The sequence below is a fragment of the Lentzea flava genome (assembly GCF_014648475.1).
In the GTDB taxonomy this organism is placed as follows: Bacteria; Actinomycetota; Actinomycetes; order Mycobacteriales; family Pseudonocardiaceae; genus Lentzea; species Lentzea flava.
Genome location: NZ_BMRE01000009.1, coordinates 1 through 112,758, shown reverse-complemented (window position 1 = coordinate 112,758; position 112,758 = coordinate 1). Strand labels below are relative to the sequence as shown.

Annotated in this window: 111 protein-coding genes and 3 pseudogenes (1 of these 114 only partly in view); 44 read left to right on the top strand and 70 right to left on the bottom strand. The window is 70.3% G+C overall.

Annotated elements, in window-relative coordinates; all coding sequences use genetic code 11:
- Both IEZ09_RS13915 and IEZ09_RS13910 read left to right on the top strand, forming a co-directional pair.
- On the top strand, positions 1-206 hold the 3' portion of the coding sequence (locus IEZ09_RS13915; RefSeq protein ID WP_229812539.1) for a S8 family peptidase. It extends 1,249 nt beyond the left edge of the window; only the last 206 of its 1,455 coding nucleotides appear in the window; the start codon falls outside the window, past its left edge; its stop codon occupies positions 204-206.
- A gap of 100 nt (positions 207-306) precedes the next feature.
- Positions 307-732, top strand: coding sequence for a DUF1761 domain-containing protein (locus IEZ09_RS13910; RefSeq protein ID WP_189254077.1), 426 nt, complete (start codon positions 307-309; stop codon positions 730-732).
- Here IEZ09_RS13910 and IEZ09_RS13905 read toward each other — a convergent pair.
- Complete coding sequence (locus IEZ09_RS13905; protein ID WP_189254076.1) at positions 729-3,263, bottom strand: ATP-binding protein; 2,535 nt, start codon at positions 3,261-3,263, stop codon at positions 729-731. The genes IEZ09_RS13910 and IEZ09_RS13905 overlap by 4 nt on opposite strands.
- Positions 3,264-3,345: 82 nt before the next feature.
- On the opposite strand from IEZ09_RS13905, the gene IEZ09_RS13900 reads away from it, so the two are divergent.
- On the top strand, positions 3,346-4,536 hold the full coding sequence (locus tag IEZ09_RS13900) for an FAD-dependent oxidoreductase (protein WP_189254075.1): 1,191 nt from the start codon (positions 3,346-3,348) through the stop codon (positions 4,534-4,536).
- 29 nt (positions 4,537-4,565) lie between these two features.
- Complete coding sequence (locus IEZ09_RS13895) at positions 4,566-4,967, top strand: VOC family protein (RefSeq protein ID WP_189254074.1); 402 nt, start codon at positions 4,566-4,568, stop codon at positions 4,965-4,967.
- Between the two features lies 1 nt (position 4,968).
- On the opposite strand, the gene IEZ09_RS13890 is transcribed toward IEZ09_RS13895, so the two are convergent.
- The 12 genes from IEZ09_RS13890 to IEZ09_RS13835 form a co-directional block, all read right to left on the bottom strand.
- Positions 4,969-5,616, bottom strand: a complete 648-nt coding sequence (locus IEZ09_RS13890) for a dihydrofolate reductase family protein (RefSeq protein ID WP_189254073.1) — start codon at positions 5,614-5,616, stop codon at positions 4,969-4,971.
- 38 nt (positions 5,617-5,654) lie between these two features.
- Positions 5,655-6,086, bottom strand: coding sequence for a PH domain-containing protein (locus IEZ09_RS13885; protein WP_189254072.1), 432 nt, complete (start codon positions 6,084-6,086; stop codon positions 5,655-5,657).
- The gene (ribH, locus tag IEZ09_RS13880; protein WP_189254071.1) at positions 6,083-6,580 is read right to left on the bottom strand and encodes a 6,7-dimethyl-8-ribityllumazine synthase; all 498 of its coding nucleotides are present in this window, start codon (positions 6,578-6,580) and stop codon (positions 6,083-6,085) included. Before ribH ends, IEZ09_RS13885 begins: the two co-directional genes overlap by 4 nt.
- On the bottom strand, positions 6,577-7,839 hold the full coding sequence (locus tag IEZ09_RS13875; RefSeq protein WP_189254070.1) for a bifunctional 3,4-dihydroxy-2-butanone-4-phosphate synthase/GTP cyclohydrolase II: 1,263 nt from the start codon (positions 7,837-7,839) through the stop codon (positions 6,577-6,579). The genes ribH and IEZ09_RS13875 overlap by 4 nt, the downstream gene beginning before the upstream one ends.
- Positions 7,836-8,456, bottom strand: coding sequence for a riboflavin synthase (locus IEZ09_RS13870; protein WP_189254069.1), 621 nt, complete (start codon positions 8,454-8,456; stop codon positions 7,836-7,838). The genes IEZ09_RS13875 and IEZ09_RS13870 overlap by 4 nt, the downstream gene beginning before the upstream one ends.
- An 8-nt stretch (positions 8,457-8,464) precedes the next feature.
- Entirely contained in the window at positions 8,465-9,448 is a 984-nt protein-coding gene (ribD, locus tag IEZ09_RS13865; RefSeq protein ID WP_189254175.1) for a bifunctional diaminohydroxyphosphoribosylaminopyrimidine deaminase/5-amino-6-(5-phosphoribosylamino)uracil reductase RibD, read from the bottom strand.
- 14 nt (positions 9,449-9,462) lie between these two features.
- Positions 9,463-10,113, bottom strand: a complete 651-nt coding sequence (rpe, locus tag IEZ09_RS13860) for a ribulose-phosphate 3-epimerase (RefSeq protein WP_189254068.1) — start codon at positions 10,111-10,113, stop codon at positions 9,463-9,465.
- Between the two features lie 26 nt (positions 10,114-10,139).
- Entirely contained in the window at positions 10,140-10,637 is a 498-nt protein-coding gene (locus tag IEZ09_RS13855; RefSeq protein WP_189254067.1) for a flavoprotein, read from the bottom strand.
- 333 nt (positions 10,638-10,970) lie between these two features.
- Complete coding sequence (locus IEZ09_RS13850; protein ID WP_189254066.1) at positions 10,971-12,407, bottom strand: RsmB/NOP family class I SAM-dependent RNA methyltransferase; 1,437 nt, start codon at positions 12,405-12,407, stop codon at positions 10,971-10,973.
- A 364-nt stretch (positions 12,408-12,771) separates the two neighbouring features.
- Positions 12,772-13,698 carry a methionyl-tRNA formyltransferase gene (gene fmt / locus IEZ09_RS13845; RefSeq protein ID WP_189254065.1) on the bottom strand — a complete coding sequence of 309 codons (927 nt, stop codon included), beginning with the start codon at positions 13,696-13,698 and terminating at the stop codon, positions 12,772-12,774.
- Positions 13,699-13,700: 2 nt separating this feature from the next.
- Positions 13,701-14,249, bottom strand: coding sequence for a peptide deformylase (gene def, locus IEZ09_RS13840; protein ID WP_189254064.1), 549 nt, complete (start codon positions 14,247-14,249; stop codon positions 13,701-13,703).
- Between the two features lie 47 nt (positions 14,250-14,296).
- Complete coding sequence (locus IEZ09_RS13835; protein ID WP_189254063.1) at positions 14,297-14,446, bottom strand: hypothetical protein; 150 nt, start codon at positions 14,444-14,446, stop codon at positions 14,297-14,299.
- 235 nt (positions 14,447-14,681) lie between these two features.
- Here IEZ09_RS13835 and IEZ09_RS13830 point away from each other — a divergent pair, with 235 nt between their 5' ends.
- Both IEZ09_RS13830 and IEZ09_RS13825 read left to right on the top strand, forming a co-directional pair.
- The gene (locus IEZ09_RS13830; RefSeq protein ID WP_189254062.1) at positions 14,682-14,861 is read left to right on the top strand and encodes a hypothetical protein; all 180 of its coding nucleotides are present in this window, start codon (positions 14,682-14,684) and stop codon (positions 14,859-14,861) included.
- 11 nt (positions 14,862-14,872) lie between these two features.
- Positions 14,873-15,391: a DinB family protein gene (locus tag IEZ09_RS13825; RefSeq protein ID WP_189254061.1), complete on the top strand. Its 519-nt coding sequence runs from the start codon at positions 14,873-14,875 to the stop codon at positions 15,389-15,391.
- A gap of 1 nt (position 15,392) precedes the next feature.
- On the opposite strand, the gene ggt is transcribed toward IEZ09_RS13825, so the two are convergent.
- Positions 15,393-17,162 (bottom strand): gamma-glutamyltransferase, encoded by a 1,770-nt coding sequence (ggt, locus tag IEZ09_RS13820; RefSeq protein WP_189254060.1) that lies wholly within the window; start codon positions 17,160-17,162, stop codon positions 15,393-15,395.
- Between the two features lie 65 nt (positions 17,163-17,227).
- On the opposite strand from ggt, the gene IEZ09_RS13815 reads away from it, so the two are divergent.
- On the top strand, positions 17,228-17,692 hold the full coding sequence (locus tag IEZ09_RS13815) for a hypothetical protein (RefSeq protein WP_189254059.1): 465 nt from the start codon (positions 17,228-17,230) through the stop codon (positions 17,690-17,692).
- A gap of 15 nt (positions 17,693-17,707) precedes the next feature.
- Here IEZ09_RS13815 and IEZ09_RS46425 read toward each other — a convergent pair whose 3' ends face one another.
- From IEZ09_RS46425 to IEZ09_RS13790, 4 genes are all read right to left on the bottom strand, one after another.
- Positions 17,708-20,188 (bottom strand): primosomal protein N', encoded by a 2,481-nt coding sequence (locus IEZ09_RS46425; RefSeq protein WP_229812538.1) that lies wholly within the window; start codon positions 20,186-20,188, stop codon positions 17,708-17,710.
- 30 nt (positions 20,189-20,218) lie between these two features.
- A complete protein-coding gene (locus IEZ09_RS13800) occupies positions 20,219-21,418 on the bottom strand; it encodes a hypothetical protein (RefSeq protein ID WP_189254058.1) in 1,200 nt (399 codons plus the stop codon).
- A 10-nt stretch (positions 21,419-21,428) separates the two neighbouring features.
- Positions 21,429-23,351 carry a phosphocholine-specific phospholipase C gene (locus IEZ09_RS13795; protein WP_229812537.1) on the bottom strand — a complete coding sequence of 641 codons (1,923 nt, stop codon included), beginning with the start codon at positions 23,349-23,351 and terminating at the stop codon, positions 21,429-21,431.
- Positions 23,352-23,467: 116 nt separating this feature from the next.
- Complete coding sequence (locus IEZ09_RS13790) at positions 23,468-24,793, bottom strand: S8 family peptidase (protein WP_189254056.1); 1,326 nt, start codon at positions 24,791-24,793, stop codon at positions 23,468-23,470.
- A 132-nt stretch (positions 24,794-24,925) separates the two neighbouring features.
- Here IEZ09_RS13790 and IEZ09_RS13785 point away from each other — a divergent pair, with 132 nt between their 5' ends.
- The 3 genes from IEZ09_RS13785 to IEZ09_RS13775 all read left to right on the top strand — a co-directional run bounded on the left by IEZ09_RS13785 (position 24,926) and on the right by IEZ09_RS13775 (position 28,786).
- Positions 24,926-25,669, top strand: a complete 744-nt coding sequence (locus IEZ09_RS13785; protein WP_189254055.1) for a calcium-binding protein — start codon at positions 24,926-24,928, stop codon at positions 25,667-25,669.
- 49 nt (positions 25,670-25,718) lie between these two features.
- Complete coding sequence (locus IEZ09_RS13780; protein ID WP_189254054.1) at positions 25,719-28,238, top strand: ATP-binding protein; 2,520 nt, start codon at positions 25,719-25,721, stop codon at positions 28,236-28,238.
- Positions 28,239-28,303: 65 nt separating this feature from the next.
- A complete protein-coding gene (locus IEZ09_RS13775) occupies positions 28,304-28,786 on the top strand; it encodes a calcium-binding protein (protein WP_189254053.1) in 483 nt (160 codons plus the stop codon).
- Here IEZ09_RS13775 and IEZ09_RS13770 read toward each other — a convergent pair.
- From IEZ09_RS13770 to pyrR, 13 genes are all read right to left on the bottom strand, one after another.
- Positions 28,776-31,658: an AfsR/SARP family transcriptional regulator gene (locus IEZ09_RS13770; RefSeq protein WP_189254052.1), complete on the bottom strand. Its 2,883-nt coding sequence runs from the start codon at positions 31,656-31,658 to the stop codon at positions 28,776-28,778. The two genes, IEZ09_RS13775 and IEZ09_RS13770, sit on opposite strands and share 11 nt — an antisense overlap.
- 84 nt (positions 31,659-31,742) lie before the next feature.
- Positions 31,743-32,969, bottom strand: coding sequence for a methionine adenosyltransferase (gene metK, locus IEZ09_RS13765; RefSeq protein WP_189254051.1), 1,227 nt, complete (start codon positions 32,967-32,969; stop codon positions 31,743-31,745).
- Between the two features lie 26 nt (positions 32,970-32,995).
- The gene (gene coaBC, locus IEZ09_RS13760) at positions 32,996-34,249 is read right to left on the bottom strand and encodes a bifunctional phosphopantothenoylcysteine decarboxylase/phosphopantothenate--cysteine ligase CoaBC (protein ID WP_229812536.1); all 1,254 of its coding nucleotides are present in this window, start codon (positions 34,247-34,249) and stop codon (positions 32,996-32,998) included.
- Positions 34,246-34,524 carry a DNA-directed RNA polymerase subunit omega gene (gene rpoZ / locus IEZ09_RS13755; RefSeq protein ID WP_045313812.1) on the bottom strand — a complete coding sequence of 93 codons (279 nt, stop codon included), beginning with the start codon at positions 34,522-34,524 and terminating at the stop codon, positions 34,246-34,248. Before rpoZ ends, coaBC begins: the two co-directional genes overlap by 4 nt.
- Before the next feature lie 2 nt (positions 34,525-34,526).
- Positions 34,527-35,123: a guanylate kinase gene (gene gmk / locus IEZ09_RS13750; protein ID WP_189254050.1), complete on the bottom strand. Its 597-nt coding sequence runs from the start codon at positions 35,121-35,123 to the stop codon at positions 34,527-34,529.
- Entirely contained in the window at positions 35,120-35,437 is a 318-nt protein-coding gene (gene mihF / locus IEZ09_RS13745; protein WP_030471603.1) for an integration host factor, actinobacterial type, read from the bottom strand. The genes gmk and mihF overlap by 4 nt, the downstream gene beginning before the upstream one ends.
- A gap of 295 nt (positions 35,438-35,732) precedes the next feature.
- Positions 35,733-36,545 (bottom strand): orotidine-5'-phosphate decarboxylase, encoded by an 813-nt coding sequence (gene pyrF / locus IEZ09_RS13740; RefSeq protein ID WP_189254049.1) that lies wholly within the window; start codon positions 36,543-36,545, stop codon positions 35,733-35,735.
- A complete protein-coding gene (gene carB, locus IEZ09_RS13735) occupies positions 36,542-39,844 on the bottom strand; it encodes a carbamoyl-phosphate synthase large subunit (protein ID WP_189254048.1) in 3,303 nt (1,100 codons plus the stop codon). Before carB ends, pyrF begins: the two co-directional genes overlap by 4 nt.
- Positions 39,844-40,986 (bottom strand): glutamine-hydrolyzing carbamoyl-phosphate synthase small subunit, encoded by a 1,143-nt coding sequence (gene carA, locus IEZ09_RS13730; RefSeq protein WP_189254047.1) that lies wholly within the window; start codon positions 40,984-40,986, stop codon positions 39,844-39,846. Before carA ends, carB begins: the two co-directional genes overlap by 1 nt.
- On the bottom strand, positions 40,953-41,441 hold the full coding sequence (locus IEZ09_RS13725) for a PH-like domain-containing protein (protein ID WP_189254046.1): 489 nt from the start codon (positions 41,439-41,441) through the stop codon (positions 40,953-40,955). The genes carA and IEZ09_RS13725 overlap by 34 nt, the downstream gene beginning before the upstream one ends.
- On the bottom strand, positions 41,438-42,718 hold the full coding sequence (locus tag IEZ09_RS13720) for a dihydroorotase (protein WP_189254045.1): 1,281 nt from the start codon (positions 42,716-42,718) through the stop codon (positions 41,438-41,440). The genes IEZ09_RS13725 and IEZ09_RS13720 overlap by 4 nt, the downstream gene beginning before the upstream one ends.
- On the bottom strand, positions 42,715-43,647 hold the full coding sequence (locus IEZ09_RS13715) for an aspartate carbamoyltransferase catalytic subunit (protein WP_189254044.1): 933 nt from the start codon (positions 43,645-43,647) through the stop codon (positions 42,715-42,717). The genes IEZ09_RS13720 and IEZ09_RS13715 overlap by 4 nt, the downstream gene beginning before the upstream one ends.
- Positions 43,644-44,216 (bottom strand): bifunctional pyr operon transcriptional regulator/uracil phosphoribosyltransferase PyrR, encoded by a 573-nt coding sequence (gene pyrR / locus IEZ09_RS13710; RefSeq protein WP_109640352.1) that lies wholly within the window; start codon positions 44,214-44,216, stop codon positions 43,644-43,646. The genes IEZ09_RS13715 and pyrR overlap by 4 nt, the downstream gene beginning before the upstream one ends.
- Before the next feature lie 257 nt (positions 44,217-44,473).
- Between pyrR and bldD the strand changes: the two genes are divergently transcribed.
- A complete protein-coding gene (bldD, locus tag IEZ09_RS13705; protein ID WP_030471611.1) occupies positions 44,474-44,962 on the top strand; it encodes a transcriptional regulator BldD in 489 nt (162 codons plus the stop codon).
- Here bldD and IEZ09_RS13700 read toward each other — a convergent pair.
- The 3 genes from IEZ09_RS13700 to IEZ09_RS13690 are packed head-to-tail and all read right to left on the bottom strand — an operon-like array spanning position 44,875 to position 47,432.
- The gene (locus tag IEZ09_RS13700) at positions 44,875-45,732 is read right to left on the bottom strand and encodes a helix-turn-helix transcriptional regulator (RefSeq protein WP_189254043.1); all 858 of its coding nucleotides are present in this window, start codon (positions 45,730-45,732) and stop codon (positions 44,875-44,877) included. The two genes, bldD and IEZ09_RS13700, sit on opposite strands and share 88 nt — an antisense overlap.
- Positions 45,729-46,592 carry an alpha/beta hydrolase gene (locus IEZ09_RS13695; protein WP_229812534.1) on the bottom strand — a complete coding sequence of 288 codons (864 nt, stop codon included), beginning with the start codon at positions 46,590-46,592 and terminating at the stop codon, positions 45,729-45,731. Before IEZ09_RS13695 ends, IEZ09_RS13700 begins: the two co-directional genes overlap by 4 nt.
- A 30-nt stretch (positions 46,593-46,622) precedes the next feature.
- Positions 46,623-47,432: a sigma-70 family RNA polymerase sigma factor gene (locus IEZ09_RS13690; RefSeq protein ID WP_268247622.1), complete on the bottom strand. Its 810-nt coding sequence runs from the start codon at positions 47,430-47,432 to the stop codon at positions 46,623-46,625.
- A 90-nt stretch (positions 47,433-47,522) separates the two neighbouring features.
- On the opposite strand from IEZ09_RS13690, the gene IEZ09_RS13685 reads away from it, so the two are divergent.
- The gene (locus tag IEZ09_RS13685; protein ID WP_189254042.1) at positions 47,523-48,224 is read left to right on the top strand and encodes an SDR family oxidoreductase; all 702 of its coding nucleotides are present in this window, start codon (positions 47,523-47,525) and stop codon (positions 48,222-48,224) included.
- A gap of 1 nt (position 48,225) precedes the next feature.
- Here IEZ09_RS13685 and IEZ09_RS13680 read toward each other — a convergent pair whose 3' ends face one another.
- The 4 genes from IEZ09_RS13680 to IEZ09_RS13665 all read right to left on the bottom strand — a co-directional run bounded on the left by IEZ09_RS13680 (position 48,226) and on the right by IEZ09_RS13665 (position 50,826).
- Complete coding sequence (locus IEZ09_RS13680) at positions 48,226-48,399, bottom strand: DUF397 domain-containing protein (protein ID WP_189254041.1); 174 nt, start codon at positions 48,397-48,399, stop codon at positions 48,226-48,228.
- Positions 48,400-48,732: 333 nt separating this feature from the next.
- Entirely contained in the window at positions 48,733-49,152 is a 420-nt protein-coding gene (nusB, locus tag IEZ09_RS13675; protein ID WP_189254040.1) for a transcription antitermination factor NusB, read from the bottom strand.
- On the bottom strand, positions 49,152-49,718 hold the full coding sequence (gene efp, locus IEZ09_RS13670) for an elongation factor P (RefSeq protein WP_189254039.1): 567 nt from the start codon (positions 49,716-49,718) through the stop codon (positions 49,152-49,154). Before efp ends, nusB begins: the two co-directional genes overlap by 1 nt.
- 31 nt (positions 49,719-49,749) lie before the next feature.
- Entirely contained in the window at positions 49,750-50,826 is a 1,077-nt protein-coding gene (locus tag IEZ09_RS13665; RefSeq protein WP_189254038.1) for a M24 family metallopeptidase, read from the bottom strand.
- A 35-nt stretch (positions 50,827-50,861) separates the two neighbouring features.
- Here IEZ09_RS13665 and IEZ09_RS13660 point away from each other — a divergent pair, with 35 nt between their 5' ends.
- Entirely contained in the window at positions 50,862-51,266 is a 405-nt protein-coding gene (locus tag IEZ09_RS13660) for a B-4DMT family transporter (protein ID WP_189254037.1), read from the top strand.
- Here IEZ09_RS13660 and IEZ09_RS13655 read toward each other — a convergent pair.
- Entirely contained in the window at positions 51,252-51,638 is a 387-nt protein-coding gene (locus IEZ09_RS13655; protein ID WP_189254036.1) for a VOC family protein, read from the bottom strand. The two genes, IEZ09_RS13660 and IEZ09_RS13655, sit on opposite strands and share 15 nt — an antisense overlap.
- A gap of 212 nt (positions 51,639-51,850) precedes the next feature.
- Between IEZ09_RS13655 and IEZ09_RS13650 the strand changes: the two genes are divergently transcribed.
- A complete protein-coding gene (locus tag IEZ09_RS13650) occupies positions 51,851-52,093 on the top strand; it encodes a hypothetical protein (protein ID WP_189254035.1) in 243 nt (80 codons plus the stop codon).
- Here the strand turns inward: IEZ09_RS13650 and aroQ are convergent.
- From aroQ to IEZ09_RS13615, 7 genes are all read right to left on the bottom strand, one after another.
- Positions 52,080-52,511, bottom strand: coding sequence for a type II 3-dehydroquinate dehydratase (gene aroQ / locus IEZ09_RS13645; RefSeq protein WP_189254034.1), 432 nt, complete (start codon positions 52,509-52,511; stop codon positions 52,080-52,082). The genes IEZ09_RS13650 and aroQ overlap by 14 nt on opposite strands.
- The gene (gene aroB / locus IEZ09_RS13640; RefSeq protein ID WP_189254033.1) at positions 52,508-53,617 is read right to left on the bottom strand and encodes a 3-dehydroquinate synthase; all 1,110 of its coding nucleotides are present in this window, start codon (positions 53,615-53,617) and stop codon (positions 52,508-52,510) included. The genes aroQ and aroB overlap by 4 nt, the downstream gene beginning before the upstream one ends.
- A complete protein-coding gene (locus tag IEZ09_RS13635; protein WP_189254032.1) occupies positions 53,614-54,120 on the bottom strand; it encodes a shikimate kinase in 507 nt (168 codons plus the stop codon). The genes aroB and IEZ09_RS13635 overlap by 4 nt, the downstream gene beginning before the upstream one ends.
- Positions 54,117-55,316 carry a chorismate synthase gene (gene aroC, locus IEZ09_RS13630; RefSeq protein ID WP_189254031.1) on the bottom strand — a complete coding sequence of 400 codons (1,200 nt, stop codon included), beginning with the start codon at positions 55,314-55,316 and terminating at the stop codon, positions 54,117-54,119. Before aroC ends, IEZ09_RS13635 begins: the two co-directional genes overlap by 4 nt.
- A 13-nt stretch (positions 55,317-55,329) precedes the next feature.
- The gene (locus IEZ09_RS13625) at positions 55,330-55,782 is read right to left on the bottom strand and encodes a prepilin peptidase (RefSeq protein ID WP_189254030.1); all 453 of its coding nucleotides are present in this window, start codon (positions 55,780-55,782) and stop codon (positions 55,330-55,332) included.
- Between the two features lie 112 nt (positions 55,783-55,894).
- Entirely contained in the window at positions 55,895-56,350 is a 456-nt protein-coding gene (locus IEZ09_RS13620) for a PTS sugar transporter subunit IIA (protein WP_189254029.1), read from the bottom strand.
- Complete coding sequence (locus IEZ09_RS13615) at positions 56,347-56,583, bottom strand: PTS sugar transporter subunit IIB (RefSeq protein WP_112277067.1); 237 nt, start codon at positions 56,581-56,583, stop codon at positions 56,347-56,349. The genes IEZ09_RS13620 and IEZ09_RS13615 overlap by 4 nt, the downstream gene beginning before the upstream one ends.
- Before the next feature lie 110 nt (positions 56,584-56,693).
- Between IEZ09_RS13615 and IEZ09_RS13610 the strand changes: the two genes are divergently transcribed.
- From IEZ09_RS13610 to IEZ09_RS13600, 3 genes are read left to right on the top strand one after another with little or no spacing between them, the layout of a single operon-like run.
- Entirely contained in the window at positions 56,694-57,449 is a 756-nt protein-coding gene (locus tag IEZ09_RS13610; protein ID WP_229812533.1) for a GntR family transcriptional regulator, read from the top strand.
- Positions 57,446-58,729, top strand: coding sequence for a PTS transporter subunit EIIC (locus IEZ09_RS13605; RefSeq protein ID WP_189254028.1), 1,284 nt, complete (start codon positions 57,446-57,448; stop codon positions 58,727-58,729). Before IEZ09_RS13610 ends, IEZ09_RS13605 begins: the two co-directional genes overlap by 4 nt.
- A gap of 33 nt (positions 58,730-58,762) precedes the next feature.
- Positions 58,763-59,029: an HPr family phosphocarrier protein gene (locus tag IEZ09_RS13600; RefSeq protein WP_170155338.1), complete on the top strand. Its 267-nt coding sequence runs from the start codon at positions 58,763-58,765 to the stop codon at positions 59,027-59,029.
- A gap of 204 nt (positions 59,030-59,233) precedes the next feature.
- Here IEZ09_RS13600 and IEZ09_RS46420 read toward each other — a convergent pair.
- Positions 59,234-59,596 (bottom strand): annotated as a pseudogene (locus tag IEZ09_RS46420) (phosphatase PAP2 family protein); the annotation flags it as partial.
- 231 nt (positions 59,597-59,827) lie between these two features.
- Here IEZ09_RS46420 and IEZ09_RS13595 point away from each other — a divergent pair.
- From IEZ09_RS13595 to IEZ09_RS13585, 3 genes are read left to right on the top strand one after another with little or no spacing between them, the layout of a single operon-like run.
- Entirely contained in the window at positions 59,828-60,502 is a 675-nt protein-coding gene (locus IEZ09_RS13595; protein WP_189254027.1) for a response regulator, read from the top strand.
- 32 nt (positions 60,503-60,534) lie between these two features.
- Positions 60,535-61,848, top strand: coding sequence for a sensor histidine kinase (locus IEZ09_RS13590; RefSeq protein WP_229812532.1), 1,314 nt, complete (start codon positions 60,535-60,537; stop codon positions 61,846-61,848).
- Entirely contained in the window at positions 61,845-62,234 is a 390-nt protein-coding gene (locus IEZ09_RS13585; RefSeq protein WP_189254025.1) for a hypothetical protein, read from the top strand. The genes IEZ09_RS13590 and IEZ09_RS13585 overlap by 4 nt, the downstream gene beginning before the upstream one ends.
- Positions 62,235-62,248: 14 nt before the next feature.
- On the opposite strand, the gene IEZ09_RS13580 is transcribed toward IEZ09_RS13585, so the two are convergent.
- The 8 genes from IEZ09_RS13580 to IEZ09_RS13545 all read right to left on the bottom strand — a co-directional run bounded on the left by IEZ09_RS13580 (position 62,249) and on the right by IEZ09_RS13545 (position 69,546).
- On the bottom strand, positions 62,249-63,004 hold the full coding sequence (locus tag IEZ09_RS13580) for a class I SAM-dependent methyltransferase (protein ID WP_189254024.1): 756 nt from the start codon (positions 63,002-63,004) through the stop codon (positions 62,249-62,251).
- Between the two features lie 39 nt (positions 63,005-63,043).
- The gene (locus IEZ09_RS13575; RefSeq protein ID WP_229812531.1) at positions 63,044-63,862 is read right to left on the bottom strand and encodes a shikimate dehydrogenase; all 819 of its coding nucleotides are present in this window, start codon (positions 63,860-63,862) and stop codon (positions 63,044-63,046) included.
- Positions 63,862-65,070, bottom strand: coding sequence for an endolytic transglycosylase MltG (mltG, locus tag IEZ09_RS13570; protein ID WP_189254023.1), 1,209 nt, complete (start codon positions 65,068-65,070; stop codon positions 63,862-63,864). Before mltG ends, IEZ09_RS13575 begins: the two co-directional genes overlap by 1 nt.
- On the bottom strand, positions 65,067-65,555 hold the full coding sequence (ruvX, locus tag IEZ09_RS13565) for a Holliday junction resolvase RuvX (RefSeq protein WP_189254022.1): 489 nt from the start codon (positions 65,553-65,555) through the stop codon (positions 65,067-65,069). The genes mltG and ruvX overlap by 4 nt, the downstream gene beginning before the upstream one ends.
- On the bottom strand, positions 65,542-68,211 hold the full coding sequence (gene alaS, locus IEZ09_RS13560) for an alanine--tRNA ligase (RefSeq protein ID WP_189254021.1): 2,670 nt from the start codon (positions 68,209-68,211) through the stop codon (positions 65,542-65,544). Before alaS ends, ruvX begins: the two co-directional genes overlap by 14 nt.
- Before the next feature lie 77 nt (positions 68,212-68,288).
- A complete protein-coding gene (locus IEZ09_RS13555) occupies positions 68,289-68,558 on the bottom strand; it encodes a hypothetical protein (protein WP_189254020.1) in 270 nt (89 codons plus the stop codon).
- Positions 68,555-68,959 carry a DUF948 domain-containing protein gene (locus IEZ09_RS13550; protein WP_189254019.1) on the bottom strand — a complete coding sequence of 135 codons (405 nt, stop codon included), beginning with the start codon at positions 68,957-68,959 and terminating at the stop codon, positions 68,555-68,557. The genes IEZ09_RS13555 and IEZ09_RS13550 overlap by 4 nt, the downstream gene beginning before the upstream one ends.
- A 92-nt stretch (positions 68,960-69,051) precedes the next feature.
- Entirely contained in the window at positions 69,052-69,546 is a 495-nt protein-coding gene (locus tag IEZ09_RS13545) for a DinB family protein (protein ID WP_189254018.1), read from the bottom strand.
- 137 nt (positions 69,547-69,683) lie between these two features.
- On the opposite strand from IEZ09_RS13545, the gene IEZ09_RS13540 reads away from it, so the two are divergent.
- The gene (locus tag IEZ09_RS13540; RefSeq protein WP_189254017.1) at positions 69,684-70,262 is read left to right on the top strand and encodes a GNAT family N-acetyltransferase; all 579 of its coding nucleotides are present in this window, start codon (positions 69,684-69,686) and stop codon (positions 70,260-70,262) included.
- Here the strand turns inward: IEZ09_RS13540 and IEZ09_RS13535 are convergent.
- Positions 70,259-70,894 carry a maleylpyruvate isomerase N-terminal domain-containing protein gene (locus IEZ09_RS13535; protein WP_229812530.1) on the bottom strand — a complete coding sequence of 212 codons (636 nt, stop codon included), beginning with the start codon at positions 70,892-70,894 and terminating at the stop codon, positions 70,259-70,261. The genes IEZ09_RS13540 and IEZ09_RS13535 overlap by 4 nt on opposite strands.
- A gap of 258 nt (positions 70,895-71,152) precedes the next feature.
- Complete coding sequence (locus IEZ09_RS13530) at positions 71,153-72,502, bottom strand: replication-associated recombination protein A (protein WP_189254016.1); 1,350 nt, start codon at positions 72,500-72,502, stop codon at positions 71,153-71,155.
- Positions 72,503-72,603: 101 nt separating this feature from the next.
- Here IEZ09_RS13530 and IEZ09_RS13525 point away from each other — a divergent pair, with 101 nt between their 5' ends.
- From IEZ09_RS13525 to IEZ09_RS13510, 4 genes are read left to right on the top strand one after another with little or no spacing between them, the layout of a single operon-like run.
- Entirely contained in the window at positions 72,604-73,182 is a 579-nt protein-coding gene (locus tag IEZ09_RS13525) for a uridine kinase family protein (RefSeq protein ID WP_229812529.1), read from the top strand.
- A gap of 52 nt (positions 73,183-73,234) precedes the next feature.
- Positions 73,235-74,239 (top strand): chemotaxis protein CheB, encoded by a 1,005-nt coding sequence (locus IEZ09_RS13520; RefSeq protein WP_189254014.1) that lies wholly within the window; start codon positions 73,235-73,237, stop codon positions 74,237-74,239.
- The gene (locus IEZ09_RS13515) at positions 74,236-74,970 is read left to right on the top strand and encodes an ATP-binding protein (RefSeq protein WP_189254013.1); all 735 of its coding nucleotides are present in this window, start codon (positions 74,236-74,238) and stop codon (positions 74,968-74,970) included. The genes IEZ09_RS13520 and IEZ09_RS13515 overlap by 4 nt, the downstream gene beginning before the upstream one ends.
- 11 nt (positions 74,971-74,981) lie before the next feature.
- Entirely contained in the window at positions 74,982-76,835 is a 1,854-nt protein-coding gene (locus IEZ09_RS13510) for a CheR family methyltransferase (protein WP_189254012.1), read from the top strand.
- On the opposite strand, the gene IEZ09_RS13505 is transcribed toward IEZ09_RS13510, so the two are convergent.
- Positions 76,832-77,167 (bottom strand): STAS domain-containing protein, encoded by a 336-nt coding sequence (locus tag IEZ09_RS13505; protein ID WP_189254011.1) that lies wholly within the window; start codon positions 77,165-77,167, stop codon positions 76,832-76,834. The genes IEZ09_RS13510 and IEZ09_RS13505 overlap by 4 nt on opposite strands.
- Positions 77,168-77,324: 157 nt before the next feature.
- On the opposite strand from IEZ09_RS13505, the gene IEZ09_RS13500 reads away from it, so the two are divergent.
- Genes IEZ09_RS13500 through IEZ09_RS13480 form a run of 5 tightly spaced genes read left to right on the top strand, consistent with a single transcriptional unit; the run spans position 77,325 to position 82,184 of the window.
- Positions 77,325-78,317, top strand: a complete 993-nt coding sequence (locus tag IEZ09_RS13500) for a DUF7847 domain-containing protein (RefSeq protein WP_189254010.1) — start codon at positions 77,325-77,327, stop codon at positions 78,315-78,317.
- On the top strand, positions 78,304-78,903 hold the full coding sequence (locus tag IEZ09_RS13495) for a DUF4129 domain-containing protein (RefSeq protein ID WP_189254009.1): 600 nt from the start codon (positions 78,304-78,306) through the stop codon (positions 78,901-78,903). The genes IEZ09_RS13500 and IEZ09_RS13495 overlap by 14 nt, the downstream gene beginning before the upstream one ends.
- A complete protein-coding gene (locus IEZ09_RS13490) occupies positions 78,900-79,934 on the top strand; it encodes a DUF4350 domain-containing protein (RefSeq protein WP_189254008.1) in 1,035 nt (344 codons plus the stop codon). Before IEZ09_RS13495 ends, IEZ09_RS13490 begins: the two co-directional genes overlap by 4 nt.
- On the top strand, positions 79,931-80,893 hold the full coding sequence (locus tag IEZ09_RS13485) for an AAA family ATPase (RefSeq protein ID WP_189254007.1): 963 nt from the start codon (positions 79,931-79,933) through the stop codon (positions 80,891-80,893). Before IEZ09_RS13490 ends, IEZ09_RS13485 begins: the two co-directional genes overlap by 4 nt.
- 1 nt (position 80,894) lies before the next feature.
- Positions 80,895-82,184, top strand: coding sequence for a DUF58 domain-containing protein (locus IEZ09_RS13480; RefSeq protein WP_189254006.1), 1,290 nt, complete (start codon positions 80,895-80,897; stop codon positions 82,182-82,184).
- Here the strand turns inward: IEZ09_RS13480 and IEZ09_RS13475 are convergent.
- Positions 82,181-83,188 carry a stage II sporulation protein M gene (locus tag IEZ09_RS13475; protein ID WP_189254005.1) on the bottom strand — a complete coding sequence of 336 codons (1,008 nt, stop codon included), beginning with the start codon at positions 83,186-83,188 and terminating at the stop codon, positions 82,181-82,183. The two genes, IEZ09_RS13480 and IEZ09_RS13475, sit on opposite strands and share 4 nt — an antisense overlap.
- Before the next feature lie 19 nt (positions 83,189-83,207).
- On the opposite strand from IEZ09_RS13475, the gene IEZ09_RS13470 reads away from it, so the two are divergent.
- The gene (locus IEZ09_RS13470) at positions 83,208-83,939 is read left to right on the top strand and encodes an RDD family protein (protein ID WP_229812528.1); all 732 of its coding nucleotides are present in this window, start codon (positions 83,208-83,210) and stop codon (positions 83,937-83,939) included.
- Here the strand turns inward: IEZ09_RS13470 and IEZ09_RS13465 are convergent.
- Genes IEZ09_RS13465 through IEZ09_RS13455 form a run of 3 tightly spaced genes read right to left on the bottom strand, consistent with a single transcriptional unit; the run spans position 83,936 to position 85,944 of the window.
- Entirely contained in the window at positions 83,936-84,565 is a 630-nt protein-coding gene (locus IEZ09_RS13465; protein ID WP_189254003.1) for a GNAT family N-acetyltransferase, read from the bottom strand. The two genes, IEZ09_RS13470 and IEZ09_RS13465, sit on opposite strands and share 4 nt — an antisense overlap.
- A 12-nt stretch (positions 84,566-84,577) precedes the next feature.
- Positions 84,578-85,492 carry an aminoglycoside phosphotransferase/kinase family protein gene (locus IEZ09_RS13460; protein WP_189254002.1) on the bottom strand — a complete coding sequence of 305 codons (915 nt, stop codon included), beginning with the start codon at positions 85,490-85,492 and terminating at the stop codon, positions 84,578-84,580.
- Entirely contained in the window at positions 85,489-85,944 is a 456-nt protein-coding gene (locus tag IEZ09_RS13455) for a nuclear transport factor 2 family protein (RefSeq protein WP_189254001.1), read from the bottom strand. Before IEZ09_RS13455 ends, IEZ09_RS13460 begins: the two co-directional genes overlap by 4 nt.
- Positions 85,945-86,022: 78 nt before the next feature.
- Between IEZ09_RS13455 and IEZ09_RS13450 the strand changes: the two genes are divergently transcribed.
- On the top strand, positions 86,023-86,538 hold the full coding sequence (locus IEZ09_RS13450) for a TetR/AcrR family transcriptional regulator (RefSeq protein ID WP_189254000.1): 516 nt from the start codon (positions 86,023-86,025) through the stop codon (positions 86,536-86,538).
- Here the strand turns inward: IEZ09_RS13450 and IEZ09_RS46415 are convergent.
- The 4 genes and pseudogenes from IEZ09_RS46415 to IEZ09_RS13435 form a co-directional block, all read right to left on the bottom strand.
- A complete protein-coding gene (locus IEZ09_RS46415) occupies positions 86,517-87,305 on the bottom strand; it encodes an energy-coupling factor ABC transporter ATP-binding protein (protein WP_229812550.1) in 789 nt (262 codons plus the stop codon). The two genes, IEZ09_RS13450 and IEZ09_RS46415, sit on opposite strands and share 22 nt — an antisense overlap.
- Positions 87,294-87,932: pseudogene (gene cbiQ, locus IEZ09_RS46410) on the bottom strand (cobalt ECF transporter T component CbiQ); the annotation flags it as partial. The pseudogene cbiQ and the gene IEZ09_RS46415, both read right to left, overlap by 12 nt.
- Positions 87,929-88,213: a PDGLE domain-containing protein gene (locus IEZ09_RS13440; RefSeq protein ID WP_189253998.1), complete on the bottom strand. Its 285-nt coding sequence runs from the start codon at positions 88,211-88,213 to the stop codon at positions 87,929-87,931. The gene IEZ09_RS13440 and the pseudogene cbiQ, both read right to left, overlap by 4 nt.
- Positions 88,210-88,896, bottom strand: a complete 687-nt coding sequence (locus tag IEZ09_RS13435; protein ID WP_189253997.1) for an energy-coupling factor ABC transporter permease — start codon at positions 88,894-88,896, stop codon at positions 88,210-88,212. Before IEZ09_RS13435 ends, IEZ09_RS13440 begins: the two co-directional genes overlap by 4 nt.
- A 340-nt stretch (positions 88,897-89,236) precedes the next feature.
- On the opposite strand from IEZ09_RS13435, the gene IEZ09_RS13430 reads away from it, so the two are divergent.
- On the top strand, positions 89,237-91,333 hold the full coding sequence (locus tag IEZ09_RS13430; protein WP_229812527.1) for a glycosyl hydrolase family 95 catalytic domain-containing protein: 2,097 nt from the start codon (positions 89,237-89,239) through the stop codon (positions 91,331-91,333).
- 50 nt (positions 91,334-91,383) lie between these two features.
- A complete protein-coding gene (locus tag IEZ09_RS13425; RefSeq protein WP_189253995.1) occupies positions 91,384-92,733 on the top strand; it encodes a pyridoxal phosphate-dependent decarboxylase family protein in 1,350 nt (449 codons plus the stop codon).
- 60 nt (positions 92,734-92,793) lie between these two features.
- Here IEZ09_RS13425 and IEZ09_RS13420 read toward each other — a convergent pair whose 3' ends face one another.
- Entirely contained in the window at positions 92,794-93,309 is a 516-nt protein-coding gene (locus tag IEZ09_RS13420; protein ID WP_229812526.1) for a MarR family winged helix-turn-helix transcriptional regulator, read from the bottom strand.
- Positions 93,310-93,673: 364 nt separating this feature from the next.
- Between IEZ09_RS13420 and IEZ09_RS13415 the strand changes: the two genes are divergently transcribed.
- A complete protein-coding gene (locus IEZ09_RS13415; RefSeq protein WP_229812525.1) occupies positions 93,674-95,008 on the top strand; it encodes a glutamine synthetase family protein in 1,335 nt (444 codons plus the stop codon).
- Between the two features lie 9 nt (positions 95,009-95,017).
- The gene (locus IEZ09_RS13410) at positions 95,018-97,504 is read left to right on the top strand and encodes a DEAD/DEAH box helicase (protein ID WP_189253992.1); all 2,487 of its coding nucleotides are present in this window, start codon (positions 95,018-95,020) and stop codon (positions 97,502-97,504) included.
- Between the two features lie 80 nt (positions 97,505-97,584).
- Here the strand turns inward: IEZ09_RS13410 and IEZ09_RS13405 are convergent, their stop codons facing one another.
- Positions 97,585-101,130 (bottom strand): cytochrome P450, encoded by a 3,546-nt coding sequence (locus tag IEZ09_RS13405; protein ID WP_229812524.1) that lies wholly within the window; start codon positions 101,128-101,130, stop codon positions 97,585-97,587.
- Positions 101,131-101,207: 77 nt separating this feature from the next.
- Positions 101,208-102,905, bottom strand: a complete 1,698-nt coding sequence (locus IEZ09_RS13400; RefSeq protein ID WP_189253990.1) for a fatty acyl-AMP ligase — start codon at positions 102,903-102,905, stop codon at positions 101,208-101,210.
- A 789-nt stretch (positions 102,906-103,694) separates the two neighbouring features.
- Here IEZ09_RS13400 and IEZ09_RS13395 point away from each other — a divergent pair.
- From IEZ09_RS13395 to IEZ09_RS13375, 5 genes are all read left to right on the top strand, one after another.
- The gene (locus IEZ09_RS13395) at positions 103,695-103,982 is read left to right on the top strand and encodes a hypothetical protein (protein ID WP_109641705.1); all 288 of its coding nucleotides are present in this window, start codon (positions 103,695-103,697) and stop codon (positions 103,980-103,982) included.
- Between the two features lie 313 nt (positions 103,983-104,295).
- Positions 104,296-105,207 carry a LytR/AlgR family response regulator transcription factor gene (locus IEZ09_RS13390; RefSeq protein ID WP_189253989.1) on the top strand — a complete coding sequence of 304 codons (912 nt, stop codon included), beginning with the start codon at positions 104,296-104,298 and terminating at the stop codon, positions 105,205-105,207.
- Complete coding sequence (locus tag IEZ09_RS13385) at positions 105,204-105,623, top strand: DUF485 domain-containing protein (RefSeq protein WP_229812522.1); 420 nt, start codon at positions 105,204-105,206, stop codon at positions 105,621-105,623. The genes IEZ09_RS13390 and IEZ09_RS13385 overlap by 4 nt, the downstream gene beginning before the upstream one ends.
- Positions 105,620-107,362: a sodium/solute symporter gene (locus IEZ09_RS13380; protein ID WP_189253988.1), complete on the top strand. Its 1,743-nt coding sequence runs from the start codon at positions 105,620-105,622 to the stop codon at positions 107,360-107,362. Before IEZ09_RS13385 ends, IEZ09_RS13380 begins: the two co-directional genes overlap by 4 nt.
- Positions 107,363-107,375: 13 nt before the next feature.
- Positions 107,376-108,551 carry a sensor histidine kinase gene (locus IEZ09_RS13375; protein ID WP_189253987.1) on the top strand — a complete coding sequence of 392 codons (1,176 nt, stop codon included), beginning with the start codon at positions 107,376-107,378 and terminating at the stop codon, positions 108,549-108,551.
- Positions 108,552-108,620: 69 nt separating this feature from the next.
- Here the strand turns inward: IEZ09_RS13375 and IEZ09_RS46405 are convergent.
- Positions 108,621-109,028: pseudogene (locus tag IEZ09_RS46405) on the bottom strand (transposase); the annotation flags it as partial.
- A gap of 593 nt (positions 109,029-109,621) precedes the next feature.
- On the opposite strand from IEZ09_RS46405, the gene IEZ09_RS13365 reads away from it, so the two are divergent.
- The 3 genes from IEZ09_RS13365 (at position 109,622) to IEZ09_RS13355 (ending at position 112,684) form a co-directional block, all read left to right on the top strand.
- Positions 109,622-110,440 (top strand): metallophosphoesterase family protein, encoded by an 819-nt coding sequence (locus tag IEZ09_RS13365; RefSeq protein ID WP_189253985.1) that lies wholly within the window; start codon positions 109,622-109,624, stop codon positions 110,438-110,440.
- A complete protein-coding gene (locus IEZ09_RS13360) occupies positions 110,441-111,085 on the top strand; it encodes a 4'-phosphopantetheinyl transferase family protein (RefSeq protein ID WP_189253984.1) in 645 nt (214 codons plus the stop codon).
- A 117-nt stretch (positions 111,086-111,202) separates the two neighbouring features.
- Entirely contained in the window at positions 111,203-112,684 is a 1,482-nt protein-coding gene (locus tag IEZ09_RS13355) for a glutamate-cysteine ligase family protein (protein WP_189253983.1), read from the top strand.
- Positions 112,685-112,758 lie beyond the last annotated feature (74 nt).

Sequence of the window (112,758 nt, the reverse complement as noted above, 5' to 3'; positions counted from 1 at the left end):
TCGCCGGTCTGCTGATCAGCAAGTACGGCGCCGCGGGCGCGGCCGCCAAGCTCCAGCAGGCGACCAACCCGCTGCCGTGCCCCGACACGTCGATCTACGCGGCCTTCCCGCAGAACAGCGGGGAACCGCAGACGTGCCAGGGCGGAACGGCGCACAACAGCTTCTACGGCTCGGGTGAGATCGACGCCCTCAAGGCCGTGAGCTGACAACCGCGGGAGGGGCCGCCCAGGCCCCTCCCTTTGCGGTGGTAACGGTGCACGCTCACCCCGCGATGCCAAGTCACCCTGACACTCCGCGGGAGACGACATGAGCTTGAGCGTGCTCGGCGACTTGAACTGGTTCGCCGTCATCGTGGCCACGATCGCCTACTTCGCGCTGGGTGCGCTGTGGTACGCGGAGTTCGCCTTCGGCCGGGCCTGGCAGCGGTCCGTCGGCTGGGACCTCAACCCGCCGGAGAACGCGGGTCCTGGCATCTACGTGGTGCCGCTGGCGACGTGCTTCCTCGCCACGCTGGCGACCGCGATGATCGGTGCGGCGTCCGGCACCGACAACATCATGGAAGGCATCCTGCTCGGCCTCGTGGTCGGCATCGGCGTCGCCTTACCGGTGATGTTCGTGACCGGGATGTTCGACATGACGAAGCCCGCGCCGACGACCTTCATGGCCATCGGCGCGGGCTATCACGTCGTGGGGCTGGTGCTCGCGGGAGCGATTCTCGGCCTCTGGCGCTAAACCCCGTTGCGCCGCGCGTACCTGGCGGCTTCCGCCCGGTCCGGCACGCGGAGTTTGCGCAGCACCGAAGCGACGTGGTGCTCGACGGTCCGGCAGGACAGGAACAGTTCCTCCGCGATCTCGGTGTTGCGCCGCCCGTCGGCGAGCAGGGTGAGCACTTCCCGCTCCCGCGCGGTGAGGCCGTCCGCGCCGGTGGTGGTGGATCTCCTCGGGATGTCGCGGACGCCGTGCCTGCGCAGGCGTCTGGCGGTCGCGTCGCGCATCGGCCGGGCTCCCAGGCGGTCGAACTCGGCCAGGGCCTCGCGCAGGAGACGTTCGTCGCCGCTGTCCGTCAACGCGAGTGCGGCCTCGTACGGGCATCCGACCTGCCGCCACCGCAGCGCTGCCTCCTCGTGGAAACCGGTGAGGTGCAACCGATACGGCTCAGCCGCTTCGTCGGGCACCACCGTGCTACCCGTACGCGACAGCAGGTGGGCGAGCGCGCCCAGATGCCACGGCTCCCGCGCCGCTGTCGCGAGCGCCGGGGTGACGATCGCCCGCACCTCGCCGAGATCGCCCGCGTACCAGGCGGTTTCGGCCAGTGCCCTGGTCGCGCCGACCAGCCAGCCGACGACGGGTTCGGCGGTGACCATGGCCGGTCGCACGTGCGTGAGCAGCTGCCGCGAGTCCGGGTCACCGCGGCGGGCTCGCACGGTGGCGAGCACCACCATGCTGATCATGGTGCGGCCGTCGTCCACGGCCGCTGACCGCAGCACCTCGGAGGCCAGCGCCTCGGCGTCGTCCCAGCGGCCCTGGTCGAGCAGGGCCCGAGCCCGGAACGCGCGCAGCCACTGGCGCCAGACCTCCTGGCCGTGGTCCTCGGTGTACGCGATCGCCTCCGCGTACCAGTGGTCGGCCTGCCGGTACCAGCGGCGGGTCACGCAGATCAGCTGCGCCCAGAAGTACGCGAGCCCCGCCTCGTCGTACGCCCCGGCCGCACGGGTCAGCCGGATGCTCTCGCCGATCAGGTCCAGGCCTCGTACGTCCCCGTTCTGCGCACGGCCGATACCGATCGACATGGCGGCCAACGCGCGCACGAGCGGCTCTTCCCCCACGAGCGCGCGCTCTCCCCACGCGATGGCCTCGTCGTTGCGGAACCCCATCGCCGCGAACTTCGCGCGCACAGCACACGCGAAGGCGAATTCGGGTCCTGGTGGCAGGCTCGTGAGCACCTCGACGGCCTGATCGATCGACCGTTCGCCGAGCGGGACCTCCCGCGCCAGGTGCAGCGCCGTGATGGCGAGTCCGGCCAGTGCTGTGCCCTGACCGCGCCGGTCGCCGATCGAAGTCCGCGCCGCGACGGCGTCCTGCCACCACCGCAGCGCGTTGCCGAGGTCGTCGGCGAGGTGACACTGCCTGCCCAGACCTTCGAGCAACTCCGCCCGCAGCACGCTGTCCCCGCACACGTCCAGTGCGCGCCTCAGGTGCGCGGCCGCTTCCGTGTGCGCACCCAGCGCCGACGCCTGCTCGGCGGCCGCACGGGCATGGGTGAGCAACGCGGACCTGTCCTGGGCGAGCAACGCGTGGTTGGCGAGCCGGGCCGGCTCCACCTCACCGGGCGGAGCGGCTCCCAGCACGTCGAGTGCCCGCCGGTGCACCCTCGCGGCACGACCGGGTGCGATCGCCTCCTCTACCGCGACGCGGGCGAGTTCGTGCCGGAACGACACCACACCGCCGTGCGCGACCACCAGACCGCGGTCCGCGCACTCGTCGAGGTCGGCGAACGGACGACCCGACACCGCCTCCACCACCCACGGCGCGGCCCGAGGCCCGAGGCACGCGAGCGCGTCGAGCACCTCACGCGCGCCAGGGGTCAGCCGGGCGGCCCTGGCCAGCACCGCGTCCCGGACCGTGGCTGGCACGGTCGCGCCGCCGTCGCCGAGCACCTCCGTCACGAAGAACGCGTTGCCGCCCGTGCGGTGGTGCAGTTCGGCGGCATCGAGTCCAGAGCCCTCCGCGAGCGCGGTGACAGCGGCGAGAGAGAGCGGTGGCACGGCCAGTCTGCGCACCACGGGCACGGTCGACAGGTCACCGGCCAGCACGCGCAGGGGGTGGCGCACGCCGACCTCGTCGTCCCGGTACACCACGACCACCATCGCCGGGCACCGCTCGATGCGCCGTCCCAGGAACCGCAGCAGATCGAGGGTGCCCTCGTCGGCCCACTGCGCGTCGTCCAGCACCACCAGGGTGGGGGTGCCGCGCAGCTCGTCGAGGAACCACCGGCGGATCTCGGCGGGATCGCCGGTGAGCGGCAGGTCGCCTGCCATGTCGCGCAATGGTCCCAGTGGCACCGGGGTCGCGAGCGGTTCGCAGGTGCCGTGCAGCAGACGTCCGGAGAAGTGGCGGAGGAACGTGTCGACGAGCGCGGTCTTGCCCGCTCCCGCGTCGCCGCCCACGAGCACGAGCCGGCCTCGCCCGGCGCTGGCCTCGTCCCACCACGAGGCCAGCGCGGCACGTTCGCGGTCGCGCTCCACCAGCGCGGTTGCGCCCACGCGCTGATGGTAGGTAGTCAACGGACGAATAGGTACTCAGCACGGATGTCGCAGGTCCGCACGCGGTCGCACCCTCGTCGGCATGGATTACGACGTGATCATCGTGGGAGCGAGCATCGCCGGGTGCACGGCGGCGATCGAGTACGGGCGCGCGGGTCTGCGCGTCGCGTTGCTGGAACGGCATCGCAGCCCTCAGGCGCACAAGACGCTGTGCGGGCACTTCATCCTCGGCGGCACGCACGACGTGTTGCGGCGGCTGGGTTTCTGGCAGCCGATGCTCGACCGCGGCGCGGCCGTCACCACCGGGCTCGGCGTGTGGACCGGCTCCGGGTGGATCGTGCCCACGCCCGGCAACGGTGTACCGCCCGCCATCAGCCTGCGCCGCAGCAAGCTCGACCCGTTGCTGCGCGAGATCGCCGCCGCCACACCCGGCGTGGACCTCCTCATGGGACACCGGGTGACCGGTCTCGCCGAGACCGGAGTCGTCACGGACGCCGGAACCAGGCTGCACGCGCGTCTCGTCGTCGGAGCGGACGGCCACCACTCGACGGTCGCCCGCCTCGCCGGTGTCGGAGAAGACGTCGCCCCGAACGAGCGCTTCCTGTTCTGGACCTACTACGAGGGCGCGCTGATGAACGGCCCTGGTGACGGCCAGGTGTGGCAGCTGGACCCGGACGTGGCCGTCTGCATCCAGGCGGGCGACGGCCTCACGCTGGTCGGCGTCTTCCCGGCCAAACACCGTCTGGCCGAGTTCACCGAGGACCGGGCCGCCGCGTTCGACAGGTTCGTCGCGCGCCTGCCCGGCGGCCCGTCGCTGTCCGGGGCACGGCAGGTGTCGAACCTGATCGGCACCACCGACTACCCGTGCGTGCGGCGCGATCCCACGCCACGGCCGTGGCTCGCTCTCATCGGCGACGCGGCCACGGCGTCCGATCCGGTGCCGGCCGTGGGATGCGGCTGGGCCTTCCGCAGCGCGGCGTGGCTCGCCGAGGCCACCACGGGACCGCTGCGCGACGGAGGCGATCTTCGTCCGGCGTTGCGGCAGTATCGGCGGGCCCACAGGTTCATCGACCGGTACGACGACCTCGGGCGGCAGGACGCGCTCGCCCGGCCGCCCGCCGCACTGCGGCGCGTCATCCGTGCGGCCGGCGTCACCGACCCGTGGATCGCCCGCAGGCTGGCCATGTTCGGAATGCGAGCCGCCGCGCCGTCGGTCCTGCTCAACCCGAAGGTCGTCGTGCGTGCGCTGCTCAGATCGCGTCTGGCCGGATAATGGTCCTCTCAGGAGCGAAGGAGCGGGCCATGCCGACGTTCTCGAAGGTCTCTCACATCTCGTTCTCCGCCAGGGACGCGGACCGCAGCGCCGCGTGGTGGCGTGAGATCTTCGGCCTGAAGGACCTCGACCGGACGCAGGGCGACGGGTGGCGAGCGATCCTGCTCATCCACCCCGCCACCGCGACGATCATCGAGTTCCAGCAGCACGACGCGAACCGGGGCGAGACGTTCGACCCGGCTCGCACCGGCTTCGACCACATGGGATTCAAGGTCGACGACCCGGCCGAGCTCGACGAGTGGCAACGGCACTTCGAGGAGCACGGCGTCACGTTCACCCCGGTGGTGCAGCGCGAGTACGGGTCGGTGCTGACGTTCAAGGACCCGGACGGCATCCAGTTCGAGATGTTCTACCGGGCAGACCACCCCTGAGCTACTTCCTCCAGAACAGGTGGTGCGTCACACCGCTCGGGCTGGGCACGACGTCGAGGTGGAACCGGTCGAGCAGCTCCTCCGGTGACTCCCACAGCCGCAGCCCGGAGCCCACCTTCACCGGCGACACCGCCACGTGCAGCGTGTCGACGAGGTCCGCGTCGAGGAACTCCCGGATCGTCGTGACCCCGCCGCCGAGCCGCACGTCCTTGCCCCGCGCCGCTTCCCGCGCCTGCTCGAGCACCTCGGCCGGGTCGGCGTCGACGAAGTGGAACGTGGTCTCGCCCAGCGTGAACGACGGTCGCACGTGGTGGGTCAGCACGAACACCGGCGTGTGGAACGGCGGCTCGTCACCCCACCAGCCCTGCCACTCGTGGTCGGTCCACGGCCCGCGCTGAGGCCCGAACTTGTTGCGGCCCATGATCTCGGCGCCGATGTTGTTCGTGAAGTCCCGCGTGAAGTAGTCGTCGAGACCGCGGCTGCCGCCGGGATCGGTGCGGTTGGGCCAGCTCGCCGTGGCGCCGGCCCACGCGAACAACTTCTCGGGCGCGATGTCGAGACCGAAGGGGTTGTCGAAGCTCTGGTTCTCGCCGGCGGCGATCCCGTCACTCGACACCATGAAGTTCTGCACTCGCAGCAGTTGAGTCATGCGGGTGCAGACCTCCTCAGCCGGCCAAACTCATCGCTTCAGTTCTGCGCAGCCTTGTGCAGCTCACGCAGCGCGCGCACGGACGACACGGCGTACTCGCGGTCCACGGCCTGCACGGCCATCACCGAGATGTACTCGTCGTCCGGCAGCTCCAGACGAGCCCACGCGGCACCGTCCGGGAAGCTCACCGAGAGCACGTCCTTCCACTCGAAGTGGTGAGACGTCACGACGTTGCGCACGTCGACACCCGAGGCGTCGGCGGTAACGCGGGGCCGCGTCAGCAGCAGCACGCCGCCCGCCAGCAGGAAGCCCAGCACGACCATCGCGACCTGGTCGGAGACCTGGAAGATCACGCCGGTCGGCGTGTTGCCGAGCAGCACCCCGACCACCGTGAAGACGGCGACCAGACCGATCGCGCACGCCCACGCGACGCGGCGGATCTTCTTGGGGCGGAAGACGACGGTCGTCACTCGAAGCCCCTCTCGGTCCACGGCTGACGCAGCCCGCGCAGCACCAGCGCCGTGTCGATCGCGGCCACGGTCGCCTCGTACCCCTTGTCCTCCACCGAGTCCGGCAGACCGGCACGCGCCAGGGCCTGCTCCTCGGTGTCGCACGTCAGCACGCCGTTGCCGACCGGCGTCGACTCGTCCAGCGCGACCCGCGTGAGGCCGTCGGTCACCGAGTCGCACACGTACTCGAAGTGCGGGGTGCCACCGCGGATCACCACGCCCAGCGCGACGACGGCGTCGTGGTGGCGCGCGAGTTCCTGCACCACGACGGGAAGCTCGATCGCGCCCGCCACGCGCACGACGGTCGTGTCGACGCACCCCGCGTCCGCGGCGGCCTTCAGGGCGCGCTCGACGAGCTGGTCGGTGATCTTGGTGTGCCAGCGCGTCGCCGCGATCGCGACGCTCAGGCCCTTGCCGTCGAGCCGGGTCTGCTCTGGACGGCCCTCGCCACTCATTCCTGGTCCTCCGTAGCGGAAACAACGGCCTCGTACTGCTCCAGCTGGTGCAGCTCGTGGCCCATCCGGTCGCGCTTGGTGCGCAGGTAACGCAGGTTCTCCGGGTTCGGGGAGATCGGCAGCGGCACCCGGTCGAGCACACGCAGACCGTATCCGGCCTCCAGACCGACGCGCTTGGCCGGGTTGTTCGTGAGCAGCCGCATGGACTTGATGCCGAGGTCCACGAGGATCTGCGCGCCCGTGCCGTAGTCGCGGGCGTCGGCGGGAACACCCAGCGCGAGGTTCGCGTCGACGGTGTCCGCGCCCTGGTCCTGCAACTGGTAGGCCTGCAGCTTGTGCATCAGGCCGATGCCGCGGCCCTCGTGACCGCGCATGTACAGCACGACACCACGTCCTTGTGCCGCAACGGCTTCCAGCGCCGCGTCGAGCTGTGGGCCGCAGTCGCAGCGCAACGAGCCGAACACGTCACCGGTGAGGCACTCGGAGTGCACGCGCACCAGCACGTCCTCGCCGTCGCCGATCTCGCCGTACACCAGCGCGACGTGCTCGATGCCGTCGAGCAGGCTGTCGAACCCGACGGCGGTGAACACGCCGTGCGCGGTCGGAATGCGGGCCTCCGCGACGCGTTCGACCTGCGTCTCCACCCGGCGGCGGTAGGCGATCAGGTCGGCGATCGTGATCAGCGCGAGGTCGTGGTCGGCGGCGAAGACCTCGAGCTCCTCGCGGCGGGCCATGTCGCCCTCGTCCTTCTGCGACACGATCTCGCAGAGCACGCCGGCGGGAGACAGCCCGGCCAGGCGCGCGAGGTCGACGGCGGCCTCGGTGTGACCGGGACGGCGCAGCACGCCGCCGTCCTTGGCGCGCAACGGCACGACGTGGCCGGGACGGTTGAAGTCGGTGGCCTTCGAGGTCGGGTCGGCGAGCAGCCGGATCGTGCGGGCGCGGTCCGCCGCCGAGATGCCGGTGCTGACGCCCTCGCGCGCGTCGACCGTGACGGTGTAGGCGGTGCCGCGCACGTCCTGGTTCGTGTGGAACATCGGCGGCAGGTCGAGGCGCTCGCAGTCGGACTCGGTCAGCGGCACGCAGATGTAGCCGGACGTGTAGCGGACCATGAAGGCGAGCAGCTCCGGCGTCGCCTTCTCGGCGGCGAAGATCAGGTCACCCTCGTTCTCGCGGTCCTCGTCGTCCACGACGACCACCGGACGACCGGCGGCGATGTCCCTGATCGCCCGCTCGATCTCGGCGAAATCCGTGCTCACTGGGCCTCCTCGCCCGCGATGGCCCGCAGGTGCGGGACGGCCAGTCGTTCGACGTACTTCGCCAGCACGTCGACCTCCAGGTTCACCAGGTCGCCGGGCAGGCGGTGCCCGAGCGTGGTGAGTTCGAGCGTCGTGGGGATGAGGCTCACGGTGAACTGGTCCTCGGAGACGGTCACGACCGTCAGCGAGACGCCGTCGACCGTGATCGAGCCCTTCTCCACGACGTAGCGGGCGAGGTGAGGAGGCAGTCCGATGTGGACGATCTCCCAGTGCTCCGCCTTCTCCCGCGCGAGAATCGTGCCCGTGCCGTCGACGTGCCCCTGCACGATGTGGCCGCCGAGGCGCTGGCCGACCGCGGCCGCGCGCTCCAGGTTGACCCGGTCGCCCTCGGCGACCTTCGCGAGGCTGCTGCGCACGAGCGTCTCGCGCATCACGTCGGCGGTGAAGGTGTCGTTCTCGACCTCCACGACGGTGAGGCAGACGCCGTTCACCGCGATGGAGTCGCCGTGCTTGGCGTCGCTGGTCACGATCGGTCCGGCGATGCGGATCCGTGCCGCGTCGGGCAGATCCTCCGTCGCGACCACGTGGCCGAGTTCCTCGACGATCCCGGTGAACACCGCTCCTCCTAAGTTTGCGGAACCGCGCTGATCCGCAAGTCCGGTCCGCTCATGGTGACGTCTTCCACGGTCAACCGGACAGCGTCAGTGATGGTTGACACGCCCGCGTCCAGCACCACAGCGGGGCCGTCCCCGAGGAGTGCGGGCGCGAGGTAGGCGAGCACGCGGTCGATTCTCCCAGCGCGCAGGAACGCACCGGCCACAGTTGCTCCGCCTTCGAGCAGCACGTCCACGACACCGCGAGCGGCGAGCGAGGTCAGCACCTCGTCCGGGTCGTGCGTGCGCACGTGCAGCGCGGTGTGCCGGAGCTTGGCCCCGTCCGGAAGGTCGCTCATGCCCACGACCACGGGCAACGGCTGGTGGGGCAGCGGAATTCCGTCGTCGTCCCTGGCCGTCAGCGCCGGGTCGTCCTTCCTGACCGTGTTCGTGCCCACGATGATCGCGTCCAGCTTCGCGCGCATGGCGTGGACCTCCCGGCGGGAGGTCTCCGAACTGATCCACTGGCTGGTGCCGTCCTTCGCCGCGATCCGGCCGTCGAGCGAGGACGCGTACTTCCACGTGACGTGCGGACGACCGGTTTTGACGAAGTGCAGCCATGCGCGCAGCGGCCCCTTGCTGACCTCGTCCGCCAGAAGGCCGCTCTCGACCGTGACGCCGGCTTGTTCGAGTAGTCGCGCCCCGCCCGCGCCCCTGGGGTCGGGGTCGCTGACGGCGTGGATGACGTGCTTGATGCCCGCTTCGATGAGCGCCTCGGCACACGGCGGCGTACGGCCGTAGTGCGAACACGGCTCAAGGGTGACCACCGCGGTGCCGCCCTGGGCCTTGGTGCCGGCTTCCTTGAGCGCCATCACCTCGGCGTGCGCGCCACCGACCGGCTGCGTACCGCCGAAGCCGGCCGGGTGACCGTGCGCGTCCAGGATGACGCAGCCGACCGGCGGGTTGGGGCTGGTGGTGCCCCGGACCCGTTCGCTCTCCGCGATGGCGAGCACCATCGCGTCCTCGGGCGTCACCTCGCGCCGGCTGCCTGGGCGCGCAGTGCCTCGACCGCCTTGCCGGGATCGGCGGCGTCGTACACGGCGGACCCGGCGACGAAGCAGTCCACCCCGGCCTGCGCGGCCTGTTCGATGGTGTCGGCGTTGATGCCGCCGTCGATCTCCACGAGCAGCTTGAGGTGGCCGGTGTCGACGAGGTGGCGTGCCGTCCTGACCTTCTCGAGCACGTCGGCCATGAACTTCTGCCCGCCGAAGCCAGGCTCGACCGACATGACCAGCAGCGTGTCGTAGTGCTTGAGCACGTCGACGTACGGCTCCAGCGGCGTGCCCGGCTTGATGCTGAGCCCGGCCTTCGCGCCCGCGGCCCTGAGGTCCTTGGCGAGCTTCACCGGGTCGTTCGCCGCCTCGACGTGCACCGTGACGTTGTACGCGCCCGCCTCGGCGTACCCGATGGCCCAGCGGTCCGGGTCCTCGATCATCAGGTGGCAGTCGATCGGGATGTCGGTCACCTTCAGCAGCGACTTCACCACCGGCAGGCCGAGCGTCAGGTTCGGCACGAAGTGGTTGTCCATGACGTCGACGTGGATCCAGTCCGACGTGGGCACCGCGGCGAGCTCGTCGGCGAGCCTCGCGAAGTCGGCGGACAGGATGCTGGGGGCGATCATCGGCGTGTGGACCACAAGGGTGAAGTCTAGGTGTCCAGCAGGTCGAGCAGCCTGCCGGGAGCCTCGTCAGTGACCACCACGACACCCGCTCCGGTGAGCGTCCTCAGATGCGTCTCCCACATCGGATGACGGCGCTTGTCCTCGTTGGCCTGGGGCATGACGACGACCTTGCAGCTCTCCACGCCGATGGCCTCGTTCAACGCGGTCAGCGCCTGGTTGTCGCCGATGCCGAGGGCCAGCTTGGCCACCGAGTTCGCGCTGGCGGGGGCGAAGATGAACGCGTCGGGCGTCGGGTAGGGCTTCGGCTGGCTCGGCAGACGCGGGTTCCAGCGGATCTCCAGGTCGGTGAGGGCTTGGAGCTTCTCCAATTCGCCCGCCTCCTCGAACCACGGGACGACCGTCGGCGTGAGGGTGATGGCGAGCCGCCAGCCCCGTTGTGCCGCGGGTTCGGCGAGTTCCGTGCGGAACCAGGATTCGACGCCGCCGCAGCCGCTTGCGACCAGTCCGAGCAGCCCACGTGTCATGGCGGCGATGTTAGGCGGACGGTCCCGCGTGGACGATCATCGGGGAACGACCTCGGCACGGACGCCGGTGACGAAGACCCCCGCGCGGAACCGTCGCGACCCAGCACCACCACCCGATCAGGGCGGCAACCGCCACGATCAGGGCACCGCCGCTGCCCCGATCACCCTCGGCCACCGCCTGGCGGGAGCCGACCGATGTGCCCGTCACCGTGGACATCACAAATCTGGGTGACGTCACCGTGCGCGTCACCCACTGTGTTGCCGCCCGGATCCCCCGCGTCCACCAGCCGCCCAGAACTGTCAGACCCCGTCCCTACCGTCGTTCACGAGCGCTCAAACCGGGCGTCGCAGCACCGAGCAGAACATCGCGTCGGTGCCGTGCAGATGGGGCCAGAGCTGGACGTGCGGTCCTTCCCCGAGGTCCGGAACTCCCGCGAAGAGCTCCCGCGTGTCCAGCACTTCGGCCCCCGTCCGCCGCGCGACGTCCGTCACGATCCCGACGGTTTCAGAGAGATGAGGTGAGCACACGACATAAGCCACGACGCCGCCAGGACGCACCAGTCGCAACGCCTCGGTGAGCAGCTCGCGCTGCAGCTTCGTGAGCGTGCCGACGTCGGCGGGCTGGCGCCTCCACCGCGCCTCCGGGCGCCTGCGCAGTGCACCGAGACCGGTGCAGGGCGCGTCGACCAGGACGCGGTCGAACGCCCCTTCGACGAAGTCGGTCTCGCGGCCGTCGGCCACGTGCACGGTCACCGGCAGGCCTGAGGTGATCTTGCGCACGAGCTCGGCGCGGTGGGGTGCCTTCTCGACGGCGATCAGCTCGCCACCCTCGAGGCCGACCAGGGCGGCGAGCAGCGCGGCCTTGCCGCCGGGGCCCGCGCAGAGGTCCAGCCAGCGGTCGTCAGTGCCCTCGACAGGCGCGCGCGTGAGGGCCAGAGCGCACAGCTGGCTGCCCTCGTCCTGCACGTTGGCGAGGCGTTCCCGGACGGGCTCGAGATCGCCCGGGTCGCCCGCCCCGGCCTCCAGGTGCACGCCGTAAGGCGAGTACGGCGCCACGTCGCCGCCCACGATGGCGGCGAGCTCGTCGGCGCTCACCTCGCCAGGACGTGCCACGAGGTGCACGGCCGGCCGGGCGTCGTCGGCCTCCAGGGCGAGCTTCAACGGCTCGTCCCGGCTGCCGAGGGCCTCCGCGAACGCCTGCGCGATCCAGCGCGGGTGGGCGTGGGCGAAGGCGAGGTTGCCGATCGGGTCGACGTCCGGGTCGGGCGCGAGCTCGTCGACCCAGGCGGCCTCGTCCTGCTCGGCGACCCTGCGCAGGACGGCGTTGACGAAGCCCGCGATCCCGGAACCGAGCTCGGCCCGCACGAGGTCGACGGTCGAGGCGACCGCCGCGTGTGACGGAATCCGTGTGCGCAGCAGCTGATACGCACCGAGCCGCAACGCGTCGAGCGCCGAGCCGTCCACTTCGGACAACGGCCGGTCGGAGCACGCCTCGATGACGGCGTCGAGCAGCCCCTGGGCTCGCGCCGCGCCGTAGGTGAGCTCGGTGGCCAGCGCGGCATCACGCCCGGTGATGCGGCGCTCGCGCAACAGCTGCGGCAGCACGAGGTTCGCGTACGCGTCGCGCTGCCGCACGGCCCGCAACGTCTCCAACGCGGCCAGGCGCGCCGGGTCCTCCACGGGCGGCCGTGAGGGCCCGGTCCGCCGGCGCGGCGGATGCGGCCTGCGCGGCCGGGAAGGCTTGGAAGCTCCTCGCGAGTAGCCGGTCATGCGCTGTGCTCCCCTGCTCCGGCACGAACACCGCGCGCCACATTCATCCCGGCCACTCCGCCGAGGTAAGTCCTTGCCCCACCGCAGCCTCCGCGCGCCGAGTCCACCCCGGCCACCCCGCAGAAGCGAGCTCCGGCCCCACCGCGCACAAGCGCGGCCATGCCGAGCGCCCTCGTCGTCCTGACCATCCCACCAGGACGAGGCCCCGCCTCACCACGGAAAGGTGCAGCTGTGCCACGTGCTCCCCCGGCCCCAGCGCAGCCTGCGCGCGCCGAGTTCACCTCGGACACTCCCTCACCGAAGCGAACTGCGGCCCCACCGCGGACGGGCGCCGCCATGCCGCGCGCCCTCGTCACGGAGCGCCTCATGCGATGCGCTCCCCCGGCTCGATCCGCACACCGCGGGCCCAGTCGGTCGCGGCCATGCGTTTCTTGCCCTGCGCCTGCACCTCGCCGAGGGCCACGGCGGTGGTCGCCGTGCCCACGAGCACGCGCTTGCGCTCGACGAGCACCTCGCCGGGCGGCAGCGTCACGTCGGCCACGGGGTTCACGGGGCCGAGCTTCAGCCGCTCGCCGCGGAACTCGGCCCACGCGCCGGGTTCTGGCGTCACGGCGCGCGCGAGGCGGTCGACGGCCACGGCGGGTGCGGTGAAGTCGAGGCGTGCGTCCTCGACGGTGATCTTGGCGGCGTACGTCACGCCGTCGGTGGGCTGCTCCACCGCGCGCAGGGTGCCGTCCTCGATGCCGTCCACAGTGGACAGCAGCAGCTGGGCGCCGGACTCGGAGAGGCGGGTCAGCAGGTCGCCGGAGGTGTCGCGGTCGCGCACCTTCTCGGTCACCACGCCGTACACCGGGCCCGCGTCGAGCTCCTTCACGATCCGGAACGTCGAGGCGCCGGTGATGTCGTCGCCGTTGCGCACGGCGGCCTGCACCGGCGCGGCGCCGCGCCACGCGGGCAGCACGGAGAAGTGGAGGTTGACCCAGCCGTGCCTCGGGATGTCGAGCGTCCGCTGCGGCAGCAGGTTGCCGTAGGCGACGACCGGGCACAGGTCGGGTTCCAGCGCGCGCAGGCGGTCCAGGAACTCGGGGTCGCCCGCCTTCGCCGGCGTGAGCACCTCGATGCCGGCGGCGTCGGCGAGCGCGGCCACCGGGGAGCGCTCGAGCTTGCGGCCGCGGCCGGAGGGGGCGTCGGGGCGGGTGACCACGGCGACGACGTCGTGGCGTGGGGAGTCGATGAAGGCGCGCAGCGAGGGAAGTGCGACCTCGGGCGTGCCGGCGAACACGAGTCGCATGGTCAGCTGGACCTGCCGAAGAGTGGGTGCGGGCTCTGCTTCAAGGTGGGGACCGTACCGTCGAACCACTCGGACTGCCGGATTTCCCTCATGGCCCGCTTGCGGGTCTCGGCGTCGAGGCGGTCGAGGAACAGCACGCCGTCGAGGTGGTCCGTCTCGTGCTGGATGCAGCGGGCCAGGGTCTCGGTGCCCTCGACCTCGATCGGCTCGCCGTGCATGTTCCAGCCCTTGGCCACGACGTGCAGGTGGCGCTTGCAGTCCCACGACATGCCGGGGATGGACAGGCAGCCTTCGGGGCCGTCCTGCATCTCCTCGCCGACCACGTCCCACGTCGGGTTGACGAGGTGTCCCGCGAAGCCGTCGCAGTGGTAGGTGAACACGCGCAGGCCCACACCGAGCTGAGGCGCGGCGAGTCCCGCTCCGCCCGCGTCCTGCATCGAGTCCCACAGGTCCTTGACCAGGGTGCGCAGTTCCTTGTCGAAGTCGGTGACCTCGACCGCGGGGGTGCGCAGCACCGGATCGCCGAACAGGCGGATGGGTTGGACGGTCACGCAGTACTCCTCGTGGTGGACTGGTGGCCAGTCTACGAGGGGCGCGGTCAGTGCTCGGACGCGCTGCCGAGGAAGATCACGCCCACCAGCGCCACGACGAAGTGGCCGGTGAACCGCAGCGCCGTCAGCACGGGGCGGAACAGCGCGCGGAAGTCGAGGTGGGCTGCCGGAGTGCCGGTCACGGTCGTTGTCGTCATGCCACAAACTGTGCCGTTCGCGCAGGTCAGCCCACATCGGCTCGCGGTATCGAGCCTGCATCAGCCTGGGGTAGGAAGATCAGGTGCAACACTCGACCGGAAGGTGGACACCTCCAGGTCATGAGGCTGATACGACCGAGCGGGGAGGGGGGCGGCGGCGGTGTCCGACGACGCCCTGTCGGACGCCGATCTGTGGGCACGAGGCGACTAGCAGGCGTTCGGTGAGCTTTGCTGTATGGCGCCGCCGCGCCGGGAGGCGGGCAACCTGGCGCGCTCCGAGTTCCGCCGCAAGGCCAGGTTCACGCGCTTGTTGCTGCGCGTGCCCAGCGGCCCACAGCCGCTGGCCCCGCCGAACCTGCACGTCACGGCCCGCAACGCCGATAAACAGATCGTCTACACGGGTGGCGTTACCTGATGATGGCCGACATGACCTGGACGGCACCGGAAGTGAAACCACCCCACGAACCGTTCGTCGGCGCGGAACGCCCGATGCTGGAGCAGTGGCTCGACCGCCACCGCGCCATCTTCCTGCACGGCTGCTCGGGCCTTACCGGCGAGCAGCTCGCCATGGCCACCGCGCCCCCGTCGAACCTCACCCTGCTGGGCCTGATCCGCCACATGATCGACGTGGAACGCGTGTGGTTCCGCATCCGGCTGGCCGGTCAGGACGTCCAGCCCCGCTACGCCGCGCCGCCGAACTGGGACGCCGCCTTCGAGGACCTCGACCCGGCCCGCGCCGAGGCCGAGTACGCCGACCTCGTCGCCGAAATGGCCGAGGCCCGCGCGGCCGCAGCCGCGCGGGACCTCGACGAGACCTTCCTGCACGCGCAGTGGGGTGAGATCTCGTTGCGGTGGCTCTACATCCACATGATCGAGGAGTACGCGCAGCACAGCGGCCACGCCGACCTGATCCGCGAACGCATCGACGGCCGCACCAACAAGTAGCTCAGCCCACCCGCACCACGCGGGCCGCGCCTCCTCCGCGCCGCGTCGGTTCGGCGACCGCGCGCCAGCGGCCGTCCGAGGCGCGTTCGATTCCGGTGGCGGCGCCGATTTCGGCGTTCTGGCTGAACTTGTGGCCGATGGCCTCGAGGCCCCTGGCCGTGTCCGCCGCGATGAAGGCGGCCTCGGCCGGGGTGGCGGCCGCGTTGCGCTGGGAGGCGCGTGGCGCGGCCACGGCGTTGAGCAGGGACATCTTGCGGTCCAGGCGGCCGGTCAGGATCTGGGTGACCGTGGTGATGATGGTGGAGCCGCCCGGTGAGCCGACCGCGAGGACGACCTTGCCGTGGTCGAGGACGATCGTCGGGGCCATGGACGAGCGCGGGCGCTTGCCGGGGCCCGGGAGGTTCGGGTGCGGGACGCCGGCGTTCGGGGCGACGAACTCGAAGTCGGTGAGTTCGTTGTTGAGCAGGAAACCGCGGCCAGGGACGACGATGCCGCTGCCGCCCTCCGCCTCGATGGTGAGGGTGTAGGCGACGACGTTGCCCCAGCGGTCGGCCGTGGTGAGGTGCGTGGTGCGCTCGGCGTCCTCGCGCAGTGCCGAGAGACCCGCGGTCGCCGCGCACGCCTGGGGGTTGTCCGGGTCGGCTGCCGGTTGCGGGGCGGGCAGCACGGCGTCGGGCTTGATCAGGCACGCGCGGGAGTCGGCGAACTTCTGGGAGAGCAGGCCCTCGGTCGGCACGCGGGTGAAGGCCGGGTCGCCCACCCAGCGGAGGCGGTCGGCGAAGGCGAGCTTGGTCGACTCGATGAAGCGGTGCAGGTACTCGACGTCCCCGATGTTGGCGAGATCGGTCGACTCGAGGATGTTGAGCGCCTCGCCGACGGTGGTGCCGCCGGACGACGGGGCAGCCATGCCGTAGACGTCCAGGCCGCGGTAGCGGGTGTGCGTGGGCTCGCGGCGTTCCACCTGGTAGCGGGCCAGGTCGGAGATCTCCATGGCACCGGGGCGGACCTTGCGGGTGGAGCCGGGCACGACCGGGGGCTGCTGGACGGTCTTCACGAGGTCATGGCCGACCGCGCCGCCGTAGAGGGAGGCGAGATTGGTGCGGGCCAGTTCGCGGTAGGTGTCGGCCAGCTGCGGGTTGCGGAACGTGCTGCCGACGGCGGGTGGCTGCCCGCCGGGCAGGTAGAGGTCGCGGGTCGAGGTGAAGTCGGCGAAGCGGGCCGCGTTGTTCGCGATCTGCGAGTTGAACGTCTGGTCGACGACGAAACCGCGCCGTGCCAACGCTTCCGCGGGCGCCATGGCCTCGCGCAGGTTGAGCGTGCCCCACTTGCGCAGGGCCTGCTGCCACGTCTTGGGCGTGCCGGGAACGCCGACGGACAGGCCGCTGGTCATCGCCTCGGCGAACGGGAGCGGCTTGCCGTTCTCCACGAAGAGCTGGTCGGTGGCGGAGTGCGGAGCGGTCTCACGTCCGTCCAAAGTGGATACGCGCTGGGTGCGGGCGTCGTAGTAGACGAAGAACCCTCCGCCGCCGATGCCCGCGCTGAACGGGTCGGTCACGCCGAGCGCGGCGGCGGTGGCGACGGCCGCGTCGACGGCGTTGCCACCGCGGCGAAGCACGTCGATGCCGATCTGGGACGCGTCGGGGTCGACGCTGGAGACGGCACCGCCCCAGCCGACCTGCTCGGGCACTCGGGGTGGGGGTTCCGCCGCACCTGCGGAAGCAGGGGCGACCAGTACGACGGAGAGCGTCAATGCGGCAGCCGTTCGCAACATGCGCACTCTTCTACTCCGTTGCGACCGGATGGCAACAGTTCTTGGGAAAGGCCTAAGGTGCGGAGGTGATCGATCTCGACCGCTTGCGAACGGATTTCGCGACCACCCCGCTCGACGAGGCCGACCGCGAGGACGCCCTGCGCCTGCTGCTGCGCGAGCGCCGCGAGGGCGACGCGGACCTGCTGCGCCACCTGCTGGCGGAGGAGACGGCGGCGCACCGCGAGGGCTGGGGCGTGAGCGAGGCGATGGTCCTCGCCGCGTTGCTGCTCGCCGAATGCGGCCGTGAGGACGACGTCTGGACGCTGTGGGAGGCCAAGAACGCCTCCTTCGACACCATGGCGGGCCTCGACGGCTTCCTGCTGTTCCCGGCCGGCATCGCGGGCACGACGGCGCACGTGATCGCGAGCGAGGACCACCCCGAGCGAGGCGACCTCATGACGTACATGAGCGAGTACCTCGAGTACGAGAAGCTCACCGACGACGACATCCGCGAGCACATCGCGAACCTGCGGTCCTACTACGAGAGCTGACCTCGCGGCGGCCGGTCAGAGCACCTCGAGCGGATCGAGCTTGATGCGCACCAGCTCCTGTTCCTTCCTCGCTGTCCGCACGGCCTGGGCCTCGGCCAGCACGGCGGCCAGCTGACGGCCTTCGCTGCGGGCGACGCGGACCAGCGCCCGTTCCCTGGACTCGTCCTCGCCCAGCGGCACCGGCCCGAGGATCTCGCCGGTCGGCGGCAACCGCAGCTCGTCGAGCAGGGCGTTCACCGCGTCCGGGGTGCCGTCGACCGTCGCCATCCGCACCGCGGGCGGGAACCCGAGCTCGGTCCGCGCCGCGAGCTCGGTGGCGGCGTGCCACACCGGGTCCCAGCGCACCAGGGCCTGCACGGGCGTCAGCGACGAGTCGGCGATCACGACCACCCGCCCGGTGCCGGGCCGCACCAGCCCGGCGGCCGTCATCCAGCGGCGCAGCGCCTCCTCGGAGGCGCGCAGGTCGGCCCGGCCCAGCAACGCCCAGCCGTCGAGCAGGAGCACGGCGCCGTACCCGCCTTCCGCCACGGGTTCGGCGCCAGGTGTCGCCACCACCAGCGAGGGCTTGCCCGGCACCTTGGTGAGCACCTCGTCCGCACCGCTGGTGCGCACCGGATACCCGGGAAAGGCCCGCCCCAGCTCCTCGGCCGTGCGCCTGGCACCGATGATCTGGCCACGCAGCCTGCGCGAACCGCACGTCGGGCACCGGAACCCGGCCTCCGTCGCCGCGCACCACCGGCAGTACGCGGGCTTGGGCAGCCCGTCCTCGGTGCCGCCGGGCAACGCCAGCGGCCCCGCACACCGGCGGCATCGGGCAGGCCCCCGGCACTGCCCGCAGGCCAGCGCCGGCACGTAGCCGCGACGCGGCACCTGGATGAGGACCGGCGAGTCGGCCAGGGCGAAACGCGCGGCCTCGAACGCGATGGACGGCAGCCGCGCGGTGCGGGCGGCCGGGTCCTTGACGTCCTGCCACTCGTTGTCGCCCACCGAGACCACGCGCGGTGCGACGGCCCGCAGGGTCTCGCGGGAGGCCACGATCTCGTGGGCCCACCCGGTCTCGACCAGCAGCTGAGCCTCGGCGGTGCGGGCGAACCCGCCGATCAGCAGCGCCGCGCCGGACATGTGCGCGCGCTGGACCAGAACGTCGCGCACGTTCGGGTACGGCGAGCGCGGCTCGACGTGGAGGTCGTCGCCGTCGTCCCACACGACCAGCAGACCGGGATCCCTGACCGGGGCGAAGGCGGTGGCGCGGGTGCCGACCACGACCCTGGCGACGCCCCGCCGAACGGCGAGCCAGCGCTTGTAGCGCTCGGACGGCCCCAGGTCGGCCGACAGCGTCACCACGCCCTCGATGAGCCTGTCGCACGCCTCGGACACGCGCGCCAGGTCGCGGTGGTCCGGCACGACGATGACGACGCCCCGGCCGGTGGAGGCGACGGCGGCGGCCGCCTCGGCCAGGCGTGCGGGCCAGTCCTCGGAGGGCAGGGCCTGCCAGACGGCGTGGGCGGAGCGGCCGGTGCGCAGCGCTTCCAGGTACCTGGGGCCGCGCGGGTAGCGGGACCAGGCGTCGGCGGGGACGGGCGGCAGCTGGGACCGCGCGGGAGTCGCCGGGGAACCAGCGGGGCCGGGGGCGGCAGTGCCGGGGGCAGCGCTGGTGCCCGGACCGACGGCAGCGCCGGGCTCGGCGGTAGTGCCCGGAGCGGCAGTGGTGCCGGACGCGGCGGTGGTGCCGGACGCGGCGGTGGTGCCGGACGCGGCGGTGGTGCCGGACGCGGCGGTCGCACCCGGACTAGCGGCAGCGCCCGGACTAGCGGTGATGTCCGGGCTAGGGGTGATGTCCGGGCTAGGGGTGATGTCCGGACCGATGGTGGTGCCGGGAGCGGCGCTGGTGCCTGGGCCGACGGCAGCGCCGGGCGCGGCGGTAGTGTCCGAATCGGCGGTATTACCCAGGCCGACGGCAGCATCCGGACCAGCGGTGGTGCCCGGACCAACCGTGGTGCCGGGAGCGGCGGCGGCACCCGGACCAGCGGCAGACGCGGTCGGCTCGGCGGGGTGCTCGGTCACCCAGGCCGGGACCTGCGGCAGCGGGGCCGGGTCGCCGGACGCGGCCGCTTCCGCGCGGGCGTGGCGCGGGGGGATCGCGAGCCTCAGGACGTCGATCATGCCGCCCGCGTACCTGTCGGCGACGGCGCGGGCCAGGGCGGCGATCTCCGGCGCGAGCACCGGTTCGGGGGACACGACCTTCTCGATGAAGGCGAGTTTCTTCTCGTACTCGGACGACTCGGCGCGCTCCAGGAGGTAGCCGTCGACGAGCTGGCCCGCGAACCGGACGCGGACGCGGCAGCCTGGCACGGCCTGCTCGTCCAGTTCGGACGGTACGGCGTAGTCGAAGGGGCGGTCCAGGTGGGCGAGTGGCACGTCCACGACGATGCGGGCGACCGGCAGCGTGGCCGCGGGGACTCGTTCCCCTCGCCTGGCTCCGGTCTTCGCGCTCATGCCTCCTGGTGTATCAGACAGCCCCGACAGTCACGCGTTGCGCCTCACCAAACCGGTGAAGCCCGCCACGAACAGGGTGGCGAACGCCCAGGCCAGGATCTGCAGCAGCCACGTCGAGGCCAGCACGAACTGGCCACTGCCCGAGGTGGCGTCCACCGCGCAGCGTGCCGCATCCACCTTGACCAGCGGTGTTGCCACGTTCAGCGCGTAGCCGACCTGTTCGACCGTGGAGCACCGCACCGCGCCGGACACGAGCACCACGCCGACCGAGATCGCGAGCACCCCGGCCAGCCACAGCAACGCGAGCGCCGGGCGGTAGCCGTGTCCGACGGTCAGGCCGCGGATCAGGTGCCAGGTCCGGCCCCACCGCGAGAGCTGGCCGCGGCGACGCAGATCACGTTGTGCGGCAACGCGGATACGGCGCACGTCCTGTTCGTGGCCCGCGGCCGAGTGTGCCGCGGCGAGTTGCACCCACGGCTGGGTCGAGTAGTAGGGCGTGCGCGTGGCGAGCAGCGTCATCCATTCGTCCACTGTGGCGTCACGGGGCAGGCCCTCGTAGACGAGGCCTTCGAGTTGTACCTGGCCTTCGATGCCGTCGAACGGCATGAGGAGGTCCTTGCCGACCTTGACGTGCCGCAGGTCGACCGCGACGCCCGGCGAGGTGAAGCGGCCGCCGCGCAGGACGATCTGGCCGTCGACCTGGGCACCGCGCATCCGGACCGCGGCGTGGGCGCCGTCGCTGGAGATCTCGCACCCGTGGGACAGGAAGATCACGTCGCCGACGTGCACGTCCACCAGGTGCAGGGTGGACTCGATGCGCGCGCCGCGGCACGACACCACGCCCGCGACGCGTGAACTGCTCAGCATCACCGACCCCGCGGCGTGGAAACCCTCGTCCAGGTAGATGCTGCCGCCGATGCGCATCTGGCGGGCGTCGACGGACTCGCCGGCGCTCAGCCGGGCCGCGCTCAGGTGCAGGTCGTGGTCGACCGTCAGGCCGTGCGCCTGGATCGACGGCGCGACCAGGCCCCTCAGGTCGAGCCGGGAGAAGTGCGCCCGGCTGAGCAGCACCGGCTGGTCGGTGGTGCAGTCGCGCAGCACCAGCGGCCGCTTCACCACCAGGTCCTGCAGGTCGAGCTGCCCGGTGATGTGCGCGCCGGTCACGCGCACGCCCCTGGGATCCTGGTCGTCGGTCACCAGCCGCCGGATCTCGTCCCCCGTGATCTCCACGAGGGCAACGTTAACCGGAGATCGACTCCTGGCCGTTCTCGATGTGACCACACAAACGACGGCGGAACCGGGGCTCCTCCTCCACCGTCACAGTCAGGTCGTACCAGCCGGAGTTCATCACGGTCAGCCACGGGATCACGTGCCGATGGCCCGGTCTCACGACGTACCGCCGCCGCCCCAGCACGAACGTCAGCGGCGTCGATCCGGAGTTCTCGAACGTCAACGTCAGCACACGGCTGTAGCCGCGCACCGACGACGACACGCGCGCACGGTCGGAGGCAGAGCCGACGAACTCGCGGCGGAACCCGTTGGGGCCCAGCAGGACCAGGTCGTGATCGCCCGTGACCTCCAGAGACGCCGACGAGGCGACGTCGAAGTGCTGCGGCAGCGCGAACTGGCCCGAGTACGGGTACAGCGCGAAGTGCACGGAGGCGGACCCGGCGTTCGTCATCTCCAGCGAGGCCCCGCGCAACGATGCGTCGGGCTGGTACGGCAGAGGGCGCGCACGTCGTCGTCCGGGCTCCTGTTCGGGCATCTTCTGCGACGACGGCGGCGCGGGACGCCAGCGCGGCGTGGCGGGCGGCACGGGCGCGGGCTCGCCGACCTCGGGCCACGTGCGGCGCCGGTCGAAGTCGAACGTCGAGGTCAGGTCACCAGACACGGTCCGGCGCCACGCGGAGATCTCCTCCGACCGCACGCCGGTCCACTTCTCCAGGAACTGCGTCATCGACGTGTGGTCGAACACCTGCGAACACACGTACCCGCCAACGGACCACGGCGAGACGACGGTCATCGGCACGCGCGCACCCAACCCCAACGGCCGGTCGCCCACGTACTCGTCAGCAACGGACAACGGCGGACGCGGCGGCGGCACGTGGTCGTAGAAGCCGTCGTTCTCGTCGTAGGTGATGAACAGGACCGTGGACTCCCACACGTCCTGATGAGACGCCAAGGCGTCCAGCACCTGATAGGTGATCGAGGCGGACGCCGCGGGCGACGACGCACCGGGGTGCTCGGAGTCCACAGAGGACGGAACCAGGTACGACACGGCGGGCAGGCGGCCAGAAGCAACGTCGGCCCGAAACGCCTCCCCCAGCCCGCCGGGCCGGACGCGGTGCAATCCCCTGTCGTACAAGGACTTCTCGGCAGGCGAAAGCCGGGACAGGTCGATCGCGCCGATCAGCGCCGGATCCCCCGTCCCGTACAGCTTGTCCAGCGACTTGAACCCCGGCGGCAGCACCTTGCGCGCGATCTCCTTGAACCGCGCGAAGAACTCCAGGTTGTTGTCCTGAAAATTGTCCCACTCCTGATAGACCCGCCACGACTTCCCGGCCGCCTCAAGACGTTCCGGGTAGGTCTTCCACGTGTACCCGGCGTGGTTGTCCTCGTCGTAGGCCGCGTTCCCGGTCGCACGCGCACCGGAAGGCTCGAAACCGGTGTACCCGGACACCCAATAGTTCCGGTTCGGCGACGTGGAGGACGGCACCGAGCAGTGGTAGGCGTCGCACAACGTGAAGGTGTCGGCGAGCTCGTAGTGGAACGGCAGGTCTTGCCGCGTGTAGTACGCCATCGTCGCCGCTGTCTTCGCGGGCACCCAGTTGTCGTTCCACCCGCCGCGCAACGCCGAGTGACCACCGTTCCAGCTGTGGTCGAGATCGCCGATGTACTGGATGTCCCGCCCGGACGCGGCCTCGCGCACGGGGAAGGGCAGCACACCCGACTGGTTGAACACACCCCTCAACGCGTTGCGGTCGGAGAACCCGCGCACGCCGCGGAGCGTTCCGTAGTAGTGGTCGAACGACCGGTTCTCCTGCATCAACAGCACGACGTGCTTGATCGCGCGCAACCCTCCCGCACGGGGCTCATGGGCCAATGCCGCGTGCACCGACGGTGGCAGCAACGTGCCCGCACCAGCAGCAGCGACGGCAGCCATGAACCCACGACGAGAAAGCGACATAAAACGAGTTTCTAGTCTCAACAGGTGTCGCGGAACCGACCCACGTATGAACAAAGGCCCCGGATGACCGGGGCCTCGTTCACACCTCACAGTCAGGGCGCGGCGATCGCGGCCGCCACACTGCCCCGAGCGTCCAGCAGTCCCTTGCCGCACTGAGCGGCAGCCGGCAGCACCTTTGCCTTCAGGTGCAACAACACCTGGGCGGGCGTCAGCAACGGCTTGCCGTGCAGCATCCGTGCGTGCTGCATCAGCGCCACGACACCGGCGACGTGCGGGGTCGCCATGCTGGTGCCCTGGTAGAACTGGTAGATCGACCCGGCGGGCACCGTGGCGCCGTTGTTCAGCGTCGACAGCACGCCGTTCGCGGCCACCGGCGCCGTCTCGCCGCCCGGCGCGCAGATCTCGACCGAGGCACCGAAGTTGGAGTACGACGCGCGGTTGGCCTGCCGGTCGGTGGCGCCCGTGGTGATCACACCGGCGCAGTTGGCCGGGGTGGTCCCGGCGGCGTTGGCCGCGTCGTTGCCCGCGGCGACGACGACGGTCGCCCCGTGCGCGTTGCGCGCCGTGTTGATAGCGTTCTGCAACGTCGCCGGGCACGACGCCGAAGGACCGCCGAGCGACAGGTTCAGCACCTTGGCCGGGTTCGGGTTCGCCGGAACACCGGCCACCGCGCCACCGGCCGCCCACACGATGCCCGCGGCGATGTCCGCCAGCGTGCCGCCGCACGTGCCGAGAACGCGCACCGGCACGACCTTGGCAGACGGCGCGACGCCCGTGCCACCGGTCAGGTTGTTGCGCAACGCCGCCACGGTGCCAGAGACGTGCAGGCCGTGCCAGCTCGACGGCCGCGCCGGGGAGCCGGGACCGCACTGCCCGGCCACCCGCCAGTCGCCCTGGTCGGCCGGGTTGGCGTCACGGCCGTTGCCGTCCTTCGCGAAGGCCGCGTTGCTGATGAAGTCGTAGCCGCCCACGTAGTTGGCGGTCATGTCCGGGTGCCACGTGCGGCCGGTGTCGATCACCGCGACCCGCACTCCCGCACCGGACGGCCCCTGGTCCCACGCCTGCGACAACCCGATGCCGCCGGGCGACTCCCAGTAGTGCCACTGCTGCGGCCACAGCGGGTCGTTCGGCACGGCCGTCGCCTCCAGCACGATGTTCGGCTCGGCGTACTCGACGTCACCGCGTGCCATCAGCACCCGGATCGACTCCGCGGCGTCGCGGGAGGCGAGCACCTCGGCGCCGTCCGTGGCGTCCGCGACGGCCCGTGTCCGCGACTTCTCCAGCGCGTCGGATCTCGACGCGCCGTCCCGGAACTTGACGATGATCTCCTGCTCTGGCTCCTCCTGCGCCGCCGCGGTGAGCGGTACCACCGCCACCGCCATCACGGCTCCGAGCAGCGCTGCCATGCCGGTTCTCATGGTCTCCCCTTTCCCAGCTGCACTGACGGCGAGAAGGAGAAACCCGCGCGGTTGTGGCCCGGATGCGGCCGCCACAACCGATCCACAACAGCGGCCGCGTAGTCACGTGCCCACCGTCGAAGAGGGGGAACCATGCTTCAGCTCGTCGTCGCAGCCGCACTCGCCGCGTCCGCCACCGCCGCCGCACCGGAAGCCGCCACGGTCGCGCGGGTCGAGGCCGGCAGGCTCGTCGTCACCGGAGCGCCCGCCCGCGCCAGCCAGATCCACGTCTCCGGCACCACCATCAGCGATGCCGGGCCGATGCGGGCAGGCACCGGCTGCACGCGCCTGTCGGTCTCGCGCGTCCAGTGCGCGCAGGTCCAGAAGGTCGTCCTACACCTGGGCGACCGCAATGACGCGGTGTTCTACGACAGCGCCGTGCCGAGCGAGCAGCACGGCGGCGACGGCGACGACTCGCTGCACGGCGGCTCCGGCCAGGACGTCCTGCTGGGCGGCGCGGGCGACGACACCATCACCGGTGGTCCCGGCGCCGACAGGCTCTACGGCGGCGACGGCGACGACGTGCTGGACGAGTCGCCCACCGAAGGCGGCGGCAACTTCCTGCAGGGCGGCCACGGCAACGACAAGATCGACGGCGTCAAGCCGAACATGCGCGACAGCGTGGACTTCAGCGACCACACCGAGGGCATGGTGATCGACCTCGCGGCGGGCACGGCGTCCGGGCCTGGCGAGATCGACCAGGTCCTGAACGTCCAGGACGTCTACGGCAGCGCCGGCGACGACACGCTGTCCGGCAACGCCTGGCCCAATCGAATGATGGGGCTCGGCGGTACCGACACGTGCACGGAGGGTCCCGGCGACGTGTGCGTCCAGTGACGAACTCCGGGTGATGTATCAGGGTCCGCGCTGAGGACTCCGCTGGTGCGTGGACCCACTCGACGTCCGCCTGCTCGGACCCCTCGAAGTCACCGGGCCGGGCGGCGTGCTGCGCCTCGCCGGTACGCGCCAGCGCTCCCTCCTGGCGCTGCTGGCGTTGCGCGCAGCCTCGGTGCTCCCCGCAACGCGCCTGATCGACGCGTTGTGGGGCACCGAGCCCCCTCCCACCGCACTGCGAACGCTCCACAGCCACATCGCGCGCGTGCGTGGCGCACTGTCCGCCATCGGGCTCGTCGACGTTCTCGTCACCACCAGTGCGGGCTATGCCCTGCGCATCGATCCATCACACGTGGACGTGACTCGCTTCGAGCGCGCACCTTCGCCCCGTGCGGCACTCGCGTTGTGGCGCGGCGATCCGCTGGCCGACTGCGACGTCTTCGAGTGGGCGTCCGCGGAGATCACGCGGTTGCACGAGGCCCGTCTGTCGGCCGAGGAAGCGTTGGCACAGCAGGAGATCAGCCGCGGGAACTACGGAACAGGACAGCTGGAACGGCTCGTCGTGAGCCATCCGCTCCGGGAACGCTTCTGGGAGCTGCTCGCCGACGCACAACTACGTGGCGGCCGACGCGCGGACGCGTTGAGCACGGTGCGTCGCGCCCGCACCGTGCTCGTCGAAGAGCTCGGCGTCGATCCAGGGCCGGGCCTGCGCGCGATCGAGGCCGCGGCGCTGGCGTGCCCGCCGGCCGACTCCGGTGCGAGCCTCGTCGGACGGCAGCGCGAAACGCAGGACGTCGTGCGATTGCTCGAAAAGACGCGGCTCGTGACGCTCACCGGCCCGGCGGGCTGCGGCAAGTCGCGGCTGGCCAGGCACGTCTCGCCTTCGTCCACAGTGGTCGATCTGACGTCCGCCACCTGTGTCGGCGACGCGGTCGCGGCGGCGTTCGGCATCACCACGCGAGAGCTCGGCGCTCTCGGCAACACGTTGCTGGTGCTGGACAACTGCGAACACCTCAGAGCGAAGTGCGCGGCGTTCACCGAAAGACACCCGAGGCTGCGGGTGCTCGCCACGAGCCGCGAACCGCTCACCGTCCCCGGCGAAGCCGTCTACCCGGTTCCACCGCTAGCTGTGCCCGATCCGGACGTGCCCCGCTCGTTGACCGAACTGGCCGCCTACGACGCCGTCAGACTTTTCCTGGACCGCGCCGCCCACCACTACACCGACGCGGACGCCCCCGCGATCGCCCAGCTCTGCGCGGCGCTGGACGGCCTGCCGCTGGCCCTGGAACTGGCAGCGGCCCGCACGTCCGTCCTCACCCCCGCCCAGATCGTGCGCCGGTTGCGCGACCGGTTCGGCCTGCTCGGGCCGTTGCGCGCGGCGATCGCGTGGAGCCACGACCTGCTGACGTCCTCGGAACGCACGCTGTTCGCCGATCTCGCGGTGTGCGCGGGCGGCTTCCCCGCCGACCTGGTCGAGGCACTCGCGGGCACGCTCGACGCGCTGACGGGCCTGGTGGCCAAGTCGCTCGTGCGGGTGTCCCGGACCGCCGGCGAAACCCGTTTCTCCATGCTGGAAACCGTCCACGCGTTCGCCCTGGAACAACGCTCCGACGCACACGGCCGCGCGGCCGACTTCTTCCTGCGCCTGGCCGAACGCGCCGAAGCCGACCCGACGGGAACGCTGCTCGACGCGCTGCGGGTCGAGCACGCCAACCTCCAGCGCACCATGGACTGGTTCACGAAGACCGGCGACACCGGCAAGATGCTGCGCCTCGTCGTCGCGCTGAACCGCTACTGGCACCGCACCGGCAACTACCGCGAAGGCCGCCAATGGCTCAGGATGGCCCTCAGGGGCTCAGGACCGTTGCGCGGCAAGGCTTTGGCGTCCGCGGCAACGCTGGCGTTGCTCGAATGCGACTACTCGGAGGCGGTCCGCCACGCCCGTGACGGCCTGGAAGCCGATCCGTCGCTGGCCGGACGGCTGCACCGGCTGCTGGGTTCGGTCGCACGGGAACGCGGCTACTACGACACGGCGTTGCACCACTATCAGGAGGCAGCGCGCGCATCCAACCCCGTGAATGCCGCCTACGCACAACAACTCGCCGGAGCCACGTCCTGGCTCGCCGGTGATCTCGCCGTCGCCGAGGCCGATCTTCAGGCATCACTGAAGTCACTGCGAGATCTGGGTGATCGACGCGGAGCCACGTCGTCGCTCGCCTATCTGGGCGCGGTGGCGTGGTACCGGGGCGAGCCGGCCAAAGCGAGGACGCTGCTGGACGAAGCCCTGGACACGTTCGGCGAACTGGAGTTCAAGGAGGGCATCGCCTGGGCGCTCAACCTGCTCGGCGTCGTCGAGCACGGCACCGGCAACCCCGCGGCCGCCCGCTCGTTGCTGGAACGCAGCCTCACCCTGCACCGCGAGCTCGGCGACCGCTGGCGGGAGGCGAGCGTGCTGGAGGCGCTGGCGGACGTCACGCACACCCCGTCGTTGCGCACGGAGGCGGCGGCGATCCGCACCGAGATCGGGGCGCCGATCCCCGCCGTGGAACGCGACATGGCTCGCTCCGGTTAGCGTTCGGGCAACGCCCGGTTGTGACCCTCGATCCGTAGGCACCACACGGACAAGGGAGGACAACCATGAAACTCCGCATTGCCGCCGCAGGACTCGCCATCGGCCTGTGCACCGCCGGTGTCGCCTCAGCGGACGAGGTCCCGCCGGAGTTCCAGAACAGACCGACGATCGCGGACTGCTACAACGCCGTGCCCACGATCGTCGGCTCCGGCGTCATCGTCGGCACCCCGATGCCGGACGTGATCCTGGGCAGCCCCTTCGTGGACGAGATCTGGGGCCTCGACGGCAACGACATCATCATCGGCCTGGACGACGACGACACCATCCACGGCGGCAGCGGCAACGACCTGATCTGCGCCGGTCGCGGCGACGACAAGGTCGACGGCGGCCCCGACCACGACACCGTCCACGGCGAACCCGGCGACGACAGGATGCGCGGCGGCGACGGGATGGACCTGCTGTCCGGCAACGTCGGCGTCGACGGCGGCGACGGTGAGGCCGGCCTCGACTTCTGCACGCCTTCCACCGAGGTCCAGTTCAGCTGCTGACCGACTGCCGCAGCAGGATCTCCGTGGCGGGGTCGGGTCTGACACCGAGCTGCCGCAACGAGTCGAGCACGCGCGCACGGGTCTGGACAGTCCTTTGTGGATTCCGTGCGCGCAGCGCCGCGGCCAGCGCCAGCCGGTGCCCGCGCGGTTCGAACGGTTCCAGCGCCAGCGCGCGGTCGGCCAGTCGCCACGCCTGCACCGGATCCCCGGTGACGAGCCGGAGTTCGCCCAGCGCCAGCAGGTTGCGGACGTGCTGGGCGCGCACCTCGGCGATCTCGGCCTCGCAGACGTCCACCAGGTCCGGCAGCGGCTCGCCACGCCACAGCGCGACCGCCTGGTCCAGCTGGTCCGCGTCGCCGAGTTCCCGCAACGACCAGAGGTCCGCGGTCAGCAAGCCGCCCCGCACGAGTCGGACGGTGTCGCCGTCGCCACGCAGGCAGTAGCTGGCCTCACCGCCGGCGCGACCGGGCTCGAGCAACCGGCGCAGGTGGGTCATCGTCACGCGCAGGTTCCTGGCCGCGCTGGCGGGATCGAGGCCGGGCCACAGCAGGTCCATCGCCTGCTCCCTGCTCAGCACCGGACGCAGCACGAGCAGGCCCAGCAGCTGGCGGACCCGCACGCGGCGCAGTTCCGGCGCGTCCACCGGGACACCGTCGCGGGTGACCCGCATCGGCCCGAGCACCTCGATGCCGAGCGGCTGGCCGGGCGGAGTGGGCACCGTCGCGAGCAACCGGGTGGCTCCGGCGGCGAGGTCCGGGTCGCGAGCGAGTTCCCGGAACCGGCGGTGCACCGCTGGCCCGACGCGATCAGCCAGCCAGGTGCCCAGTGCCGTCCTTCCCGCCGCGGCCAGGCGGGCGGCCAGTTCGACCGACCACGGCAACGGCAGGAAGCAGAAGGCGTGTTCCTCCGGCAGATGCGCGGGGAGATCACCGCACCGCGCTCGGACGAACGCGCGGCCCGCCTCCCGTGCGTTGCGGTGCGACGGACCCAGATCCGCGCTGTCCCAGCGTTCCCTGAGCTCGTCGCTCAGCACGTAGCCCAGCGTCAGGAACCGGCGCAGGTGCCGTTCGGCGACCTTGATGTCCGCGGGCCACCTGGCCAGGTGCTGCTTGTACACGTCGCGGGCCCGGTCTTCGTCGCCGCGGGTGACCGCGACCGCCGCGTGCGACGCGCAGGCCAGCACCGCGTCGCGCGGGTTGTCCTGCTCAGCGGGCAGTTCGGTGGTGACCTCGCCGTACGACGCGGCGATGACGGTGTGCAGAGCACGCGCCACGAACTCACCGCGCGCTGTGCTGTCGGGGTCGTCCCCGTGGAACTCGACGGCCTGGCCGTCGAACCAGCGCGCCGCGGCGGCGTGACGGCGGGCGAGGTCGTCGTCGAGCATCCGCTCGGCCAGTTCCGCCGCCTCCCGCCCGCGCCCGCACATGGCCAGGCAGTGGACGTGGAACCGCGTCGTGGACACCGCGAGCGCCTTGGGCACCTCGGTCACCGGTGCTTGGGCGAGATGGGTCAGGGCCTCCTCCGGGTCACCGGAGAGCTCGGCGAGCACCGCCGCCGTGCTGTGCCGCAGCAGTCGCAGCACGGGCGAGTCGACGTCGAGCTGCTGCGCGCGGTGCGCCACCTGGGCCAGCCGGACGAGGTCACCCCTGGAATGCGCGGTGATCACGGCCTGGCCGAGTGCCACCGCCGCGCCGTCGTGGTCGCCGGTGCCGAGCATCCGCGTGCAGGCCCGGTCGACCAGGCGGTCGATCGACGGATCGGTGAAGTCGATCGCGTGCCTGACGGCGGCTTTGAGCAGCAGGAACGCGGGCTCGTCCACGTGCTGGGCCGGCACCGCGGCGAGCCACCGCTCGGCGGTCGCGCAGGGCAGCACCGACAGCGTGGTCCGGACGAGCTCGACGGCGAGGCGCGCGAGCAGGCCCCAGTCCTGCGCCCGGCACGCCACCCGGCCGGCACCGGCCAGCTCTCCCCGTGCGGACAACACCTCGACCGCCCTGGCCCGCAGGTGGTCGGTCGGGACCATGCTCGCCCACAGGTCGTGCGCTCGATAGCGGCCGTCGTCGAGCCGGTCGATCAGCGGCACCGACCGGACGAGGTGCTCGAGCCGCACCGGTGCCTCGGCGACCGCGCCCACCTCGTCCACGGTCGCGCAGCCGAGCGCCACCAGGGCGGCCAGCGCCGTCCGCGCCTCGTCCGACACGCGGCTGAGGACCTCCTCCGCCGCGTAGCGCCACGACGCCGCCGGCCCGGCGCTCAGCGACAGCCTGATGAGCGCGGGCCAGCCGCGCAGGTCCTCGGTGAGGTCACGGCCGAACCGGCTGGCCAGCGCCGCCGTCTCGGCGTCGGTGAAGGCCAGGTCGCCGGCCCCGATCGTGGCCACCTCGCCCGCCGCTTCCCTGCGGGCCAGCGGGAGGCCGACCCGCCGGCCGGACAGCACCAGGTGCGCGGTGTCTGGGAGGGTCCTGGCGAGGGTGCCCAGCAGCTCGGCTCCCGGTGAGCCGCCGGGGATCTCGTGGACGTCGTCCAGCAGCAGGCACACGTCCAGCGGGGCTCGCCGGCGCAGGGCGGCGACGACGTCCCCGGTGCCCGGCGCCGGACCGTGATCGACGGCGAGAGCGTCCAGGATCGCCGCGGCCAGGCTGCTCGCGTTCTCGTGGCCGGGGCCGCAGGTCATCCAGACGTCGATGCCGCGGGGATCGAGGAGGTTCGCCCGCACCGCCTGCGCCAGTGCCGTGGTCTTGCCGAAACCGGGACCGGCGACGACCAGCGTGACCGGGCGGCACCAGCGCTGGCGCAGCCGGTCGACGAGTCGCAGGCGCGGCAGCTCGACGTCCAACGGCCGCGGCACCCCGCGCAGGTGGTCCTCCCCCACGCACTGCGGAGACCGGGAGACAGCGGGAAATACGCGAAACGGCCCGCCTCCCCGAAGGGAAGCGGGCCGTTCGAGCGGACCTGATCAGGCGCCGGCGGCGGAGCGCAGGTCGTCGGCGCGGTCGGTCGACTCCCAGGGCAGCTGGACGTCGGTGCGGCCGAAGTGGCCGTACGCGGCGGTCGGGGCGTAGATCGGGCGGAGCAGGTCGAGGTCGCGGATGATCGCGGCCGGGCGGAGGTCGAAGACCTCGGTGATCGCCTGCTGGATCTTCTGCGGGTCGACCGTCTCGGTGCCGAACGTCTCGACGAACAGACCGACCGGGGCGGCCTTGCCGATCGCGTAGGCGACCTGGACCTCGACGCGGGTGGCGAGGCCCGCCGCGACGGTGTTCTTGGCGACCCAGCGCATCGCGTACGCGGCGGAGCGGTCGACCTTCGACGGGTCCTTGCCGGAGAACGCGCCACCACCGTGGCGGGCCATGCCGCCGTAGGTGTCGACGATGATCTTGCGGCCGGTCAGGCCCGCGTCGCCCATCGGGCCACCGATGACGAAGCGGCCGGTCGGGTTGGTCAGCAGCCGCACGTTGGACGTGTCGAGGCCCAGCTCGTCGATCTCGGGCTGGACGACGTGCTGGCGGATGTCGACGCCGAGGAGCTTCTCGAGGTCGATGCCGTCGGCGTGCTGCGTGGAGACGACGACCGTGTCGAGGCGGACGGGCTGGTCGCCCGCGTACTCGATGGTGACCTGGGTCTTGCCGTCCGGACGCAGGTACGGAACGGTGCCGTCCTTGCGGACCGCGGTCAGGCGGCGCGAGAGCCGGTGCGCGAGCGCGATCGGCAGCGGCATGAGCTCGGGCGTGTCGGTGCACGCGTACCCGAACATCAGGCCCTGGTCGCCCGCACCCTGCTTGTCGATCTCGTCGGCGGCACCCTCGACGCGGTTCTCGAACGCGACGTCGACACCCTGGGCGATGTCCGGCGACTGGGACCCGATGGCGACGTTCACGCCGCACGAGTTGCCGTCGAAGCCCTTCTGGGACGAGTCGTAGCCGATCTCCAGGATCTTCTCGCGGACGATCGTGGGGATGTCGGCGTAGGCCTCCGTGGTGACCTCACCCGCGACGTGGACCTGCCCTGTGGTGACCAACGTCTCCACCGCGACGCGGGAGCGCGGGTCCTTCGCCAGCAGCGCGTCGAGGATCGAGTCGCTGATCGCGTCGCAGATCTTGTCGGGGTGTCCCTCGGTCACCGACTCACTGGTGAACAGCCTGCTGCTGTGCTGGCTCACGGACACTCCTTGTTCGCTGGACATGACGTCGGTGAAAGCTTAGGTAGAGCTTATTGAGAATCAGTCGAACGGGCGGTAACCGCGTCCCACACGACGGACGCCAGTTGCGCTTTCGAACCATGTGGGATAGGGGTCTCGGCGCCGTCGGCGGACAGCAGCCAGCCGGCGTTGTCCTCCTGCTCGAACGCCTTGCCGTCGCCGACCGCGTTCACCACGAGGAGGTCGCAGCCCTTGCGCTTGAGCTTCGCCCGCCCGTAGTCGAGCACCGACGTCGTCTCATCGCCCGTCTCCGCGGCGAACCCGACGATCACCTGACCCTCCCGACGTGCGGAAACGAGCTCCGCGAGGATGTCGGGGTTCTTCGTCAGCGTGATCGGGTCGGGGTCGGCGGACGTCTTCTTGATCTTGTGTCCGGCCGGCGTCACGGGCCGGAAGTCGGCCACCGCGGCGGCCATCACGACCACGTCCGCGTCGGCCGAGACCTTGTGCATCACGTCGCGCAGCTCGACCGCGGAGCCGACCCGGATCAGGTCGACTCCAGCGGGAGTCGAGAGATCCGCGGTGTTGCCCGCGACCAGCGTCACCCTGGCACCCCGCTGCGCCGCGACCCTGGCGAGGGCATAGCCCTGCTTGCCGGACGAGCGGTTCCCGAGGAAGCGCACCGGATCGAGGGGCTCACGCGTACCGCCGGCCGAAATCGCGACGTGCACGCCCTCCAGTGTCCGCTGCAGAGCGTCGGGGCGCACCAGCAACAACCGGGCGAGTTCGACGATCTCTGCGGGGTCGGGCAGGCGACCTTTGCCGGTGTCCTTGCCGGTCAGGCGGCCGCTCGCGGGTTCCGCGACGACGACACCGCGGGATCGCAGCAGCCCGACGTTGTGCTGGGTGGCCGGGTGCTCCCACATCTCGGTGTGCATGGCCGGGACCAGCAGCACCGGACAGCGCGCGGTCAGCAGCGTGTTCGTCAGCAGGTCGTCCGCGAGGCCGTGGGCGGCCTTCGCGATGATGTTCGCCGTCGCCGGGGCGACCACGACGAGGTCGGCGTTCTGCCCGAGCTTGACGTGCGGCACCTCGTGCACGTCGTCGAACGGGTCGGCCGTCACGACCTGACCGGACAGCGCCTCGAAGGTGGCGGCGCCCACGAACTTGAGCGCGCCCTCGGTCGGGACGACCCGCACGGAGTGGCCGGACTCGGTCAGGCGGCGGAGGACCTCACAGGCCTTGTACGCAGCGATGCCCCCGCCGACACCCAGGATGATCCTGGGCTTGGTGGGGGCATCAGCGTCAGAGGACGCGGAACTCACTCGCCCTCGGTGTGCTCGAGGAGACCCGCGTGGATCTCGCGAAGAGCGATCGAGAGGGGCTTCTCACGCGGGCCCGGCTCGACGAGCGGGCCGACGTACTCGAGCAGGCCCTCGCCGAGCTGCGCGTAGTAGTCGTTGATCTGGCGGGCACGCTTAGCTGCGTAGATCACCAACGCGTACTTCGAGCTCACCTGCTCAAGCAGGTCGTCGATCGGCGGGTTGGTGATGCCCTCCGGAGAACCGGTCAGATGACCGAGCTCGGTGTGGGTGATCACTCTCAAACTCCTGAGATTCGTGGTCCGACCATCAAGGATAGCAAGTCGGCGGCCGCCGACTTCACGTCGGCGTTCACGACGACCTCGTCGAACTCCTTTTCGGCCGCGAGTTCCTCACGGGCGATGGCGAGCCTGCGCTCGACCACCGCCGGGTCCTCGGTGCCGCGCCCGGTCAGCCGGTCGACCAGATGCTCCCAGGACGGGGGCATCAGCATCACCAGCTGGGCGTCCGGCATGGCCACGCGGACCTGCCGCGCTCCCTGCAGTTCGATCTCCAGCAGAGCGGGCCGGCCGGAGGCCAGGGCTTCCTCGACTGGTTTGCGGGGAGTTCCGTAGCAGTTGCCTGCGAACTCGGCGTGTTCGAGGAACTCGCCGGCGTCGACCATCTGCTGGAACTTCTCTCGGTCGACGAAGTGGTAGTGCACCCCGTCGACCTCGCCCGGCCTCGGCTTCCTGGTGGTCGCCGAGACGGAGAAGTACACATCGGGTTGCTGCTTGCGCAGCTCCGCCAGGACGCTGGACTTGCCGACGCCCGACGGCCCGGACAGGACGGTGAGACGGGAGCGGGCAGTGCCCGCCCCCGTCCCGGTGTCACTCACTCTCCGCTGAACTCGGAGAGCAGGGCCTTGCGCTGGCGGTCACCCAGACCGCGCAGGCGGCGGCTCGGAGCGATCTCGAGGCGCTCCATGATCTGCTGCGCGCGCACCTTGCCGACGCCCGGCAGGGCCTCGAGCAGCGCGGACACCTTCATCTTGCCCAGGACCTCGTCGCTCTCGGCGGCCTTGAGCACGTCCGTCAGGGTCGTGCCGCCGCGCTTGAGGCGCTCCTTGAGCTCAGCCCGAGCGCGACGAGCGGCAGCAGCCTTCTCCAGCGCTGCGGCTCGCTGCTCCTCGGTAAGCTGGGGAAGAGCCACGATTTCCTCCGTGGTGTGGATTCTTTTCGGATCGGTGCCGCGACCGTACCGACCGCAATTGCCTGGGGACAACGTGACCCAGTCAGGTAAATCTTCAGCGGCCATGAGTGATGCGGCGGGTGGTAGTAGTACCAACACCCTCCGACGGCCTGATCACCGCCACCGGCGACTCGTCCCACACGCGAGGTGTGCTATGAGGCCGGTGACCAGCGGGGCAGCCGGTGGGCTGGACCCTACCAACACATGTTTGCCCAGGTGAGCGCGCCACACTCAAAAGTTGTGGCGCGGCGGGCGCTCAGAGGCTCTCCTGGACCCTTCGCACGGCTCTGACCAGCGACGATACGTCCGGGCCATGCCTGAGAACATCTCGTGAAGAAGTCGGAAAGACGTTGCGCATGTCGGGGCCGAAGAGCCGTTTTAGATCAGCCACCGAGCCGCCCTGAGCGCCGAAACCGGGGGCCAGGATCGGGCCGTTGAACCCCGCGAGGTCCACATCCGTTTCCCCGATCGTGGCACCCACGACGAGTCCAACATCGCCGCACGGGGAAATGCCGGAATTCCGAGCGGTGGCGAAATCGATGATCGTCTGGGCCACGGTTCGCCCGTCCGGAGCAACCGACCGCTGGACCTCGGCACCCTCCGGGTTCGACGTGAGCGCCAGCACGAACACCCCGCGGCCGGTCGCCCGCGCCGTGTCCAGCGCGGGCTGCAGCGAGCCGAAGCCGAGGAACGGCGACAGCGTCACGGCGTCACCGGCCAGCGGCGAGCCGTCGCCGAGGTAGGCCTCGGCGTAGGCGGCCATGGTCGAGCCGATGTCGCCGCGCTTGGCGTCCACCAGCACCAGCGTGCCGGAGTCGCGCAGCTCGGCGATCACCCGTTCCAGCACGGCGAGCCCACGAGACCCGTAGGCCTCGAAGAACGCCGCCTGGGGCTTCACCATCGCGACCTTGCCGCCGAACGCCTCCACGGCCGTCAGAGCGAACCGTTCGAGGCCCTCCGCGGTGCGCGAGAGACCCCAGGCGTCCAGCAGCGACGGGTGCGGGTCGATCCCGACGCACAGAGGTCCGTGCGCCTCGACGGCCTTCGCGAGCCTCTCGCCGAAGATCACGCGCCCTCCCTCAGCGACGCCTGGAGCGCCTGCAGCGGCTGCACCCCGATGTCACCCCGGATGAGCGCCTCGATGCCGTGCACGGCCGCGGCAGCGCCCTGGATCGTGGTGACGCACGGGATGTCCTTCGCCACAGCGGCGGTGCGGATCTCGTACCCGTCCACACGGGGGCCGCTGTTGCCGTACGGCGTGTTGAAGATCATGTCGATCTCGCCGGCCAGGATCATGTCGACGACGTTGCCGTCGCCCTCGAAGTGCTTGCGCACCTCGGTGCAGTCGATCCCGTTGCGCTTGAGGACCTCCGCGGTGCCGGACGTGGCGAGGATCTGGAAGCCCAGGTCCGCCAGGCGCTTCACCGGGAAGATCATCGCGCGCTTGTCGCGGTTCGCGAACGACACGAACACCTTGCCCGACGTCGGCAGCGAGCCGTAGGAGGCCGTCTGCGACTTCGCGAACGCCTTGCCGAACGACGAGTCGATGCCCATGACCTCGCCGGTGGACTTCATCTCCGGGCCCAGCAGCGAGTCGACGCCGTGGCCCTCCGGCGTGCGGAAGCGGTGGAACTGCATGACGGCTTCCTTGACCGCGACCGGCGCGTGCTCGGGCAGCCGGGCGCCGTCGCCGGTGGCCGGCAGCATGCCCTCCTCGCGCAGCTCCGCGATCGTGGCGCCGAGCATGACCCGGCTGGCGGCCTTGGCCATCGAGACCGCGGTCGCCTTGGACACGAACGGCACCGTGCGCGACGCACGCGGGTTCGCCTCCAGGACGTACAGCACGTCGTCCTTGAGCGCGTACTGGACGTTCAGCAGGCCCTTCACGCCGATGCCGCGCGCGATCGCCTCGGTGGAGCGGCGGACGTTCTCGATGTCGGAGGCGCCCAGCGTGATCGGCGGCAGCGCGCACGAGGAGTCGCCGGAGTGCACACCGGCTTCCTCGATGTGCTCCATCACGCCGCCGATGTAGACCTCCTGGCCGTCGCACAGCGCGTCGACGTCGATCTCGATGGCGTCGTCGAGGAACCGGTCGACCAGCACCGGGTGCTCTGGCGTCACCTCGGTCGCGCGGGCGATGTAGCCCGACAGCGACTCCTCGTCGTAGACGATCTCCATGCCGCGGCCACCGAGCACGTAGGACGGTCGCACGAGGACCGGGTAGCCGATCTCGTCCGCGATCTCCTTCGCCTCGTCGAACGACGTGGCCGTGCCGAACTTCGGCGCGGGCAGACCGGCGTCGGTGAGCACCTTGCCGAACTGGCCGCGGTCCTCGGCGAGGTGGATCGCCTCGGGCGAGGTGCCGACCACGGGCACACCGGCGTCGGCCAGGCGCTGCGCCAGGCCCAGCGGCGTCTGGCCGCCGAGCTGGACGATCACACCCGCGACCTCGCCGGAACGCTGCTCGGAGTGCACGACCTCCAGCACGTCCTCGAACGTCAGCGGCTCGAAGTACAGGCGGTCGGACGTGTCGTAGTCGGTCGACACGGTCTCCGGGTTGCAGTTGACCATGACGGTCTCGTACCCGGCCTCGCGCAACGCCATCGCCGCGTGCACGCACGAGTAGTCGAACTCGATGCCCTGCCCGATGCGGTTCGGACCGGAGCCCAGGATCAGCACCTTCGGCTTCTCCCGCTGCTCCGCCACCTCGGACTCGGCGTTCGGGTCGAGCTCGTACGCGGAGTAGTGGTACGGCGTCTCCGACTTGAACTCCGCCGCGCAGGTGTCGACCGTCTTGTAGACCGGCCGCACGCCCAGGCGGTGCCGCAGCGCGCGCACGCCGTCCTCACCGGCGAGCTCCGGCCGCAGCACGGAGATCTGCCGGTCGGAGAGACCAGCGCGCTTCGCCTTGCGCAGCAACGACTCGTCGAGCACCGGAGCCTCGAGAAGCTCCGTGCGCAACTGGCCGAGCCAGGCGATCTGCTCGATGAACCACGGGTCGATCCCCGACGCCTTGTGAACGTCCTCAATGGACGCACCGAGCCGGAGGGCGCGCTCGACCGTGTACAGGCGGCCGTCGTGACCGCGATTCAGTTGTGCCAGGACGGATTCGAGCGTAGTGCCCTCGGGGTCCGGCTGGGTCCAGAAACCGACCGATTTCGTTTCCAGCGAACGCAGCGCCTTGCCGAGCGCCTCGACGAAGTTGCGGCCGATCGACATGGCCTCGCCGACCGACTTCATCGTGGTCGTCAGCGTCGGGTCCGCGCCGGGGAACTTCTCGAACGCGAACCGCGGCGCCTTCACGACCACGTAGTCGAGCGTCGGTTCGAACGACGCCGGGGTCTCCCCCGTGATGTCGTTGCGGATCTCGTCGAGCGTGTAACCGATGGCGAGCTTCGCGGCGATCTTGGCGATCGGGAAGCCGGTCGCCTTGGACGCCAGCGCCGAGGACCGCGACACGCGCGGGTTCATCTCGATGACGACCATGCGGCCGTTCTGCGGGTGGATCGCGAACTGGATGTTGCAGCCACCGGTGTCGACGCCGACCTCGCGGATGACCTGGATGCCGACGTCGCGCATGTGCTGGTACTCGCGGTCGGTCAGTGTCATCGCGGGCGCGACCGTCACCGAGTCGCCGGTGTGCACGCCCATCGGGTCGATGTTCTCGATCGAGCAGATGACGACCACGTTGTCGTTGCGGTCGCGCATGAGCTCGAGCTCGTACTCCTTCCACCCGAGCACGCTCTCCTCGATGAGCACCTCGGTGACCGGAGACTCCTCCAGGCCGATCGACGCCAGCCGCTCCAGCTCGTCGGGCGTGTGCGCCATGCCGGAACCCAGGCCGCCCATGGTGAACGACGGGCGGATGACGACCGGCAGGCCGAGCTCGGCGACCGTCTCGCGGACCTCGTCCATCGTCTTGCAGACGGCCGAGCGCGGGACCTCGGCGCCGATCTTGCGCACGATGTCCTTGAACATCTGGCGGTCCTCGCCGCGCTGGATCGCGTCGACGTTCGCGCCGATCAGCTCGACGTCGTACTTCTCCAGCACCCCGCGCTCGTGCAACGCGATGGCGGTGTTCAGCGCCGTCTGGCCGCCCAGGGTCGCCAGCACGGCGTCCGGGCGTTCCTGCGCGATGACCTTCTCCACGAACTCGGCCGTGATCGGCTCGATGTAGGTGGCGTCGGCGAACTCGGGGTCGGTCATGATCGTCGCCGGGTTGGAGTTCACCAGGCTGACCCTGATGCCCTCCTCCCGCAGCACCCGGCACGCCTGGGTGCCGGAGTAGTCGAACTCGCACGCCTGACCGATGACGATCGGCCCGGAACCGATGACCAGAACGTGCTTGAGATCAGTCCTCTTCGGCATCAGCGGGCATCCTTCATCAGCGTCACGAACTCGTCGAACAGGGGCGCGGCGTCGTGCGGACCTGCCGCGGCCTCTGGGTGGTACTGCACGGAGAACGCCGGGGCGTCGAGCAACCGGACGCCCTCGACGGTGCCGTCGTTGGGGCAGTAGTGCGACAGCACGGCGCGGCCGAACTCGGAGGTGAACTCCTCGCCGGGCGTGCCCTCCAGCGCGAACCCGTGGTTCTGCGCGGTGATGGCGACCTTGCCGGTGGCCACGTCGATCACGGGGATGTTGATGCCGCGGTGGCCGTAGCGCATCTTGTACGTCCCGCGGCCGACCGCGCGGCCGAGGATCTGGTTGCCGAAGCAGATGCCGAACAGCGGCAGCTTGCGGCCCAGCGCCTCCTTCGTCAGCGCGATCGCGTGGTCCTGCGTCGCCGGGTCACCGGGGCCGTTGGAGAGGAACAACCCGTCCGGGCTGACTGCCAGGATGTCCTCGAACGTGCTGGTCAGCGGCAGGACGTGCACCTCGATGCCGCGCGCGGCCATCATCCGCGGCGTGTTCGACTTGATGCCCAGGTCGAGCGCCGCGACGGTGAACTTCTTCTCGCCGATCGCCTCGACCACGTACGGCTTGTCCGTGGTGACGTCGACCGCGAGGTTCGCGCCGATCATCTGCGCCGACGCCTTGACCTGCTCGATCATCGACGCCTCGTCGGTGAGCTCCTGACCGGAGAACACACCGGCGCGCATCGCGCCCTGCTCGCGGATGTGGCGGGTCAGCGTGCGGGTGTCGAGACCGGCGATGCCGACGACGCCCTGGTTCGCGAGCTCCTCGTCCAGGCCCCGCTTGGACCGCCAGTTCGACGGCGTGCGCGCGGGGTCGCGGACCACGTAGCCGGCGACCCAGATCTTCGACGACTCGTCGTCCTCGTCGTTCCAGCCGGTGTTGCCGATCTGCGGCGCGGTCTGCACCACGATCTGGCGGTGGTAGGAGGGGTCGGTCAGGGTTTCCTGGTATCCGGTCATGGCCGTGGAGAACACGACCTCGCCGAGTGTGCGGCCGGTCGCTCCGTACGCCTCACCGCGGAAGACACGACCGTCTTCCAGCACCAATGCCGCGTTCGTCACGCCTTGCCTCCCACGAGTGCCTGTACCCATTCCTCATAAACCTCTTTGTCGTCACCGCGGAAACCGGTGTCGAACAGGTGGCCCTGGTTCTCCCACTGGACCACCAGCAAACCCTCTTCGCTGAACATGACCTTCCCGGCGAGCCCGCGGTCGGTACGGGCGTCCCGGATGGACTCGGCGGGGATGAAGATCGGCGAGGCACCGGTCCGGTCGATCGCGACGCCTTCCGGCACGAGGCTCAGCGTGGCCTCCGCGCGGTGGCCGATGTCGCCGACCTGGATGCGGTCCTGCCAGTTGCCCGCGTTCGTCGTTCCGATGTAGACGCCCGTGGTCTCCAGCTTCGGCGTGCCCAGGGTTTCCGGCCGGGCCGGGAACGGAGGCAGGTCGGCCTGCTTCGCCTGGCGTCGCTTCCAGCCGTGCCACATGCCGTACACGCACAACGCGAAGAACGCGAAAACCAGCAGGACGAGCAAGATGCGGGTCATTCCGCAATCCTTCCCGCCAGCGAGGTGACCCGGCCACGCAAGATGGTCGCCGTCACCGCGCCGGGCAGCTCCATGCCCTCGAACGGGGTGTTGCCCGCGATGCTCGCGAGCTCCGCGCCGTTCACCGTCCACGTCGCGTCCGGGTCGACCAGCACGAGGTTCGCAGGCTCACCGACGGCGATCGGACGGCCCTGGTCGGTGAGACCGGCGATCTCGGCGGGCTTCTCGCTCATCACCCGCGCGACGCCGCGCCAGTCCAGCAGGCCGGTCTTCACCATCGTCTCGACGACGATGCTCAGCGCGGTCTGCAGTCCGAGCATGCCCGGCCTGGCCGCCGACCACTCGCAGTCCTTGTCCTGGATCGCGTGCGGGGCGTGGTCCGTGGCGACGCAGTCGATGGTGCCGTCCGCGAGCGCCTGGCGCAGCGCGTCGACGTCGGACTGCGTGCGCAGCGGCGGGTTGACCTTGTTGACCGGGTCGTACGTGCTCAGCCGGTCGTCGGTCAGGATCAGGTGGTGCGGGGTGACCTCGGCGGACACCTTGGTGCCGCGCGCCTTGGCCCACTTCAGCACGTCGGCCGTGCCGGTGGTGCTGACGTGGCAGACGTGCAGCTTCGCGTCGACCTGCTGCGCGAGGATGCAGTCGCGGGCGACGATCGACTCCTCGGCGGCCGCCGGCCAGCCCTGCAGGCCGAGCCGGGACGCGTTCTCGCCCTCGTGCGCCTGGGCGCCGATGGTGAGGCGGGGCTCTTCGGCGTGCTGGGCGATGACGGCGCCCAGGGCCTTCGAGTACTCCAGGGCGCGGCGCATGATCAACGGGTCGTGCACGCAGTGACCGTCGTCGGAGAAGACCCGGACGTTGGCCTTGGAGTTCGCCATCGTGCCGAGCTCGGCGAGCTTCTCGCCCTTGAGGCCGACGGTGACTGCGCCGACCGGGTGGACGTCGACGAGGCCGACCTCCTTGCCGCGGCGGGCGACGTGCTCGACGATCACCGCGTTGTCGGCGACCGGGTCGGTGTTGGCCATCGCGAAAACGGCGGTGTAGCCACCCAGAGCGGCCGCACGCGAACCGGTTTCGATGGTCTCGGTGTCCTCACGACCCGGCTCACGCAGGTGGGTGTGCAGGTCCACGAAGCCGGGCAGCAGAACCGCGCCGTTGCCTTCGATGACCTCCGCATTCTCGTCCGTACCTTCGGCGATAACGCCGTCACGGATCAAGATGTCTTGCGGTTCCCCCTCGCCGTAGGGCCTAACTCCCTTGAGCAGCAAGGGTTTCACGCGGTTTCCTCCTCATGGGCAAGCAGGTGGTACAGCACGGCCATGCGCACGTGGACACCGTTGCGGACCTGTTCGGTGATGGCGGCCTGCGGGCTGTCGGCGACGACGGAGGCGATCTCCATGCCGCGCAGCATCGGGCCGGGGTGCAGCACGACGGCGTGCTCTGGCAGCAGCTTCAGGCGGCGCTCGTTGAGGCCGTAGGCGATCGAGTACTCGCGCGAGCTCGGGAAGAACCCGCCGTGCATCCGCTCGGCCTGAACCCTGAGCATCATCACGGCGTCCTGCGACGGCAGCTCGGCGTCGATCTCGTGCGAGACCGTGACGGGCCACTTCTCCACGCCCGTGGGCAGGAGGGTCGGCGGTGCGACGAGCGTGACCTCGGCACCGAGCGCGGTGAGCAGGTGCACGTTCGAGCGGGCGACCCGGCTGTGCAGGACGTCGCCGACGATCGCGACGCGGCGGCCGTCGAGGCTGCCCAGGCGGTCGCGCAACGTGGCGGCGTCGAGCAGCGCCTGCGTCGGGTGCTCGTGCATGCCGTCGCCCGCGTTCACCACGGACGTGCTGGTGTGCCTGAGCCAGCCCGCGAGCCGGTGCGCCGCACCGGACGCCGGGTGCCGCACGATCACGCAGTCCGCACCGGCGGCCTGCAGCGTGAGCGCGGTGTCCCGCAGCGACTCGCCCTTGCTGACGCTGGAACCGGAGCTGCTGACGTTGATCACGTCCGCGGACATCCACTTGCCCGCGATCTCGAACGACACCCGGGTGCGGGTGCTGTTCTCGTAGAACATCGTGATCACGGTGCGGCCGCGCAACGTCGGCAGCTTGCGGACCTCGCGGCCGAGCAGCGCCTGCTTGAGCCGGTCGGCGGTGTCGAGGATCGCGGTGGCCTGGTCGCGGTCGAGACCGTCGGTGGAGAGCAGGTGCTTCACTTCAGCACCACTCCGTCGCGGCCGTCGAACTCGTCCAGCATCACGACGACGTCCTCGGTCTTGGACGTGGGCAGGTTCTTGCCGACGTAGTCCGCGCGGATCGGCAGTTCCCGGTGCCCGCGGTCGACCAGCACGGCGAGCTGCACCGCGCGGGGACGGCCGTGGTCGCGCAGGGCGTCGAGCGCGGCGCGGATGGTGCGGCCGGAGAACAGGACGTCGTCCACGAGCACGACGAGCTTGTCGTCGATGCCGCCCTCGGGCAGCTTCGTCGTCTCCAGCGGCCTCGTGGGGCCTCTGCGCAGGTCGTCGCGGTAGAGCGTGATGTCCAGGGTGCCTTCGAGCACCTGGCGGCCGGAAAATTCGGCGATCTTAGCGGCCAGACGGCGCGCGAGAGGGGCACCCCGGCTGGGAATACCCATCAAGACGACGTCGGGTGCGCTCGGTGCATCGAGAGCGGTCTTCTCGATGATCTGATGGGCCATTCGGGCGACAGTGCGCGCGACATCACCAGCCGACAGGATCTCGCGATCCCCGGCCGGATCCGTCGCGCCACGTTGACGTGACGCCACGGCTGGACCTCCTTCCCCGCCTCACTGGACGGGTCCTTAAAGGACGTCGGACACCCGGTTATAGCCGGGCTGACCTGCACCGTATCACCTACGGACGGTCAGCCGTCCGAGTGGTGTCGCACGCGTGGCGCGCGTCTCGTCCTGAGATCAGCTTGACCTGTCGACCACGGCGAGTAATCATTACTCTGCGTATCGATCTAAGCCTCCCCGCAGCACCGCCGTACTGCTGACGGGGCGAATGAACGGAGAACCGCCACATGGGCGACTACGCCAAGGCGCTGGGGGCCAAGCTCCGCGCTATCCGCCAGCAGCAGGGCCTGTCCCTGCACGGCGTCGAGCAGAAGTCCGGCGGTCGCTGGAAGGCCGTGGTCGTCGGCTCGTACGAGCGCGGTGACCGAGCGGTGACTGTGCAGAAGCTGGCCGAGCTGGCCGACTTCTACGGGGTTCCCGTCGCCGAGCTCCTGCCCGAGGGCCGCGTGCCGTCGGGTGCCGAGCCGGCTACCAAGATCGTGATCAACCTGGAACGGCTCCAGCAGCTGCCGGTCGAGAAGGTCGGCCCGCTGGCCCGCTACGCCGCGACCATCCAGTCGCAGCGCGGTGACTACAACGGCAAGGTCCTCTCCATCCGCACCGAGGACCTGCGCTCGCTCGCGATCATCTACGACATGACGCCGGGTGAGCTGACCGAGCAGCTCATCGACTGGGGCGTGCTGCCTCCCGAGGCCCGTCCCGCGAAGGAAGACTGAGCTTTCCCGTTCGGAGCAGTGGCTCCCTCACGTCCTGTTAGTCGCCCTGAGGACGTCGAGGGGGCCATTGCTGCATTCAGGGGATCCAGCGTGGCGGGGCGCACAGCGCCGGCGGCGAGCGACCCGCGCAGCAGGTCGCTCAGGTCGTGACGCTGCGCGTCCTCCCCGGTGAGCGTCGCCGAGGTGATCCGGTCCAGCCGGAAACCCCTCCCCGCCCGCCGGGTGCGGCACCAGGCGATGAGGTACCACCGGCCGTCGGCGGTGAGCAGCCCGGCGGGGTCCACCACGCGTTCGGTGTCCTGCCCGGCCGCGTCGGTGTAGGTCAGCCGCAGCACCGTGTTCGTGGCCAGCGCCTCGTGGACCGCCGCCCGGACCCCGGCGTCCGTCCGCGACGGCAGTGCGACGATGCGGGCCGCGAGGTCACCGGCCGCGGCGGTCGCGGGACCGTTCAGCACCGCCGCGATCTTCTGGAACGCGGTGCGGGCGGCGGTCGAGCCGTCGGCCCCGGCGAGCGCGGCGGCCAGCACCGCTGCCTCGTCCGGCGTGAAGTGGATCGGCGGCAGGGTCATCGCCGGGTCGATCGACCAGCCTCCGCCCCGTCCCGGCGTGGTCCGCACCGGGACGCCGGTCTCCATCAACGCCTGCAGATCGCGCTGCACGGTCCGGGTGCTGACTTCGAGCCGGGCGGCCAGCGCCGCGACGGTCAACGCTCTCGGTGCCGCCGCGCGCAACTCCTCCACCAGCGCGTACAGCCGGGCAGTGCGGTTCACCACCCCGATCCTGCCAAGAACTCCCGCTCCCGTCGCACTTCGCGTTCGGTGATCGTCAACGCGTGCAGCGTGAAGCCGTGCATCGCGCCCGCGACGACACCGAGCCGCACGGGCGCCGCCCAGCGTTCGGCCAGGTTGAGAGAGTCGTCCAGCAGCGGGTCTTCGGCGCCGACGACGATCCGGGCGGGCGGCACCCCGGTCAGGTCCGCGTACAACGGCGACACCGCCGGATCACGGCGTTGCTCGGCGGTCATTCCCGGCGTGAACAGCTCATAGGTGCGTTGCAGCCTCTCGGTCTTCGGCGCCGACAGGTCGTAGCCGCCGAACACGAGGTTCGCCGCCCGGAAGACCCCTGGCACGCGCAGCAAGGTCAGGACGCTCAGGTGGGCGCCCGCCGACTCGCCGCCGATCAGCACCCGGCTCGTGCCGAACTCCTCCTCGGCGTGCTCGGCCAGCCACCGCGCGACCGCCTCGCAGTCCTCAGGCCCGGCGGGGAACGGGTGCTCCGGGGCCAGCCGGTAGTCGACGCTCATCACGGCGAGCCGCGCCTCCCGCGCCAGCCGCCACAGCCTCTCGTCCTGCCCGTCCGCAGAGCCGAACGACCAGCCGCCGCCGTGAACGTGCAGGTAGACGCCCTCGACGTGGTCCGGCGTGAACACCCTGACCCGCACGCCCGCGACCGTCCGGTCCTGGCCCTGCGGCAGCCTGACCGGTGGCGTGTCACCACCGAGCCGGTTGCGCCGCAGGACCTCCAATGGCTTCTCCACGGCCTGGAACGTGCTGGTGAACTCCAGCGTTTCGGTGAGGCAGTCCTCGTCGACGATCTTCATGCCGCAGACGTTCGCACCGGTCCGCGACACCGTCCTGTCACCTTTTCCGCGTGGTGTGGCTCACGACACGAGCGCGGCGAGCTGCTCCTTGTCCTGGATGACGTGGATCGCGACGATCTTGTCGTCGCGCACCGTGAACGCCATCGCCGAGAACAGCACACCGTCGACCAGGCTGACGAACCCCGCCTCGCCGCCGATGAGCGCGGGCCGGATCTCGGCCATCGTGGCGTACTGGCGGAACGTGCTGGCCCGCCCGGCCACGGCACGGCCGCCGATGACCTCGAGGTCGCCCGCCTTGAGCGTCACGTCGGGGTGCAGCACCGACACGAGCCCCTCCAGGTCGCCTTCCCTGGACGCCTTGAGGAACGCGTTCACCACCTCCCGCTGCTTCGGCAGGTCGACGTTCGGCTGCGGCCGGTCCTGCACCCGTTTGCGCGCCCTGCTCGCGAGCTGACGGGTGGCGGCGGGCGTCTTGTCGATCAACGGCGCGATGTCCTCGAACGGCACCGCGAACATGTCGTGCAGCACGAACGCCAGCCGCTCGTCGGGCTTGAGGGTGTCGAGCACGATCAGCATCGCGAGCCCGACCTCGTCCCTGGCGACGGCCTGGTGCTCGGGCTCCTCCCTGGTGTCGATCACCGGGTCCGGCATCTCGAACGCGTGCTCTCGCCTGTCGCGCAACATGTTCAGGCACACCCGCGCGACGACCGTGGTCAGCCAGCCCTGCGGGTTCTCGACCTCGCTGGTGTCAGCTCGCTCGATTTTCAACCAGGCTTCCTGCAGCGCGTCGTCGGCTTCCGCGAACGACCCGAGCATCCGGTGGGCGATCGCCCTCAGCCGTGTGCGTTCCTGCTCGAACTGCGCGATCACAACTTCCCCCTGTGGCCTGGCACACACGCTGTCACGTTCTCGGGCGCCGCCGGGTCAACCGGGCACCAGCGTCCCCCTTGGAGGGTAATCATGAAGATCCTCGTCACCGGCGGCACCGGCACCCTCGGCAAGCACGTCGTCCCCTTGTTGCGCGCGACCGGCGCCGAGGTCGTCGTGCTCAGCAGGCGTTCGGGCCTGGTCTGCGACCTGATGACCGAGGTTCCGCAGATCGACGCCGACGTCGTGGTGCACCTGGCGGGCGGGCAGAAGGGCGACGACATCGCGACCCGCAACCTGCTCGCGGGCTGCGCCGGTGTCCGCCACTTCGTCTACATCTCGGTGATCGGCGCGGACACCGTGCCGCTCGCGTGGTTGCGCACCAAGCTCGCCTGCGAGGAGGCGATCGCGTCGTCGGGCATCCCGTTCACGATCCTGCGGGCGGCCCAGTTCCACGACCTGACGCTCACGATGGTCCGCGGCCTCGCGAAGCTGCCGATCGTGCCGGTGCCGGGACTGCGGTTGCAGCCGGTCGACGTCCGCGACGTGGCCGCGCGGATCGTGCAGCTCGCGCTGGGCTCGCCTGCGGGACGAGTGGCGGATCTGGCTGGGCCTGCCGTCTACGAGATGAAGCAGCTGGTGCGGGACTACCTCACGACGGCAGGCAAGCGTCGGCTCACCGTGCCGGTGCGGCTGCCGGGCAAGGCCGGGAAGGCCTACCGGGGCGGGCAGAACCTGACCTTGGACGGCGACCGCGGCACCCGCACGTGGGAGGAGTTCCTGGCCGCCGTCTGAGTCAGACGCTCGCGACGAACGCTCGCCAGGCCGAGGTGCTGAACGCCAGCACCTCACCGGCCACGTTCTTCGAATCGCGGACGAGCGCGTCGTGGGCGAGCGAGACCTCGACGCATTCGCCCTCGGGGGTGCCGTTGCTGTAGCTGCTCTTACGCCAAGAGCGATCCTGAGTCATCGAGTTCCTCTCGCGGTCGGCCGACGTACTCCGCCAGCCTGGTCCGCGCGATGGCTCCAGATCCTGCACGAACACCTGGCTGAGGTCGGTCTCGCAGTAGGCGACGGCACTGGACGAGGTCGATCTTGCTGGGACGCGCCCGAGCACAGGCCCGGCGGGCAACGCGAAGCCCACCCAGTACGCGATCTCGAACGGCAGCAGGGCGCCGGCGGCGAACCCGGCCAGCAGCGGCAGGTGCTGCGTCAGTTCCCCACGTGCCGCCTTGCTGAACGCGAAGGCGAACGCCGGGGCTGGGCACGTGACCAGTGCCCAGCCCCGGCGTCCGGGGTGGAGCTAGAGAACGGCGCGCAGCTGGTCCGCGATCACCGCGATCCGGCCCAGCACGCCGTTCACGAACCGCGGCGAGTCGTCCGTGGACAGGCCCTTGGCCAGTTCCACGGCCTCGTCGATCGCCACCGCGTCCGGCACGTCGGCCGCCCACAGCAGCTCGTACAGGCCGATGCGCAGGACCGCGCGGTCGACCGCCGGCATGCGCTGCAGGGTCCAGCCCTCGGCGTGTTCGGAGATGAGGTCGTCGATGCGCGCGCGGTTCGCGGTGACGCCCTCGACGAGCGTCACCGTGTAGTCGTTCACCGGCGGCACGTCCGGGGACCCGACCCGCGAAGCCAGCAGCGTCACCGGGTCGCTGCCGAGGAGGTCGGCTTCGTAGAGGAAGTCGACCGCGCGCTTGCGGGCCTTGCTGCGAGCGCCCATTACTTGTCGCTGACGCGGCCGAGGTAGCGGCCGTCGCGGGTGTCGACCTTGATCTTCTCGCCGGTCGTGACGAACAGCGGGACCTGGATCTCGGCGCCGGTCTCGAGCCGCGCGGGCTTGGTGCCGCCGGTGGAGCGGTCGCCCTGCAGGCCGGGGTCGGTGTGCTCGATCACGAGCTCGACCGAGGTGGGGAGCTCGACGAACAGCGGCACGCCCTCGTGCGTGGCGACGACCGCCTCCTGGTTCTCCAGCATGTAGTTCGCGGCGTCGCCGACGACCTCGGCCGAGACCGGGATCTGGTCGTAGGTGTCGCCGTCCATGAAGATGAAGTCGGTGCCCTCCTTGTAGAGGAAGGTCATGCCGCGCTTGTCCACGGTGGCGGTGTCGACCTTGGTGCCCGCGTTGAAGGTCTTGTCGACGACCTTCCCGGTCAGCACGTGCTTGAGGGTCGTGCGCACGAAGGCGCCACCCTTGCCGGGCTTGACGTGCTGGAACGCGGTGACGGTCCACAGCTGGCCGTCGAGGTTCAGCACCAGGCCGTTCTTCAGGTCGTTCGTGGTGGCCACGGTGGAATTTCTCCTGTGATTGGACGGGGTGTCAGACGACCACGAGTTCTTTCGTGGTCAGGGTGAGGAGCTCCGGCCCGCTTTCGCGTACCACGAGGGTGTCCTCGATGCGGACTCCGCCCCGCCCCGACAAGTAGACGCCGGGCTCGACGGTGACCGCCATACCGGCCGAAAGTGTACCGTCACCCGCCTTGGACAACGCCGGTGCCTCGTGGATCTCCAGCCCGACCCCGTGCCCGAGGCCGTGCAGGAACTCCTCGCCGTGCCCGGCCTTCTCGATCACCTCGCGCGACGCGTGGTCGACGTCGCTCAGCTGCACGCCCGGTTTCAGGGCGTTGCGCCCGGCCGCCTGCGACCGCGCGACCAGGTCGTACAGCTCGACCTGCCAGTCGGCGGGCTTGCCGAGCACGAGCGTGCGGGTCATGTCCGAGTGGTAGCCGTCGACGAGCGCCCCGAAGTCGAGCTTGATGAAGTCGCCCACGTGCAGCGTCGCGTCCGTCGGCGAGTGGTGCGGCACCGCCGAGTTCGCGCCGAACGCCACGATCGAGGCGAACGACGGCCCCTCGGCACCGTGGTCGAGCATGCGGCTCTCCAGCTCGCGCGCGACCTCGCGCTCGGTCCGCCCCGCCCGCAGCCCGCCGTGCCCGATCAACGCCGCCAGCGCCCGGTCCGCCGCCGCGCACGCCATGCGCAGCGCCTCGATCTCGATCTCGTCCTTGACCAGCCGCAGCTTCTCGACCAGGCCGCTCGCCCTGGTGAGCTCCGCCTTCTCGGCCGCCTGGTTCAGCGCTTCGAGGCCGTCGACCGTGACGTGGTGGCTCTCGAACCCGAGCTTGCCCTTGGCCTTCCGCGCGAGGGCGATGTCACACGGCCGGTCGATCAGCCGCTCGAGGTCCGGCACCTGCCTGGCCGACTGCGTGAGATACCTGCCGTCGGTGCAGAACACCGACTTGTCGTCGCCGGTCGCGTCGATCAGGACAGCGGCATTCGATCCGGTGAATCCCGTCAGATAACGGACGTTCAGAAGGTTCGTGACGAGCAGCGCGTCCAGGCCCGTGGCCTGGAGCTCCTGACGCAGTGCGGTGCGGCGTGCGGCGTACGACGACATGTCTCGCAGCGTACGGCCAGTCCTAAGCTGTCCGCATGCGTCCTTGGTTCGTCCGTGCGTTGTGGATGGGGCTCCTGCACGGAGCCGTGCAGACGGGCGTGGCGGCCGTGGGCGTGCGCAGCCCCGAAGCCACGTCGGTCCGCCCCATCGCCATCGGGTTGCTCATCGCCGCCGCGGTGATCTGGGGCGCGGTCGACACGCTGCGCGACATGCCCTCGCGCGGCATGCAGTGGTTCATCGCCGCGCTGATCGCCGGCCCGTTCGCCGGTGCGCTGGGCGTGATCGGGTCGGCTCTGCTCGTCGACCAGACCGGGCAGGAGGCGCTCTGGGTCGCGCTGACGGGCGGGGCGGCGTTCACGGCGCTGCTCATCCTGGCGCCGGCCGGGCTCGGGATGGTGCTCGGCCGGTTTCTCGCGCAGAAGGACTCAGCCCGCCACTAGCTCGACCTCGAAGCCGTCCTCGTTCTCCAGGAAGGCGGCGTAGTGATCTTCGCCGCCCGCGAACGGGTGTTCGTCGGCGAACATCAGGTGCCAGCCGTGGTGCTGGGCTGCTTCGGTCAGGCGGTCGACGTCGTCTCGCGTGCCTGCGTGCAGCGCCAGGTGGTTGAGGCCTGCTTTCATCCGATCGTGTGGACCTGTCAGGGCCGGGGACTGCTCGACCACGACGTAGGTGTGGTCGAGTTTCCAGCTGACGCCCACGTTCCAGCGCTGGTGCTCGGTCCAGCCGAGCTCGGTGAAGAGCCACCCGAACGTGGCTTCGGCGCGGGGCAGGTCAGGAACCCACAGCTCGACGTGGTGCAGCAACGAGCGCAACTCCTGTCAAACGTCGTGGAACACCGGTTCAACCCGTGTCAACGTGGGGGCTACCGGCTTCACCCCTCACCTGCAGTGTGCACGGGTCCAAACGCACGGATACCGAATGTCCACTAGCTGACCACAGATTGGCGATCAACTGGGCTGGCTGGAGCGGAATTGGCACCTAATCATTGAGGTACCCCCGTGTCACACCCCAGCAAAGGACGGCAATGGCCGACGACTTCAGCATGCGCAACAACCTCTCAGCAGAGATCGGTGACAACGCCTCTGTCGTGCAGATGCACAACGTGCACGGCGACGTCCTGCTGATGGCCGGCCGGAAGCGGTCTACCGCCACGACAGCGTTCAGGCTGGACTCGGCTGACATGAGAGCAGCCGCGCTCGGGCTCACGGCCATCGCGGCTGTTCTGCTGGTCAGCGGGCTGAGGCGAGCACGTGCTACTTCTGTTTGAGCGCGAGCCAGCGCAGCGCCAGCAGGTAGCCCTCCACGCCCAGCCCCACGATCACGCCGTTCGCTACCGCCGAGACGACGCTGTGGTGCCGGAACTCCTCGCGCTGGTGGATGTTCGAGATGTGCACCTCGACCAGCGGCGCGGTCAGCTGCGAGCACGCGTCGCGCAGGGCGATCGAGTAGTGCGTCCAGGCGGCGCCGTTCAGCACCACCGGGATCGAGGCGTCGGCGGCCTCGTGCAGCCAGCCGACCATCTCGCCCTCGTGGGCGGTCTGGCGGACCTCGACCTCGAAGCCGAGTTCCTTGCCCTCGGCGACGCACATCTCGACGAGGTCCGCGTGGGTGGTGCTGCCGTAGATGAGCGGCTCGCGGGTGCCGAGGCGGTCGAGGTTCGGGCCGTTCAGGACGAGGACCTTCACAGCAGCACCTTTCCGGAACCCTGCTGCGGCTCGGCGGCGACCGCGGAGTAGGCGGCCGCGATCAGGGCCGGGTCCGGGCCCTCCAGGCGGCCCGGCTTGGCGAGGCCGTCGAGCACGACGAAGCGGAGCACGCCCGCCTTGTTCTTCTTGTCGACCTTCATGCCCTCCATCAGCTGCGGGAGGGCGTCCGGGTCGTAGGAGGTCGGCAGGCCGAGCAGTTCCAGGACGCGGCGGTGGCGGTCGGCGGTCTCGTCGTCGAGGCGGCCTGCAAGGCGGGCCAGTTCGGCGGCGAAGACCAGGCCCACGCTGATGGCGGCGCCGTGGCGCCAGCGGTAGCGCTCGCGGCGTTCGATGGCGTGGCCCAGGGTGTGGCCGTAGTTGAGGATCTCGCGCAGGGACGACTCGCGCAGGTCGCTCGTCACCACGTCGGCCTTGATCTGGATCTTGCGGCGGACCAGCTCGGCGAGCACCTCACCGGCGGGATCCAACGCGGCCTGGGGATCGGCCTCGATCAGGTCGAGGATCACCGGGTCGGCGATGAAGCCGCCCTTCACGATCTCGGCCATGCCCGCGACGAGTTCGTTGCGCGGCAACGTTTCCAGGGTCGCCAGGTCGACGAAGATGGCGTCCGGCTCGTAGAACGTGCCGACTAGGTTCTTGCCCGCGTCGGTGTTGATGCCGGTCTTGCCGCCGACCGCGGCGTCGACCATGCCGAGCAGCGTCGTCGGGATGTTCACCAGGCGCACGCCGCGCATCCACGTGGAGGCGACGAAGCCCGCGAGGTCAGTGACGGCGCCGCCGCCGAGGCCGACGACGACGTCCTGCCGGGACAGGCCGATCTTGCCGAGCACGTCCCAGCAGAAGCCGGCGACGGCGAGGTCCTTGCCGTCCTCGGCGTCGGGGATCTCGACGCGGTGGGCGTCGGCTCCCACGGCCTTGAGCTCGTCGACCAGCACCTCGGCCGTGGCGGCCAGCGTCGGCTGGTGGATGATCGCGATCTTCGCGGTGCCCTTGAGGTGCTCCACGATGTCGCCGAGCAGGCCGCAGCCGATCGTCACGTCGTAGGGCTTCTCCGCGGCGACTCGGATGCGCACGGGCTCGGTCATTCGGTGGCTCCCTTGATCACCGCTTCGGTCACCTGCTCGGGGTCGAGGGCGTCGGTCAGCACCTCGATCGTCGCGACCTCGCGGTACAGCGGCAGGCGTGCGTCGAGCAGCGCCTTGAACGTCGCGCGCGGGTTCACGCCGGACAGCAGCGGGCGCGCGGACGACAACCCGGTGCGGCGCACGCCCTCGGCCATGCCCACGTTGAGGAACACGACCGTGTGGTCCTTGAGCCTCTCGCGGGTCTTCTGCGAGAGGATCGCGCCGCCGCCGAGGGCCAGCACGCCGTCGTGCTCCTCCAGCGCCTTGGCGACCGCTTCCTCTTCCATGGCGCGGAAAACCGGCTCGCCGTCGTCGGTGAAGATGTCCGAGATCGGCTTGCCCGCTGTCTCGACGATGTCCGCGTCGACGTCGCGGAAGGCGAGGTTCAGCCGCTTGGCCAGCAGCTCGCTGACCGTGGTCTTACCGGCCCCCGGTGGCCCGACCACGACGAATCGAGGGCTCACAGGCCCTCCCAGCGGGCTTCCAGGGCCTTCAGGTACGCGTGGGCGTTGCGGCGCGTCTCGTCGAGCGAGTCGCCGCCGAACTTCTCCAGCGCCGCCTCGGCGAGCACCAGCGCCACCACGGACTCCAGCACGACACCCGCGCGCGGCACGGCGCAGACGTCGGAACGCTGGTGGATCGCGACGGCGGGCTCACCGGTTCGGACGTCCACAGTGGACAGTGCACGTGGGACGGTCGAGATGGGCTTCATCGCCACGCGCGCACGGAGGATCTCGCCGTTGGTGATGCCGCCTTCGAGGCCACCAGCGCGGTTCGAGCGGCGCGTCACGCCGACCGGGCCGCTGCCGCGGTCGATCTCGTCGTGCGCCTGCGAACCCCAGCGCTTGGCGGAGGTGAAGCCGTCGCCGATCTCCACGCCCTTCATCGCCTGCACGCCCATCAGGGCGGCGGCCAGGCGCGCGTCGAGGCGGCGGTCCCAGTGCACGTGCGAGCCGAGGCCCGGCGGCAGCCCGTACGCGAGCACCTCGATGACGCCACCGACCGTGTCGCCGGCGTCCTTCACGGCCTCGACCTCGGCGACCATGGCCTCGGTGCCGCGCGCGTCGAAGCAGCGCACCGGCGACTCGTCGATCGCGGCCAGGTCGTCCGGCGTGGGCAGCGCGCTGTCCTCGGGCGTCTCGGCCTTGCCGATCGACACCACATGGCTGAGGATCCGCACGCCCAGCAGCTGCTGCAGGAACTGCCGCGCCACGGTGCCCAGCGCCGTGCGGGCGGCGGTCTCGCGGGCGCTGGCGCGTTCGAGCACGGGCCGCGCCTCGTCGAAGCCGAACTTCTGCATGCCGGGCAGGTCGGCGTGACCGGGCCGGGGCCGCGTGAGGGCCTCGTTGCGGCCGGTCGGCTTGAGCAGGCTCGGGTCGACCGGGTCCGCGGACATCACGGTCTGCCACTTCGGCCACTCGGAGTTGCCGATGGTGACGGCGATCGGGCCGCCCTGCGTCTTGCCGTGGCGCACGCCGCCGAGGATCTCGACCTCGTCCTGCTCGAACCCCATGCGCGGGCTTCGGCCGAACCCGAGCCTGCGCCGCCCGAGCTGGGTGACGAGGTCGTCGGTGGTCACCTCGACACCGGCGGGCATGCCCTCCAGGACGGCGACGAGAGCGGGGCCGTGTGATTCTCCAGCGGTGATCCAGCGCAGCACGGTCGCAATCCTTTCACAGCGTGGTCAAAGCCCAGGTGGCGGCCAGCAACCCCGGACCGTGCGGCACCCTGCGGCTGCGTCTGACGCCCGCGAGCGCGAGGGTGACCGCACTGGACAGGATCGCCGCAGGTAGCAGCGACGGCAGCGCGAGCGGTGCGCCGAGGCCGAACGCGAGCTTCACGTCTCCGCCGCCCATCAGGCGCGGGCGCCACGTCCGGACAGCGAGATGAGCACCACCGAAAAGGAGCACGGAAAGGGCCGCTTCTCCCAGCCTGTGGAACTGCAGGAGCAGCAGCGCGGCACCCAGCGGGAGGGTCAGGGCGTCCGGCAACCGGTGGTGCCGCAGATCGATCAGCGCGAGCACGATGCCAAACCAGGCCAGCAGGTACGAGGACGGCGGTGCGTCCAGGACGCCGGCGACCGTCCACAGCGAACTCAGCGCGAACGCGAGCAGGACCGTGGTCATGGCACCACGGTCCTGCTCGGTACGACTCGGGCACAAATCGCGACCGGTCGTGAACGGTCCGTTCACGCACGGCTCCACCGTGCCTCAGCCCTGGCTGGGAAAACGCCAGGGATCAGCGAGACCAGTCGAACAGGGCGTCGTTCGCCGCCACGTCCACGTCCAGCGCCACGTCACCGAGCACGTCGGCGGAGGCGTCGAGGGCGATCACCGGGCAGATTGGTGCGAAACCGGCGGCCTCTACCTCGGCCGGGTCCCACGTGACGATGCGCTGACCGGCGCGCACCTCCTCGCCCTTGACCACGTGCAGCTCGAAGCCATCGCCCTTGCGCTTCACGGTGTCGATGCCGAGGTGCACCAGCACGGCCGCGCCGTCGGCGGTCGCGACCACGAACGCGTGCGGGTGCAGCGTCACGACCGTGCCGTCGACGGGAGAGACCACGTCGGACCGGGAGCGGACCGGCTCGACGGCCACGCCGGGGCCGACCATCGCCTGCGAGAAGACCGGGTCCGGCACCGCGGAGAGCGCGACCACGCGGCCGGCCACGGGGCTGCCGACGCGGAGGCTCACAGGAGGTCCTCGATGTCCGACGCGAGGGTGTCCGCCTCGGGGCCGACGACGACCTGGACGACGTTGCCGGAGCGCATGACTCCGTGTGCTCCCAACGCCTTCAGGGCCTTCTCGTCCACCACGGAACCGTCTTCGAGCTCACACCGCAGACGGGTGATGCACGGCTCGATCTCGACGATGTTGGACGCGCCGCCCAGCGCGTCGATGATCTTCTGCGCCTTGTCGTCAGCCACGTTCGTACCTCTCGTTCCCGTAACAGCGGTTGACACCCGCTCAGTGCGCGGAGCATTCTCCCGCACCAACTGGTCTAGACCGGAAAGTACCACTGCGAGGAGGTGAGCGAGTGCACGAGATCGTGGACGGGCCCAAGCCCAAGCACGCACAGCTGCGCGAGATCCTGCGCCGTCTCGCCGAGCACGACCTCGCCCCCGGCTCGCCCATTCCGTCCGAACGCGACCTCGCCGAGCGGTACGGAGTGTCCCGCATCACAGTGCGGGCGGCAGTAGGCCAACTGGTCGCAGAAGGCCTGCTCACGCGGGCCAAGGGGCGCGGCACGTTCACCGCGCGGCGCCGCTACGACCTGCAGCTGTTCCTGGCCTCGTTCACCTCGGAGATGAAGGCGCGCGGGCTCGAGCCCAGCACCGAGGTGATCACCTGCGGGCAGGCCGTTCCCGGTTCGAAGGCCTCGCTGGGGCTGGACGACGACGAGTACGCCTATCGCGTCGTGCGGCTGCGCAAGGCCGACGGGGTGCCGTTGGCCCTGGAGGCCGGCTGGTACAGCCCGCACCTGCTGCCCGAGCTCGACCGGTGCGACCTCACCGGGTCGCTCTACGAGCTCTTCGCGGCGAAGTACGGGGTGCAGCTCGACCACGCGAGGCAGACCGTGTGGGCGGAGACCGCCGACGCCGAGACGGCCAAGGCGCTCGACGTCCGCAAGGGCAGCCCGCTGCTCGTGTTCAGAAGGGTCGCCAGCTCTCAGGGGCGGCCGTGTGAAGACGTGACTTCCTGGTACCGGGGCGATCTCTACCAGGTGACCATGCAACTGGACCGGACCGTCCCGGGGACCGGACCGAACTCCGCCAAGGGAGGTACCCGATGAGCGCCAACACCGCAGATGTGGGCGGTCGTCAGATCAAGGGCCTCGCCACGTTGCAGCGCTTCGGTCGCAGCCTCATGCTGCCGATCGCCGTGCTGCCCGCGGCAGGTCTCCTGCTCCGCTTCGGTCAGCCGGACATGCTGGGCAAGGACGGTCTCGGCTGGAACGCCGTCGCCGCGGTGATCGGCGCGGCGGGCGACGCGCTGTTCAGCAACCTCGCCCTGCTGTTCGCGGTCGGCATCGCCGTCGGGTTCGCCCGGCGCGGTGACGGCTCCACCGCACTCGCCGGCGTCGTCGGCTACGTCGTGCTGACGAGCGTGTTCAAGGCCATGTCGCCGTTGGTCCTCGACCAGCCGACGGACCCGGCCGCGAAGCCCGTGCTGATCAACTACGGGGTGCTCGGCGGCATCGTCGTCGGCATCACGACGGCACTGCTGTGGCAGCGGTACCACCGCATCAAGCTGCCTCCGTACCTGGCGTTCTTCGGTGGCCGCCGGTTCGTGCCGATCCTCGTCGCCGGTGTCATGGTGATCTTCGGTGTCGTGCTGGGCCTCGTGTACCCGTGGTTCAACGCCGGCCTCACCGCGGTCGGCGAGTGGGTCACCGGCAGCACGATCATCGGTGCGTTCATCTACGGCACCGTGAACCGCCTGCTCATCCCGCTCGGTCTGCACCACATCGTCAACAACGTCGTGTGGTTCCAGTTCGGCACCTACAACGACAAGACCGGTGACATCCCGCGCTTCCTCGCGGGCGACCCGACCGCCGGCACGTTCCAGACCGGCTTCTTCCCGATCCTCATGTTCGCCCTCCCGGCCGCCGCGCTCGCGATCGTGCACACCGCACGGCCGAACCAGCGCAAGATCATCGGCGGCATCATGGGCTCCGCCGCGCTCACCGCGTTCATCACCGGTGTGACGGAGCCGCTGGAGTTCGCGTTCATGTTCGTGGCGTGGCCGCTCTACGTGATCCACGCGGTGCTGACCGGCACCTCGCTCGCGATCTCGAACGCGCTGGACGTGCACGACGGCTTCTCGTTCTCGGCCGGTGCGATCGACTTCATCCTGAACTGGAACATCGCCACCAAGCCGTGGATGCTGATCATTCTCGGCCTGATCTACGCGGTGGTGTACTACTTCCTGTTCCGCTGGGTCATCACCAAGTGGAACCTGAAGACGCCGGGTCGCGAGGACGACGAGTCGCCGGAGGCGGACGAGAGCGTCGTCGGCACGGCCGAGCGCACTTCGGCCGGTGCCGAGAAGCCCGCGAAGAACGAGAAGTAGCCAGCACAACCAGCTCTACCGGGAGGAACCATCATGGCCGAGCGACGGGTCACCGTGGCCAGCAAGGTCGGACTGCACGCCCGGCCTGCCGCACTGCTGGCGAAGGCCGCCGCCGACCAGCCGGTGACGGTCACCATCCGCAAGGACGGCGGCGAAGCCGTGGACGCGGCGAGTGTGCTGGGTCTGATGACCCTCGGCGCTATGCACGGTGACGAGGTGGTGCTCAGCGCCGACGGGGACGGAGCGGACGCCGCTCTGGACGCCATCGCCGAACTGATCGCCACCGACCACGACGAGTGAGTCGTGCCCGGGTCGTGAGTGGTCCTGGTCGCCCCGACGGCCAGGACCGCCCATGACCCACCCGAAGTGCCCGACGACACCCGCGGTCACGACGCCGGCCAACGTCGACGGCGTGGCCTGCGGGTACGTCATCATCAGCCACACCCCGCCCGCGGCGATCGCGGGTGGCACGACGAGCCCCGCGGTCCACTTGCGCAGCACCAGGAACGCGATCGCCGACACCAGCAGCGCCGCGCCGAGCGTGTCGCTGAACCGGTGCCAGCCGAGCGAGACCGTCTCGGCCGCCACCGCCCCGGCCGCGAGCGCGCCGGGCACCGCGACCACGAGCGCGAACCGCTTCGGCACCGCCATGGTCACCGCGATCACCGACGCCACCGCGGCCGTCGTGTGTCCACTCGGGAAGCTGTTGTGCACCAGCACCGCGTCCTCGTCCAACGCGGGCCGCACCAGCACGTAGAGCTTCAGCACCTGCGCGAGCAACACGGACCCGCCGAGCACCAGCAACGGCGGAAACGCCTTCTTGCGCGCTATCAGGACCACGAGGACCGCAGCGACGATGATCGCCATGTCCACGTCGGACGCCCACGAATGCTGCAGTGACAGCTCGGGCAACGCGGCGTTCTCCGCCTTCTGCCCGAACGACGTCCACACCAGCGCGAAGTACGTGAAGAGGAATCCCACCAAGCTTCCGGCCATGCCCACGAGACTCCGCGTGCCGATCTACGGGAACGTCCACGCCATGTCATGGTTCCGCTACAGAAACGGCACATGTGCTGTGACGCACCGATAATGGATCTCGTGGCGATGGTGTTGCTGGTCGAGGACGACCCGTCCGTGCGTGAAGGACTCGGCCTGGCGCTGCGCCGCCAGGGCCACGACGTCCGAGCCGCGGCAACAGGCGAGGAAGGCGTGGAGCGCCTGCGCGAGTCACGCCCCGACATCGTCGTTCTCGACATCATGCTGCCGGGCATCGACGGTTTCGAGACGTGCCGCCGCATGCGCGCGCAGGCCGAGGTGCCGATCATCATGCTGACCGCCCGCGGCGACGACTTCGACGTGGTGGCGGGCCTGGAGGCGGGCGCGGACGACTACGTGGTGAAGCCCGTCGAGCCGCGTGTCCTGGAGGCCCGGATCCGCGCGGTGCTGCGGCGAACCGTCTCCGAACCGTCCACCGTGGAGCGTCACGGTTCGCTGATGATCGACCGCGCGGGCCTGCAGGTGCACAAGGACGACGTGAAGGTCGCGCTGACCCCGACCGAGCTGAAGCTCCTGCTGGAACTGTCCCGCACCCCCGGGCGGGTGCTGACCCGCCAGCAGATCCTCGAGGCCGTCTGGGAACACGACTACCTGGGCGACTCCCGCCTCGTCGACGCGTGCGTCCAGCGCCTGCGCGCGAAGATCGAGGACGTGCCCTCCGAACCCCGGTACGTCCACACGGTGCGCGGCTTCGGCTACCGCTTCGGCCCGCGATGAGGTCGTTGTTCCGAGGCCTGAAGCCCCGCCTGATGGCCGCTTTCCTGCTGCTGACCCTGCTCGGTGCGGTGGCGGCAGCGGGCGCTTCCTACGCGACCGCCCGCAACCTGCTGCTGGAGGACGCCCAGAACAGCTTCATGAACCCGCTGGTGGAGGACGTCCGCAACTACGCACCCCGCCTGAGGGTTCCGCCGGACCAGCAGGACCTCGACGACTTCGGCTCGTTCCTGCGCGGCTCGGCCACCGTCGTCTACGAGAACCTCCGCGCCCGCAACACCCCCGACCCGTCGGCGCTGGTCCCGGCGGAGATGCGCGAGGCGTTGAAGACGAGCAGGACGGTCCTCTGGCAGCGCCGCACGGACCAGGCCGAACCGTACGTCGTCATCGGCATCCCGCTGCTGCGCGCCGACGGCACCCCGACCGGCGTGCAGGTGCTGGCCTGGACGTCCCTGGGCGGCCCCCAGCGCGCCATCGACAGCTTCGCGACCGCGGCCTGGGTGGGCGTCAGCCTCGTGCTCCCGCTGGCCCTGGGCCTGGCCCTGTTCACCGCGCGGGGCGTCCTGCGCCCGGTCCGCCGCCTGGGCGCCGCGGCCCGCGCCCTGGGCTCTGGCCGCCTGGACACCCGAGTGGACGAACGGGGCTCGGACGAACTGGCCGACCTGGCCCGCACGTTCAACCGCGCCGCCGAACAACTCGAATCCTCCCAGGCGGCCTCCCGCCGTTTCGTCGCCGACGTCTCCCACGAACTGCGCACCCCGCTGACAGCGATGAACGCCGTGACGGCCGTCCTGGACGAAGACGCCGCCTCCCTCCCGGAAGACACCGCCGTGGCGGCTCGCCTGGTCTCCACCGAAACCCGCAAACTGACCCGCCTGGTCAACGACCTGATGGAGATCTCCCGCTTCGACGAGGGCCGCAACGTCCTGGAACTGGACGAGTGGGACATCAGCACGGCCGTCCGCGACTCCCTGGCGGCCCGAGGCTGGTCCTCCTCGGTCGAAGCCACGCTCCCCGACGGCATCACGGGCAGAGTGGACCGCCGCCGCCTGGACGTGATCGTCGCGAACCTCGTGGGCAACGCCCTCAAACACGGCGGCGCACCCGTGCGGGTGGTCGTCCGGCCCGGCGTCATCGAGGTCTCCGACAACGGCCCCGGCATCCCACCTGATGCCCTCCCCCACATCTTCGACCGTTTCTACAAGGCAGACACGGCCCGCTCCCGTTCCGAGGGCAGCGGGCTGGGATTGGCGATCGCATGGGAGAACGCCCGCCTGCACGGCGGCACCATCGAAGCGGCCAACGCCCCTTCCGGCGGCGCGGTCTTCACCTTGCGCTTGCCCTGGTGACCCTCGCCGCGTGCGGTGTGCGGCCGACTCCGGTTCTGACGGGCGCGGAGGCGCCGACGGTCTCCTCGCACGAGCTGACCGTGTACCTCCTGTCGGCCGGGCGCGACGAGCTGGTGCGGCGGACGCGCACCTATTCCGGCAGCGTGGACACGGCCACCGCGATCAACCTTCTCGTGGCAGGGCCCACCGAGGAGGAGAAGAAGCTCGGCCTGACCACCGAGGTCCCGGAGAGCTCCGCGCGGGTGTACGCGGTGTCGAACGTGATCGTGCTGCCCGAGGACATGCCGCCGCTGTCGAAGATGGCGCAGCTTCAGGTGTATTGCACGGCAATCGCGAGCCGCGCCAAGGTGGAGGGGGTGCCGGTGTCGGGCTTCAAATGCCCCTGACACCACGCGGACGGTCAGTCTGCCTGCAGGACGAAGAACAGGAAGGCCAGGAAGCTCGTACCGCTGAGCTCGCGGAACTCCTCGGGGAACACCTCGCGAGCGGCAGGCACGGGCGGCGGTTCGCTGATCGTGCTGATGCGAAAGCCCGCTGCGGTGAAGGCGTCGGTCATCGCGTGCAGCGGCCGGTCCCAGAAGTTCATCCTGGCGGTCTGCCCGCCCATGGTCCATTCCTCGGTCCGGTTGCGGGTCTGGAAGTAGTCGGGCTTGTCCCCGGCCTGGCGTTGCATGAGGTAGATGACGAAAGGATGCTCGACCGAGATGATGAGCCGGCCGCCGGGCACGAGCACGCGTCGCAACTCGGCCAGAGTCGGGCCCCAGTCCCGCAGGTAGTGCAGCACCAGGGAGGCGAGGACGTCGTCGAACGTGTGGTCGGGAAAGGGCAGCGGGTCGGCGAGGTCGGCGACCCGCAGGTCCGCGTCGGCGCCCAGCCGCCGCCTCGCCTGCTCCAGCATTCCGGCGCTCGCGTCGATGCCGGTCACGACCGCGCCTCGATCGCGCAGTGCGGCGAACAGGGGACCCGAGCCGCAGCCGGCGTCGAGGATCCGGCGGCCGGTCACGTCTCCGGCGAGTTCCAGCATCGCGGGCCGCTCGTAGTACGCGTTCAACAGGCTGGTCTCGTTCTCGGCCGTGTACGCCTCGGCGATGCTGTCGTACTCGTTCGCCTGGGCCGGATCAGCGGGAAGCACACGGAATTCTGGAACCGGGGTCATGCCCCCAGGACGTCCTGGGCAGCGGACAGGTTGCGCCGGTCACGCCCGAGCAGCCAGCTCGGCGGCCAGGGCGGACCGCATCACGTCCTGCGGAGCGGGCATCCCGGTGAACTGCTCCACCTGCCCGAAAGCCTGATGCAGCAACATGTCCAGCCCCGTGGCCAGCCGGGTGCCCGCAGCCTCCACGGCCAGCGCGACCGGAGTGGGCCAAGGATGGTAGATCACGTCCAGCACGTACGGAGCCCGCGCAACGGCATCGGCCAACACCTCGGTGGCGGAAGCCGGCACGGTCGACACCAGGACGTCCGCCCCGGCGGCCAGTGATACCAGGTCCACAGAGGACAGAGCCAGCACCTCGGCGGCGACGCCGACCCTGGAGGCCGTCTCCAGTGCCTCCGCGGCACGCGAAGGATCCCGCACCACCAGGGAGACCGAGGAGATCCTCAGCTCCGCGAGCCCAGCCAGCGCGGCTGTGGCCGTGCCGCCCGCGCCGATCACGACACCGCGCGTGCCGGAGGAGAAACCCTTCTCCCGCAACGCTCCCACGACACCGTCGACGTCGGTGCAGTCAGCGTGCCAGCCGGAGTCGGTGCGCACCAACGTGTTCGCGGCGCCGACGGCGGCGGCGCGGGGCGTCACCGAGGACGCGACGGCCAGGGCCGCGCGTTTGGTGGGCATGGTGCACGAGAGGCCGGCCCACTCCGGGCCGAGCGACGCCACCAGCGGCGCCACCCGGTCCTCGGTGCACTCCAGGCGGGTGTACTCCCAGTCCAGGCCCAGCGCGGTGTACGCGGCGTTGTGCAGCACGGGGGAAAGAGAGTGCTCGATCGGCGAGCCGATCACTGCCGCGCGACGCACTAGTAGACGCCGTCCTTCCTGGCCTTCTCGTCCTTCGCGTTGTGCTCGTCGATCGTGACCGAGAAGCACGAGGTGCCGTCCTTCTCGCACTTCACGAAGTACATGATGTTGCCGCCCTCCGGCTTCATCGCGGCGGCGATGGCCTGCTGCGACGGCGAGCCGATCGGCGTCGGCGGCAGGCCCAGGTTCTTGTACGTGTTGTACGGGCCCGGCTTGGCGCGGTCGGCGTCCGAGGTGCGGATGTGGGGCTGGTTGTTCTTGTAGTTGATGGTCGAGTCGAACTGCAGGGCCATGGGCTCCTTCAGGCGGTTGTAGATCACCTGGGAGACCTTGGTGAAGTCCTTCTCGATGGCTTCCTTCTCGATCAGCGAGGCGATGACCAGGATCTCGTAGGGACGGAAGCCGGTGTTCGCCGTGCCGCCGGGGATGCCGGCGCCCTGCAGCTTCTGCGTCGACGCCACGATCACGCTGCGGATCATCTCGACCGCGCTGACGCCCGGCTTGACCTGGTAGACGCCGCGCATGATCAGGCCTTCGAGGCGGTACTGGGGCTCGGCCTTCTTCACGTCGGCGAGCGCCCACTCGGGCACGCCGAGGGCGACCGGGTCGGTTTGCTCGGCCGCGGCCCTGATCTCGTCGGCGGTCAGGCACTTCTTGACGCCGTCCTTCTCCGTGCAGCTCGCGTCGGCGAGCTGGGAGTAGATGCCCTTGACGACCTTGTCGCCCACCTTGATGTCGGCGAGCTTGATGCCGCCGATGATCTGGACGGCGGGCACCCGCGTCTTCGGGTCGATCATGCGGGCCACGGCCTGCTCGCCCGACATCTTCGTCTTCATCAGGTAGAAGCCGGGCTGGATCGACGTCACGCGGGCGTCGCTCTTGCTGGCCTCGATGAAGGCGCGCGCGGAGGCGATGACGCCGTTGTCGTAGAGGGTCGAGGCGATCTGGCTGACCACGTCGCCGTCCTGGACCTCGACGATGGTGTCGGTCTCGCCGCTGCCGGTGAAGTCGTCGTAGGAACCGATGCCGCGCAGCTCCCGGTAGCCGTAGTAGGCACCGCCCAGGCCCACGGAGAGGACCAGCGCCACGACGAGCCACAGGACCGTCTTCTTGCGCTTCTTCGCCTTGTCGCGGGCGCGGTTGTCGCGCTTGGGCGGGCGTCGTTCGTCCACGTCGGGGTCGGTGAACAACCCGAGATCGTCGCTCACACCTCGTCCTTTCGGGCGGCCGCAGAGCGTGCCCGTGCGTCCAGCCAAGACTGCAGGATCTCGACAGCGGCGGCCTGGTCGACCACGGCGCGCTGCTTCTTGCCCTTCACACCGCGCTGCGCCAGCACCCGGCTCACCACGACCGTCGTCAGGCGTTCGTCGCTGAGCCGGACCGGCACGGGGGCGACGCGTCCGGCCAAGGCCGCAGCGTACGCGGTCGCTGCTTCCGCTGCCGGACCGTGCCGCCCAGCGAGTGTCTTGGGCAGGCCGACCACGACCTCCACGACGTCATGCTCGGCCACGAGACGTACGAGCTCGGTGAGGTCCGAGCCGCCCTTCTCGTCACGCTGCAGGGTAACCAGCGGAGTCGCCAGAAATGCCGTCGGATCGCTGAGTGACACTCCCACGCGAACCGATCCGACGTCGACGCCGAGCCTCCGACCGAGGCCCGGATCGTCGACGCCGGGAACGTCAGCGCTGCTCAAGCACCTTGTCCAGTTCGTTGGTGAGGGCCGTGATGGCCTCGGAGACACCAGCGGGGTTCGTGCCGCCGCCCTGGGCCAGGTCCGGCTTGCCGCCACCGCGGGCGGCGATGGCCGGGCCGAACACCGGCACGAGCTTGCCGGCGGCCAGGCCCAGGTCGCGGGCGGCGGCCGTGGTGGCCACGACGAAGCTCACCTTGTCGCCGTCGACCGAGAACAGGGCCACGACACCCGGCTTGGTGCCGAGGCGGTTGCGGACCTCGCCACCGAGCGTGCGCAGGTCGTTGCCCGACACGCCCTCCAGGCCGAGGGCCACGAGCGACAGGCCGCGGACGTCGAGGGCCTTGTCGGCGAGCGACCCGGCGTTGCCGAGCAGCTGGGCGGCGCGGACCTTCTCCAGCTCCTTCTCGGCGGTCTTCAGGCGCTCGACCAGCGACGCGATCCGCTCGGGCAGGCCATCGGAACCGACCTTCAGCATGTCCGAGAGGTTCTGCACGATGGCGCGTTCCTTGGCGAGGAACCGCATGGCCTCGATGCCGACGTAGGCCTCCAGACGACGCACGCCGGAACCGACCGACGACTCACCCAGCAGCGTGATCGGGCCGATCTGCGACGAGTGCTCCACGTGCGTGCCACCGCACAGCTCGCGCGACCACGGGCCGCCGATCTCGACGACGCGGACCGTCTCGTCGTAGGTCTCGCCGAACAGGGCGACGGCACCCATCTCCTGGGCACCGGCCATGTCGGTGTAGACGACGGAGACCGGCAGGTCCTTGCGCACGGCGAGGTTCGAGACCTCCTCGATCTCCGACTTGGCCTCGGTGGACAGACCGCCCGTCCAGGCGAAGTCGAGACGCAGGTAGCCGGGCTTGTTGTACGAACCGCTCTGCAGGGCCGACGGGCCGAGCACCTGGCGCAGGGCGGCGTGCACGACGTGCGTGCCCGAGTGGCCCTGGCGGGCGCCGATGCGCCACTCCGGGTCGACGCGGGCCTCGACGTGCTCGCCCTCGCTGATCTCGCCGGAGCGGACGCGCACCTGGTGCACCCACAGCTTGCGGGCGACCTTCTGCACGTCGAGCACCTCGAGCTCGGCGTTGCCGGTGACGATCGTGCCGGCGTCGGACTCCTGGCCACCGGACTCGGCGTAGAGCGGCGTGCGGTCGAGGACGACCTCGACGATGTCGCCTTCCTTGGCCGACTTGATGCGCTGACCGTTGAGCACGATGCCGCGCAGGGTGGCCTCGGAGGCGAGCTCGGTGTAGCCGGTGAACTCGGTCGGGCCCTGCTCCAGCAGCTCGCGGTACACGGTTTGATCGCCGTGGCCGGTCTTCTTGCCGGCGGCGTCGGCCTTGGCGCGGGCGCGCTGCTCGGCCATCAGCTTGCGGAAGCCGTCCTCGTCCACCGACAGACCGGCCTCGGAGGCCATCTCCAGCGTGAGGTCGATCGGGAAGCCGTAGGTGTCGTGCAGCTGGAAGGCCTTGTCGCCGGGCAGCGTGGCGCGGCCGTCGGCCTTCACCTCGGCGGCGGCGTTCTCGAAGATCCGCGAACCGGCGTCGAGGGTGCGCAGGAACGTGTCCTCCTCGGCCTTGAGCACCTGCTGGATGCGGGCGAAACCGCTGACCAGCTCCGGGTAGGCCGGGCCCATCGAGTCGCGGACGACCTCGGCGTAGGACTGCAGCACCGGCTCGGTGACGCCGAGCAGGCGCGACGAGCGGATGATGCGGCGCAGCAGGCGGCGCAGCACGTAACCACGAGCCTCGTTGCCCGGAGTGACACCATCGCCGACCAGCAGCACACCGCTGCGGGCGTGGTCGGCGATGACGCGGAACCGGACGTCGTCGACCTCGCTGTCGCCGTATTTGCGGCCGGACAGCTCCTCGGCCTTGTTGATGACGGCGCGGACCAGGTCGGTCTCGTAGACGTTGTCGACGCCCTGCAGCAGGTAGGCGACGCGCTCGACGCCCATGCCGGTGTCGATGTTCTTGGCGGGCAGCTCGCCCAGGATCGGGTAGTCCTTCTTGGCGCCACCCTCACCGCGCACGTTCTGCATGAAGACGAGGTTCCAGATCTCCAGGTACCTGTCCTCGTCGACGACGGGGCCGCCCTCCTTGCCGTACTCGGGGCCGCGGTCGTAGTAGATCTCCGAGCACGGGCCGCACGGGCCGGGCACGCCCATGGACCAGAAGTTGTCCTCGATGCCGCGGCGCTGGATGCGCTCCAGCGGCAGGCCGGCGACCTTCTGCCACAGCTCGATGGCCTCGTCGTCGTCCTGGTAGACGGTGACCCAGATGCGCTCCGGGTCGAAGCCGTAGCCGCCGTCGTCCTGGGACTTGGTGACGAGCTCCCAGGCCAGCCGGATGGCGTCTTCCTTGAAGTAGTCGCCGAGCGAGAAGTTGCCGGCCATCTGGAAGAACGTGAGGTGGCGCGTGGTCTTGCCGACCTCGTCGATGTCCGGCGTGCGCACGCACTTCTGGATGCTCGTCATGCGCGGGGCGGGCGGCGGGGCCTCACCGAGGAAGTACGGCTTGAACGGCACCATGCCGGCGTTGACGAACAGCAGGTTCGGGTCGTCGAGCAGCAGCGAGGCGCTGGGGATGTACTTGTGCCCGGCGTTCTCGAAGTGCTCGCGGAAGCGCTTGATGATCTCGTGGGTCTGCACGGGAGTTCCTTGCTGTGAAAAGAGTTTGTCCGGGGCGTGCGCTCAAACGCGCATGACACAGTGGCGAACGGCTGCTTTTAGTGCTTGCCGTTCGCCTTGGGCGCTCGACGCCCCGGCGTGAAGCCCGTCTGACGTTCCACGGTCTCCTGCAACTCCTGTTCCCGTTCGGCCATGCCCGCGCGCACCTCGGCCCCGAAGGAACCGATGGCGCCGGCGAGCTCACGCAGGCCTTCACCCACGTTAGCGCCGATACCGGCGGGAGTCGCCTGCTTTGTGACCTCGGCGGCCTTCTTCGCGACGAAGAGACCGGCGGCGGCACCCAGCCCGAACCAGAAGAGGCGACTCATCGGGCACTCCTCTTCGGACGGCGCTTGGCGTGCTTGTTCGGCTGCTCCGCTGCCTTGCGGCGCGCCTTCACGGCCTTGCTCACGCCGTAGGACAGCGCGGCGGCCTTGACCAGCGGCCCGCCGAGCGTGGCGGTGAACAGGCTGGTGAGCGCCGAGACGTTGCCGGTGACCGCGCGTGCGTTGGCCGTGATGCCGTCGACGCGCTCGAGCTGCGTGTTCACGTGGGTCAGCGTGGTGTTGGCCTCGCTGAACAACGGATCGGTGTTCTCGTGCGCCTTGCGCATCGCGATCGTGGCCTCGTCGAAGAACCGCGCTGCCTTGATGCCGACGAACACCACCACGAGCGCGACCAGCACGAACGCGCCGGCGCCGACCCACGCGGCGATCTGCCCTGGCGACACGGATCCTCCTGGTGACCGGCGTTGTGGCTTGATTGCCGGTGAGATTACCGGGTGGGTCCGACACCCAAATGAGCGGCACCGGTAGTTGATCTTCAGCGACCGGTGATGCCGTCGATCCGCTCCCGCAGGATGTCCGCGTGACCCGCGTGCCTGGCGGTCTCGGTGGTCATGTGGGCGAGGAGCCAGCGCAACGACTTCCGCGTGCCGTCGATCGGGATCGCCATGAGTGCGCCGGGATCTCCCGCCGCCTCGATCGCCCGGTCGCTCGCCTCGATCGCCGCGCGGTACTCCGCGATCACCTGCTCGGCGGTCCGGCCGGCGGGCACCGTCATGCCGAGCTCGTCCTCCTCCGACCAGTCGGCGCCGCCGAGGTGGTGGCCGAACCACCCGCGCTCGGCCTCGGCGAGGTGCTGGATCAGCCCGAGGATCGACGTACCGCTCGGGACCCCCGGCCGGCGGAGTTCTTCCGCGGTGAGGCCTTCCGCCTTCTTCAGCACGCAGTGGCGCTGGAACTTCAGGAACGCGTGCGTGACCTCCAGCTCGTCGGTGTCGACGCGCGGCACGGGTTCGCGCTGGGTCTCCGGCATGGCGTCAACGTAAACCGGATCACTCATTGACGCGGACCGGTCACGGCCTGTGAAATACCGGTCACACAGGGCTTGACACCGGCGGTCACCGCGCAGTGGAGTTAGGCAACCCTAAGTTGATCCGTGCAGGAGGCCTCGTGAAGCCGGTGTCGCACCTGGACTCCTACCGCAGGCACGCCACGGCAGGCGCCCCGCCGATCCCGGAGCTCACGCATCCGTGGCACGCCCGCGTCGCCCGGCCGGACGGCTACGACCTGCATCTGATCCACCGCTGGCACCAGGCACCACACGTGGCGGCGTTCGCGCGGCGGGCCTGGTCGTTGCCGCGATGGGAGGAACAGCTGCGCGGTCAGCTGGACGGCGACGACGTCCGGCCGTTGCTGATCAGCTGGCACGGGCGGCCGGTGATCCACGCCGAGGTCTACCGCGCGGCACGGGACGTCGTCGCCGGGTGCTACCAGGCCCGGCCGCACGACCTCGGGCTGAACCTGGCGGTCGGTGAGCTGGCGATGACCGACCAGGGGCTGGTGCGGTCGCTGCTCCCCCGGCTCACCGACGCGCTGTTCGAGGCCGATCCGCACTGCACGCGGATCGTGCTGGAGCCGGACGTGCGCAACAAGCGGGCCATCAGGTCGTTCGAGGCCGGCGGGTTCATGGTCGCGGACGAGATCATGCTGCCGAACAAGCTCGCACTGCTGATGGTCTGCCCTCGTTAGAACGCGGTGATGTCGCGCGGTGCGCGTTCCTTGCGGCTCAACGCACGCACGAGGTCCACGGCCTTGTGCCGGTTGAGCGACATGCGGGTGAGCAGGTCGATCACCGTCTCGTTGACGTGGCGCGGGAACTCCGGGGTGTCGACGCCGACGCTCACCGCGAGGTCGTCGGAGTGCACGACGAACTCCATCAGGCGGCTCACCAGGTAGTCGTCGAGCGACACCGCCCACGGTCCCCAGTGCGGCATGCGGACGGGGCGGTTGTCCAGGCCGGGCAACGACTCCCCGAGCTCGTCTAGCGTCTGCTCGAACCGGTCGCACAGCGCGTCCTGACCCTCCGCCGCGAGCTTCTCGCCGCCGGCGCGGATACGGGTGTGGAACTCCGAGTCCACCTCCAGCTCGGTCCAGTTCGCCCGCGCGTAGTGCTCCATCAGCGAAACGACCGGCTCGTCGCCGACCGGCGACGAGATCATCGACGGGACCGGCAGGGCCTGGTAGCCGATGTGGCCGACGAGGCCGCTGACGCCGAACTCGGGCAGCGCGCTCGGCTCGTCCCACTTCTCGGTGACCTGCCGGTGGCGCATGAGGTCGAGCGCGATCCGGGCGGTGGTCAGGAAGTCTTCTCTGATCGTCACTTCGCCGAACCTACGCGACCTCGGGCTCCTCGTCGCGGGAGTAACGCTTGCCCGGGAACAACTTCAGCGCCTCGTGCACGACGCCGCACTCACCGGACGTCGGCGGCGTCCTCGTCGTTGTCCGGGCGGCGTGGCGGCTGCGGTGGGCGGGAAGCCAGGATCATCGTTGCCCCAGGTGGTCGTGCGGTCACTCAACGCGGCCGGAGCGTACCGGAGTTCCAGGTGGCGATCATGCGTTATGGCCTCGATCGCGAGCCGTCACTCGCCCCTGATCACCCGGCGCAACCGTGGCAGCCGCTCGGCCACCGCGCGCTCGGCACCGCGGCCGGTCGGCTCGTAGTAGTCGCGGCCCACCAGGTCGTCCGGCGCATACTGCTGCGTCAGCACGCCTTCCGGCACGTCGTGCGGGTAGCGGTATCCCTGGGCGTTGCCGAGTTTCGCCGCGCCCGCGTAGTGCCCGTCGCGCAGATGCGGTGGCACGGCGCCGATCGCGCCCTTGCGCACGTCCGCCATGGCCGCGTTGATGGCGGTGGTGACGGCGTTCGACTTCGGCGCGGTGGCCAGGTGGATCGTGGCCTGCGCCAGGTTCAGCGCGCACTCGGGCAGGCCGATGAGCTGCACGGCCTGGGCGGCGGCGACGCACGTCTGCAACGCAGTCGGGTCGGCCATGCCGACGTCCTCGCTCGCGTGGATCACCAGGCGCCGCGCGATGAACCTCGGGTCCTCGCCCGCCTCGATCATGCGCGCCAGGTAGTGCAGGGCCGCGTCCACGTCCGAGCCGCGGATGGACTTGATGAACGCCGACGTCACGTCGTAGTGCTGGTCTCCGTCGCGGTCGTAGCGCACCGCTGCCTTGTCCACTGTGGACTCCAGCAGCTCCAGCGTGATCACGCCGTTGTTCGACGCCATCGCCGAGTCCGCCGCGGCTTCCAGCGCCGTCAGCGACCGGCGCGCGTCCCCGCCCGCCAGGCGCACCAGGTGGGCCTCGGCGTCCGGCTCCACCGTCACCTTGCCGCCCAGGCCGCGGTCGTCCGACACCGCGCGGCGGATCACCGTGCGCACGTGCTCGTCGGTCAGCGACTTGAGCTGCAGCACCAGAAATCGCGACAACAACGGTGACACCACGGAGAAGAACGGGTTCTCGGTGGTGGCCGCGACCAGCAGCACGATCCGGTCCTCGACCGCGCCCAGCAACGCGTCCTGCTGGGTCTTGGAGAACCGGTGCACCTCGTCGATGAACAGCACGGTCGACTCGCCGGACCGCACGAGCCGCCGCCGCGCCTCGTCGATGACGGCCCGCACCTCCTTGACGCCCGCCGACAACGCCGACAGCGCCACGAACCGGCGGCCGGTCGCCTTCGACACGAGCGTCGCCAGGGTCGTCTTGCCGGTGCCGGGAGGCCCGTAGAGCATCACGGACGCCGGGGTGGCGCCCTCCACCAGGCGGCGCAGCGGCGCGCCGGGGCCGAGCAGGTGGTCCTGGCCGACGACCTCGTCCAGCGTGGCCGGACGCATCCGCACGGCCAGCGGGGCGTTGGCCGCGATGCGCTCGGCCTTCTCCTCGTCGGTCGCGCCGAAGAGGCCCTCGTCGAACAGACCTTCGCTCATGCGTTCGAGCCTAGCGCCTGCTTCGCGAGCCCACGTCCACGAGAGCCCGGGCCGAGGCGGCTGCGCCTGACGGCACCTGTCCTGTGCGAAAATCGCCACTCGTGCCCATCCCCCGCGCCGTTCTGCTCGCCGGCCCGTCCGGCTCAGGCAAGTCGACCCTCGCCGCCCACCTCGGCTGGCCCGTGCTGCGCCTGGACGACTTCTACCGCGACGGCGACGACCCGCTGCTGCCGAAGGACGAGCACGGCCGCGCGGACTGGGACGCGGTGGGCTCGTGGAACGCGGACAAGGCGCTGCGGGCCGTCGTCGAGCTGTCCGAGACCGGCAAGACCGAGGCCCCGGTGTACTCGATCAGCGCCGACCGCGCGGTCGGCACGCAGACGATCGAGCTGGGCGACGCGCCGGCGTTCATCGCGGAAGGCCTGTTCGCGGACCTGCTGGTGGAGGGCGCCAGGACCGCCGGGGTGCTCAGGGACGCGATCGTGCTCGCGCCGAGCCCGCCGGTCACGTTCGTCCGCCGGTTCGCCAGGGACCTCGCCGAGGCCCGCAAGCCGGTGCCCACGCTGATCAGGCGGGGCATCAGGCTGATGCGCGAACAACCGCAGGTCGTCAGGCGGTGCGTCGACGCGGGCATGCGCAGGACGACGCCGGGCAAGGCCAGGGCGGAACTGATCGTGTGAGACCCCGGACCACGGGTACCCGGATCGAAACCCTCGAGGTTGAGGAGCTTCGGTGCGCAGGGACCTGGTGGTCGTCGGCGCCTCCGCGGGAGGTGTCGAGGCTCTGCGGCAACTCGTCGCCGGGCTGCCGAAGGACCTGCCCGCCGCCGTGGTCGTCGTCCTGCACATGCCCGCAGGCGGCACGTCGGCGTTGCCCGCGATCCTGTCCCGCAGCGGCCCGCTGCCCGCGCTGCTCGCGGAGGACGGCGCGGGGCTGCGCAACGCCCACCTCCACATCGCGCGTCCCGACCACCACGTCGTGGTGGAGGACGGTGTGCTGCGGCTGTCGAAAGGTCCCACCGAGAACGGCCATCGGCCGGCCGTGAACACGCTGTTCCGCTCCGCCGCGCTCGCGAAGGGCCCTGCGGTGATCGGGGTGGTGCTGTCCGGGGCGCTCGACGACGGCACGGCCGGCATGGTGGCGATCAAGCAGAGGGGCGGCACGACGGTCGTGCAGGACCCGGACGACGCTATCTACCCCGGCATGCCGGAGAGCGTGCTGCAGCACGTCGCCGTGGACCACGTGCTGCCGGTCGTCCGGATCGGCCCGCTGCTCGCCCGCCTCGCCGGACAGCACGCGGACACGATCGCGGCAGGACCGGCGTCCGACACTCTTCGCACGGAGGTGGCCGTGTCCCAAGACGACTCCGGCGCAGCACACGGCGACATCCCGAGGATCGGCTCGCCGACGACACTCACCTGTCCGGACTGCGCGGGATCTCTCGTGGAGATTCCCGGCGACAGCGCGCAGTACCGCTGCCTGGTCGGACACGCCTGGACGGCGGACGCACTCATGGACGCATACGGCGTCTCCCTGGAACGCGCGATGTGGACCGCACTGCGCACTCTCGACGAGAAGGCCTCGCTCGCGCACCGCATGGTGGACGTGTCGAAGAACGCGGGCCGGGGACTCGTGGCAGAGCGGTACGTCAGGCAGGAGGAAGAAGCCCTGGCGGCAGCCGACGTTCTTCGCAAGTACCTGTTGCGGGGCGACGTGCGGGAGGAGACCGGCACATGAAGGTCGGCACGTCGAACCTGGCCGGTGCCGTCGTCGCGACGCCGGAGGGAAGGCTGGACCTCGCCTCCTACCCGGTTCTGCGCGACACCCTGCTCAAGCTCGCCGCCGACGATCCGCTCGCCCTGGTCGTCAGGCTGGGCCCGGCCTTCGAGGTCCCCAGCAGGGCGATGCTGGCGGTGTTCACCACGGTGTGGATGAGGATCTCGCAGTGGCCGGACATCCCGCTGGTGCTCGTCACCGAGACCGAGTCGCACCGCGACGAGGTCCGCGCGAGCGGTGTCGGGCGGTTCGTGCGCACCGCCGCGAACCTCCAGGAGGCGCTCGACGTCGTCGAACGACCACCTCACCGCAGGTTCCGCCGCATACCGCTGCCCAACTCGCCGACCGCGCCGATCATGGCCCGTGCGGTCGTCCGGGAAGCCTGCGAGCTCTGGGGCCTGGACCGGCTCGTCAACGACGCGGTGCTGGTGGTGAGCGAGCTGGTGGAGAACGCGGTGCGGTACGCGCGCTCGGAGTCGATGCTCAGGGTCGAGCTGCGGCCGAGCGGGTTGTCCATCGCCGTTCGCGACGACGACCCGACGCCTCCCGTGCTGGAGTCACCAGGTCCGGAGGTGGTGGGACACCGGGGCCTGCAGCTGGTGAACCGGCTCTGCGTCGCCTGGGGCTGTGCGCCGTCATCCGACGGGGGCAAGATCGTGTGGGCCGTGCTGGGCCTGCGCGGAGGCGAGTAGGTTCTGCAGGCGTGAGCGACGGCCAGCCGATCCCCGACCAGGACTTCGAAGAGGTGCTGCAGTACCTCAAAGAGTCGCGCGGTTTCGACTTCACCGGATACAAGCGCACCAGCCTGATGCGGCGCGTGCGGCACCGCATGAGCCAGATCGGCGTCGACGACTACACCGACTACATCGACCAGCTGCAGGTCAACGCGGACGAGTTCAGCGTCCTGTTCAACACGATCCTGATCAACGTGACCGCGTTCTTCCGCGACCAGGAGGCGTGGACCTACCTGCGCGAAGAGGTCATTCCGACGCTGCTGGCCGAACGCGGGCCGGACGACCCCATCCGCGTGTGGAGCGCGGGCTGCGCATCCGGCGAGGAGGCCTACAGCCTCGCGATCGCGCTGGCCGAGGCGATGGGCCCCGAGCGGTTCCGGCAGCAGGTCAAGATCTATGCCACCGATGTCGACGACGAGGCGCTGTCGCACGCCCGGCACGCGAGCTACGCCGAACGGGACCTGCAGTCGATGCCGCCGGAGCTCGCCACCAAGTACTTCGAGCAGCAGAACGGCCGCTACAGCTTCCGCAAGGACCTGCGCCGCTCGGTCATCTTCGGCCGCAACGACCTGGTGCAGGACGCGCCGATCTCGCGGATCGACCTGCTGGTGTGCCGCAACACGCTGATGTACTTCAACCAGGAGACGCAGGCCAAGATCCTCGGCCGGTTCCACTTCGCGCTGATGCCCAAGGGCGTGCTGTTTCTGGGCAAGGCCGAGATGCTGCTCAGCCACAGCCGCATCTTCGACCCCATCGACCTCAAGCGGCGCCTCTTCCGCAAGGCGGCCAGCGGAGCGGGCACTCCGGCCCATTTCGTTTCGCACGCGATGGTGCACGATCGCAGGGTGGACCTGCGTGGCATCGACGCGCTGCGTGAGCACGCGTTCTCCGCGAGCCCGGTCGCCCAGATAGTGGTGACGGCGGAGGATGTCGTCGCGCTCATCAACCAGCAGGCGGAGAACACGTTCGGTCTCTCCGCCAAGGACGTGGGCCGCCCGCTGCGCGACATCGACATCTCCTACCGCCCGGTCGAACTGCGCGGGTACGTCGACCAGGCGCGGCTGGAGCGCAAGTCGTTGCGCATCAAGGACGTCGAGTGGCTGCGCGGTCCCGGTGAGTCCACGTGGTTCGAGGTCCACGTCAACCCGCTCGTGGGTGCCGACAACGCGATCCTCGGCGTCTCCGTCGTCTTCCACGACATGACGGCGGCACGCCGGCTGCTGGAGGACCTCGAACACGCCAACCGCCAGCTGGAGTCGGCGTACGAGGAGCTCCAGTCCACCAACGAGGAACTGGAGACCACGAACGAAGAGCTGCAGTCCACGGTGGAGGAGCTCGAGACCACCAACGAGGAACTCCAGTCGACCAACGAAGAGCTGGAGACGATGAACGAGGAGCTGCAGTCGACCAACGACGAGCTCCAGACCATCAACGACGCGCTGCGCGAACGCACCACGGAACTGGACCGGGTCAACGAGTTCCTGGAGTCGATACTGACCTCGCTGCGGGCCGGGGTGATCGTGCTCGACGTGCAGATGCGGGTGCTGGCCTGGAACCGGGGTGCCGAGGAGCTGTGGGGGATGCGGCGCGACGAGGCCGAGGGCGAGCACCTGCTCAACCTCGACATCGGGCTGCCGGTGGCCGACCTGCGCCCGGTCGTCCGGTCGGCGCTGAGCGACGGCACCTTCATGGAGGAGGTCAAGCTCACCGCGGTGAACCGGCGTGGCCGCGAGGTGCTCATCCGGGTCGTCTGCAGCTCGTTGCGCGCCAACGGCGGTGAGCCGGACGGCGCGATCCTGGTGATGGAACAGCAGGAGGACTAGCCCGTCGCACTCTCCCCGCGCAGGAAGTAGCCGGTGAGGCCGCTGACCTCGAACACCCGCCGCACGATGAACGAGCACTCGCCGAAGACGAGGTCGACGCCGCGGCGATCGCACTCCGCGCGCACGCGGAGCAACACGTCGAGGCCGGCCGACCCCAGGTAGTTCACGCCCGACAGGTCGAGCATGAACACGGCGTGCGTGTGGGCGAGCTGGTCGCGCAGGAACGCCTCGAACTGCGGCGCCGTGGCGAGGTCGATCTCGCCGGCCACACCGACCACGGTCGACGCACCGACGTGGTCGACGCTCAGTTCGAGCGGTTCAGGTCCCTGCACCCGACTCATCCTCTCCGCATGTGGCCGCTCTCGCAGGGGATACCCAGAACGGGGCGGCCTCACAACCGCGCGGACACCGTTTCGTGATCGGGTTGCGCTGTGACGACGGTCCTGATCTGGCAGGATGCCGCTCACACAACGACCGGGGGTAGCCGCGATGACCGACACGCCTGGCTGGTCCTCACCCGACCAGCAACCGAACCAACCGCCGCAGCAGCAGCCGCCGCAGCCGCCTCCCGGCTACTACGCGCCGCCGCCGGCCGGACCGCAGCCGACGATCAAGCCCGGCGTGATCCCGCTGCGCCCGCTGGCCGTCGGCGAGATCGTCGACGGCGCCATCACCACCATGCGGCGGTACCCGAAGCTGATCATCGGCGCGGCCGCGGTCGTCGCCGCGATCACCCAGGTCCTCGGCCTGCTGGTGCAGCTGCCGTTCCTGGACGACGTGGTCGACGTGGCGACGTTGGACCCGAACACGGTGACCCAGGAGCAGGCGCTGGAGCAGTTCACCGGCGCCATCACCGGCATCCTCACCGGCGGGCTGCTCAGCGTCGTGCTGGTGCTGTTCGGCACGGTGTTCCTGTCCGGCTTCGTCACCGTGATCGTCGGCCACGCGGTCCTGGGCCGCCCGGTGACGTTCGCGCAGGCCTGGGAGGAGTTCAAGCCGCGGCTGCTGCCGTTGCTCGGCGCGACCCTGCTGTCCGGTCTCGTGATCACCGTCGGCCTGGTCCTGTGCATCGTGCCCGGTGTCTGGCTGTGGGTGCTGTTCGGGCTCGTCACGCCCGCGCTGGTGCTGGAGCGCTGCGGCGTCGGCACGGCGTTCGGCCGGTCGAAGAACCTCGTCAACGGCGCGTGGTGGCGGACGTTCGGCATCCTGCTGCTCGCCGCGGTGATCAGCTGGGTGATCAGCTGGATCATCAGCCTCCCGTTCGGGCTGGCGGGCGCGGTCTCGACCGGCCTGTCCGGCGACCCGACGGCGGCGCTGAGCGCGGGTTCGCTGGTGCTGTCGACGATCGGCGCGATCATCGCCTCGACGATCACGCTGCCGTTCACGTCCGCGGTGACCGTGCTCGTCTACGTCGACCGCCGGATGCGCGCGGAGGGCATGGACATCGAACTCCAGCGGGCCGCAGGGCATGGCGGTATCTGACGTACCGGTAGATCTCGACCGCGACGAGGCCCGCGAGGCGGCCGCACGGGAGCTGAGCAACCCCGCGTACGTCTCCGGCGACCCGAATCCGCTGGAGCGGGCCCTCGAGTGGGTGCTGGACCGGCTGGGCGAGCTGCTCGCCGGTGCGGCGGGCATGAGCGGCATCACCGCGATCACGATCCTCGTCGTGGTCGCGGTGATCATCGTGATAGTGATCAGGCTCCGCGCCGGGCGCACCGCCGGTTCCGCGCGGTCGCGCCGTGGTGAGGTCTTCGACGCCGTGCTGACCGCGGCGGAGCACCGGGCCGCCGCCGAGCGCGCCGCGGCGGCCGGTGACCTGGCCGAGGCCGTGCGCGAGCGGTTCCGCGCCGTGGTGCGGGAACTGGAGCAGCGCGGGGTGCTCGACCCGCGGGCCGGCCGTACGGTGGACGAGGTGGCGATCGAGGCGGGTCAGGCACTTCCCGTGCTGGCGGCCGACCTGCGCGGCGCGGCCGTGCAGTTCGACGACGTCTGGTACGGCGGCAGGCCCGCGACCGAACAGGGGTACCGGCAGCTGGTCGCCGTGGACGACAGGGTGCGCGGATGACGGCGGTCTCCCCCGACGCGAGCCGGATCTGGACGGCCGCGCGCGGGCCGGTGCTGATCGGCGTGATCATCCTGTTCACGGCCGTCGTGATCACGTTGCTGCGCGGTGGCGGCGAGGGCGGTTCGCTCGATCCCCGGTCGTACCAGCCGGAGGGCAGCCACGCGGTCGCCGCGCTGCTGGAGCGCAACGGCGTCCGCGTCGAGCCGACGGACGACGTGTCCTCTGTGGAGGGTGCGACGCTGTTCGTGACGCATCCAGCCCTGATCGACCCCGCGCGGCTCGCGGACCTGAGCCGCCGTGCCGCGGCCACCGTGCTGCTCGCTCCCCCGACCGGGAAGAGCCCGCTGAAGGTCGAGACCAGGGACCCTGGATGCCCGCTGGCGGCGAAGGCGGGTCCGGCGACCGCCGGAGGGTTCGTGTACGAGGGCGAGCAACGGTGCTACGACTCGACGCTGGTGCGCACCGGCACGGTCACGACGATCGGGTTCAGCTCCATCTTCACCAACCGCGACCTCGACGAGGAGGGCAACGCGGCGCTGGCGCTCGCCTTGCTGGGCCAGTACGACCGGCTGGTCTGGTACCTGCCGTCGGCCGCGGACCGCTCGCAGCAGAAGTCGTTCACCGACCTGATCCCGGACGGCTGGAAGTTCGGCGCGTGGCAGCTCGGGATCGCGGCCGTGGTGATCGCGCTGTGGCGCGCGCGCAGGCTGGGCCGGGTGGTGACCGAGCCGCTGCCGGTCGTGGTCCGCGCGGCCGAGACCGTGGAGGGCAGGGCGCGGCTGTACCGGCGGTCGCACGCGTCCGGGCACGCCGCCTCGGTGCTGCGGCAGGCGAGCCGCGACCGGCTGGCCGGGCTGCTGGGGCTGCCGGCCGGCGAGGACCCGTCCGCCGAGATCGCCCGCAGGACTTCGCGTTCCGCCGCCGGCGTGCGGACGCTGCTCTACGACGACGATGCGCCGGTGGACGACCGGGGGCTGGTCGCGCTGGCCGACGAGCTGGACGCTCTGGAGAACGAGGTGCGCAAGGGATGACGGCAGTGGTCACCACCGAAGAGGCACGCACGGCGCTGGTGGCGTTGCGCACGGAGATCGGCAAGGCCGTGGTGGGCAACGACTCCGCCGTGACGTCGTTGATCCTCGCGTTGCTGTGCAAGGGACACGTCCTGCTGGAGGGTGTGCCGGGCGTCGCGAAGACGTTGCTGGTGCGGGCGATGGCCCGCGCGCTGGACCTGTCGACGACGCGCGTGCAGTTCACGCCGGACCTGATGCCGGGCGACCTGACCGGGTCACTGGTCTACGACTCGCACAACGCGGCGTTCTCGTTCCGCGAGGGGCCGGTCTTCACGAACCTGCTGCTGGCGGACGAGATCAACCGGACGCCGCCGAAGACGCAGGCGGCATTGCTGGAGGCGATGGAGGAACGGCAGGTGTCGGCGGACGGCAGGACGCGGCCGCTGCCGTCGCCGTTCATCGTCGTGGCGACGCAGAACCCGGTGGAGTACGAGGGCACCTATCCGTTGCCCGAGGCGCAGCTGGACCGGTTCCTGCTGAAGGTGACCATGCCGATTCCGGCGCGGGAGCACGAGATCGACGTGCTGACGCGGCACGCGGCCGGGTTCGACCCGCGTGACCTGTCGGGGCTGTCACCGGTGGCCGGTGCGGCGCACCTGGAGGCCGGGTCGGCGGCGGTGCGGGCACTGACCGTGGCGCCCGAGGTCATCGCCTACGTGGTCGACGTGTGCCGGGCGACGCGGCAGTCCCCCGCTGTCCGGCTGGGTGTTTCTCCGCGCGGGGCAACGGCTCTGCTCGCGGTGGCGCGGGCGTGGGCGTGGTTGTCCGGCCGCGACTACGTGACGCCGGACGACGTGAAGGCGCTGGCCCGCCCGGCGCTGCGACACCGGCTGGAGCTGCGTCCGGAGGCCGAGCTGGAGGGCGTGACGACCGACGGCGTGCTGGACGGCGTGCTCGGCGCGGTCCAGGTGCCGCGCTGACGTGGCGCTCACGGGCCGCGCGGGGGTGCTCGCGCTCATCGGTGTTCTCGTCGTCGGGCTGCTCTTGCCGTCGTGGCAAGGGATTCTGCTCGTGCTCGCGATGCTGGCGGCATGCGTGGCCGTCGACCTGGTGCTGGCGGCGAGTGTCCGGCGGTTGACCTTCGTGCGCGCTGGAGCCACTTCCGTGCGAACGGGTGAGCTGTGCACGGTGCAGCTGACCGTGCAGAACCCCGGACGTCGGTTGCGGGGTGTTCTCCGGGACGCCTGGGCGCCTTCTGCCGGTGTGGTGTCCGATCGGGTTCTCGTCGACGTGCCTGCGCGTGGGTCGCGGACGTTGTCTTTCGACTTGCGGCCCGTGCGTCGTGGCGATCGGGTTTCGGATCGTGTGACCGTGAGGTCTGTCGGCCCGTTGGGGATCGCGGCACGGCAGGGGTCGCACGTGGTGCCGTGGACCGTGCGCGCGTTGCCGCCGTTCCACAGCCGCCGCCACCTGCCGCCGTTGCTGGAACGCCTGCGCGAGCTGGACGGCCGTCGGGCGTCGTTGATCCGTGGCGCCGGAACGGAGTTCGACTCGTTGCGGACCTACGTGATCGGCGACGACGTGCGGTCGATCGACTGGCGTGCGTCGGCGCGGTCGTCGGACGTCGTGGTGCGGACGTGGCGGCCGGAACGCGACCGCCAGGTGACGATCGTGCTCGACACCGCGCGGACGGCGGCGGGACGTGTGGAGGGTGCCCTGGGTGGCCTGCCGCGGCTGGACACGTCGATGGACGCGGCGTTGTTGTTGTCCGCCTTGGCATCGCACGCGCGCGACCAGGTCGACTTCCTGGCGTTCAGCCACAAGGTGCGGGCTTCGGTGCCGCGGGCGACGCTTCCCGTTCTGGTGCAGGCGATGGCGCCGCTGGAGGCGGAGCTGGTCGAGTTCGACGCGCGCGGTGCGGTGGCGGAGGTGCTGCGCCGGGCGGGCCGCCGTTCGCTGGTCGTGCTGCTGACGTCGCTGGAGCCGTCGATCGAGCACGGCCTGCTGCCGGTGCTGCCCGCGCTGGCCGCGCGGCACCGGTTGCTGATCGCCTCGGTGTCCGATCCCGCCCTGCACGAGATGGCCGCCGGGCGTGGTGACCTGGAGTCGGTCTACGCGGCCGCCGCTGCGGAACGGACGTTGGCGGAACGACGCCGTCTCACCGCCTTGCTCGCACGGCACGGTGTCGACGTCGTGGACGCACTGCCCGATGAGCTGCCACGCGCTCTCGCGGACCGTTATCTGTCGTTGAAGGCCGCGGGGAAGCTCTAGACCGTCGTGGGCGCGACGTCCTCGCGTTCGCTCGCGTCCACGTCGCCGGTCTCGCCCTCCTGCGCGGCCCTCCGCCCGATCACGAAGACGTACAGCAGGAACAGCACCTCGGCGATCACGCCGATGCCGACGCGGAGCCACGTCGGCCACCCGGACGGTGTCACGAACGCTTCGAGCACACCGGACACGAGCAGGACCACGACGAGCCCGAGCGCCACCGCCACCACGGAGCGTCCCTCGGCGGCCAGCGCGGCGGCACGGGTGCGCTTGCCGGGGTCGATGACCTGCCAGCCCAGCCGCATGCCGATGCCCGCCGCGACGAACACCGCCGTCAGCTCCAGCAACCCGTGCGGCGCGAGCAGCCCGAGGAACAGCCCGCCCCGGCCGGCGCCGAACATCAGCCCCACGCCGACGGCGAGGTTGACGGCGTTCATGAAGAGCAGGTAGACGGGCGGGATCGCGAACAGCACGCCTAGCACCAGGCAGGCGGCGGAGATCCAGGCGTTGTTCGTCCACACCTTCGCCGCGAACGACCCTGCCGGATCGCTGGAGTAGTAGGCCTCGTACCCGCCGCCGACCTTGGTCATCTCACGCAGCTCGTCCGGCGCGGCGATGGTCGCCTGCACGTCGGGGTTCGCGGCGATCCAGGCCGCCATGATGCCGCTGACCAGGTAGAACACCACACCCGCCGGCACCCACCAGCGCCAGCCGAGGTAGATCGCGGCGGGCAGCCGGTGCGTGAAGAAGCGGGTGACCACGCGCCACGCGGGCGTGTGCGTGCCCGTCAGCGCCGACCGCGCCCTGGCGACCAGCGACGACAGCCGTTCGACCGTGGCGGGGTCCGGGGTCTGGCTGCGCACGACCGACAGGTGCGTCGTCACCCGCTGGTAGAGCTCGATCAGCTCGTCGGCCTCGGGCCCGCTGAGCCGGCCGGACCGCTCGACCAGCTGCTCGAGCCGCTGCCACGACGCGCGGTGGCGATCGATGAACACGTCCAGATCCACGATGAGTCACACTATCCGCGTGGGGGACCTCGTCACCGGTGAAGCCGTAGTTCTGGACCTGCGCGTCGCACAGCTCGCGAGCAGGGCGGTCGCGTTCGCGTTCGACGTGGCCGTCCAGTTCCTCCTGCTGCTGTTCGTCTACCTGGTCCTGCCGATCAGCGTCGACGACGCCCTGCTGACCGCACTGGCGCTGACCCTGGTCGTGCTGGTGCTGGTCGGCTACCCGACGCTGGTGGAGACGCTGACGCGCGGACGTTCGGTGGGCAAGCTCGTGATGGGTCTGCGCGTGGTCCGCGACGACGGCGGCGCGATCCGGTTCCGCCACGCCCTGGTCCGCGCGCTGGGCGGCTTCTTCGTGGACTTCTGGGCGCTGGGCCTGGGCGGCGCGGTGGCGTTGTTCGTGTCGCTGTTCTCGCCGCAGGGCAAGCGGGTGGGCGACTACCTGGCGGGCACCCTGGTGATCCGCACGCGGGTGCCGCGCCAGGACGTGGAACTCGTGGACATGCCGCCGCAGCTCGCCGACTGGGCCCGCGGACTGGACCTGTCGCAGCTGCCGGACGAACTGGTGCTCGCGGCGCGGCAGTACCTCAGCCGGTACCACGAGCTGGGCGAGAAGGCCCGGTGGGAGCTGGGTGCGCGGCTGGCCGACGACGTCGGGGCGGCCGTGCGGTCACCTCGGGTCGAGTACACGCATCCGCATCCCTACCTGGCCGCGGTGCTGGCGGAGCGGCGGCGCCGGGCCGCCGGTTAGGCCGCGAGGTGCGCGGCGGTGATCGGTGACTCCGGCGTCCACCCGAGCTTCTCGTACAGCGCGCGCCCCGCTTCGGTGGCGACCAGCACGGCACGCACCGCACCGCGGTCCGCGGCGGCACGGGACAGTTCGGCCATGACGACGCTGCCCAGCCCGCGCCTGCGGTGCGCGGGATCGGTCTCCACCACGTCGATGACGGCGGCACGGCCACGCACCACGACACGTCCTTTCGCCGCACACCCGCCGTCGGTGGTGCGGACGACGGCGTCGCGCACGTCACCGGTGCCGAGCAGTTCCACGGTGTAGGGATCCGGCGGCGTGATGAGCGGGAGTGCGTCCAGCTCGATGCTCATCAGGTGCTCCGGCGCGCCGATCGTCCACTCGGGGCTCAGCCGCACTAGTTCCGGCGCCCCGCAGACCTTGAGCCAGGTGCCGGGTTCGCTGAGCCCGGCGGCTCGCGGGCCGGCCGAGCGCGGGTCGGGCAGGACGTAGCGCACCCGGTGTTCAGGCAGGCCGACGTCGATGCGGTAGCCGTCGTGCTCCCGCACGGGATCCGGGGTGCCGCGGGACAACGCCCAGCCCCACACCCAGTCGGTGACGACCTCGACGGTCCGGGAATCGATCATGCCCCGATCCTGTCACGCGTTCGCCCGGCGGAGGCGTTCCGCCGCCTGCTCGCGGACGGCGTTGATCGACACCGGCGGGTCGCCGTGCAGCGCCTCCCACCGGGCGTTGTGCGCGGCGGCCCACAGGCTCGCGGCCCACGCGACCTCCCGCTCCTCGTCGCTGAACTCCCGCTTTTCCTGGTACGTCTCGATGAACGCCGCCGAACTCTCGATCGGCGCGAGCGTCGGCGGTGAGGCGCTGGCGAACGCTCCTGCCGCCGCACCCACCAGGGCCGCCTCCGGTTGCCACGCCAGGCTGTCCCAGTCGTGCACGGCCCACACCTCACCGCCCCGCCAGCGGAGGTTCTGGGCCTCGAAGTCGGCATGTCCCAGCACGCACGGCAGATCGGTGGCGAGCAGCCGTTTGCGGACCCGTTCGGCCGTGGCGACGACGAACTCGGGCACGAGGCTCTGGTCGCGTTCGTCGAGGAAGGCGATCGACGGCCACAGTCCGGGATCCGTGTGGTCCCACCGGGACCAGCGCGGGTTCGGCAGCGGTGGCGCGACGGTCACCTCGGCCAGTGCGGCCGTCAGCCGGGCGAACACCGCCGCGTAGCGCCGGGCGACGACCGGGGTGTCGCCGAGCAGCATCGCACCGCCGGGCCGGGACTCCTCGGCGTGCACGGCCAGCGTGCCGACGACGGTCACCGGCGTGACGGGGCGAGGGCACGGAAGCCCCCGCTCCGCCAGGACCGCCTGCGCGGTGAGGCACGACTCGGCGCGGCCGTCGTCCTCCCGTGCTTTCACGTAGACCTCGCGGCCGTCGGCCAGCTCCAGGCCGAAGACCGACGAGATCGACACCCGCTCGTACACCACGGCGACCGGCTCGCTGCCCAGATGATCGGTGCACCAGGCCGGCAGCCAGGCGGGCAGGTCGTCCAGGCTCATGCCGACGACTGTGCCACGGATTCGCTTGCCCGGTAGGGCATGCCGAGCAGCTCGGCGAGCAGCAGCGGGTTCATGTAGTCGTCATAGCGCACGATTTCGCCATCGCGCAGGTGGATGATCGCGATGGCCGTGAAGGTGTAGTAGTCCTGCTTCACCTTCGACCAGCCGCGGTGGACGATCTCGGACACCACGACGTCCGGGTCGTCGGTGCGGCGGCAGATCGCCTCCACGTTCTGGATCTCGATCTTCTCCCGCACCCCGGCGCCGCGGACCTTGCTGAAGAACGCGCGGATCTCCTCTCGTCCCTTGATCTCCTCCGGCTGCCAGTGCGCAGGGAAGCGGTACGCCATGACGCCGTCGGGAGCGAAGAGGTCCGCGAACTCCGCGTGCGTCGCCTCCCCCGCCACCATCCTGCGGACGTGCTCGACGATCTGTTCGGGTGTGCGTGCCATGTGTCGTGCCCCCATCTCTAGAATCGGAACGGTGACCCCGGTTATGACGATACGGAACGCACGCCCCGGTTGGCAACGATGAGGGCCGATGCCGCGCGGAATCGCGCGAAGGTGCTGGACGCGGCGCGGGAGCTGTTCGCGGAGAAGGGCTTCGACGTGCCGCTGGACGAGATCGCCGGCCGGGCCGGCGTCGGGCCCGGCACCGTCTACCGCCACTTCCCCACCAAGCAGGCCTTGTTCCAGGCCGTCACGGAGGCCCGCGTCGCCACCATGATCGCCTCGGCGAACGAGCCCTCGGACGATCCCGGCGGGGCGCTGGTCGCGTTCCTCGGACGGATGGCGGAGGAGGCCGCGGCGAAGCGGGACCTGTCCGACGCGATCACCGTGCCGTCGGAGCTGCGGGACAGCCTGCACACCGCGCTCGGCGGCCTGCTGCGACGCGCCCAGGAGGTAGGAGCCGTGCGGACGGACGTGACGACCAGGGATCTGGTCGCGCTGATGAAGGGGATGCTGCAGAGCATGCACGAGGGCGCGAACCCCGCCGTGCTGCTGGAGATCGTGGTGAGCGGGCTTCAGTCGAGCCGGAAGCCGTAGGGCAGTTCGAGGCGGTGCCGGGCGAGCAGGTCGGCGTCGGCGAGGATCTCGCGGGTCGGGCCGTCCGCGACCACCACGCCGTCGTCGATCAGCACGCTGCGGGGACAGATCTGCAGCGCGAACGGCAGGTCGTGCGTGACCACGAGCATCGTGCGGTCCAGCGCCAGCAGCAGCTCCGCCAGTTCGCGGCGGGCCACGGGTTCGAGGTTCGCGGACGGTTCGTCCAGCACCAGGATCTCCGGGTCGCACGCGAGCACCGACGCGAGCGCCACCCGGCGCCGCTGCCCGCCGGAGAGGTGCAGCGGTGAGCGGTCCGCGACGTGTTCCATGCCAACGGCGTTCAGCGCCTTGCGCACCCGGTCGTCCACATCGGACAGGCCGAAGTTGCGCGGCCCGAACGCCACGTCGTCGGCGACGGTCGGGCTGAACAGCTGGTCGTCGGGATCCTGGAACACGAGCCCGACGCGGCGCCGGATCTCGCGCAGGTTCTTCTTCGTGACCTCGAGTCCGGCGATCGACACCGTGCCGCTGCCGCCGGAGTGAACTCCGTTGAGGTGCAAGGCGAACGTGGTCTTGCCCGCGCCGTTCGGGCCGAGCACCGCGACCCGTTCGCCGCGTTCGACGCGGAGGTCGATGCCGAACAGCGCCTGGTGCCCGTCGGGGTAGGCGAAGGCGAGCTTCGAGACCTCCAGCGCGGGCGCGGAAGGGGTTTCCGGGACGATCGTGGCCGAGCCTGCGGGCCCGCCTGTCCAGCCGCGCGACACCATCGCCAGGTGCACCCTCTCTCCGCGTTCGTAGGACCGGATGAACAGCGTGCCGACCGCGCGTGCGGTCGCGCCCGCCTGCCACAGGAAACGGGGGTCGTCGCCGCGGGAGATGCGGGCGACGCGCATGCGTTTCGCTTCTCCCGCGACGACTTCGCCGTAGCGCAGCATCAGCGTGGCGATCATGACCAGCGGTGCGGGCACCTTCAGCGCCTGCAACCCCTTCAGCAGATCACCGGGCGCTGTCGTGGCGGCCAGCGTCAGGCTGATCAGCACGCCGAGCGTGCCCTTCGCCAGGATGTTCCAGCCCGCCAGCGCGCCTTCCACCGACACCGACACGCCCAGGACGTCCGTGCGCGGATCGGTGCCGAAGATCGGCAGCAGGAACGCGAGCACCACGAACGGCACCTCGATCACCGCGCGCTTCACGAACCACAGCACGGGAACGCGCGCGACCGTCCACACCGCGACGATCAGCAGCAGGTACAGGCCGAAGAGCGGGAACAGCGTGCGCGGGGTCGCCACGACGCCCAGCACCGCCCCGAACGCCACGAGGATCTTCACCTGCGGCGCGAGGCGGTGCACCGGCGAGTCGCCGGTGTGGTGCAGGAGGTCGTGGCTGCCGCTCATCGCGCGTCGGGCCTCTTGCGCAGGAACCAGAAGAGGCTGAAGGACACGGCGAGCACCACGATGACGCCCAGCGCACCCGCGAGGCCGGTGAACTTGCTGTCACCGCCGAGCGCGTAGTCGGCGAACGTGCTGCCCGCGAACGGGTGCTCCTGCGCGTGCGCGGCGATGCCGGTGTCCTCGACCGTCTTGTCCAGACCGTCGGGGTCGCCGGACGCGAAGTACGACAGCACGCCCGCGATCAGCAGCGACACCAGTGCGAAACCGAGGAAGAACTTCTTCACGACCGGACCTCCAGCGGCTTGCGGCTGCCACGCAGCAGGTACACGAGGTCTGGCCGGATCGCGGCGACCGACGTGACGGTGGCGGCGGTGATGAGCCCCTCACCGATGCCGATCAACGCGTGCAGCCCCCACATCAGCAGCGCGACCTTGCCGATCTCCACACCGCCCGCGCCACCGATCGCGTACTCGACGACGAACCCGGTGGCGGCGACCACGGTGTTGACGAAGGCGGAGACGAACGCGACGGCCGCCAGGCCGCCCTTGCCCCGCTCGGCCAGCCTGCGCAGCGCGACGGCGACGACGAACCCGGTCGCGGTGCCGATCAGCGCCATGTTGGTGACGTTGGCACCGAGCGCGGTGAGGCCGCCGTCCGCGAACAGCAACGCCTGCACGACCAGCACGATCGTCACGCACAGCGCCCCGACGTACGGGCCGACCAGGATCGCGGCGAGCGCGCCGCCGAGCAGGTGGCCCGACGCGCCGGGCAGGATCGGGAAGTTGATCATCTGCACGGCGAAGATGAACGTGGCCACCAGGCCCGCCATCGGCGCCGTGCGGTCGTCGAGGTCGGCACGGGCCTTGACCAGCGCGAAACCGACGCCCACCGCCGCGATGACGAGGAAGGCGACCGAGACCGGCGCGTTCAGCAGACCGTCGCTCATGTGCATGGCAACAGGTGACATGGCTGATCACGCTAATTGCCGGGCGGCGGCTATGGCCAGCAGTGTGCAACAACAATTTGCGGGTAAGTGCGAGTCGGTGGTCACAGCTGGGGTTCGCGTGACGACGCCCTCCGGTTCACGCCGGCCTAGTCATCGGATGATTTCTGCGTAAGATCCGTTCCGCCGCCGCCACGGCACGGAGGGACGAACAGTGACAGAGCTGTCACGCAGAACCTTTCTGTACGGGACTGGCGCGGCCGTAGGAGCTTCTGCGCTCAGCACGGGCACCGCGGTCGCGTTTCCCACACTGCCCGAAACATCGGGTCACAACGTCCACCGCGACATCGTCCGCGATGCCCGCATGGAATGGCGGCGGCTGCCGCAGAACTGGGGCGACAGCCCGTTCCTCGCGAACGGTTTCCTGGGCGTCCAGGTCTACGCGGGCCGCACGCCGAACGAGTTGAAGCTCATGCTCAGCCACTCGGAGGTGCAGGACCAGCGTGAGCACTGGGAGGCCGCGATCGGCCTGTCCCGGCTGCCGATCGGGTACCTCACCCTGGCTTTCGCGGGCGCGATCACCGCGGTCGACTGGACGCTGGACCTGTGGAACGCCGAGCTCACCGGCACGGTGACCACCACGCAGGGCAGCGCCGGCTTCACGATGCTCGTGCACAACGCGCGCAGCACGTTCCTCGCGACGGTGAAGGGCGACGTGACGTGGGGTTTCCAGCCGCTGGAGTCGGCGACGACCCGCCAGATCCGGCGGCCGGCCAACTACACGGCCAACCCCGCGCCGACCCTGGGCACGGCCAACGGCGTCTCCTACGCCGCGCAGCCGCTGCTCGCGGGCGGTGGCTACACGACGGCCTGGCAGACCCGTGACGGCCGGTTCGCGGCCCACGTGACGTACACACACCCTGCGGAGACGCACACGTCCGACGCGATCCGTGAGGTGCGTCAGGCGCTGGCGATCCCGTTCGAGGTGCTGGCGACGCAGCACCGTCGCTGGTGGAACGCCTACTACTCGAAGTCGCTGGTGTCCGTGCCGGACAAGCTGGTGCAGCGGTTCTACTGGCTGCAGCTCTACAAGATGGCCGCCGCCACCCGTGCCGACGCGCCGGTCGTCACCGAGTGGGGACCGTGGTTCCCCGAGCAGGGCAACAGTTGGACGGCCGTGTGGTGGAACCTCAACGTCCAGATCTCGTATCCGCTGGTCAACGGCTCGAACCACCACGAGCTGGACGCCGTCACCACCACGTTGAAGCGGTTCGAGCACAACCTCGAGCTCAACGTGAACCCGGCCTACCGCGACGGCAACTCGTACGCGATCTGCCATCCCGGCGACCGCACGCTGCGCTCGGGCCCGCGCTACTGCGGCGTGCCGGGCGTGGCGCCGAATGACCACACGGGCAATCTTCTGTGGGCCTGTCACAACGTCTGGCTGGGCTACCGGCACACGATGGACCAGCGGATCCTGTCCGACGTCCTGGTCCCGATCCTGACCAAGGCGGTCAACTACTACGCCCGCTTCCTCGTCGAGGGCACCGACGGCAAGCTGCACCTGCCGGAGACGCGCTCGCCGGAGTACGCCAACAGCGTCGACACCACCTACGACCTGTCGCTGATCCGCTGGGGCGTGAAGACGCTGCTGTCGATCGAGGAGAACCCGCGCTGGCGGGACGTGCTGACCCGGCTGACGCCGTACGCGCAGGACGCGAGCGGCGTGCGGATCGGCAGGGACAAGGCGCTGGAGGACTCGCACCGCCACTTCTCGCACCTGCTGTGGTTCTACCCGCTGCGCGAGATGACGTGGGACATGCCGGAGCACCGCGCGCTCATCACGCGGACGGTCGACCTCTGGACCTCGCGCCGTGAGCTGTGGGCGGGCTACAGCTACGGCGCCGCGTCCGCGATGTACTCGGCGATGAAGCGGCCGGAGGACGCGCTGTCGTTCCTGCGCTACTTCCTGGAGCGCAAGCAGGTCGGCACCAACGCCGTGCTGACCGAGAACTCCTTCTACCGCGAGGGCGGCAACCTCGCGATCGAGTCGCCGCTGATGTCCGGCCAGGCGGTGCTGGAGATGATGGTCCAGTCGCACAACGACGTCGTGCGCGTCTTCCCGTCGGTGTCGTCCACTTGGGCCGACGCGTCCATCAGTTCGTTGAGGACGCAGGGCGCGTTCCTCGTCGACGCCTCCCGTTCGGGCGGGCGCACCGACTGGGTGCGGGTCCACTCGGAGGCCGGCGCTCCCCTGGTCCTGGAGCACGGGATCACCGGTGACATCGACGTGCGCGACGACCGGGGCCGCCGGCTGGACTACAAGACCCGCGGTTCGGCCATCGAGATCCCGCTTCGCCGAGGTCAGACCGCTGTGGTTGCACGACGTGGAACGCGTCCCGACGTCTCAGCACGCGACGTGGCCGCCAACGGCTCGTCTTCGCGCTGGGGTCTGCCGTAACGTACAAATTCGAACATTCGGGTGTGTGCGGGACGAGTGGGGTGTGCGCGGTGGATCTTCAGCACTGGCTCAACGAGGCGCTGGCCAACCACGAGAAGTGGACAGCCGAGTACGGAGCCTTCACCCCCCACTCGTCCCTGCACGTCGACCCGGCGGTCTTCGGCTCCGCGCTGGCCGAGCTGCAGGACCGCCTGCGCGACAACTACCCGTTCTTCCACCCCCGCTACGCAGGCCAGATGCTCAAGCCGCCGCACCCGGCTGCGGTCGTGGGCTACCTGTCGGCGATGCTGATCAACCCCAACAACCACGCCCTGGACGGCGGCCCCGCCACCGCCGCGATGGAACGCGAGGTCGTGTCCTCGCTGGCGTCGATGTTCGGGTACTCCGCCGAACACCTGGGCCACCTGACGTCCAGCGGCACCATCGCGAACCTGGAGGCGCTGTTCGTCGCCCGTTCGCTGCATCCTTCCCGCGGTGTCGCGTACTCCTCCGAGGCTCACTACACGCACTCGCGCATGTGCGGTGTGCTCGGAATCGAGGGTTTCCCTGTGCCCGTGGACGGCCGTGGGCGCATGGATCTGGACGCTCTGGAGGAGCTTCTGCGTGGCGGCAAGGTCGGCACGGTCGTCGTCACCCCGGGAACCACCGCGTTGGGCGCCATCGAACCGGTGCATCTCGTGCTGGACATCGCACGCCGCTACGACGCACGGGTGCATGTGGACGGTGCGTACGGCGGCTTCTTCACGTTGCTGGCGGGCACGGACCTGGACCCAGAGCCGTGGGAGGCCATCGGCTCGTGCGACTCCGTCGTCGTCGACCCGCACAAGCACGGCCTACAGCCCTACGGCTGCGGCGCGGTCCTGTTCCGCGACCCGTCCGTGGGCCGCTTCTACCTGCACGACTCCCCCTACACCTACTTCACGTCCGACGAGATGCACCTGGGCGAGATCAGCCTGGAGTGCTCCCGCGCCGGAGCCGCCGCCGCTGGCCTCTGGCTGACGCTGCGGCTGCTCCCGCTGACCCGCGACGGCCTGGGCGAGGTGCTGGCTGCCGGACGGCGGGCAGCCGTGCGGTGGGCGTCGATGATCCGCGAGTCGGAGGAGCTCGAGCTCTACCAGGAGCCGGAACTGGACATCGTCACGTACTTCCCGCGGACCAGCCCGCTGACGCTGTCGGCGGTGGACGCCGCCTCGCACCGGGTGATGGAGACCGGCATGAACGCCGCCGTCGACCCGATCTTCCTGAGCGTGGCACGGGCGTCGAAGGAGGCGTTCGCGATGCGGCACCCCGGGGTGGAGGCCGATGTGGACGGTGCTCGGGTGCTGCGCAGCGTGCTGATGAAGCCGGAGTCCGAGGACTACGTCGACACGTTGCACGCGAGGCTGCTCAGCCTGCTCTGACGATGGAGGAACGCCGAAATGGGCGACTCACCCCCGGTGAGTCGCCCGTTCCAGCGCGTGTCAGCCGTGCTTGGCCCGCCGGCCGGACCGGCGCGGCGGCAGCGGCGTGTCCCCGCGCAGGTCGAGCCGCCGCTGCTCGCCGTTGGCCTCGAGGTGCGTCACCATGCGGCGCCGCATCTCGGCCAGCGACTGGGCCTCCGACGACTCCAGCGGGTTGGAGACGAACACCTCTTCCTCGTTGAACTTGGGGAAGAGGTCGCCCATCAGTTCTTCACCCTCAGGGGTGAGCCGCAGAACCGCCAGGCGCCCGTCGGTGGGGTGGCCGAGGCGTTCCAGGAGCCCGCGTGACTGCAGCGTCTTGGCGACGCCGGTCAGGGTGCCCTTGGAGATGCCCGCCTCCTCGGCCACGTAGCGCGTCTCCATCTCGCCCCAGATCCACACGACCCAGAGCACGACGAAGCCGGTCCAGGTCAGATCGCTGGTGCGCAGCACCGAGTTCTCGAGGTGCTGGCGGATCGCGGTGGCGGCGCGGTGGATGTTCGACACCGCCGCCATCTGCTCGCGATGCAGCGGCACCGCACCGAGTTTGGCCTGGACGGCTTTCTCGGTCTCGGCAATCGTGTGGTGACCAGACAACTCAAAGTCTCCCGTGCTCGAGCTCAGGTGTTCCCGGCACAATACTTGCGGTTCCGAACTATGTCTGTGATGTGGTGCGAGTCGGTCCGCAACCACTTTGATCACGATCCCACATCGTGCATGATCTCGTGACAGTCGTCACCCGTCCAGTTACGGACTGTTGCCCCGTGGTGGACGATGAGTGCGGAGCACCGACTGGTCTTTGCTCCACGGACGGGTAGATAGCGTTTGCGCCTCAACGTTATCCCCTCCGCGCCAGCGACACACTGTGCCGGAAAGGTAGTTCGACGTGGTCGGTGAACAGGTGACACGGGAACTCGCGGAGAGGCTGGGCGAGGACGGTATCGACGTCGTGCGCGTCGTCTTCCCCGACCTGCTCGGCACTGACCGGGGCCGTGACGTCCTCGTGGAGCATCTACCTGCGGTGACGCAGCGCGGACTGTCGTTCTGCCGGGCCGTTTACAGCACCACGCCGGGCGGCAAGACCACCGAGAACGGGGGCGTGCTCGACGCCGGGCTGCCCGACGTGATCGTGGTTCCCGACCTCGACACGCTCCTGCCGATTCCGTGGGAGCCGGGCGTGGCGTGGTGCATCGGCGACGCCGTGAGCCCGGCTGACGAAAGACCCGTGGACGAATCGCCGCGGCAGGTGCTGCGCCGGGCGCTGGAGATATTCGACACGACCGGACTGTCACCGGTGGTCGGTCCCGAGTTGGAATATTTTCTCTGCGAACCCGACGAAGATCGCCCGAACGGGTGGCGGCCCTACTGCGATGAGCCGGGCAACGTGTATGCGACCGGACGAAGGGGCGACTCCGACGGTCATCTGTTGAGAACTCTGCGCACGCTCAGCAGCGCCGGTCTGCAAACCACCGGAGGCAACCACGAGTACGCGGGCGGGCAGTTCGAAATCAACCTCGTCCATTCGCCCGCCATGGACGCGGCCGATCGCGCGTTCCGGTTCAAGACGAGCGTGAAGGAGCTCGCCCGCCGGGAGGGACGGCTCGCCACGTTCATGGCCAAGCCATTCAACGACGGCGGTGGCAGCGGCTTCCACCTGCACCTGTCGTGCCACGAGAAGGACGGCCGCAACGCGTTCCAGGCGGCGGGCACCTCGCACGGCCTCTCGGACGAAGCTCGCTGGGCCATCGGCGGCATCCTCAAGCACGCCCCCGCCCTGGCCGCGCTGCTCAACCCGACGGTCAACTCCTACAAGCGGTTCGGCCCGGACTCACTCGCGCCGTGGCTGATCGACTGGGGTCTCGACAACCGCAGCGCGATGCTCCGCGTCCCGGCCGAGCGCGGCGAGACCACGCGGCTCGAACTGCGCCTCGGTGACGCGAGCGCGAACCCCTACCTCGGCATCGCGGGCATGCTCGCGGCCACCTACCTGGGCATTCGCGACCGGATCGAGCCGCCGCGGCCGTCCGCCGGGTACGGCTACGACCCGTCGAAGGCCCCGACGCTGCCCGCCACGCTGCCCGACGCGCTCGCCTATCTGGAGGAGGACGCGGCGATGGTCGAGGTGCTGGGCAAGGACTTCGTGCGGTCCTATGTGGACTTCAAGTGGGAGGAGGTGGCCCGGTTCCAGCGGTTCGTGACCGACTGGGAGTTCACCGAGTACGCGTACCACCTATAGTCACCTGCGATGACTGCGCTGACGGACCGGCTTCTCTCGATCGCCGACGAAGACGAACTGTTCGACACCTTCTCGGCCTGGGCCGCCGAGCGGGGCCTCGCGCTGTACCCGGCGCAGGAGGAGGCGGTCATCGAACTCGTCTCCGGGGCCAACGTCATCCTCAGCACGCCGACCGGCTCCGGCAAGAGCCTGGTCGCGATCGGGGCCCACCTCACCGCGATGGCCGCCAACCAGCGCAGCTTCTACACCGCGCCGATCAAGGCGCTGGTCTCGGAGAAGTTCTTCGCGCTGTGCGAGGTGTTCGGGCCGGAGAACGTCGGCATGATGACCGGCGACGCCAGCGTCAACGACCAGGCGCCCATCATCTGCTGCACGGCGGAGATCCTCGCGAACATCGCGTTGCGCGACGGCGACCAGGCCGACGTCGGCCAGGTCGTGATGGACGAGTTCCACTTCTACAGCGAGCCCGACCGCGGCTGGGCGTGGCAGGTGCCGCTGATCGAGCTGCCGCAGGCGCAGTTCCTGCTGATGTCCGCGACCCTCGGCGACGTCACGTTCTTCGAGAAGGACCTGACCCGGCGCACCGGCCGCCCCACCGCGGTGGTCCGTTCGGCGCAGCGCCCGGTGCCGCTCAACTTCCAGTACGTCCTCACGCCGTTGCACGAGACGATCGAGGACCTGCTGCACGGCCGCGAAGCGCCGATCTACGTCGTGCACTTCACCCAGGCCGCCGCGCTGGAGCGCGCGCAGTCGCTGATGAGCATCAACGTCTGCTCGAAGCAGGAGAAGGAAGCCATTGCCGCCATGATCGGCAACTTCCGCTTCAGCGCCGGGTTCGGCAAGACGCTCTCGCGGCTGGTGCGGCACGGCATCGGCGTGCACCACGCCGGCATGCTGCCCAAGTACCGGCGGCTCGTCGAGCAGCTCGCCCAGGCGGGCCTGCTGAAGGTCATCTGCGGCACCGACACGCTCGGCGTCGGCATCAACGTCCCGATCCGCACGGTCGTCTTCACCGCGTTGTCGAAGTACGACGGCACGCGCACCCGGATCCTCAAGGCCCGCGAGTTCCACCAGATCGCCGGCCGGGCGGGCCGCGCGGGCTACGACACCGTGGGCACGGTCGTGGTGCAGGCGCCCGAGCACGAGGTCGAGAACATCAAGGCGCTCGCGAAGGCGGGCGACGACCCGAAGAAGCGCCGCAAGGTCGTGCGCAAGAAGGCACCGGACGGCTTCGTGTCGTGGAGCGAGACGACGTTCGAACGCCTCGTCGGCGCCGAGCCGGAACCGCTGACGTCGTCGTTCCAGGTCTCGCACGCCATGCTGCTCAACGTGATCGGCCGCCCCGGCGGTGGCGCGTTCGCGGCAATGCGGCACCTGCTGGAGGACAACCACGAAGACCGTCCGAAGCAGCTCAAGCACATCAAGCGCGCGCTGGCCATGTACAAGGCCCTGGTCGCGGCCGGTGTGGTCGAGCGCGTCGGCGACGACTTCCGGCTGACCGTCGACCTGCAGTTCAACTTCGCGCTGAACCAGCCGCTGTCGCCGTTCGCGCTGGCCGCGATCGAGCTGCTGGACCGCGAGGCGCCGGGCTACGCGCTGGACGTGCTGTCGGTGATCGAGTCCACTTTGGACGACCCGAGGCAGATCCTCTCGGCGCAGGAGCATAAGGCGCGCGGCGAGGCGATCGGCGCGATGAAGGCCGACGGCATCGAGTACGACCAGCGCATGGAGCTGCTGGAAGAGGTCACGTACCCGAAGCCGCTCGCCGAGCTGCTGGAGGCCGCGTTCCTGACCTACCGCCGCGGCCACCCGTGGGTCGGCGACTACGCGTTGTCCCCCAAGGCCGTCGTGCGCGACATGTACGAGCGCGCGATGACGTTCACCGAGTACGTCTCGTTCTACGGCCTCGCCCGCTCCGAGGGCCTCGTGCTGCGCTACCTGGCCGACGCCTACAAGGCGCTGTCGCAGACGGTGCCCGAGGAAGCCAAGACCGAAGAGGTGCAGGACCTGATCTCGTGGCTCGGTGAGCTCGTGCGCCAGGTCGACTCGTCGCTGATCGACGAGTGGGAGAAGCTCACCAACCCGGACGCCCCCGCCGAGGAAGTCCGCGTCGACCTGCCGCCCGCCGTCACCCGCAACGTCCGCGCGTTCCGCGTCCTGGTCCGCAACGCGCTGTTCCGCCGCGTCGAGCTGGCCGCCAAGCGCGACTGGTACTCCCTGGGCGAGCTCGACCACGAGTCGGGCTGGACGGCCAAGGAGTGGATGGACGCCCTGGAGCCGTACTTCGAGGAGCACGACGAGATCGGCGCGGGCCCGAACGCGCGCGGCCCGGCGTTCCTGATCATCAACACCGAGCGCGAGCGGTGGGTGTGCCGGCAGATCTTCGAGGACCCGGCCGGGGACAAGGACTGGGGCTTCAACGCGGAGATCGACCTGGCGGCGTCGGACGAGCTGGGCGAGGCGGCCGTGACCATCACGGACGTCGGCCGCCTGTAGGTCTCAGCTGAAGTCCAGTTGCAGCAAGGTGGCGCGCGCCTCCTCAAGGTTCCCGTCACGGTACCTGGGCTCCTGCCGAACTAGTCGACGCGCAGACGCAGCTCCTTGAGTCCTCGCAGCGCCGGGTCGGGCCGGAACTCGGGTTCGCCCGCGTCCGGATCGAGCCGCAGCCGGGGGAAACGCCGGGCCAGCATCGGGAACAGCACCTGGCCCTCCAGCCGGCCGAGGAAAGCGCCGATGCAGTAGTGGATGCCCGCGCCGAAGGTGAGGTGCGTGACCGCCGATTCCCTGCGGAGGTCCAGCGTGTCGGGGCTCGGGTACCGGGCCGGGTCGCGGTTGGCCGCGCCGAGCACCGGGAACAGCAGCTCGCCCGCCCTGACGCGGCGGCCGCCGATCTCCAGGTCCTCGGTCGCGAGCTGCGGGGTGATGATCGGTGCGGGCGAGTCGTAGCGGAGCAGTTCCTCCGCGGCCGTCTCGGCGACGGGCTCGGTGCGCAGCAGCGCGAGCTGGGAAGGGTTGCGCAGCAACGCCAGGACGCCGTTGCCGAGGTAGTTCGCGGTCGTCTCCAGGCCCGCGTTGATCAGTGAGATGACGTTGACGGCCAGCTCGTCGTCGTCGGACCAGTCGCCGCGGTCGCCGAACGCGTCGGTGGCGGGCGCGCGGAGCTGCTCGGAGATCAGGTCGTCGCACGGGCGGTGGCGGCGGGCCGCGATCAGGTGCCGCAGGTAGTCCATGAGCGAGTCCATCGCGGCGGACGAGGTCCGCGCGACGGTGACGGGGTCGGCGCCGAACTGGCCCTCCCCCAGCGTTTTCATGACGTCGGTGCCCCAGCGGGTGAGTTGCGGCTGGTCTTCTCGTGGGATGCCGACGAGGTCCATCACGACGCGGGCCGGGAACGGGTAGGCGACCTCGGCCAGGAAGTCGCCGCCGGTGAAATCGTCGAGCAGGTCGGAGCAGGTTTGTTCCACCACAGCGCGGCGGTGTGCCATGGCGCGCGGGGTGAAGCTGCGGTTCATGAGTTTGCGCAGGCGGGTGTGCGACGGGCGGTTGCTGAACGGCAGTGACGAGTCCAGGCGCCGGATGAACGGGTTCATCTGTTCGAGGACGTCGTGCGGGAGGCGGGCCATCAGGGTCGCGGTGGAGGGGCGGACGACGGTCGTGCGGCGCAGCACGTCGGTCACGTCGGCGTGCCTGGTCAGCACCCAGCCGTCGAGCGCGTCGTCGTGGTGGACCGGTGCGAGGTCGCGCAGCAGTGCGTAGAACGGGTACGGGTCGGCGAGGAACTCCGGGTGCATCGGGTTGATGTGGATGGACGACTCGACGTGCGCCGCGGGTGGTGGTGGAGGCGGCGGTACCTGGGCGATGGCGGTGCGGACGGCGTCGGCGAGTCCGGTCAGCGCGGGCGGGACCAGCATCGTGAAGTGGTCGCCCGTGACGCGCACGACCTCGAACGAGCGCATCGGGACGCGCTCCCAGCCGTTCGCCGGCGAGTCGAAGTGCAGCTCGACGTGCCGGTCGTCCTTGAGCACCTGGGGGAAGCCGCCGGTGGCCTTGATCAGCGTGACGTCGAGGTCCGAGGCGGGCGGTTCGTAGCGCACCAGCGCCTCGACCTGGGCCTGGTAGACGCCCATGATCGTGGCGATGTGCTCCTCGACCGGCCGGGTGCCGGACGCGCCGAGGAACCTGCCGAGCTGTTCGCGTTGCTCGCGCGGGGTGAGCGACTGGTCGACACGGCGGCGCGGGGCTCCCTTGTCGGAGAACGCGTGCTGCCGGATGGTCCACAGCTCCTCGATCACCGCGCGCTCGTCCCACGGCGGCTCCTGCTGGCCCGGCACCGCCGGGTAGGAGTCGATCATGATGACCCGTGCCACCTCGTCGCCGCGCCTGCGCAGCTGCCGGCCGGTCTCGTAGGCCACGATGCCGCCGAAGGAGTGGCCGCCGACGAGGTACGGGCCGTGCGGCTGGATCTGCTTGATCTCCGCGACGTAGCGGGCGGCGAGCTCCACGACGTCGTCGACCGGCTCCTCGGTGCCGTCGAAGCCAGGTCCCTGCAGCCCGTAGAACGGCTGGCCCTGCCCGACCGCGCGGGCCAGCGGCAGCAGGTAGTAGGCCGCCCCGACCGCGCCGCCGATGCAGAAGAACGGACGGGGCGTCGTGAGCGCCAGCGCGAGCGAGGTCCCGGTGGCCGGAACGTCCTGGTGCGCGAGGTGTTCGGCCACAGCGTCCACTGTGGGCAGTTCGAGGAACAGCGTGGGCGGCACGCGGAACCCGAGCCAGTCGGAGAGCTCGCTCTGCAGCGCCGCCACCGACAGCGACTCGAGCCCGAGTGACGCGAGCGGTGCCGCCGGGGAGATCGCGTGCTCGGGCACCCGCAGCTCGGCCGCGATGTGCTTGATCAGCCACTCGCGGATCGTGCGCGCGGTCGTGACCGTGCGGGTGCCGGTGGAGCCGAAGTGCTGCGCCACCACGTCTTCCGCGTACGCGATGGCGCACTCGACCAGCTCGAACGCGGGCAGGCTGCCGATGTGGAACGTGCTGAGCTCGCCCTGCAGGGCCTCGACGCGGTCCAGGATTCCCGCCGCCAGGTCGCCGGTGGTGAAGTGCGGCAGGAACTTCCAGTCCCTGCGCAGGTACGACGACCTGACGGCACCGCCCAACGCCTCGACGTCCTGGGTGAAAGCCTCGTCGTCCGCCCCGTACGCGTAGCACGCGTAGACGTCGCTGTCCTCGTACCGGTGGTGGAACGACACGACGTTCCCAGGCTGAGTGACGAGCGAGAAAGCGTTGCGGGGCAACCCCTCCGCCGTGCACATCATCGTGCGGTAATCGAGATAACGCACCCGTGCCGCGATGTCCCGTTCCTCGGGTGTCGCGTCGAGTGCGGGGATCTGGTCGACCGGGACGGTCAGCACGAGCGCGTCGGCCTCGATCCATTCGCCGATGTTCACGCGCACACCGTTGGGGCTGCGCGTGATCTGCTCGATCTCGGTGTTCAGCCGCACGTCGAGGTCCTGGGCGACGCGCTGCCAGAGCGTGCCGAAGCCGCCCTTGATCGTGAAGCTGCCCGCGTGGCCGAGCAGCTCGCGCGCGTTCGACAGCAGCCCCGTCATCTCCGCGTACTTCAGGAAGTACAGCGCGGGCATCTCGTCGAGGCTGCCGTAGCCGGCGGCGGTGTAACCGGTGCCGAACGACTCGGCCATCGCTTCGAGGCCGTGCTCGGTCAGCCACTGCCGCGCCGGGAGGCTGAGCGCCTTCGCCGAGTGCGCCAGGCCGGGCTCGGCCAGGCGCGGGAACTCGGCGTCGCGAATCGCGGTGTAGCGCCGGAAGTTCTCGTAGGTGAAGAACGCGGAACTCTGCGGCCGCGACTCGCCCGTCGCCGCGTCGAACACGCGGTGCGGCGTGGTGGCCTCGGTGTCGAGACCGAGTTCCGCGACGAGCGCGGCCAGCCGCCGGTACGCCGTGGTGCAGACGTGCCCGCCGAGGTCGAACGCGTGACCGTCGATGCTCACCGACGCGCACTTGCCGCCGACCTCGCCGTCGCGTTCGAGGACGATCGCGCGGTGCCCCGCCCGGTGCAGCGCGCGGGCCGCGGTGAGGCCGCTGACGCCCGCGCCGACGACGATCACGGTCTTCCTGTCGGATCCGCTCGCTAGCCTTGAAACTGGGGGAACCCGGCCAGAGTCGTGTGTGTGGTGCGCGCCCATCACACACGGCCTTCGAGGTAGGCCTGACGGCACGCCCGCCGCCGCACCTTCCCGCTGGTCGTCTTCAGCACGAGCCCCTGCGGGCGCACGACGACCTCGTCGGCGGCCAGCCCGTGCGTCTCGAACACCCGCCGCCGCGCCGCCTCGGCGATCTCCGCGCGCTCGGCGTCCGAAGGTTTCTTCGAGCGCGTCTCCACGAACAGCACCAGCCGTTCGCCCTCCTCGCGCGGCACCCCGAACGCCGCCACCCCACCTGGCCGGATCCCGGCGTGGCAGTCGCGCACGGCGTCCTCCACGTCCTGCGGGTAGTGGTTGCGGCCGTTGACGATGATCACGTCCTTGAGCCGCCCGGTGACGAACAGCTCGCCGTCGCGGAAGAATCCGAGATCGCCCGTCCGCAGGTAGAACCGCTCGTCGCCGGGCACCTGGGCCTCGAACGTCCGCGAGTCGGCGCCGAAGTAGCCCGCCGCCTTCGTCGGCGACGTCACCCAGATCTCGCCGACCCGATCCGGCGCGCAGACCAGCGACGTCTCCGGATCCACGATCAGCACGCTCGCCGAGGGCTTGGTGACGCGGCCGCAGCTCACGACCGGCACGCCGGCCGGCGCCGGCAGCACCTCGCCGCGGTGCAGGGCGGCGCGGTCCAGCCGCAGCACCGTCGTGCCGCCCATCGACACGCTGACCGTGTGCTCGGCGAGCCCGTAGGCCGGGTAGAACGACGAGCGGCGCAGGCCGGACGGCGCGAAGGCGGCGTAGAAGGTGTCCACAGTGGACGCGCGGATCGGCTCGGCCGCCGACATCACCACGCGCAGCGCGCTCAGGTCCCACCGGGACCGTTGCACAGCGGTGGTCTTGCGGACGGCCAGCTCGAAGGCGAAGTTCGGCGCGGCGGTGTGGGTCGCGCGGACCCGGGACATCACGTCGAACCACAGCGCCGGGCGGTGCAGGAACGACAGCGGCGACATCAGGTACGTGTGCGAGTTGCCGGTCAGGGTGCTGAGGATGACGCTGATCAGGCCGAGGTCGTGGTACTGCGGGAGCCAGAACACGCCCACGGTGTCGTCGCCCAGGCCCAGGTCGCGGGCGTTCGCGGCGATCTCGCACGCCAGATTCCCGTGGGTGACCACGACGCCCTTGGGCGCGGCGGTCGAGCCGGAGGTGTATTGCAGCAGGGCCGGTTCGCCGGCCGAAGCGGGCTCGTGCCAGTCGAGCGAGCCCGCGCGCACGCGGTCGGTCCGGTGCCAGCGCAGACGCGGCCACTCCGGTGTGCCGCGGTCGAAGAAGCCCGTCACGGCGCCGACGGTGCGGGCGCGGTCGTAGGCGGTGTTCGTCAGGACGGCGTGCGGCGCGCAGTTGTCCACGACGGACCGGAAGCCGGTCAGGTCGTGGCCGGGACGCACGGGGTTGGGCGGGTACACCGGCACCGGGACGACCCCCGCCGCCAGGCAGCCGAGGAGAGCGCGCACGAAGTCGGGGCCCGGCGGGTAGACGAGCACCGCGCGGTCTCCCGGACGGAAGCCCCAGCCGCGCAGAGCAGCGCCGATCGCCGTCGCCGCCTCGCCGAGAGCGGCAGCGGTGATCGTTTCCTCGTCGCAGCCGTTTTCGTCGACGAACGTGAACAACGCACGGTCGGGAGAGCGTTTCCACAATGCCTGAAATGCGGGCGCGACGAGGGCTGCCGAGGTGCTGGTATTCATCGTGATACCCGATCTGACCGGGGGAAACCTTTCTGGACGCAGGACCGTAGCAACTCACCGGCACGCTGCGGAACCCGCCGGTAACCTACTGTCACAACGAGACAAGATTCTTGACAAATCCAATACTCCGGCGCTAGCGGTCAGTTTTGCCGCAAATGCAAGCGGCCACCAAATGAGACTCGCGTGAGCACGGAAATGAGGAAAACGACTCGCCGTGGTCTCGATTGTCACGTTCGGCCTAACGCCACCCGCCAGCCCCACCGCGCCGGACGACAGCCGGTCGTCACGCAGCGTAACCACGCGCGACCGCCGAACGCCCGGCCCACGAGCACTCCCGCGAAAAGACCTCCGCACTCACGTTGAACCGTTCGGAAATCCCGTATGAACCCGAACGACCGAACTCCGCCCACCCCGGTCGCAGCGCACTGCAGCAAAAGAGTTAATACGACTACCGAGAAGTCCCCGAGCGGGAACGCAATGCGGCGATTGATGCGATCCACGACACACCGATTTGGCCCAACACCCCCGGCGCCACCTGGCCTACCAGGCACGGAGAGCCGACACACCACCGAGCCACCCGCGCTGAACGTTCATTTCAGCGGCCCGCCATAAGAGGGTCACCAATTGAGACGGGGCCTGTTGAGACGGAATGGATGCGCGATTGACCGAGAGGTCCCGGTGGGGCAACATCATTGCGCTGGACCACAGCGTTCGAGATATGGTGTTGCCCAGTGGGGGAAATGTCCGCACCAGTCCGCAGCTCCGGCGCAGCACGACGGGAGGGGTGAAGTGGACCCGGCACTGGACGCGCTGCGCGACCGGCTGGCGGAGATCATCGCGTCGCCGCCGGAGAACACAGACGACCTCGTCGACACGTTGAGCGGCCTCGCCAAGCTCTCGAACCAGTGGTCCGAGGCGATCCAGGCGTTGCGCGCGCCGACCCGCAGACTCGTCGGCCCTGCCGCGGCCGCGTCGGTGAGCGTCGCCGCCCGCCGCGCCGAGGAGTCGTTCATCGAGCTCGAGATCACGCTCGGTGACGCACTGGCCGCCCAGCCGCGAGCACTCCGTCAGCCCTGAACGAGCCGCACGCCCGACCAGGCAGGTGCACGCTCCGTCATAGCGGTTTCCGTCTCCGATCCGAGACACACCCGATCGGAGGGTTTCCGCACCTCCTCCCGCTGACGGATGATGCGCCGCATCGGGCTTTTCAGGGGCGAGGGGGTTGAGCCGTGCACACGTCGTGCAACGAGACCCCCGCAGCGGGTCACCCTCCGTGAACGGGCATGATCGCGTATCCGACGCCCTCGGCTCACCAGGCGCGCGATGACCGAGCGTGGTCTAATCGCCGCCACGTGAGGATCGGCCGTACACAGTTTGGACTCGATCTCGAATGACCTCAGGTCTGCCCTGCCCCGTCTGCGAGGGGCCTGATCGGCGTGGCAGCCTCGAGCGCTCCCTCCGGGTGCTCGCCGTCGACGACGAGGCACCCGCGCTGGAAGACCTCGTGTACCTGTTGCGCTCCGATCCTCGCATCGCGCACGTGGAAGCGGTCACCGACGCCACCAAGGCGCTGCGGGTGCTGCACCGCGCGATGGACGCCGGGCAGCCGCTCGACGCGGTGTTCCTCGACATCCGCATGCCGGGCCTCGACGGTCTCGACCTCGCCCGCGTGCTGTCGCGGTTCGCGCAGCCGCCGCCCGTCGTGTTCGTGACGGCGCACCAGCAGCCCGCCGTGGAGGCGTTCGAGCTCAAGGCACTCGACTATCTGCTCAAGCCCGTGCGCCAGGAACGGCTCGCCGAGTCCGTGCACCGGATCGTGCACGAGGTCTGGGACTCCAAGGCCCCTGCCGAACCGCTGTCCGCCGCGGCGGCGCAGCCCGCCGCCACCACGCCGCCGGAGATGGGCGACGAGGTCATCCCCGTCGAACTGGGTGGCGTCACGCGGTTCATCCGCCTCGCCGACATCCGGTACGTGGAGGCGCACGGCGACTACGCCCGCCTGCACACCGCGACCGGCAGCGGCCTGGTCCGCGCCGCGTTGAACGGCCTGGAGGAACGCTGGCGCAGCGCGGGGTTCGTCCGCATCCACCGCAGCCACCTCGTCTCGCTCGGCCACATCGACGAGCTGCGCCTGGAGGACGGGCACCTGAGCGTCACGATCGGCGGGGCGGTGCTGCCGGTCAGCCGCCGGCACGCGAGGCACCTGCGGCAGCTGCTGGTGCGGCGCGCCCGGCCGGCCCCCGTGTCCGGTCAGGCGGCGCCCGCCGGTGTCGCGCAACCCAGGAACGGGCTGGGGTCGTGACCCTGCCGCCGTCCCACGACGATCCGATGCAGAACGGGCCGGCGCAGAAGCCGGCCCAGCGCGTGGTGGTGACGAGCCCGCGCACGAGGGCACCGCGTGCCCGTCGCCCGTACTCGGGCACGCGCGAGATCAACGAGCAGAGCGAGCTCGGTGCCGTCTACATGCGCACGCTGATCCGGGCGCAGCGGCGGCTCGGCCTGTCGGTGTGCCTGGTGGTGTGCGGGTCGCTGGGCCTGCTGCCGGTGCTGTTCACCATCGAACCGGACCTCGGCAAGGCGGAGGTGTTCGGGCTCGGGCTGCCGTGGTTCCTGCTGTGCGTGGCCACGTTCCCGATGCTCCTGCTGGCGGGCTGGTTCTACGTGCGGCAGGCCGAGCGCAGTGAACGCGAGTTCGCGGAGCTGGTCGAACGTCCATGACGAGCGGGTACGCCATCGTGGCGGTGCTGGTCGTCGCACTCGGCACGATCCTGATCGGCACCTACGGACTGCGCGTCTCCCGCACCACGTCCGACTTCTACGTCGCCTCGCGCACGGTGTCGCCGTGGTGGAACGCCTCCGCGATCGGCGGCGAGTACCTGTCCGCGGCCTCGTTCGTCGGCATCGCCGGGCTGATCTTCGCCTACGGGCCGGACATGCTGTGGTTCCCGGTCGGCTACACGGCCGGATACCTGGTGCTGCTGACCATGGTCGCGGCGCCGCTGCGGCGTTCCGGCGCCTACACGCTGCCGGACTTCGCCGAGGCCCGCTTCCGCTCCCGCGTCGTGCGCGGGGTCGCGTCGGTGCTGGCGCTGGCGATCGGCTGGCTGTACCTGCTGCCCCAGCTGGAAGGCGCGGGCCTGACGCTGAACACCGTGACGGGCGCGCCGGACTGGGTGGGCGCGCTGGTCGTCACGGTGGTCGTGACGGTGAACGTGATGTCCGGCGGGATGCGGTCGATCACGTTCGTGCAGGCGTTCCAGTACTGGCTCAAGCTGACCGCGATCACCGTGCCGATCGTGTTCCTGATCGTCGTCTGGCAGGTGCACGGCGCGGAGTCGATGACCAAGCCGGAGTACCCGACGTTCCGGCACGACACCGAGGTCAGGTTCCACAACCCGACGACGATCCACGCCGAGAAGTCCATCTTCATCAAGGGCAGTGGCGAGATCGACGGCCTGCGCATCGAGAACTCGGGCCTCGTGCTGACCGACGGCTACCACCGCATCGGCCAGGGCTCGCTGTTCACCTTCCCCGAGGGCGCCGCGGTGCCCCATGTGTCCACAATGGCCCACAACACCAACCAGACGTGGGCGCAGCCGGAGTCCAGCGGCGAGCGTTTCCCGTTGTACGGCGTGTATTCGCTCATCATCGCGACGTTCCTGGGCACGATGGGCCTGCCGCACGTGATCGTGCGCTTCTACACCAACCCGAACGGCACGGCCGCGCGCCGCACGACGTTGATCGTGCTCGGGCTGCTGTCGGTCTTCTACCTGATGCCACCGCTCTACAGCGCGCTGGGCCGCCTGTACACCCCCGAGCTGCTGATGACCGGGCAGACCGACGCCGTGGTGCTGGTGCTGCCGGCCCGCATGATCGACGGCATCGGCGGCCAGCTGCTCGGCGCGCTGGTGGCCGGTGGCGCGTTCGCGGCGTTCCTGTCGACGTCGTCGGGTCTCGTCGTGTCGCTCGCCGGGGTGCTGTCGCAGGACGTGCTGCGGCTCGGCGGTGTGCGCGGCTTCCGGATCTCCACGGTGCTCGCGGGCATCGTGCCGCTCGCGATGACGTTCGTGTCGACCGGCATGCCGGTGGCGGACATGGTCGGCCTGGCGTTCGCGGTGGCGGCGTCCTCGTTGTGCCCGTTGCTGATGCTGGGGATCTGGTCGACGCGCATCACGACCATCGGCGCCATCGCCGGCATGCTCGCAGGTGGTGTGCCCGCGCTGACCGCGGGCCTCGTCACGATGTTCAGCGACACCGGCGACTCCTGGTACGAGGTGCTGCTCTCGCGTCCTGCCGCGTGGACGGTGCCGCTCGGCTTCACGGTCATGTACGTCGTCTCCCTGCTCACCCAGCGGCACGTGCCACCGGGCGTGCAGCGGACGATGGTCAAGCTCCACGCACCCGAGAACCTCGGGTTGGACGGCTCCGGCCCCGCCTCGGCCGACGAGCGAAGTTAGTGGGTGACGCGAGATGCAGGACTTCCTCACCGCCGCCGCGATCCTGATCGTCGGTGGAGCCGCCGTGCTCGTTCTGTGGCGGGGCACGCGCAACAAGCAGTCGCTGTCCACCGAGGCGCAGCGCGTCACCTACGAGACACTGCACACGGCGTGGTCCGCCGCTCCCCCGCTGCGCGCGGGCCTCGTGCCCGACGCGGCGAAGAAGTCCGCGCGGCACCTGCGCACCCTGCTCGACACCCCGGCGCTCGCGCTCACCGACGAGACGGAAGTCGTTGCGTGGGAAGGGGTTTCCGAGCACCACGCGGCCGATGCCATGACGCAGGCCGAGGACGTGTTCCTGACCGGCCGCACCCAGGCCTACGACATCGGCTGCACCGAGCCGAACTGCCCGATCAACTGCGCGGTCGTCGCCCCTCTCACCGTCGAGGGCAGGGTCGTCGGCACCCTCGCCGCCTACTCGCGCGAGGCCTCCGCCGGACTGGTGCGGGCGACGAACCAGGTGGCGCGCTGGGCGGCCGGGCAGCTGGAGCTCGCCGAGCTGGACCGGTCGCGAACCCGGTTGGTGGAAGCGGAAGTCCGTGCGCTGCGCGCGCAGATCTCGCCGCACTTCATCTACAACTCGTTGTCCGCCATCGCTTCCTACGTGCGGACCAACCCTGAGCGCGCGCGGACGCTGCTCCTGGACTTCGCGGACTTCACCCGCTACTCGTTCCGCCGCCACGGCGACTTCACGACGCTGGCCGAGGAGCTCCGTTCGATCGACCAGTACCTGGCGCTGGAACGGGCGAGGTTCGGCGAGCGGCTGAAGGTGACCTTGCAGGTGGCGCCGGAGGTGCTGCCGGTGACCGTGCCGTTCCTGTGCCTGCAGCCGCTGGTGGAGAACGCCGTGCGGCACGGCATGGAGGGCAAGGTCGAGCCGGGGCACATCCAGATCCACGCCAACGACAGCGGCGCCGAAGCCCAGATCACCATCGAGGACGACGGCATCGGCATGGACCCGGAGAAGCTGCGGCGGACCCTGGCCGGGCAGGTGGACGAGTCGGCGGGGATCGGGCTCGGCAACATCGACGAGCGGCTGCGGCGGGTCTACGGCGACGAGTACGGGCTCGTGGTGGAGACGGCGTGCGGGCTCGGCACGAAGATCACCGTGCGGGTGCCGAAGTACCACGCGGGCATCAACGGCATGTGAGCCGGCCGCACGACGAGGCCGGGGTCACCCTTCCTCGAGGCGGCCCCGGCCCAAAGCCTGCGACGGTCAGCTGGCGGCCTTCGCGGCGCGGCGGTCGGCCGCGTCCAGCACCGCGCGGATCCAGTCGATCTCGTCGGTGCCGCAGGCGCCCTCGGCCGCGGCGCGCCGCAGACGCGCCCACAGGCCGAGGTCGGTCCACTCCTGGAAGCGGCGGTGCACGGTCGGCACGGTCACGCCGAACGACGCGGGCAGGTGCCGCCACGCGCAGCCGGAGGAGAGCACGAAGACGATCGCGGTGAAGACCGCGCGGTTGCACACGCGGCCGCGGCCACCGCCCTGGCGGCGGACCTTGGCCGGCGGGATCAGCGGCTCGACCACGGCCCACAGGTTCGGGCTGACCAGGCGCGACGAGAGCTGCTCGATGACGTCACCACGACCGGTGTCGCAGGTGTGCTCCGGCCACGCCGACGGGCGCATCCACGAGTCCTGGCGCGGGGCGGCGTCGACGGGCCGGGTGTCCTGGCGGGCGGACTCGGCGCGCTGACGGGAGCGGAGCAGCGTGGCCAGCGCCGTGTCCTCGGCCGTGGTGCGGCGCTGGGGGACGGCGTAGGCCGAGTGCTGCTGGGCCTGGCGGATCTCGGCGCCGACCGTGCGGCGGAACGAGGGGTTCGCGGCCAGGCGCGGGTCCACCGACTGGCCGTAGCGGGCCGGCACCTGGCCGACCGCGGCCTGACGCGGGGGAACGGGCCGCTGGGGCACTTGACGGGGCGGGACCTGCCGCGCGAGTCGCGGGTCCGGGGTGCGAGCGAACTGTGAGTCGGTCATGGTGTGGTCCTCCGCCAGGACTTTTCCGTCAGGTGACAGCGCTCACAGTAGGAAGACCTCCAGAAAACAGGTAAGTACGTAGGCCATAAAAGGCGATGAGCGGACGTGCGGCGGCGATACACGGCCTGCCCTGTTGAGACGAGTGGCCCACTGTCTGCGACGAACGGATAACCGGTCGTGTCATCGCTCCCACGACCGGGTGGCTCCGACCACTCGTCGTTGACGCCGGAGATAACGTTCGAACCGTGAAGCTTCTGGCGACCAGCGACCTGCACGTCTCCTACCAGGACAACCGCCGTGTCGTGGAGGCGATCGTCGCGCCGGACCCCGCCGACTGGCTGATCGTCGCCGGGGACATCGGCGAGAAGTTCGCCGACGTCGAGTGGACCCTGCGCACGCTGCGGCAGAGATTCGCCCAGGTCATCTGGTCGCCGGGCAACCACGAGCTCTGGACCACCAAGGACGACGAGAACTCCTCCCGCGGCGAGATGCGCTACAAGCAGCTCGTCGAGCTGTGCCGCGGGCTGGACGTGATCACACCGGAAGATCCGTACGTGGTCTTCGAGGGCGAGAAAGGTCCGGTCACGGTCTGTCCACTGTTCATCGGCTACGACTACTCCTTTCGGCCGCACGGTGCCACGGACGTGAAGTCGGCCCTCGCCATCGCGCACGAGGCCGGGGTGGTGTGCACCGACGAGTACTTCCTGCACCCCGACCCGTACCCGTCCCGCGAGGCCTGGTGCCGCGCACGGGTCGCCGAGACCGAGGAACGCCTGCAGCAGGTCACCGGCCCGACCGTGCTCATCAACCACTACCCGCTCGTGCGCGACCCCACGTTCGTGCTGCGCTACCCCGAGTTCGCGCTCTGGTGCGGCACGACGCTGACCGCCGACTGGCACAGGCGGTTCAACGCGGTCGAGATGGTCTACGGCCACCTGCACATCCCTCGGACGACGCACTACGACGGCGTGCGCTTCGACGAGGTCTCGCTCGGCTACCCGCGCGAGTGGAAACCACGCGGCACCACCCAGGTGAAGCTGCACGACGTGCTGCGGGAGTCATAGGTGCTGGAGCAGCTTCTTCCCCCGCCGATCGCGGCGGTGGAGCGGTACGACGACGACCTGCCGGTCGAGCTCTTCCCCGAGGAGGAGGCGCTCATCGGCAACGCCGTGCCGAAGCGCAGGTTCGAGTTCGGCACCGCCCGCTGGTGCGCCCGTGAGGCGATGAAGCGCCTCGGCGTCACGCCGGCGGCGATCCTGCCGGGGCCGAAGCGCGAGCCGCAGTGGCCGGACGGTGTCGTCGGCAGCCTCACCCACTGCTCCGGCTACCGGGCCGCCGCACTGGCGTTGACCAGCGACTTCCTCACGATCGGCATCGACGCCGAACCGCACGGCCCCGCGCCGGACGGCGTGCTGAACGCCATCGCGATCCCGGCGGAGCTGCGCAGGATGCCCGGCCTGAAGGTCGACGACCCGAAGATCTGCTGGGACCGGCTCCTGTTCAGCGCCAAGGAGTCGACCTACAAGGCCTGGTACCCGGTCACGCAGCGCTGGCTGGGGTTCGAGGACGCCGACATCACGCTGCACGCCGACGGCACGTTCTACTCGCGCATCCTGCTGCCCGACAGCCCGATCGCCGGGTTCAGCGGCCGCTGGCTGGTGCAGGGCGACATCCTGATCACGTCCATCGCCGTGCCCGCGAGCGCGTAGGTCGGACCGGCGGGAAAGCGCCTTCGCGCTTTCCCACCGACCAAGACACACGGGTGTCGGATTGATCAACCATGGTGCACAGTGGTGGGGTGAACCTCGACCGTCGGGAGGCCAACCATGGGCGAGGACGTCGCGAAGCACGAGTTCACGCGCGAGGACCGCACGCGGTACCGCACGAAGGTCCGGCGCTGCCTCGACGTGTTCGCCCGGATGCTGCGTGAGGCCCGGTTCGACTTCGAGCGGCCGATGACCGGCCTGGAGATCGAGATCAACCTCATCGACGAGCACGGCGACCCGGCGATGAAGAACCACGAGGCGCTCGAGGTCATCGACGACCCGGACTTCGTGACCGAGCTCGGCCAGTGGAACATCGAGATCAACGTGGCGCCGCGCAGGCTCGCGGGCGGCGGCATCACCTCGTTCGAGGAGACGGTCCGCCGCAGCCTCAACTCCGCAGAGGAGAAGGCGCGCGGCATCGGCGCGCACATGGTCATCAACGGCATCCTGCCGACGTTGCGCACCAAGCACGTCACGCCCGACCAGCTGTCCAGCAACCCGCGGTACGCGCTGCTCAACGAGCAGGTGCTGGCCGCGCGGGGTGAGGACCTGCAGATCTCCATCGACGGCGTCGAACGGCTGCACCTCACGGCCAGCTCGATCGTGCCCGAGGCGGCCTGCACCAGCACGCAGCTGCACCTGCAGGTGTCGCCGGAGCAGTTCCCCGCCTACTGGAACGCCGCCCAGGCCATCGCGGGCGTGCAGGTCGCGGTCGGCGCGAACTCGCCGTTCTTCCTCGGCAAGGAGCTGTGGCGCGAGACCCGCATCGCGTTGTTCCAGCAGGCCACCGACACCCGCGGCGACGAGCTCAAGGCGCAGGGCGTGCGGCCGCGCGTGTGGTTCGGCGAGCGGTGGATCAACTCGATCTTCGACCTGTTCGAGGAGAACGTCAGGTACTTCCCCGCGTTGCTGCCCATCTGCGACGAGGAGGACCCGCTCGCCGTGCTCGACCACGGCGACACGCCCGCGTTGAGCGAGCTGAAGCTGCACAACGGCACGATCTACCGCTGGAACCGCCCGGTGTACGACGTGGTGCGCGACCGGCCGCACCTGCGCGTCGAGAACCGCGTCCTGCCGGCGGGTCCCACGATCGTGGACACCCTGGCGAACGGCGCGCTGTACTTCGGGCTCGTCCGCGCGCTGGCCGAGGACGAGCGTCCACTGTGGTCGCAGATGAGCTTCCAGGCCGCCGAGGAGAACTTCAACGCCGCGTCCCGCAACGGCATGGACGCGCAGATGTACTGGCCGGGTGTCGGCACGGTGCCGGTGGTGGAGCTGGTGCTGCGCAGGCTCCTCCCGCTGGCGCACGAGGGTCTGATCCGCTGGGGCGTCGACTCGGCGGAGCGCGACCGTTTACTGGGCGTCATCGAGCAACGCTGCCTCTCCGGCGTGAACGGGGCGGCGTGGCAGGCGCGGGAGTTCCACCGGCACTACGACCACACGCACCTGGACCGCGCCGACGCCTTGCGCACGATGCTCAAGTCCTACGTGGACCTGATGCACGCCAACGAGCCCGTGCACACCTGGCCCCTGAGCCCGTGATGAAGGGCTCCTTCATCCACGTCAGGGGTGGATTCGAGGGGTCGTCGCAACACAGGTGATCAACTGGCTTGGGC

What these genes read in the sequence shown, in the direction of transcription:
- IEZ09_RS13785 (WP_189254055.1), top strand. Translation starts at nt 24,926, where the DNA reads ATGCTTCAGCTCGTCGTCGCAGCCGCACTCGCCGCGTCCGCCACCGCC.
- IEZ09_RS13580 (WP_189254024.1), bottom strand. Translation starts at nt 63,004, where the DNA reads ATGACCCCGGTTCCAGAATTCCGTGTGCTTCCCGCTGATCCGGCCCAG.
- ribD (WP_189254175.1), bottom strand. Translation starts at nt 9,448, where the DNA reads ATGGTGCTCGCCATCGCGGAGAGCGAACGGGTCCGGGGCACCACCAGC.
- metK (WP_189254051.1), bottom strand. Translation starts at nt 32,969, where the DNA reads ATGTCCAGCGAACAAGGAGTGTCCGTGAGCCAGCACAGCAGCAGGCTG.
- IEZ09_RS13855 (WP_189254067.1), bottom strand. Translation starts at nt 10,637, where the DNA reads ATGACACGTGGGCTGCTCGGACTGGTCGCAAGCGGCTGCGGCGGCGTC.
- IEZ09_RS13430 (WP_229812527.1), top strand. Translation starts at nt 89,237, where the DNA reads ATGGAATGGCGGCGGCTGCCGCAGAACTGGGGCGACAGCCCGTTCCTC.
- carA (WP_189254047.1), bottom strand. Translation starts at nt 40,986, where the DNA reads ATGGGTACAGGCACTCGTGGGAGGCAAGGCGTGACGAACGCGGCATTG.
- IEZ09_RS13495 (WP_189254009.1), top strand. Translation starts at nt 78,304, where the DNA reads ATGGCGGTATCTGACGTACCGGTAGATCTCGACCGCGACGAGGCCCGC.
- IEZ09_RS13825 (WP_189254061.1), top strand. Translation starts at nt 14,873, where the DNA reads ATGACCTGGACGGCACCGGAAGTGAAACCACCCCACGAACCGTTCGTC.
- IEZ09_RS13660 (WP_189254037.1), top strand. Translation starts at nt 50,862, where the DNA reads ATGCGTCCTTGGTTCGTCCGTGCGTTGTGGATGGGGCTCCTGCACGGA.
- carB (WP_189254048.1), bottom strand. Translation starts at nt 39,844, where the DNA reads ATGCCGAAGAGGACTGATCTCAAGCACGTTCTGGTCATCGGTTCCGGG.
- IEZ09_RS13355 (WP_189253983.1), top strand. Translation starts at nt 111,203, where the DNA reads ATGGGCGAGGACGTCGCGAAGCACGAGTTCACGCGCGAGGACCGCACG.
- IEZ09_RS13400 (WP_189253990.1), bottom strand. Translation starts at nt 102,905, where the DNA reads ATGAATACCAGCACCTCGGCAGCCCTCGTCGCGCCCGCATTTCAGGCA.
- nusB (WP_189254040.1), bottom strand. Translation starts at nt 49,152, where the DNA reads ATGGGCGCTCGCAGCAAGGCCCGCAAGCGCGCGGTCGACTTCCTCTAC.
- IEZ09_RS13435 (WP_189253997.1), bottom strand. Translation starts at nt 88,896, where the DNA reads ATGTCACCTGTTGCCATGCACATGAGCGACGGTCTGCTGAACGCGCCG.
- IEZ09_RS13900 (WP_189254075.1), top strand. Translation starts at nt 3,346, where the DNA reads ATGGATTACGACGTGATCATCGTGGGAGCGAGCATCGCCGGGTGCACG.
- IEZ09_RS13890 (WP_189254073.1), bottom strand. Translation starts at nt 5,616, where the DNA reads ATGACTCAACTGCTGCGAGTGCAGAACTTCATGGTGTCGAGTGACGGG.
- IEZ09_RS13555 (WP_189254020.1), bottom strand. Translation starts at nt 68,558, where the DNA reads ATGAGTCGCCTCTTCTGGTTCGGGCTGGGTGCCGCCGCCGGTCTCTTC.
- IEZ09_RS13830 (WP_189254062.1), top strand. Translation starts at nt 14,682, where the DNA reads ATGGCGCCGCCGCGCCGGGAGGCGGGCAACCTGGCGCGCTCCGAGTTC.
- IEZ09_RS13665 (WP_189254038.1), bottom strand. Translation starts at nt 50,826, where the DNA reads ATGTCGTCGTACGCCGCACGCCGCACCGCACTGCGTCAGGAGCTCCAG.
- IEZ09_RS13410 (WP_189253992.1), top strand. Translation starts at nt 95,018, where the DNA reads ATGACTGCGCTGACGGACCGGCTTCTCTCGATCGCCGACGAAGACGAA.
- aroB (WP_189254033.1), bottom strand. Translation starts at nt 53,617, where the DNA reads ATGACCGAGCCCGTGCGCATCCGAGTCGCCGCGGAGAAGCCCTACGAC.
- IEZ09_RS13380 (WP_189253988.1), top strand. Translation starts at nt 105,620, where the DNA reads ATGACGAGCGGGTACGCCATCGTGGCGGTGCTGGTCGTCGCACTCGGC.
- IEZ09_RS13450 (WP_189254000.1), top strand. Translation starts at nt 86,023, where the DNA reads ATGAGGGCCGATGCCGCGCGGAATCGCGCGAAGGTGCTGGACGCGGCG.
- IEZ09_RS13685 (WP_189254042.1), top strand. Translation starts at nt 47,523, where the DNA reads ATGAAGATCCTCGTCACCGGCGGCACCGGCACCCTCGGCAAGCACGTC.
- IEZ09_RS13725 (WP_189254046.1), bottom strand. Translation starts at nt 41,441, where the DNA reads ATGACCCGCATCTTGCTCGTCCTGCTGGTTTTCGCGTTCTTCGCGTTG.
- IEZ09_RS46425 (WP_229812538.1), bottom strand. Translation starts at nt 20,188, where the DNA reads ATGAGCGCGAAGACCGGAGCCAGGCGAGGGGAACGAGTCCCCGCGGCC.
- ribH (WP_189254071.1), bottom strand. Translation starts at nt 6,580, where the DNA reads ATGAGTGGCGAGGGCCGTCCAGAGCAGACCCGGCTCGACGGCAAGGGC.
- IEZ09_RS13605 (WP_189254028.1), top strand. Translation starts at nt 57,446, where the DNA reads ATGAGCGCCAACACCGCAGATGTGGGCGGTCGTCAGATCAAGGGCCTC.
- IEZ09_RS13895 (WP_189254074.1), top strand. Translation starts at nt 4,566, where the DNA reads ATGCCGACGTTCTCGAAGGTCTCTCACATCTCGTTCTCCGCCAGGGAC.
- IEZ09_RS13795 (WP_229812537.1), bottom strand. Translation starts at nt 23,351, where the DNA reads ATGGCTGCCGTCGCTGCTGCTGGTGCGGGCACGTTGCTGCCACCGTCG.
- IEZ09_RS13465 (WP_189254003.1), bottom strand. Translation starts at nt 84,565, where the DNA reads ATGATCGATTCCCGGACCGTCGAGGTCGTCACCGACTGGGTGTGGGGC.
- IEZ09_RS13455 (WP_189254001.1), bottom strand. Translation starts at nt 85,944, where the DNA reads ATGGCACGCACACCCGAACAGATCGTCGAGCACGTCCGCAGGATGGTG.
- IEZ09_RS13650 (WP_189254035.1), top strand. Translation starts at nt 51,851, where the DNA reads ATGGCCGACGACTTCAGCATGCGCAACAACCTCTCAGCAGAGATCGGT.
- IEZ09_RS13375 (WP_189253987.1), top strand. Translation starts at nt 107,376, where the DNA reads ATGCAGGACTTCCTCACCGCCGCCGCGATCCTGATCGTCGGTGGAGCC.
- IEZ09_RS13500 (WP_189254010.1), top strand. Translation starts at nt 77,325, where the DNA reads ATGACCGACACGCCTGGCTGGTCCTCACCCGACCAGCAACCGAACCAA.
- bldD (WP_030471611.1), top strand. Translation starts at nt 44,474, where the DNA reads ATGGGCGACTACGCCAAGGCGCTGGGGGCCAAGCTCCGCGCTATCCGC.
- IEZ09_RS13460 (WP_189254002.1), bottom strand. Translation starts at nt 85,492, where the DNA reads ATGAGCCTGGACGACCTGCCCGCCTGGCTGCCGGCCTGGTGCACCGAT.
- IEZ09_RS13910 (WP_189254077.1), top strand. Translation starts at nt 307, where the DNA reads ATGAGCTTGAGCGTGCTCGGCGACTTGAACTGGTTCGCCGTCATCGTG.
- IEZ09_RS13485 (WP_189254007.1), top strand. Translation starts at nt 79,931, where the DNA reads ATGACGGCAGTGGTCACCACCGAAGAGGCACGCACGGCGCTGGTGGCG.
- IEZ09_RS13625 (WP_189254030.1), bottom strand. Translation starts at nt 55,782, where the DNA reads ATGACCACGGTCCTGCTCGCGTTCGCGCTGAGTTCGCTGTGGACGGTC.
- IEZ09_RS13515 (WP_189254013.1), top strand. Translation starts at nt 74,236, where the DNA reads ATGAAGGTCGGCACGTCGAACCTGGCCGGTGCCGTCGTCGCGACGCCG.
- IEZ09_RS13835 (WP_189254063.1), bottom strand. Translation starts at nt 14,446, where the DNA reads ATGACGACAACGACCGTGACCGGCACTCCGGCAGCCCACCTCGACTTC.
- IEZ09_RS13600 (WP_170155338.1), top strand. Translation starts at nt 58,763, where the DNA reads ATGGCCGAGCGACGGGTCACCGTGGCCAGCAAGGTCGGACTGCACGCC.
- IEZ09_RS13545 (WP_189254018.1), bottom strand. Translation starts at nt 69,546, where the DNA reads ATGCCGGAGACCCAGCGCGAACCCGTGCCGCGCGTCGACACCGACGAG.
- IEZ09_RS13490 (WP_189254008.1), top strand. Translation starts at nt 78,900, where the DNA reads ATGACGGCGGTCTCCCCCGACGCGAGCCGGATCTGGACGGCCGCGCGC.
- IEZ09_RS13850 (WP_189254066.1), bottom strand. Translation starts at nt 12,407, where the DNA reads ATGACCGGCTACTCGCGAGGAGCTTCCAAGCCTTCCCGGCCGCGCAGG.
- IEZ09_RS13590 (WP_229812532.1), top strand. Translation starts at nt 60,535, where the DNA reads ATGGCCGCTTTCCTGCTGCTGACCCTGCTCGGTGCGGTGGCGGCAGCG.
- IEZ09_RS13790 (WP_189254056.1), bottom strand. Translation starts at nt 24,793, where the DNA reads ATGAGAACCGGCATGGCAGCGCTGCTCGGAGCCGTGATGGCGGTGGCG.
- ggt (WP_189254060.1), bottom strand. Translation starts at nt 17,162, where the DNA reads ATGTTGCGAACGGCTGCCGCATTGACGCTCTCCGTCGTACTGGTCGCC.
- IEZ09_RS13390 (WP_189253989.1), top strand. Translation starts at nt 104,296, where the DNA reads ATGACCTCAGGTCTGCCCTGCCCCGTCTGCGAGGGGCCTGATCGGCGT.
- IEZ09_RS13775 (WP_189254053.1), top strand. Translation starts at nt 28,304, where the DNA reads ATGAAACTCCGCATTGCCGCCGCAGGACTCGCCATCGGCCTGTGCACC.
- fmt (WP_189254065.1), bottom strand. Translation starts at nt 13,698, where the DNA reads ATGCGACTCGTGTTCGCCGGCACGCCCGAGGTCGCACTTCCCTCGCTG.
- IEZ09_RS13680 (WP_189254041.1), bottom strand. Translation starts at nt 48,399, where the DNA reads ATGACTCAGGATCGCTCTTGGCGTAAGAGCAGCTACAGCAACGGCACC.
- IEZ09_RS46415 (WP_229812550.1), bottom strand. Translation starts at nt 87,305, where the DNA reads ATGGTGTCGCGCGGCTGGACAGGCGGGCCCGCAGGCTCGGCCACGATC.
- IEZ09_RS13530 (WP_189254016.1), bottom strand. Translation starts at nt 72,502, where the DNA reads ATGAGCGAAGGTCTGTTCGACGAGGGCCTCTTCGGCGCGACCGACGAG.
- rpe (WP_189254068.1), bottom strand. Translation starts at nt 10,113, where the DNA reads ATGATCGCCCCCAGCATCCTGTCCGCCGACTTCGCGAGGCTCGCCGAC.